The organism is Siccirubricoccus soli, from assembly GCF_024178315.1.
In the GTDB taxonomy this organism is placed as follows: Bacteria; Pseudomonadota; Alphaproteobacteria; order Acetobacterales; family Acetobacteraceae; genus Siccirubricoccus; species Siccirubricoccus soli.
The window spans coordinates 1-81,703 of sequence record NZ_JAMZIK010000028.1; the positions used below are offsets into that span (position 1 = coordinate 1).

The 81,703-nt window shown below is 70.6% G+C and carries 77 protein-coding genes and 1 pseudogene; 18 read left to right on the forward strand and 60 right to left on the reverse strand.

The genetic code is table 11. From position 1 onward, the window contains the following. The 4 genes from NJ376_RS04775 to NJ376_RS04790 all read right to left on the reverse strand — a co-directional run. Nucleotides 1-396: hypothetical protein (locus NJ376_RS04775; RefSeq protein WP_252952088.1), on the reverse strand; the 396-nt coding region annotated here is incomplete at its 3' end. Next, nucleotides 393-1,295: a cation diffusion facilitator family transporter gene (locus tag NJ376_RS04780; protein WP_252952161.1), complete on the reverse strand. Its 903-nt coding sequence runs from the start codon at nucleotides 1,293-1,295 to the stop codon at nucleotides 393-395. The genes NJ376_RS04775 and NJ376_RS04780, both read right to left, overlap by 4 nt. 147 nt (nucleotides 1,296-1,442) lie before the next feature. Further along, the gene (gene metH / locus NJ376_RS04785; protein ID WP_252952089.1) at nucleotides 1,443-4,937 is read right to left on the reverse strand and encodes a methionine synthase; all 3,495 of its coding nucleotides are present in this window, start codon (nucleotides 4,935-4,937) and stop codon (nucleotides 1,443-1,445) included. Between the two features lie 47 nt (nucleotides 4,938-4,984). Further along, nucleotides 4,985-5,944: an ArsR/SmtB family transcription factor gene (locus NJ376_RS04790; protein ID WP_252952090.1), complete on the reverse strand. Its 960-nt coding sequence runs from the start codon at nucleotides 5,942-5,944 to the stop codon at nucleotides 4,985-4,987. 72 nt (nucleotides 5,945-6,016) lie between these two features. On the opposite strand from NJ376_RS04790, the gene NJ376_RS04795 reads away from it, so the two are divergent. After that, nucleotides 6,017-6,376, forward strand: a complete 360-nt coding sequence (locus tag NJ376_RS04795) for a hypothetical protein (protein WP_252952091.1) — start codon at nucleotides 6,017-6,019, stop codon at nucleotides 6,374-6,376. A 146-nt stretch (nucleotides 6,377-6,522) separates the two neighbouring features. Here the strand turns inward: NJ376_RS04795 and NJ376_RS04800 are convergent, their stop codons facing one another. From NJ376_RS04800 to NJ376_RS04835, 8 genes are all read right to left on the reverse strand, one after another. Next, the gene (locus NJ376_RS04800) at nucleotides 6,523-7,077 is read right to left on the reverse strand and encodes an HdeD family acid-resistance protein (RefSeq protein ID WP_252952092.1); all 555 of its coding nucleotides are present in this window, start codon (nucleotides 7,075-7,077) and stop codon (nucleotides 6,523-6,525) included. Between the two features lie 137 nt (nucleotides 7,078-7,214). Continuing rightward, on the reverse strand, nucleotides 7,215-7,754 hold the full coding sequence (locus tag NJ376_RS04805) for a carboxymuconolactone decarboxylase family protein (RefSeq protein WP_252952093.1): 540 nt from the start codon (nucleotides 7,752-7,754) through the stop codon (nucleotides 7,215-7,217). Between the two features lie 147 nt (nucleotides 7,755-7,901). Further along, entirely contained in the window at nucleotides 7,902-8,645 is a 744-nt protein-coding gene (locus NJ376_RS04810; protein ID WP_252952094.1) for an SDR family NAD(P)-dependent oxidoreductase, read from the reverse strand. A gap of 5 nt (nucleotides 8,646-8,650) precedes the next feature. Further along, complete coding sequence (locus NJ376_RS04815) at nucleotides 8,651-10,018, reverse strand: FAD-binding oxidoreductase (protein ID WP_252952095.1); 1,368 nt, start codon at nucleotides 10,016-10,018, stop codon at nucleotides 8,651-8,653. A 336-nt stretch (nucleotides 10,019-10,354) separates the two neighbouring features. Beyond that, nucleotides 10,355-11,836: a UbiA family prenyltransferase gene (locus NJ376_RS04820; protein ID WP_252952096.1), complete on the reverse strand. Its 1,482-nt coding sequence runs from the start codon at nucleotides 11,834-11,836 to the stop codon at nucleotides 10,355-10,357. 425 nt (nucleotides 11,837-12,261) lie between these two features. Beyond that, on the reverse strand, nucleotides 12,262-12,555 hold the full coding sequence (locus tag NJ376_RS04825; protein WP_252952097.1) for a hypothetical protein: 294 nt from the start codon (nucleotides 12,553-12,555) through the stop codon (nucleotides 12,262-12,264). A gap of 61 nt (nucleotides 12,556-12,616) precedes the next feature. Continuing rightward, on the reverse strand, nucleotides 12,617-13,441 hold the full coding sequence (locus NJ376_RS04830; protein WP_252952098.1) for an ABC transporter permease: 825 nt from the start codon (nucleotides 13,439-13,441) through the stop codon (nucleotides 12,617-12,619). Next, nucleotides 13,438-14,217 carry an ABC transporter ATP-binding protein gene (locus tag NJ376_RS04835; protein WP_252952099.1) on the reverse strand — a complete coding sequence of 260 codons (780 nt, stop codon included), beginning with the start codon at nucleotides 14,215-14,217 and terminating at the stop codon, nucleotides 13,438-13,440. Before NJ376_RS04835 ends, NJ376_RS04830 begins: the two co-directional genes overlap by 4 nt. A 373-nt stretch (nucleotides 14,218-14,590) precedes the next feature. Here NJ376_RS04835 and NJ376_RS04840 point away from each other — a divergent pair, with 373 nt between their 5' ends. Then, nucleotides 14,591-15,646, forward strand: a complete 1,056-nt coding sequence (locus tag NJ376_RS04840; RefSeq protein ID WP_252952100.1) for a class I SAM-dependent methyltransferase — start codon at nucleotides 14,591-14,593, stop codon at nucleotides 15,644-15,646. A gap of 76 nt (nucleotides 15,647-15,722) precedes the next feature. Here NJ376_RS04840 and NJ376_RS04845 read toward each other — a convergent pair whose 3' ends face one another. After that, nucleotides 15,723-17,018: an amidase gene (locus NJ376_RS04845; RefSeq protein ID WP_252952101.1), complete on the reverse strand. Its 1,296-nt coding sequence runs from the start codon at nucleotides 17,016-17,018 to the stop codon at nucleotides 15,723-15,725. Nucleotides 17,019-17,423: 405 nt separating this feature from the next. After that, nucleotides 17,424-18,485 (reverse strand): AbrB family transcriptional regulator, encoded by a 1,062-nt coding sequence (locus NJ376_RS04850; RefSeq protein ID WP_252952102.1) that lies wholly within the window; start codon nucleotides 18,483-18,485, stop codon nucleotides 17,424-17,426. A 535-nt stretch (nucleotides 18,486-19,020) separates the two neighbouring features. Between NJ376_RS04850 and NJ376_RS04855 the strand changes: the two genes are divergently transcribed. After that, a complete protein-coding gene (locus NJ376_RS04855; protein WP_252952103.1) occupies nucleotides 19,021-19,578 on the forward strand; it encodes a MarR family winged helix-turn-helix transcriptional regulator in 558 nt (185 codons plus the stop codon). Nucleotides 19,579-19,780: 202 nt separating this feature from the next. Here the strand turns inward: NJ376_RS04855 and NJ376_RS04860 are convergent, their stop codons facing one another. Continuing rightward, nucleotides 19,781-20,749 (reverse strand): hydroxymethylglutaryl-CoA lyase, encoded by a 969-nt coding sequence (locus NJ376_RS04860; RefSeq protein WP_252952104.1) that lies wholly within the window; start codon nucleotides 20,747-20,749, stop codon nucleotides 19,781-19,783. Beyond that, complete coding sequence (locus tag NJ376_RS04865; protein WP_252952105.1) at nucleotides 20,746-21,606, reverse strand: CoA-binding protein; 861 nt, start codon at nucleotides 21,604-21,606, stop codon at nucleotides 20,746-20,748. The genes NJ376_RS04860 and NJ376_RS04865 overlap by 4 nt, the downstream gene beginning before the upstream one ends. Before the next feature lie 12 nt (nucleotides 21,607-21,618). Here NJ376_RS04865 and NJ376_RS04870 point away from each other — a divergent pair, with 12 nt between their 5' ends. Continuing rightward, nucleotides 21,619-22,728 (forward strand): ATP-grasp domain-containing protein, encoded by a 1,110-nt coding sequence (locus tag NJ376_RS04870; RefSeq protein ID WP_252952106.1) that lies wholly within the window; start codon nucleotides 21,619-21,621, stop codon nucleotides 22,726-22,728. 219 nt (nucleotides 22,729-22,947) lie between these two features. On the opposite strand, the gene NJ376_RS04875 is transcribed toward NJ376_RS04870, so the two are convergent. Next, nucleotides 22,948-23,460 carry a GNAT family N-acetyltransferase gene (locus NJ376_RS04875; RefSeq protein ID WP_252952107.1) on the reverse strand — a complete coding sequence of 171 codons (513 nt, stop codon included), beginning with the start codon at nucleotides 23,458-23,460 and terminating at the stop codon, nucleotides 22,948-22,950. Nucleotides 23,461-23,616: 156 nt separating this feature from the next. Between NJ376_RS04875 and NJ376_RS04880 the strand changes: the two genes are divergently transcribed. Beyond that, complete coding sequence (locus NJ376_RS04880) at nucleotides 23,617-24,600, forward strand: tripartite tricarboxylate transporter substrate-binding protein (RefSeq protein ID WP_252952108.1); 984 nt, start codon at nucleotides 23,617-23,619, stop codon at nucleotides 24,598-24,600. Nucleotides 24,601-24,680: 80 nt separating this feature from the next. Continuing rightward, a complete protein-coding gene (locus NJ376_RS04885; RefSeq protein WP_252952109.1) occupies nucleotides 24,681-25,742 on the forward strand; it encodes an alcohol dehydrogenase in 1,062 nt (353 codons plus the stop codon). Between the two features lie 302 nt (nucleotides 25,743-26,044). On the opposite strand, the gene tssH is transcribed toward NJ376_RS04885, so the two are convergent. The 9 genes from tssH to tssA form a co-directional block, all read right to left on the reverse strand. After that, on the reverse strand, nucleotides 26,045-28,717 hold the full coding sequence (gene tssH / locus NJ376_RS04890; protein WP_252952110.1) for a type VI secretion system ATPase TssH: 2,673 nt from the start codon (nucleotides 28,715-28,717) through the stop codon (nucleotides 26,045-26,047). Nucleotides 28,718-28,751: 34 nt separating this feature from the next. Continuing rightward, nucleotides 28,752-29,894 (reverse strand): type VI secretion system baseplate subunit TssG, encoded by a 1,143-nt coding sequence (tssG, locus tag NJ376_RS04895; protein WP_252952111.1) that lies wholly within the window; start codon nucleotides 29,892-29,894, stop codon nucleotides 28,752-28,754. After that, entirely contained in the window at nucleotides 29,858-31,744 is a 1,887-nt protein-coding gene (tssF, locus tag NJ376_RS04900; protein ID WP_252952112.1) for a type VI secretion system baseplate subunit TssF, read from the reverse strand. The genes tssG and tssF overlap by 37 nt, the downstream gene beginning before the upstream one ends. Then, nucleotides 31,744-32,253: a type VI secretion system baseplate subunit TssE gene (gene tssE / locus NJ376_RS04905; RefSeq protein ID WP_252952113.1), complete on the reverse strand. Its 510-nt coding sequence runs from the start codon at nucleotides 32,251-32,253 to the stop codon at nucleotides 31,744-31,746. The genes tssF and tssE overlap by 1 nt, the downstream gene beginning before the upstream one ends. Before the next feature lie 4 nt (nucleotides 32,254-32,257). Further along, nucleotides 32,258-33,109 carry a type VI secretion system accessory protein TagJ gene (locus NJ376_RS04910; protein ID WP_252952114.1) on the reverse strand — a complete coding sequence of 284 codons (852 nt, stop codon included), beginning with the start codon at nucleotides 33,107-33,109 and terminating at the stop codon, nucleotides 32,258-32,260. Nucleotides 33,110-33,268: 159 nt separating this feature from the next. Continuing rightward, a complete protein-coding gene (locus NJ376_RS04915) occupies nucleotides 33,269-33,820 on the reverse strand; it encodes an Hcp family type VI secretion system effector (protein ID WP_252952115.1) in 552 nt (183 codons plus the stop codon). 68 nt (nucleotides 33,821-33,888) lie between these two features. Further along, nucleotides 33,889-35,370: a type VI secretion system contractile sheath large subunit gene (tssC, locus tag NJ376_RS04920; protein WP_252952116.1), complete on the reverse strand. Its 1,482-nt coding sequence runs from the start codon at nucleotides 35,368-35,370 to the stop codon at nucleotides 33,889-33,891. A gap of 3 nt (nucleotides 35,371-35,373) precedes the next feature. Then, complete coding sequence (gene tssB / locus NJ376_RS04925) at nucleotides 35,374-35,895, reverse strand: type VI secretion system contractile sheath small subunit (protein WP_252952117.1); 522 nt, start codon at nucleotides 35,893-35,895, stop codon at nucleotides 35,374-35,376. Between the two features lie 69 nt (nucleotides 35,896-35,964). Further along, nucleotides 35,965-37,023 carry a type VI secretion system protein TssA gene (tssA, locus tag NJ376_RS04930; RefSeq protein ID WP_252952118.1) on the reverse strand — a complete coding sequence of 353 codons (1,059 nt, stop codon included), beginning with the start codon at nucleotides 37,021-37,023 and terminating at the stop codon, nucleotides 35,965-35,967. A gap of 200 nt (nucleotides 37,024-37,223) precedes the next feature. Between tssA and tagF the strand changes: the two genes are divergently transcribed. Beyond that, nucleotides 37,224-37,823, forward strand: a complete 600-nt coding sequence (gene tagF / locus NJ376_RS04935) for a type VI secretion system-associated protein TagF (protein WP_252952119.1) — start codon at nucleotides 37,224-37,226, stop codon at nucleotides 37,821-37,823. Nucleotides 37,824-37,844: 21 nt separating this feature from the next. Here tagF and NJ376_RS04940 read toward each other — a convergent pair whose 3' ends face one another. Beyond that, complete coding sequence (locus tag NJ376_RS04940; RefSeq protein WP_252952120.1) at nucleotides 37,845-38,570, reverse strand: PP2C family protein-serine/threonine phosphatase; 726 nt, start codon at nucleotides 38,568-38,570, stop codon at nucleotides 37,845-37,847. A 294-nt stretch (nucleotides 38,571-38,864) separates the two neighbouring features. Between NJ376_RS04940 and NJ376_RS04945 the strand changes: the two genes are divergently transcribed. From NJ376_RS04945 to NJ376_RS04965, 5 genes and pseudogenes are all read left to right on the forward strand, one after another. Continuing rightward, nucleotides 38,865-39,428 carry a DUF4337 domain-containing protein gene (locus NJ376_RS04945; protein WP_252952121.1) on the forward strand — a complete coding sequence of 188 codons (564 nt, stop codon included), beginning with the start codon at nucleotides 38,865-38,867 and terminating at the stop codon, nucleotides 39,426-39,428. A 162-nt stretch (nucleotides 39,429-39,590) separates the two neighbouring features. Then, entirely contained in the window at nucleotides 39,591-39,845 is a 255-nt protein-coding gene (locus NJ376_RS04950) for an Lrp/AsnC ligand binding domain-containing protein (protein ID WP_252952122.1), read from the forward strand. Between the two features lie 508 nt (nucleotides 39,846-40,353). Beyond that, entirely contained in the window at nucleotides 40,354-40,605 is a 252-nt protein-coding gene (locus tag NJ376_RS04955; RefSeq protein WP_252952123.1) for a hypothetical protein, read from the forward strand. A 266-nt stretch (nucleotides 40,606-40,871) separates the two neighbouring features. Beyond that, nucleotides 40,872-43,118: a penicillin acylase family protein gene (locus NJ376_RS04960; protein WP_252952124.1), complete on the forward strand. Its 2,247-nt coding sequence runs from the start codon at nucleotides 40,872-40,874 to the stop codon at nucleotides 43,116-43,118. Then, nucleotides 43,115-44,557, forward strand: a pseudogene (locus tag NJ376_RS04965) (GH3 family domain-containing protein); the annotation flags it as partial. The gene NJ376_RS04960 and the pseudogene NJ376_RS04965, both read left to right, overlap by 4 nt. 204 nt (nucleotides 44,558-44,761) lie before the next feature. Here the strand turns inward: NJ376_RS04965 and bfr are convergent. The 4 genes from bfr to NJ376_RS04990 form a co-directional block, all read right to left on the reverse strand. Next, nucleotides 44,762-45,262, reverse strand: coding sequence for a bacterioferritin (bfr, locus tag NJ376_RS04975; protein WP_252952125.1), 501 nt, complete (start codon nucleotides 45,260-45,262; stop codon nucleotides 44,762-44,764). 54 nt (nucleotides 45,263-45,316) lie between these two features. Then, nucleotides 45,317-45,601, reverse strand: a complete 285-nt coding sequence (locus tag NJ376_RS04980; RefSeq protein WP_370287916.1) for a (2Fe-2S)-binding protein — start codon at nucleotides 45,599-45,601, stop codon at nucleotides 45,317-45,319. Then, nucleotides 45,534-46,559, reverse strand: a complete 1,026-nt coding sequence (locus tag NJ376_RS04985) for an extracellular solute-binding protein (protein ID WP_252952127.1) — start codon at nucleotides 46,557-46,559, stop codon at nucleotides 45,534-45,536. Before NJ376_RS04985 ends, NJ376_RS04980 begins: the two co-directional genes overlap by 68 nt. 270 nt (nucleotides 46,560-46,829) lie before the next feature. Beyond that, nucleotides 46,830-47,615, reverse strand: a complete 786-nt coding sequence (locus NJ376_RS04990; RefSeq protein ID WP_252952128.1) for an HpcH/HpaI aldolase family protein — start codon at nucleotides 47,613-47,615, stop codon at nucleotides 46,830-46,832. Nucleotides 47,616-48,115: 500 nt separating this feature from the next. On the opposite strand from NJ376_RS04990, the gene NJ376_RS04995 reads away from it, so the two are divergent. Further along, entirely contained in the window at nucleotides 48,116-48,514 is a 399-nt protein-coding gene (locus NJ376_RS04995) for a transposase (protein ID WP_252952129.1), read from the forward strand. Beyond that, nucleotides 48,514-48,813 (forward strand): hypothetical protein, encoded by a 300-nt coding sequence (locus NJ376_RS05000; protein WP_252952130.1) that lies wholly within the window; start codon nucleotides 48,514-48,516, stop codon nucleotides 48,811-48,813. The genes NJ376_RS04995 and NJ376_RS05000 overlap by 1 nt, the downstream gene beginning before the upstream one ends. A gap of 598 nt (nucleotides 48,814-49,411) precedes the next feature. Here NJ376_RS05000 and NJ376_RS05005 read toward each other — a convergent pair. The 13 genes from NJ376_RS05005 to pdhA all read right to left on the reverse strand — a co-directional run bounded on the left by NJ376_RS05005 (nucleotide 49,412) and on the right by pdhA (nucleotide 61,535). After that, nucleotides 49,412-51,019, reverse strand: a complete 1,608-nt coding sequence (locus NJ376_RS05005) for a hypothetical protein (protein ID WP_252952131.1) — start codon at nucleotides 51,017-51,019, stop codon at nucleotides 49,412-49,414. 253 nt (nucleotides 51,020-51,272) lie between these two features. Further along, nucleotides 51,273-51,647 carry a YraN family protein gene (locus NJ376_RS05010; RefSeq protein WP_252952132.1) on the reverse strand — a complete coding sequence of 125 codons (375 nt, stop codon included), beginning with the start codon at nucleotides 51,645-51,647 and terminating at the stop codon, nucleotides 51,273-51,275. Nucleotides 51,648-51,655: 8 nt separating this feature from the next. Further along, nucleotides 51,656-52,720, reverse strand: a complete 1,065-nt coding sequence (locus tag NJ376_RS05015; RefSeq protein ID WP_252952133.1) for a threonine aldolase family protein — start codon at nucleotides 52,718-52,720, stop codon at nucleotides 51,656-51,658. 452 nt (nucleotides 52,721-53,172) lie between these two features. Beyond that, complete coding sequence (locus tag NJ376_RS05020) at nucleotides 53,173-53,388, reverse strand: VOC family protein (protein WP_252952134.1); 216 nt, start codon at nucleotides 53,386-53,388, stop codon at nucleotides 53,173-53,175. Beyond that, nucleotides 53,346-53,576, reverse strand: a complete 231-nt coding sequence (locus NJ376_RS05025) for a VOC family protein (RefSeq protein ID WP_252952135.1) — start codon at nucleotides 53,574-53,576, stop codon at nucleotides 53,346-53,348. Before NJ376_RS05025 ends, NJ376_RS05020 begins: the two co-directional genes overlap by 43 nt. Before the next feature lie 14 nt (nucleotides 53,577-53,590). After that, nucleotides 53,591-54,217 (reverse strand): glutathione S-transferase family protein, encoded by a 627-nt coding sequence (locus tag NJ376_RS05030; protein WP_252952136.1) that lies wholly within the window; start codon nucleotides 54,215-54,217, stop codon nucleotides 53,591-53,593. A 124-nt stretch (nucleotides 54,218-54,341) separates the two neighbouring features. Next, entirely contained in the window at nucleotides 54,342-54,803 is a 462-nt protein-coding gene (locus tag NJ376_RS05035) for a type II toxin-antitoxin system RatA family toxin (protein ID WP_252952137.1), read from the reverse strand. Further along, complete coding sequence (gene lipA / locus NJ376_RS05040) at nucleotides 54,803-55,807, reverse strand: lipoyl synthase (RefSeq protein ID WP_252952138.1); 1,005 nt, start codon at nucleotides 55,805-55,807, stop codon at nucleotides 54,803-54,805. Before lipA ends, NJ376_RS05035 begins: the two co-directional genes overlap by 1 nt. A 3-nt stretch (nucleotides 55,808-55,810) precedes the next feature. Next, on the reverse strand, nucleotides 55,811-57,208 hold the full coding sequence (gene lpdA / locus NJ376_RS05045) for a dihydrolipoyl dehydrogenase (protein ID WP_252952139.1): 1,398 nt from the start codon (nucleotides 57,206-57,208) through the stop codon (nucleotides 55,811-55,813). A 1-nt stretch (nucleotide 57,209) separates the two neighbouring features. Beyond that, nucleotides 57,210-57,695: a GNAT family N-acetyltransferase gene (locus NJ376_RS05050; protein ID WP_252952140.1), complete on the reverse strand. Its 486-nt coding sequence runs from the start codon at nucleotides 57,693-57,695 to the stop codon at nucleotides 57,210-57,212. Then, nucleotides 57,692-59,056 (reverse strand): pyruvate dehydrogenase complex dihydrolipoamide acetyltransferase, encoded by a 1,365-nt coding sequence (locus NJ376_RS05055; protein WP_252952141.1) that lies wholly within the window; start codon nucleotides 59,054-59,056, stop codon nucleotides 57,692-57,694. The genes NJ376_RS05050 and NJ376_RS05055 overlap by 4 nt, the downstream gene beginning before the upstream one ends. 18 nt (nucleotides 59,057-59,074) lie before the next feature. Further along, nucleotides 59,075-60,505 (reverse strand): pyruvate dehydrogenase complex E1 component subunit beta, encoded by a 1,431-nt coding sequence (locus tag NJ376_RS05060; RefSeq protein WP_252952142.1) that lies wholly within the window; start codon nucleotides 60,503-60,505, stop codon nucleotides 59,075-59,077. Nucleotide 60,506: 1 nt separating this feature from the next. Beyond that, nucleotides 60,507-61,535, reverse strand: coding sequence for a pyruvate dehydrogenase (acetyl-transferring) E1 component subunit alpha (gene pdhA / locus NJ376_RS05065; RefSeq protein WP_252952143.1), 1,029 nt, complete (start codon nucleotides 61,533-61,535; stop codon nucleotides 60,507-60,509). Nucleotides 61,536-62,033: 498 nt separating this feature from the next. Here pdhA and parE point away from each other — a divergent pair, with 498 nt between their 5' ends. Continuing rightward, a complete protein-coding gene (parE, locus tag NJ376_RS05070; RefSeq protein WP_252952144.1) occupies nucleotides 62,034-64,001 on the forward strand; it encodes a DNA topoisomerase IV subunit B in 1,968 nt (655 codons plus the stop codon). A 46-nt stretch (nucleotides 64,002-64,047) separates the two neighbouring features. Here the strand turns inward: parE and NJ376_RS05075 are convergent, their stop codons facing one another. The 6 genes from NJ376_RS05075 to NJ376_RS05100 form a co-directional block, all read right to left on the reverse strand. Then, the gene (locus NJ376_RS05075) at nucleotides 64,048-65,124 is read right to left on the reverse strand and encodes a hypothetical protein (RefSeq protein WP_252952145.1); all 1,077 of its coding nucleotides are present in this window, start codon (nucleotides 65,122-65,124) and stop codon (nucleotides 64,048-64,050) included. Between the two features lie 147 nt (nucleotides 65,125-65,271). Next, nucleotides 65,272-65,973, reverse strand: coding sequence for an ABC transporter ATP-binding protein (locus NJ376_RS05080; protein ID WP_252952146.1), 702 nt, complete (start codon nucleotides 65,971-65,973; stop codon nucleotides 65,272-65,274). Beyond that, on the reverse strand, nucleotides 65,973-66,722 hold the full coding sequence (locus NJ376_RS05085) for an ABC transporter ATP-binding protein (RefSeq protein ID WP_252952147.1): 750 nt from the start codon (nucleotides 66,720-66,722) through the stop codon (nucleotides 65,973-65,975). The genes NJ376_RS05080 and NJ376_RS05085 overlap by 1 nt, the downstream gene beginning before the upstream one ends. Further along, nucleotides 66,715-67,659, reverse strand: a complete 945-nt coding sequence (locus NJ376_RS05090) for a branched-chain amino acid ABC transporter permease (RefSeq protein ID WP_252952148.1) — start codon at nucleotides 67,657-67,659, stop codon at nucleotides 66,715-66,717. Before NJ376_RS05090 ends, NJ376_RS05085 begins: the two co-directional genes overlap by 8 nt. 5 nt (nucleotides 67,660-67,664) lie before the next feature. Next, nucleotides 67,665-68,588: a branched-chain amino acid ABC transporter permease gene (locus NJ376_RS05095; RefSeq protein ID WP_252952149.1), complete on the reverse strand. Its 924-nt coding sequence runs from the start codon at nucleotides 68,586-68,588 to the stop codon at nucleotides 67,665-67,667. Between the two features lie 214 nt (nucleotides 68,589-68,802). After that, entirely contained in the window at nucleotides 68,803-69,612 is an 810-nt protein-coding gene (locus NJ376_RS05100) for an alpha/beta hydrolase (RefSeq protein ID WP_252952150.1), read from the reverse strand. A gap of 176 nt (nucleotides 69,613-69,788) precedes the next feature. Here NJ376_RS05100 and NJ376_RS05105 point away from each other — a divergent pair, with 176 nt between their 5' ends. Further along, the gene (locus NJ376_RS05105; protein WP_252952151.1) at nucleotides 69,789-70,349 is read left to right on the forward strand and encodes a nucleoside 2-deoxyribosyltransferase; all 561 of its coding nucleotides are present in this window, start codon (nucleotides 69,789-69,791) and stop codon (nucleotides 70,347-70,349) included. A gap of 288 nt (nucleotides 70,350-70,637) precedes the next feature. Here NJ376_RS05105 and phoB read toward each other — a convergent pair whose 3' ends face one another. The 7 genes from phoB to NJ376_RS05140 all read right to left on the reverse strand — a co-directional run bounded on the left by phoB (nucleotide 70,638) and on the right by NJ376_RS05140 (nucleotide 76,958). Beyond that, nucleotides 70,638-71,354, reverse strand: a complete 717-nt coding sequence (gene phoB / locus NJ376_RS05110; protein ID WP_252952162.1) for a phosphate regulon transcriptional regulator PhoB — start codon at nucleotides 71,352-71,354, stop codon at nucleotides 70,638-70,640. A 16-nt stretch (nucleotides 71,355-71,370) separates the two neighbouring features. Next, nucleotides 71,371-72,090 (reverse strand): phosphate signaling complex protein PhoU, encoded by a 720-nt coding sequence (phoU, locus tag NJ376_RS05115; RefSeq protein WP_252952152.1) that lies wholly within the window; start codon nucleotides 72,088-72,090, stop codon nucleotides 71,371-71,373. Between the two features lie 17 nt (nucleotides 72,091-72,107). Continuing rightward, nucleotides 72,108-72,893 carry a phosphate ABC transporter ATP-binding protein PstB gene (gene pstB, locus NJ376_RS05120; RefSeq protein ID WP_252952163.1) on the reverse strand — a complete coding sequence of 262 codons (786 nt, stop codon included), beginning with the start codon at nucleotides 72,891-72,893 and terminating at the stop codon, nucleotides 72,108-72,110. Between the two features lie 82 nt (nucleotides 72,894-72,975). Next, nucleotides 72,976-73,866: a phosphate ABC transporter permease PstA gene (gene pstA / locus NJ376_RS05125; protein ID WP_252952153.1), complete on the reverse strand. Its 891-nt coding sequence runs from the start codon at nucleotides 73,864-73,866 to the stop codon at nucleotides 72,976-72,978. Between the two features lie 4 nt (nucleotides 73,867-73,870). Next, the gene (gene pstC, locus NJ376_RS05130) at nucleotides 73,871-74,854 is read right to left on the reverse strand and encodes a phosphate ABC transporter permease subunit PstC (protein ID WP_370287926.1); all 984 of its coding nucleotides are present in this window, start codon (nucleotides 74,852-74,854) and stop codon (nucleotides 73,871-73,873) included. A 75-nt stretch (nucleotides 74,855-74,929) separates the two neighbouring features. After that, nucleotides 74,930-75,994: a phosphate ABC transporter substrate-binding protein PstS gene (gene pstS / locus NJ376_RS05135; protein WP_252952154.1), complete on the reverse strand. Its 1,065-nt coding sequence runs from the start codon at nucleotides 75,992-75,994 to the stop codon at nucleotides 74,930-74,932. 160 nt (nucleotides 75,995-76,154) lie between these two features. After that, a complete protein-coding gene (locus NJ376_RS05140; protein WP_252952155.1) occupies nucleotides 76,155-76,958 on the reverse strand; it encodes an enoyl-CoA hydratase-related protein in 804 nt (267 codons plus the stop codon). 343 nt (nucleotides 76,959-77,301) lie between these two features. Here NJ376_RS05140 and NJ376_RS05145 point away from each other — a divergent pair, with 343 nt between their 5' ends. Continuing rightward, complete coding sequence (locus tag NJ376_RS05145) at nucleotides 77,302-79,008, forward strand: gamma-glutamyltransferase family protein (protein ID WP_252952156.1); 1,707 nt, start codon at nucleotides 77,302-77,304, stop codon at nucleotides 79,006-79,008. A gap of 600 nt (nucleotides 79,009-79,608) precedes the next feature. Here the strand turns inward: NJ376_RS05145 and NJ376_RS05150 are convergent. From NJ376_RS05150 to NJ376_RS05160, 3 genes are read right to left on the reverse strand one after another with little or no spacing between them, the layout of a single operon-like run. Continuing rightward, nucleotides 79,609-80,103: a VOC family protein gene (locus NJ376_RS05150; RefSeq protein ID WP_252952157.1), complete on the reverse strand. Its 495-nt coding sequence runs from the start codon at nucleotides 80,101-80,103 to the stop codon at nucleotides 79,609-79,611. Nucleotides 80,104-80,108: 5 nt separating this feature from the next. Further along, the gene (locus NJ376_RS05155) at nucleotides 80,109-80,597 is read right to left on the reverse strand and encodes an SRPBCC family protein (RefSeq protein WP_252952158.1); all 489 of its coding nucleotides are present in this window, start codon (nucleotides 80,595-80,597) and stop codon (nucleotides 80,109-80,111) included. Continuing rightward, the gene (locus tag NJ376_RS05160) at nucleotides 80,594-81,214 is read right to left on the reverse strand and encodes a TetR/AcrR family transcriptional regulator (protein ID WP_252952159.1); all 621 of its coding nucleotides are present in this window, start codon (nucleotides 81,212-81,214) and stop codon (nucleotides 80,594-80,596) included. The genes NJ376_RS05155 and NJ376_RS05160 overlap by 4 nt, the downstream gene beginning before the upstream one ends. Before the next feature lie 124 nt (nucleotides 81,215-81,338). On the opposite strand from NJ376_RS05160, the gene NJ376_RS05165 reads away from it, so the two are divergent. Beyond that, nucleotides 81,339-81,703 (forward strand): tripartite tricarboxylate transporter substrate-binding protein (locus NJ376_RS05165; protein ID WP_252952160.1); only part of this gene is annotated, 365 nt, incomplete at its 3' end.

Below are 81,703 nucleotides of genomic sequence, written 5' to 3' on the forward strand. Positions count from 1 at the left end.
GGGCGGTGCGGGCGCCGCCTCGGGCGGCGGCGGCAGCGCCGCCATCCGGGGCGACGGGGGCTCCGGCACCGGCGGCGGTGCGGCTTGGCTGGGCGGCGGGGGCGGCGGCGCGGCCTCCGGCGGGGCGGGCGGCGCGGCGACCTCGGCGGGAGGCGGCGGGGCCTCCGGCGTCATCCCCTCCTCCGGCGCCGCCAGCGCATCCTCGGCCGCCGGCTCGAACACCATGGCAAGCGCCGCCTCCTCCGGCGCCGGGGGCAGGGTGCGGTCCAGCCAGAGCAGCAGGGCCGCCAGCGCTGCCGCATGCAGGGCGAAAGAGAGCGCCGGCGCCCAGACGGCAACGCGGCCCTGGCCGGAGGGCAGCGCCGGGCGCGAACCGGACGCCGCCAGCCCGTTCACAGCACCAGCACCCCGTGATGCTTCGCCTTGCCCTCGGGCTCGACATGGATGGTGATGATCGCGCCCTCGATCTCCGATTTCAGCGCGGCCTCGACCCGGTCGCAGATCTCATGCGCCGCATCCACCGTCATCCCGCCCGGCACCACCAGGTGGAACTGGATGAAGATCAGCCGGCCGGCATGCCGCGTGCGCAAATCATGCGCCTCGATGGCGCCCGCCGCATGGGCGGAGACGGCGGCGCGGATGCGGCCGAGCAGCTCCGCATCCACCGCCTCGTCCATCAGCCCGCTGACGGAGTCCCGCACCAGCCGCCCGCCGGACCAGAGGATGTTCAGCGCCGTCACCGCCGCCAGCAGCGGGTCCAGCCAGAGCTGGCCGGTGAGCGCCACCCCCGCCACGCCCAGCAGCACGCCGATGGAGGTGACGACATCCGCCATCAGATGCTTGCCATCCGCCAGCAGGGCGGGCGAGCGGCCCTTCCGCCCCTCCCGGAACAGCATCCTGGCCCAGAGGAAATTCAGCAAGGTGGCGACGGCCGAAACGGCGAGCCCCAGCGGCGCATGCTGCGGCACCCGCGGGGCAAGGAAGACCGCCCAGGCCTCGTGCAGGATGACCAGGGCGGCGACGACGATCAGTACCCCTTCCAGCACGGCGGAAATGTATTCCGCCTTGGTGTGGCCGTAGGGGTGGTTGGCATCGGGCGGCACGGCAGCCAGCCGCACCGCCAGCAGCGCCGCCAGGGCGGCGGCGACGTTCACCACGCTCTCCAGCGCATCGGCGAAGAGCGCGACGCTGCCGGTCAGCCACCAGGCGCCGAACTTCAGCGCCAGCACGGCCAGGGCAATGCCCAGGCTGCCGATGGCAACGCGGAAAGTGCGGTTGAGGGAAGCGGCGAGCAGGGCAGCGGCTCCGGGGGCAGCGGCCTGGGGTTCATGCCTTGCGGCAGGGGGTGGGGGCAAGGGGGGCGTTGCCCCCTCGCCCCTCTCACAAGGCCGAAAGACCCTGGAAACCGTGGGTTCGGGCGGCGCCCGGCGGCGCCGCTCCCCTCAGACCGAGAAGTACTTGGCCTTCGGGTGGTGGAGGACGATGGCGCTGGTGGATTGCTCCGGGTGGAGCTGCCACTCGTCGCTGATGGAGACGCCGATGCGCTCGGCGCCCAGCAGCTTGAGCAGCGGCACCTGATCCTCCAGCCGCGGGCAGGCGGGGTAGCCGAAGGAGTAGCGGCCGCCGCGATAGCCCTGCTGCAGCATGCGGTCCATGTCGCGGTCATCCGCCGCGGCGAAGCCCCACTCCGCACGGATGCGCTTGTGGACATATTCCGCCATGGCTTCGGCCATCTCCACCGACAGCCCATGCAGGTAGAGATAGTCCTGGTAGCGGTTGCCCTCGAACCATTCCCGCGCCATGTCGCTGGCCTTCTGGCCGACGGTGACGACCTGCAGCCCGATGACGTCGCGGGCGGCCGGGCCATCGCCGATATCGCGGACGAAATCGGCGATGCATTCGCCATCCTGCTTCGGCTGGCGCGGCAGGGTGAAGCGGCAGGCCTCGGTCTCGCCATCCTCCTCGAAGAGGATCAGGTCATTGCCCTGGCCGGCGCACTTCCAGTAGCCGTAGATCGCCTGGGGCCGCAGGATCTGCTGCTCCTCGGTCAGCGCCAGCATGCGCTTCAGCACCGGCCGCAGCTCCTGCTTCGCCCAGCCGAGGAAATCCTCCAGCGAGCGGCCCTGCTTCCGGAAGCCCCACTGGAATTGGTAGAGGCTGCGCTCGTTGATGAAGGGGATGATGGCCTTCGGCGCCGCCTCGATGACCCGCGCGCCCCAGAAGGGCGGCACCGGCACGGGCTCCTGCTCCGTCAGGCGGCGGCGACGGGCGGCGGCATAGCCGAGCTCGACCGGCGCGAAGCCGCGCGGATCGGCCTGGCCCAGGGTGCGGCTCTCGTTGCGGGACTTGCCCTGCCGCTTCGCCTGCACCGCCGCCAGGTAGTCGTCGAAGCCGTTGCCCGTCACCTTGTCCATCAGGTGCAGCCCGTCGAAGGCGTCCCGCGCATAGGCGACGCGGCCGCTGGCATAGGCGCGGACGCAATCATCCTCCACGTAGTTGCGCGTCAGCGCCGCGCCGCCCAGCAGCACCGGCACCTCCATGCCGATGCGGCTCATCTCCTCCAGATTCTCGCGCATCACCACGGTGGACTTCACCAGCAACCCACTCATGCCAATCGCATGCGCCCGGTGCTCCTTCGCCGCCGCGATCATCTCGGCGACCGGCACCTTGATGCCGAGATTGACCACCTTGTAGCCATTGTTGGTCAGGATGATGTCGACCAGGTTCTTGCCGATGTCGTGCACATCGCCCTTCACCGTGGCGAGGACAATGGTGCCCTTCTCCTGCCCCTCGACCTTCTCCATGAAGGGCTCGAGATAGGCGACGGCCGCCTTCATCGTCTCGGCGGATTGCAGCACGAAGGGAAGCTGCATCTTGCCGGCGCCGAACAGCTCGCCCACCACCTTCATCCCGTCCAGCAGGATGTCGTTGATGATGGCGAGCGGGGCGATGCCGCGGTCCAGCGCGTCCTGCAGCTCCTCGTTCAGCCCCTTGCGGTCGCCGTCCACGATGCGGTCGCGCAGCCGCTCCTCCACTGTCTCGGCCTTCTTCTTGGCCGCCGCATCGGCGGCCTTGCGGCCGGCGAAGAGCTCCAGCATCCGCTGCAGCGGGTCGTAGCCCTCCGAACGACGGTCGAAGATCAGGTCCTCGGCGACCCTCACCTCCTCCTCCGGGATCAGGTGCAGCGGCTTGATCTTCGAGACATGCACGATCGCGCCGGTCATGCCGACCTTCACGGCGTGATCCAGGAAGACGCTGTTCAGCACGTGCCGCGCCGCGGGGTTCAGGCCGAAGGAGATGTTGGAGAGGCCGAGGATGATCTGGATGTCCGGGAATTCCTCCCGGATCATCCGGATGCCTTCCAGCGTCCAGAGGCCGAGCTTCCGGTCATCCTCATTGCCGGTGGCGATGGTGAAGGTCAGCGGGTCGATCATCAGGTCGCTCTGCGGCAAGCCGTGCTTCACGCAGGCGAACTCGACCAGACGGCGGGCGATGCGGAGCTTGTCCTCCGCGGTCTTCGCCATGCCCACCTCATCGATGGTCAGCGCGATGACCGCGGCGCCGAATTTCTTCGCCAGCACCAGGCGGTCACGCGCCGCCTGCTCGCCATCCTCGAAATTGATCGAGTTGATGATGGGCTTGCCGCCATGCAGCTTGAGGGCGGCCTCGATCACGGGCGTCTCGGTGGAGTCGATCACCAGCGGCGCGTTCACGCTGCTGGTGAAGCGGCGCACCACCTCGTTCATCTCGGCCATTTCGTCGCGGCCGACGAAGGCGGTGCAGATGTCGAGGCTGTTCGACCCCTCCCCCACCTGCTCGCGCCCCATGGCGACGCAGCCATCCCAGTCATGCGCCGCCTGCCGCTCCCGCCAGGCCTTGCTGCCATTGGCGTTGCAGCGCTCGCCGATGGAGAAGTAGGCATTCTCCTGCCGCAGCGCGACGGCACCATAAAGGGAGGCGACGGAGGGCACCCAGTAGGATTTCCGCGCCACGGGCGCCGGCCGCCAGGCATCGAATTTCCGCAGCATCGCGTCCAGCGCCGCGATATGCGGAGTGGAGGTGCCGCAGCAGCCGCCGATCAGGTTCACGCCATCCTCGCGGACGAAGCGCTCCATCCAGCTCGCCATTTCCTCCGGGCGGAGGGGGTAGTGGGTCTTGCCGTCCACCAGCTCCGGCAGGCCGGCATTGGGCTGCACGCTGATGAAGCCCGGCCAGTTCTGGCTGAGCCAGCGCACATGCTCCGCCATCTCCTGCGGGCCAGTGGCGCAGTTGAGACCCATCAGCGGCACGTCGAGGGCATGGGTCACGGTGGCCGCGGCTGCGATGTCGGGGCCGACCAGCAGGGTGCCGGTGGTCTCCACCGTCACCTGCACCAGGATGGGAAGCTGCTTGCCTGCCCGCTGCAGCGCCGCCTTGGCGGCATTCACCGCCGCCTTGATGAAGAGCGTGTCCTGATTGGTCTCGGTCAGCAGCGCATCCACGCCGCCGGCGATCAGCCCGCGGCACTGCTCCTCCAGCGCCGCCTGCAGCGTGTCGTAGTCGATATGGCCGAGGCTCGGCAGCTTGGTACCGGGTCCAATATCGCCGATCACCCAGCGGTCTCGGCCATCGCTGAAGGTCTCGGCCGCCTCGCGCGCCAACTCCGCCGCCAGCCTGTTGATCTCGAAGGCCCGCGCCTGCAGCTCGAACTCCCCGAGAGTGACCGGGGACCCACCGAAGCTGTTGGTCAGCACCATGTCGGCGCCGGCCTCGTAGTAGCCGCGATGGATCTCCCGCACGAGGTCGGGGCGGGAGAGGTTCAGCACCTCGGTGCAGTTCTCCTTGCCCCAGTAATCCTTGTCGATGTCGAGGGTCAGCGCCTGCACCCGGCTGCCCATGCCGCCATCGCAGAGCAGCACGCGGTCACGAAGCGCATCCAGCAAATGGGGACGGGGCATCTGGCAGGGTCTTCCGGGTCAGCAGGGTGTGCGCCGCGGGCGCGGCATCAAAAGGTCAGCGCAGCCGGAGCAGCGGCGACGAGTCCGGGCAGCCGCCGGGCTGGCCAGAGCCGGACGGCAAGCGGGCCCTCAAGAGTGATGGACGGGAGCGCGGCGCAGCCGGCGGCGCCGCACCAGCCGGCCAGCTCCGCATCGTCGAAGCCCGGCCAGCGATGCGCCTGGGCGGTCAGCAGCTCCGCCCGGTCATGCGCGGCGAGGTCGGTGACGATCAGCAGCCCCTCCGGCCGCAGCACGCGCGCCGCCTCGGCCAGGGCGGCGGCCGGGTCCTCGGCGTAGTGCAGCACCATCTGCAGGGCGACGACGTCGAAGCTGCCATCCGGCAGGGGCAGGCGGTACATGTCGGCCTGGCGCACGGTGCAGTGGCCGGCCAGGCCGCGCTCCGCCAGGCGGGCGCGGGCCAGGGCCAGCATGTCCCGACTGGCATCGACGCCCACCGCCTGCCGCGCCCGGTCCGCCACCAGCTCCAGCAGCCGGCCGGTGCCGGTGCCGATATCGAGGAAGCGCGGAATGGCGGGCGGCAGCAGCTTCAGGAAGGCCTGTTCGATCGCCTCGGCCGGCAGGCCGAGGGCGCGGATCTCGTCCCAATCGGCGCCGTCGCGGCGGAAGGCCTCGGAGGCGGCGCGGGCCCGCTCGGCGGCCAGCCGCACCGCGGCGCGGCGGTCCGCGGCCAGCAGCGCGTCATCCTCCGGCAGGCGGGCGAGCAGCAGCCGCACCAGCTCCGCCCCCGGGCCGGGGGGAAGCTGGAAATAGGCATTGGCCCCTTCCGGCACCCGCTCCAGCAGCCCGGCCTCCACCAGCAGCTTCAGGTGCCGGGAAAGGCGCGGCTGGGACTGGCCGAGCACGGTGCAGAGATCGGACACGCAGAAGGCCCCGCGGGCGCAGAGGGCCAGCAGGCGGAGGCGTGTGGGTTCGGCAGCGGCGCGGAGTTGCGCCAGCAATTCATCCATGGGGCTGCTTATCACATAAAGACATGCTTATGTCTAGGATAAGACGCTTCCCGAATGCGACAGGAGAGCAGGATGGCCTGGGCCATGGATGCGCGGATCCCGGTGGCGCTGGTGGCCGACCCAGCAGGGCTGGGCGCGGCACTGGCGGGCGGCAAGGTGGCGCTGCTGGCCTCCGCCCCCTGCCCCGGCGATGGCGCCCTGGCGGTAGAAAGCTTCGCCCCGGAGGCCTCTCATAGCCTGGCCTGCGCCTGCTGCCAGGGGCGCTCCCCCGCCGCGGTGGCGCTGGACCGGCTGTTCCAGGCCCGGGTGCGGGGCCGGGTGGGGTGGTTCGAGCGGGTGGTGGCCTGGGTGCCGGATGAGCCGTCCCAGGCGGCGGTGCGCGCCGCGCTGGCGCTGGATGCGCTGACGGCGGCGCGCTTCCGGGCTGGATAGCGCAAAGGCCCTGCCCCGGCCCGGGCTCGGTTCAGCCCACCAACTCACACCGGGGACCGGGGTCAGGTCCTGGTCCGGCGGGGGTCGGCGGCACCGCCGCCAACGGGCAGAGCCCCTGTCGGGGGCTGGGGGCAAAGCCCCCAGCGCTACGCCTTCGCGCGCAGCCGGAACGCCGCCACCAGCAGCGCCGCACCGAAGGCGATGGCATAGCCCGCCGCCCACCAGGTCAGCACCACCGCCCCCAGCAGCGGCGCCATGGCCAGAAGCACGCCCCAGATCACCGAGACCACGCCACCCGCCGCCAGCCAGCCCCGGCCGGGCCGGCGCATCCTCCAGGCGGCGGCGATCATCAACCCGCCGGTCAGCAGCGCCCAGGCCGCGGTCACCAGCACGAAGCCCAGCACCGCCCCCACCGGGAAGGCGATCGCCAGCACGCCCATGGCGATGGTCAGCACCGCCTCGGCGATCAGCAACCCGCGCCGGCCGGTGCCGCGCGCCGCGGCCACCAGGCCCAGCACCCCGTCCACCAGCAGCCAGCCGCCGAAGAACAGCGCCAGGGACAGCAGCACCGCTCCCGGCGCCAGCAGCGCCAGGGCGCCGAAGAGGATGGCGCAGACGCCGCGCAGGGCCACCGCCCACCAGCGATGCGTCAGCGCCTCCTCCAGATGCTCGGGAACATGGGGAAAGCTCGTGGTGGACATGGGACCTCCTTCGCGCTGCCCCCGGTTAACGGCGGCGAGGGGTCGGGAAGTTCCCTCGGCCCGAACCGGGATGGCGACATCCTGCCCCTGCCGCTTCCCCCGTGGCCTTGATGCAGCGCAGGGTCGCGCCGCGGTGCTCAGCCCGGCACCGCGACCTCCTCCTCGATCCGCAGCGCATCGTTGAAGCGGTTGAAGAAGCCGCAAAGGGTGATGCGCAGCGTCAGCTCGACGATCTGCGCCTCGGAGAAATGCACCCGCAGCCGGGCGAAGAGCGCCTCCGGGATGCGGTTGGAGCGCTCCCAGGCGGCGATGGCGTATTCCACCACCAGCTTGTCGAGATCATCCAGCTCGGGATGGGTGGCGTAGTCCAGCAGGCGCTGGGCGCCCTCCCGGCTCACCCCCTCCACTTCCAGGAAGGGGGCGTGATGGGCGACGCAGTAATGGCAGGCATTGAGCAGGGAGACGGTGACGATCGCCAGTTCCAGATGGCGCTTGGACAAGCTCTTTGCCTCGCGCAGCTCCATCAGCATGGGCATCAGGTGGCGCAGCGCCGCCGGCACATGGGCGATGACGGCCACCTGGTTGGCGAAGGGCCCGTATTCGCCGGCGAAGCGGCGATAGATGGCGGCAAGATCGGGCGGCAGTTCCTCGGGCGGGATGTCGCGGACGCGGGCCATGCGGACTCCTCCTCGCAATGTCCGCCCAGCCTCGCACCCGCCGCCGCAGAGCGCCATGGCGTAGCGCCGCCTGTTGCGCTGCCACGGCCTCGCCCTGGCTGCGCGTGGGACGGCAACGCTCCCCGTCTTCCAGGCGACCCTCGGCGATCAGAAATCCAGCCGGTTGAAGATGCGGCGTGGCAGCAGGCGGATGAGGGTCATCACCGGCCACCAGATCAGCGGCACATAGGCCTCGCCCCCGCCCTTCCCCGCCCGGCGCCAGATGGCGCGTGCCATGGCGGCGGGTTGGGCCATGAAGGGCAGCTTCGGCAGCGCCCAGGTCATGGCGGTATCCGCCGGCCCGGCCTTCACGCAGAGCACCTCCACCCCGGACGCGGCGAGCCGCGCCGCATAGCCCTGCAGGAAGGTGGCGAGCGCTGCCTTGCTGGCGCCGTAGAGGTGGTTGCGCCGCCGCCCCCGGTCCCCGGCGACGGAGCCCAGCGCCACCACCCGCCCCGCCTTCCGCGCCGCCAGGATGGGCGCGAAGGCGCCGAGCAGCGCAGCCGGGCCGGTGACGTTCACGGCCCACATGGCGCCGGCGAGCGAGGGCTCGGCCTCCGCCGCCGCCTGCTCCGGCATGGCACCGGCGGCGAGGAACAGGTTCAGCACTCCCGGCACCCGCTCGGCGCAGGCGGCGGCGAAGCCGGGCTGGGCCGCGAGGTCGGCGGCATCCCAGGAGAGCGGCGTCGCCGCCACGCCATGCCGCAATTGCAGGTCGGCGGCCAGCGCCTCCAGGTCGGGCATGTCGCGCCCCGCCAGCAGCAGGTCGGCGCCATGGGCGGCGGCCTCCTGCGCGAAGGCCCGGGCGAGCGCCGAGGAGGCGCCGAGGATCAGCCAGGTCTCGTCCGCCATGCCGCTCACCCGAGGCCGAGCCGGCGCGACAGGCCGGAGGAGAAGGCGCCATCCGGGTCCACCCGCGCGCGCACCGCCTGGAAATCCGGCGCCTGCGGATACATGGCGGCGAAGCCCTGGGGCGAGAGCCAGCTATCCTTGGCCAGGTAGATCCGGCCGCCCGCCTCCACCGTGATGCGCTCCAGCGCGGCGAAGAGCGCGGCGCTGCCGGGGCGGGCCGGGATGTCCAGCGCCAGGGAATAGCCTGGCCGGGCGAAGGAGAGCATGCCGATCCCCTCCCGCCCCATCGCCTTCAGCACGGCGAGGAAGGAAGCGTTGCCCCCCGCCGCGACGGTCTCCAGCAGGCGGCGCAGCGCCGGCTCGCCCTCCCGGAAGGGCAGCACGCATTGGAATTGGTGGAAGCCGCCGCGGCCATAGAGGCGGTTCCAGTCGAGGATCGCATCCAGCGGGTAGAGGAAGCGCTCATAGGCGACACGCTCCTCCTGTGGGATGAGGGGCGCGCGGCGCCAGTAGAGCTCGTTGAAGGCGGAAATGCTGAGGCGGTTCAGCGCGAGGCCCGGCAGGTCGAAGGGCAGGCGCCGGGGCTTCGGCGGGCGGTCCGGCAGGCCCTCCGGGCTCGGCTCCGCCACTTCGAGCACCCCGCGGCCGAGCGCGGCGCCTTTTGCCAGGGCATCGATCCAGCCCACGGCATAGGCGGCGGCGGCCTGCGCCTCGAAGCCCGCCAGGAAGGCGTCGAGATCCGGCATGCGCTGGCGCCGGACCAGCAGGGCGTTGGAGGGCACCGGAGCCAGCCGCAGGCAGATGGCGCTCAGGATGCCAGTGAGGCCGAGCCCGCCGATGGTGGCCTGGAACAGGGCCGGGTCGCTCTCCGGCGAGACGCGGCGGGTGCTGCCATCCGCCAGCAGCAGGTCGAACCAGGCGATATGCTCGCCGATGCTGCCGGCCAGGTGCTGGTTCTTGCCGTGCACATCATGCGCCACGGCCCCGCCCAGGGTGACGAAGGCGGTGCCGGGCGAGGCCGGCGCCAGGTAGCCGCGCGGCAGGAAGACCCGCAGCAGCTCGGCGAAGGTCACGCCGGGCTCGGCCAGCAGCAACCCGCTGGCGGGGTCGAAGGCCAGCAGCCGGTTCAGCCGCTCGGTCAGCACCACGGCGCCGCCGGGGTTGAGGCAGGCATCGCCATAGGAGCGGCCGGCGCCACGGGGCAGCAAAGCGCGGCCTTCGGGCGCGGCCAGGGCGGCCTGCAGATCGCGCAGCCGCTCCGGCCGGGCGGCGAGGCAGGGGCCCGGCATGGCGCGCCCCCAGCTCTGCAAGGTGAGCGCCTTCCACAGCTCCGGCCGGACAGCCGGGCTGGCGGCGTTCGTTTCGGCCGCCATGCTCAACCCAGCCCCTGCCCCGGCCACCCGCCCCAACGCACCGCATCCCCAGCCATCAATGCCCCCCACCCCTCTCGCCTTCCCCAAGGACGCGTGCGGGCAGATATTGTTCCGCCGACGCGCATATGTGCTTGTCCCGTGCCGATGGCGCCCCCGGGCGGGCGCGCCCCGAGCCCCAGCCATGCTCCCATTGCCGCGTCAAGGTTGAGCCGGCGGCGCAGCACCCTCCGCCTGCGAGGGGCCCGGCACTCCGGCAGGCCCATGACCCTTGCGGATGGTCGCCCTCAGCGCTGCCCGAAGCGCATGCGGGCGCCTCTTCACAAGGCCCGGAGCCGGCTACAGCGCCAGCAGCAGGGCCCCTGCGATCGCCGCCCCCAGCAGCCAGCTCCAGGGGTCGCGCAGGGCGAAGACCACCGGGTCCTCCCGCAGCTCCTTGCGATGCGCCAGCAGCCAAATGCGCGCCAGCCACACCGCCAGCAGCGGCGGCGCCACATAGAGCAGTCCCGGCCGCGCATAGAGCAGCGAAGGCTGCACCTCATCCGCCACATAGAGCAGCATGATCTGCAAGGCGGCCATGGCCGAGGCGGCGCCGAAGGCCAGGGTCAGCGGCCAGTCACCCGGCTCCCAGCCCCGCCGGGTGAGCGTGCCGGGCGGGCCGTCCCGCGCCTCCACCAGCTCCCCATGCCGCTTGGCGAGCGCGAGGGAGAGGAAGAAGAAGCCGGCGAACCCCATCAGCCAGGGCGAATAGGGCACCGCCGCGAGTTCCACGCCCAGCGCCAGACGCAGGGTGAACAGCCCGGCGATGATCAGCGTATCCAGCAGCGGCACCCGCTTCAGCCGCGCCGAATAGGCCAGCGACACGGCGATGTAGGCCAGGCCGCCCAGCAGCACGGAGAGGCCCAGCAGCGCCGCACCCCCCAGCCCGAGCAGCAGCAGCAGCACCGCCCCCGCCAGCGCATGCAGGGGCCGGATGCGCCCGGCGGCGATCGGCCGCGCCCGCTTCTGGCGGTGCGCCCGGTCGGAGGCCAAATCCGCCAGATCGTTCAGCAGGTAGGTGCCAGAGGCGATGAGGCCGAGCGCCAGCATGCCGGCCAGGCAGGCCAGCACGGCATCCAGGTCGGTGAAACGATGCGCCAGCAGCAGCGGCACCAGCAGCAGCGCGTTCTTCGACCATTGATGCAGCCGCATCGCCCGCAGCCAGGTGCCGGGCCCCGCCGTTTCGCGGGGGAATTCCGCCAGCGGCTCCGGGTGCAGGTGCCGCGCCGCGGCGACGACATCCGCCGGCGCCGCCACCAGCACCACCTCCTGCGCCGCGGCGAAGACCGGAACGTCGTGCCGGCTGTCCCCGGCATAGGCGAAACCACCTGGGAAACGCTTGCGCAGGAATTCAGCCTTGTGGATCCCGGCGAGGTTGCGGCCGCCATCGCTGCCCGTGGCGCTGGCGAAGAGGCCGAGCTGCTGCGCCACGGCATCCGCCACGCTCTGGTCCGCGGCGGTGACGAGGTGCAGCTCCCGCCCCGCCGCCCGCTGGCTGCGCAGCCATTCGAGGAAGCCCCAGCGCAGCGGCAGGCTGCCCGCCTGGCAGGGGGCGATGCGGCTGACCTCCCGCTTGAAGGCGGCGCGGCCGCGCGGCAGGACGGCCAGGATGCCCGGCAGGGCCCAGGGCTGGCGCAGCAGCGCCGCCACCAGCCCCTCATGCAGCGTATCGGTGGCGAGCAGCGTGCCGTCCAGATCCACTGCGAGGGGGAGCGGGCCGGCCAAGTCGGGCTGCGCGGCGCCGCCCCGGGCCCGTCTGGTCGACAGCTGCTGGTCCATCATGCGTCCGGCATTCCTCCTGCCATGCGCCAAGGGCGGCGAGGCCGGAGCCTGGCCAAGCCGGGCCAGCGCGAGCCTCGGCGGATAGGTGCAGCGCGGCAGAAGGCTTCGGGTTCGCCGGGCCCGGCTGGGAAGTGGCACCTCGAGGCTTCATGGGGGGCGTCAGGCCCAACCGATGCGGGACTCACCGGATCACCGGACGCCGCCCGGTCGCCCGCTGGGCAGCCTGCCGGCCCAAGACCTCACGGCACAATCCATCGGCCCGGCGATGAGCCGCCATGAGGCTCGCGGCCCGGGCCGGCCATCCGTCCGATCTGGGATTGCCCCAGAGCAGATCGCGTTCAGATGGCCTCATCTGAACGCGTGAAGATGCCCGCAAAACAACGGCCCGGAGCATACTGCGTGAGCGCAAGCGAACGCGGCATGCTCTAGCCGCCCAGCAGCGCGGCCGCGATGGTGGCCCATTCCGCCTCCAGCGGCTCGGCCGGGCGGCAACGGCCGGCGCGACGATACCAGTAATCGGCATTCGCCAGGTCGCCCTCCCGCCGGTGCAGCAGGGCATGCACCCAGGCGCTGTCGGCATCCTCGCCCGCCTGGGCGGCCTGGTGCGCGGCATGCCAGTCGCCCTTGGCGTCCCACCACAGCGCCTGCAGGGCGGGGCTGAGGCCGGGAGGCGGGGCGGCATCGACGGCGGCGCTGCGTCGGAGGCTGGCGGCATCCATGCACCCAGCCTGCGCCGGCCGGCCCGGGCGGATCAAGCCGGTGCTTCGCGGCGCGGCAGGCTCACCGCCGTTCCCCCCGCCCCATGGCGCTTTCGTGCCAGCGCCGCAGCAGCAGGTGGGAGGCCAGGCTGAGCGCCAGGAAGATCGCGATGCCCGTCGCCGAGACCAGCACCAGCGCCGCGAACATGCGCGGAATCTGCAACTGGAATCCGGCTTCCAGGATCCGGTAGGCGAGGCCCGAGGCACTCCCTCCCGTCCCCGCCACGAATTCCGCCACGATGGCGCCGATCAGCGCCAGCCCGCCGGAAATGCGCAGCCCCGCCAGGAAGAAGGGCATCGCCGTCGGCAGCCGCAGCCGCCACAGCACCTGCCAGCGGCTGGCGCGATAGAGGCGGAACAGGTCCAGCAGGTTGTGGTCCGTGCTGTTCAGCCCGACCGTGGTATTCGACAGGATGGGGAAGAAGGCGACGATCCAGGCGCAGATCAACAGGGAGAGCGTGATGTCATCCACCCAGATGATGATGAGCGGCGCGATGGCGACGATCGGCGTCACCTGCAGGATGACGGCGTAGGGAAACAGCGACAGCTCCACCACCCGCGACTGGGCGAACAGCACCGCCAGCGCCAGGCCGAGCGTGGCGGCGATCAGCAGGGCGAGCGCGGTGACCTTCAGGGTCACGAGCAGGGAGGCGCTGAGCGGCCCCCAGTCCTTCACCAGCGTCTCGGCGATCAGCACCGGGCCGGGCAGGACATAGGGCGGGATGCCCTTCCAGCGGACGATACCTTCCCACAGCCCGAGCACCGCCACCCCGATCAGCAGCGGCGCCAGCAGCCGCGTCCAGCCCTCCACCGTCAGGCCGAGGCGCGTCGGCGCCTCCTCCATCATGCCGCGCGCGCCGCCATGGCGGCTTCCAGCGCCAGCGACACCTCCCGGCACTGCGCGGCATAGGCGGCGGAGGTGCGGAAGACCTCGCCGCGCGGATAGGGCGCCCCGATCGGCAGCTCGGCGGTGATGCGCCCCGGCCGGGCTGCCATCACGGCGATGCGCTGGGCGAGGTAGACGCTCTCGAACACCGAATGGGTGACGAAGACCACAGTGAAGCGCTCCTCCTGCCAGAGATCGAGCAGGTCGTTGTTCAGCCGGAAGCGGGTGATCTCATCGAGGGCGGCGAAGGGCTCGTCCATCAGCAGCAGGCGCGGCCTGGTCACCAGGGCGCGGGCGATGGAGACGCGCATGCGCATGCCGCCCGAGAGGGCGCGCGGATAGGCCTTCTCGAAGCCCTTCAGCTCGACGCGTGCCAGCATGGCAGCGGCGCGCGCCTCGGCCTCCCGCCGCGGCATGCCGGCCAGTTCCAGCGGCAGGGCGACATTCGCCAGGGCGGTGGCCCAGGGCATCAGCGTCGGCTCCTGAAAGACGAAGCCGATGTCGCGGGAAGCGGCCGCGCCGCCGGGCCAGGAGATGTCGCCCTGGCTCGGGGCGACGAGGCCCGCGATCATCCGCAGCAGGGTGGATTTGCCGCAGCCGGAGGGGCCGAGCAAAGCCAGGAACCCGCCTTCACCGATGGCGAGCGAGACGTCGCGGAGCGCGAGCGTGCCCGTCGCGTAGCGCTTGGCGACGCCAGCCAGCGTCACCAGCGCCCTGGCGGAATCCCCTTGATCCATCTGCCCCCTCAGACCAGCGGGGCAACGCTGCCCGAGAAGTGGCGGCACGTCGATACGGCAGTTTCGCGATTCAACCCCCGGGCGCAGCCTTGCGGTTCCCAAAGACCTCTCGCCTCGGCCAGGAGAGCGCGAGAGGGGCGGCGCCTCTCCTCCCTGCCCTCGACGCCGGATGTGGCGCCGTCCCGACCCGGCACAAGGCGGGTGGCGTGCCAGGGGCCGCCCCGCGAAACAAAGATGAGCCGAAAGTGCTTTCCACCGAATGCGGCAGAACCGTAAGTAGTCCCAGCATTAGATTTTCAGCATTTACTACCTGGATGACAGCCCATCCGCAATCGGCGCAGTATCCGCTTGCATCCACGACAGGGAGGATGACATGAAAGTCGATACAGAGCGGCTGAACACGCTCGTCGGCAAGATGCTGGGGGATCTCGGCGGGGCGGCCAGCGTGCCGATGGTGCGCATCGGCGACACGCTGGGCCTGTACAAGGCACTGCACGAGCACGGGCCGATGACCGCGGCGGAATTGTCGGCCCGGACCCGTCTGCATGAGCGCTATCTGCGCGAATGGCTCTCCTTCAACCTGGCCTCCGGCTATCTCGCCTACGAGGCCGAGAGCGGGCGCTTCGCGCTGCCGCCCGAGCAGGCGATGGTCTTCGCCGTGGAGGACAGCCCGGTGAACATGCTGGGCGCCTTCGACCTGATGGCAGCGATGCAGAAGAACCAGGAGCAGATCGAGGACGCGTTCCGCACCGGCGGCGGCGTGCCCTGGGGCAGCCTGCAATGCATGTTCTGCGCGACGGCCCGCTTCTTCCGGCCCGGCTACCAGAACCACCTGGTGCAGGACTGGCTGCCGGCGCTGGATGGCGTGGTGGCAAGGCTGCAGCAGGGCTCGAGCGTGGCCGATGTCGGTTGCGGCTGCGGCTGGTCCACGGTGATCATGGCCAAGGCGTTCCCGAACAGCCACTTCACTGGCTACGACTACCATGAGGCGTCGATCCAGGACGCCAGGGCGCATGCGCGCGAGCATGGCGTGGAGGCGAATACCCGCTTCGAGGTCGGGACGGCCAAGGAGATCCCCGATGGCGGCTTCGACCTGGTGACCTTCTTCGACTGCCTGCACGACATGGGCGACCCGCGCGGCGCCGCGACGCAGGTGAAGCGCATGCTGAAGCCGGGCGGCACCTGGATGATCGTGGAGCCGATGGCTGGGGACCGGCTGGAGGACAACCTCAACCCGGTCGGGCGGCTCTACTATGCAGGCTCCACCATGATCTGTGTCCCGACCTCGCTCTCCCAGGAGGTGGGCGCCGCGCTCGGGGCGCAGGCGGGCGAAGCGAAGCTGCGCGAGGTCATCGCCGCCGGCGGGTTCGGCTCGATCCGCCGGGCGGCCGAGACGCCGTTCAACATGGTGCTGGAAGCGCGCGCCTGACGCGGATGGCGCCGGTCAGGAGGCCACCCGGCCGGCGGCGCCGCAAGGCGGTTCCGCCGGCCGGGCCAAGCCTGCCCTACCCTGCCAAGCCGGGATCGATCACCGGCGCCACCAGCGCCGCCACATCCAGCAGCGCCGCATCGCCGAAGCGCGGCCCGACGATCTGCACCCCCACCGGCATGCCGTTCGGCCCCTTGCTGCAAGGGATGCCCAAGCAGGGCACGTGCAGCAGCGTCCACATGCTGTTGAAGACCGGGTTCCCGGTATCCTGCCGGCCGAGCGGCGCCTCGCCCGGCGCCGCCGGCGTCAGCACCGCGTCGAAGCGGGGGAAGAGCGCATCGAACAGCTTCCGGCACTCCGCCGCCAGATCATAGGCCGCGGCCTGCTGCGCCCCGGTGATGCCGGCGAAATTCTCCACGCGGTCGCGGAAATCCGCATGCAGCCGGGCGTAATCCGCCAGGTATTCCTGCAGGAAGGCGCCGCGCCCCTCGCCTGCCAGCACCACCCGATGGGCTTCCGTTACCCCCTCGAAGGGCTGCGGCAGCTGCAGCTCCTCCACCGCCGCGCCGGCCTGCTCCAGCCGCCGGCCGGCCAGCAGCAGCGCCGCCTGCGCCTCCGGCGCCGCCAGGTGCCAGTTCGGCCCGCGGCAGAGCGCGATGCGCAGCTGCCTCGCCTCCCTGCCCAGGGGTCTGTCGAGGTCGAACAGCCGGAAGGCCTCCGCCAACAGCCGCAGATCGGCGGGGCAGCGGCCATACCAGCCGATGGTGTCCAGCGTGTGCGCGTAGCGCTTGGCGCCTTCCGTGTTCACCACGCCATGGGTCGGCTTCATCGCGTAGATGCCGCAGAAGCTGCCCGGGCGGATGGTGCTGCCGCCGGTCTGGGTGCCGAAGGCCAGCGGCACCATGCCATCCGCCACGGCGGCGGCGGAGCCGGAGGAGGAGCCGCCCGGCGTCCGCGCCGGGTCATGCGGGTTGCGCGTCATCGCCCGGCGACCGGCGGCGGCGAACTCCACCGTATCGGTCTTGCCGAGGATCACCGCCCCCTCGCCGCGCGCGATGCCGACACAGGCGGCGTCCCGCCCCTGGCGCAGCCCCTGATAGATCGGGGAATTGTAGGTGGTGGGCATGTCGGCGGTCTCGATCATGTCCTTCACGCCGATCGGCAACCCGTGCAGCACGCCGCGAATATCTGCCTTGTCCGCCTCCCGTGCGCGGGCGACGGCCTGGACCGGGTCCAACCAGGTCCAGGCCTTCACCACGGGCTCGCGCTCGGCAATGCGCTCCAGGCACGACCGCACCAGCGCCTCCACGGTCAGGCGGCCCTCCTGCAGCTTCGCGCGCGCCGCCGTGGCGGTGAGTTGCCAGGGTTCCATCCAGTCTTGCTCCTCAGCCGCGCGCCCGGAAACGGTGGCGGTTCCTCGAATTCGGCGGTCAGGCGAGGCAGTTCCGCCATGCGGCGGGGCTCCGCCCTGGCCCGCTCCTGTCACGAGGGGAGGCGCCGCCCCCCTCGCCCCCCTGCCAAGGGCCGAAAGGCCCTTGGAACCCATGAGCCGGCCCATAAGGGCGAGCCGTCTCTCGCGCCAGCCGGCCGCCGCTTCCACGGCGCGGGCAGCATGCCGTGGCAGGCTGTGCAGGGCGACCGTTGCGGCATGGCTCCAGAGCCCCGACCGCGGGCATTCCCAGGCCGGGCGGATAATGCGCCGGATGAGGGGCCGGAGCGGCGCCACGCCGGCATGGTCAGCGGTGCCGCTCTGGCGCCGCGACCTCCGGCGAGCGGATCAATCTCCCGCCGCCGGCGCCTCCCCGGGCCGGTGGAGCAGCAGGCGGAAGACCGGCGGCGTCAGCAGCGCCACCAGGAAGATCCGGATGACATGCAGGCTGACCACCAGCGCCACGTCGAGGCCAAGGGTCTTGGCGGTCAGGCTCATCTCCGCCACGCCCCCCGGCGCGGTGCCGAGCAGCAGCGCCCCCGGCGGCTTGCCCACCAGAACGGCCAGCAGCAGCGCCACCAGGGCGCAGACCGCCATCAGCAGCAGCACATGCAGCAGCGCCGCTGGCACGAAGCGCCGCACCCGCCGAAACACATCCCGGTTGAAGGCACTGCCGAGCTGGCAGCCCAGCAACACCTGGGCGCCGGCCGAAAGCCAGGTAGGCACGCCGGACAGCACATGGCCGGAGGCGGTGATCAGCGCCCCGGCCGCGAGCGGCCCCAGCAGCCAACCCACCTTCAGCCCCAGCCGGGTGACGCCGATCGCGGCCAGGGCGCCGATGAGATACAGCAGGGCGAAGCCCGGCAGGCTGAAGGGCAGGCTGGCCGCGATGGCCGGATGGTCGCCATGCAGGCCGAGCGCCGCCATGATGTTCGGCATCAGGATGACGACGCCGCAGACCCGGAAGAGCTGGGCGACGGCCACCGGCGCCGGCCGCCCACCATAGCCCTCCGCCAGCATCGCCATATCCGCCGCGCCGCCGGGGATGGAGGCGAACCAGGCAGTGGCCATGTCCACCCGCCCGAGTCGCGCCAGCACCAGGGCGAGCGCCCCGCCCACCATCAGCGTCGCCAGCGCCGCCACTACCAGCAGCGGGAGGTTGGCGAGCATGACCGCGGTGGTCGCCGGGGTGAAGTAGAGGCCGAGCGCCAGCCCGACCACCGCCATGGCGCAATTGCGGGCGGTACGCGACGCTTCGGCCGGCACCCCCGCGAGCCGCGCGCCGGCCACGGCCACCAGGGCGCCGATCAGCCAGGGCAGCGGCAGATGCAGCGTGGCGAAGAGAGTGCCGCCCAGGGCGCCGATGCCGGCGCCGAGCAGCAGCCGCACCGGATAGGGAAAAGAGGACAAACGCACCTACCCGAAATGGAGGCGGGACAGATCCTGGAACCAGTCCCGGGGTAGGGTAAAGCCCCCCGCCCGCGGCGCCGGCGCAATCGGGCCCGCCCGACTTACCTGCCGGAGCGGTACGGCCCTGCCGGGGAGACGCCGAGGCCGCCGCTCCGCTAGGTGTCTGGCCTGCTCGCCGCCGCCCCGGCGCGGCCGGCGGAGGCGTGGCACGGGATCGGCGGCCGGGGCGGGGCAAGTGCCCGGTGGCGGGGCGGTCCCTATCGCGGCCTGCAGCCCATCCCGCCATCGCCGGATCATTGCCTGCTCCCTGAAAGGTGGCGGTCGGGTGAATAGCAACGCCCGTGCCGCCGGCAATGGCAACAGCCATTCCGCGGATGACCGCAATGCCCTTGCCGCTGGCCGCAACAACGCTCGTGCCACGGGCAACCGCAGCGCTCGAGCCGGCACTCAACCTGCCGCCAGCCGCTGCCCCCCTCTCGCCAGAGCAACGAAAGCCGGGATAATTCATTCCGGCGCACCAATTTCGGGATTGTCCATGCCGACCCATGCCAGCCGTGCCGCCTTGCACCCGGGCGGCTCGGACCGCGAAATCCAGGCCCTGGTCCAGGCGCTGCTGGCCCTCGCCGCGCGGCTGCAGGCGGTCCGCAACGGCTTCGCCGCCAGGCTGGGCCTGCCTGGCGCGGCCTACACGACGCTGATCGCCATCGCCCATCTGGAAGCGGAGGGGGAGCCGCCCGGCCTCTCCGCCCTCGGCGCCTATCTGCGCATCTCCCCGGCCTTCGCCACCATGGAGGTGGAGCAGCTGCAGCGCCTCGGCCTGGTGCGGAAGGAGCGGCATGGGGTGGATGGGCGGCGGGTCCTGCTCTCCCTCACCCCGCAGGGCCGGGCCAGGCTGGCGGAGCAGCAGCCGGTGCAGCTCCAGGTGAATGACGACCTGTTCGCCGGGCTGACGGCGCAGGATGTCCGCCGCCTCTCCGCCCTGCTGCCCCGGCTGGTGGCGAATGCCGATGCCGCCCTGGCCCTGCTGCGGGCCGGGCCTCAGCGTGCGCCGCGCCGTCGCCCGCGGCCGGAGCCCGAGGCCACGGAAGCCTGAGCGGCGCGCGGGCGACCCCAAACATCGCATCATGCGGTGCCGGGTGAGACGCCGCGGACGTCGTGCTTGGAGAACGAGCCCGGTCAGACGGTCGGCCGGACCGGGTTGCCTCGGTGCCGCAGGCCCGAGGTCCTGCGGCTCCCCGTCCAGCACCGGCCCTTGTCGTCCGTGATCTGCGTGCCCGCTTCCTGCGGGCAGGCCTCTACCCCGCCATGCGCAGCGTGCGGCTGCCAAGGCTGCGTCCCAGCATCCGCTCGGCCTCCAGCCCCGCCGCCCGCAGCGCTTCGAGGTCGAGCCCGGTCTCGTAGCCCATGGCGGCCAGCGCCGTGGCAAGATCCTCGGTGCAGGTATTGCCGGTGAAGCCCTCGCCATAGGCGATCTTCGCGGGATGCCCGCCGGTGCCGCCGAGCGAGGTGTCGGCATGGGTCAGCCCCGCCTCGATGGCCGCCAGGGTATTGGCCAGCCCGGTGCCGCGGCTGTCGTGGAAATGCGCGATGAAGGTCGCGGTGGGCAGGGCGCCGTGCAGCCAGCCGATCAGGTCCCGCACCCGCGGCGGCGTCGCGCTGCCGATGGTGTCGCCGATCGCGATGCGGGTCACGCCGAGCTCGGCGAAGCGCTGCGCATCCTCCAGCACCCGGTCCGGCGCGGTGGGGCCGTCGAAGGGGCAGTCGAAGGCGACGGAGATGGTGCCGACCATGACGAAGGCATCCCGCCCCAGCTTCGCCATCTCCGCCACATTGGCCCATTGCTCCTCGCGCGAGCGCCGGAGGTTCTTCCGCGTATGGCCCTCGCTGGCGGAGACGAGGAGGGAGATCTCCTCCGGCCCCCAGCCGCCCTCCCGCGCCGCGAGCGCCCGCTTCACCGCCTGCGGGTTGGGGCAGGTGGCCTTGAACAGCACGCCGGGGCGGCGCCGCACGCCCTTCAGCACCTGCTCCGCATCGGCGAATTGCGGCACATGGGTGGGGTGGGAGAAGCTGGTGATCTCGATCCGGCGGAAGCCGCAGTCGGCGATGCGCTCGATCATCGCGATCTTCGCCTCGGCCGGGATGATCCGCGCCTCATGCTGCAGCCCGTCCCGGGCGAAGCATTCGCAGAGGATGACCCGCGCCGCGCCCTCGCCGGGCGCGCCGGCGATCTCGGCCATCTCCTCCTCGGACGGGATGTCGCTCATGCCAGCGCTTCCTTCAGCAGGGTGATCGCCTGTTCCGGGTCCCGCGCCGTACGGGCGCCGGCAGCGGCCAGGGCGGCGAGCTTCGCCGCGGCGGATTCCCGCGCGCCGCCGACCAGCGCGCCGGCATGGCCCATGCGCTTCTCCGCCGGGGCGTGGCGGCCGACCAGCATGGCGACGACCGGCTTGGGGCAGACCGGGATGACCTCGGCCAGCGCGTATTCCTTGTCGCCGCCGATCTCGCCGCAATAGAGGATGGCGTCGGTGTGCGCATCCTGCGCCAGGGCCTGGATGTATTCATGCGGGTTGCGCCCGGCGATGGTGTCGCCGCCGATATGCATCACCGCGCGCTGGCCGATGCCCGCCGCCGTCAGAAGCCGCGCCATGGTGAGGGTGAGCGTCCCGCTGCGGCACAGCACGGCGACGCGGCCGGGGGTGCAGAAGGAGGGGGCGATGGAGCCCAGCAGCCCCTCCCCCGGCACGCAGAGCCCGAGCGTATTGGGCCCGACCAGCCAGGACCCCGCCGCCCGCGCCGCCTGCGCCGCCCGCAGGCTGTCATGCACCGGAACGTATTCCGCGGCGACAACGATGCTGGGTATGCCGGCGGCGGCGCGCACCGCGTCCAGCACGCCCTCCGGCGGCGTGTAGATGACCGCGGCATCGGCCGGCTCCGGCACCTGGCGGATGTCATCGTAGAGCGGCAAGCCGTCCAGCACCTCCCCGCCGCGGCCGAGGGCAATGCCGGCGACGAGGTTGGTTCCCGCCTCCCGCATCGAGGCGACCTGGGCCTGGGCATAGCGACCTGTCGGGTTGAACACCACGACGCGACGGGGGAAGCTGGCGAGGAAGGGTGCGATCATCGGGAGGCGAGCGTGCGACTGGCGGAGCATGATGGCAAGACGCTGCTGCGCAGGCATGGGGTGGCGGTGCCTCGTGGTGCGCTGCACCATGGCGCAATCTCCGGCCAGGGCGTGCTGAAGGCGCAGATCCTGGAAGGCGGCCGCGGCAAGCGCGGGCTGGTGCGGCGCAGCGCGGATGCGGCGCGGGATGCGGCCGAGATCCGCGCCGCGCTCGGCGACCCCGGCGCGCCGCTGCTGCTGGAGGAGCCCGTGACGATGGCGCGGGAGATCTACCTGGCGCTCCGCATCGATGGCACGGCGCAGAGCATCGAGCTGCTCTGCTCGCCGGAAGGCGGGGTGGAGGTGGAGGAGGCCGGCACGCTGCTCCGCGGTCCGATCGAGCCCGACGCGGCCGGCGCGCTGGAGGAGGCCTTCGCCATCCTCCGCCCCGGCTTCCCGCCCGACCTCGCGGCGCGGCTGGCGCGCCTCGCCCTGCGCCTCGCCCGCATCATGCGCGCCGAGGATCTGGAGCTGCTGGAGATCAACCCGCTGGCGGTGACGCCGGAGGGGAAGCTGGTGGCCTGCGACGCCAAGGCAGTGCGCGACGATGCCGCCGCCTTCCGCCATGCGGCGCCGGACCTTTCCGCCGCGCTTGAGGCGGCTTCGCTGACACCGCTGGAGCGCCGGGCCCGCGACCTCGGCTTCCAGCTCGTCGAGCTGGAGGGCGGTACGGTGGCGCAGATCACCGCAGGCGCCGGGCTTGGCATGCTGATGCTGGATCTGCTGGCGGATGCCGGCTGCCCCTCCGCCTGTTTCATGGACAATGCCAATGGCGGCCCGGCGGAGACCATGCCGGACCGCCTCGCCCTGGCCTTCGAGATTGCGAAGCGGCCCGAGGTGAAGGCGGTGATGTTCTTCACCACCCTCGCCTCCCGCGGACTGAAGGCGCGAGTGGAGGCGCTGGCCGCCGCCCTGGCGGCGAATCCGCCGACCAAGCCCTTCTTCTGCGGCATCGCCGCCGGCCACGCGGCGCTGCGCGGCTATTCCATGGAGGAAGCGCGGGCGCGGCTGGCCGAGGTCGGCGTCGCGGCGCTGCACGACAATCCGCATGACCTGGTGCGGGCGGTGGCCGCGGCGATGTGATCGGGCGCGGCATCGCCGCGGCCATGCGGCAGCGGGCAGCGCCAAAGGCCAATGCCCGCGCCGTCATGCAGCGGCTCGATCGGCCGGGTCCTTGGCTGCACGCGCGCTCCCTCGCGCCGTCGGTTGCGTTGCCATTCTGGCACGGCCCGGGCGGACGGCGGAACGCCTGCCGGTGGCGGCGCGGCCGGAGTGCGTTCCCGGCAGCCACCGCCGGCCCCTTCAGCCGCTGAGGTCGAGCGCGCGCAATTCCTCGTCGAAGGACCTGCCATCCGGCAGGCGCAGCGCGTCCCGCTCGATGCCATAGGGGTGGAAGCCGAGCCGGTCATAGAGCCGCCGGGCCGGCGCATTGGCATGGCCGACCGTCAGCAGCAGCCGCTGCACCCCGGCCTCGCGCGCCCGGGCGATGGCGGCCTGCATCAGCCGCAGCGCCAGGCCGCGGCCGCGCGCCGCCTGCCGCACATAGACGCCCCAGATGGCGCCCTTGTGCCGCACCTTGGGCGGGCGGTGGAGGAAGAACCCCACCATCCCCGCCAGCTCCCCGCCGAGGAGGCCGCCGAAGATGGCATCCGGCGGCTGCCGCGGCATCATCCGGGCGAAGGCCGCCGCATCCAGCGCCTCGGCATCCGCGGCCGAGGCGCCGAAGGCCTCGGGATGGCATCGCAGCGCCTCGATGCGCAGGGCGCGGAAGGCTTCGGCGTCTCCCGGCTCCAGGACGCGGATCTCCTGCTCCACCCGACTTCCCATTCTGGCTGGCGCCGCCGGGCCTGGCGGCCATGGCTTGACGCAGGCGCCGCGGCCAGGTTCCGCCGCGGGACAACGTCAGTGGGACGGATTGAGAAGCGGCGCCGGGCGGCGCACCTTGCGCCGTCCGAAGACCAGGAGGCCGTCTTGCCCCAGCTTTCCCGCCGCCGCACCCTGCTTGCCGGCCTTGGCCTGCCCGCCGGCCTCGCCCTGCCGGGGATGGCCCGGGCCCAATCCTGGCCGAACGGGCCGATCCGCATCATCGTCCCCTTTGCCCCCGGCGGCAGCGTGGACACCACGGCGCGGCTGGTGCAGCCCTCGCTCCAGGCCAGCCTCGGCGTGCCGGTGGTGGTCGAGAACCGCAGCGGCGCCGCCGGCGCCATCGGCGCGCGGGAAGTCGCCCGCGCCACGCCGGACGGCCAGAGCTGGGGCCTGGTCTTCGACAGCCATGCGACGATGAACGCGCTGAACCCGAAGGCGGGCTTCGATGCGCTGCGCGACTTCACCCCGGTGATGCTGATGTCCACCTCCCCCATGCTGCTGACCGCGGCGCCGGGGCGGAGCTGGCCCGACCTCGCGGCGCTCGCCGCCGCGGCGAAGGCGCGGCCGGAGACGATCACCTACGGCACGGTCGGGGCCGGCAGCCTGGCGCATCTGCTGATGGAGCTGTGGCAGCAACAGGGGGGCTTCCGCCTGACCCATGTGCCCTATCGCGGCGGCGGGCCCATGGTGGCGGGCGCGGTGGCCGGGGAGATCGACCTCGCCATCGCCTCGCGCGGCGGCCTCGGCGGCCAGGTAGGGGACAAGCTGCGGCCGCTGGCGCAGAGCGGTCCCACCCGCTCCCCTGCCCTGCCCGCGCTGCCGACCTTCGTCGAATCCGGCTTCCCCGGCGTCGCTGCCCTGGCCTTCTGGGCCATGCTGGGCCCGGCCGGCGTCCCGGCGCCGATCCTCGCGCGCTTCCACGCGGCGCTGGCCACGGCGCTGGCCGAGCCGGGCATCCGCCAGCGGCTGGTGGAGGGCCAGGGCGTCGATATCGTCGCCTCCTCCCCGGCCGAACTGGGCAGTTTCCTGGCAGCGCAGGCGGAGGAATGGGGCAAGGTGATCCGGGAGAGGCACATCACGCTGGACTGAGCGGCGCCGCGCCACACTGCCTTGACCCGCGCCGCCGGGCGCGGTCCCATGCGCGCCCACGCCTTCCATAGGAGGAAACCATGCGCGCCTGGGCCGTCGTCGAAACCGGCAAGCCGCTGCAGGAAATCGAGTTGCCGACGCCGGAGCCGACCGGCGCGCAGGTGCTGCTGGAGGTGACCCATGCCGGCGTCTGCCATTCCGACCTGCATATCTGGGAAGGCGAGTACGACCTCGGCTCCCGCGGCAAGATGCGCCTCACCGACCGCGGCGTGGTGCTGCCGCTGGCGATGGGCCACGAGATCGTCGGCCGGGTGGTGAAGCTGGGGCCGGAGGCCGAGGGTCAGGGCACCAAGGTGGGCGACCTCCGCGTGGTCTATCCCTGGGTCGGCTGCGGCAAATGCGCCATCTGCCAGCGCGACGAGGAGAATATGTGCCTCACGCCGCGCTCCCTCGGCGTCTACCAGAATGGCGGCTACGCCACCCATGTGCTGGCCAGCCATGTGAAGCACCTGATCGACATCGAGGGCGTGGATCCGGCGCTGGCCGCGACCTATGCCTGCTCCGGCGTCACCGTCTATTCCGCAGTGAACAAGCTGCTGCCGATGGACCCGAACGAGGCGATCGTGCTGGTCGGCGCCGGCGGGCTTGGGCTGAACGCCATCGCCATCCTCAAGGCGCTGGGCCACAAGCGCATCTGCGCCGTCGATGTGGACCAGAAGAAGCTGGACGCGGCGAAGGCCCAGGGCGCGACCGATACGGTGTTGGCCAGCGCCGAGGGCACGACGCAGCGGATCATCGAGGCCTGTGGCGGCCCGGTGGCCGGCGTGGTGGATCTGGTGAACGGCACGCAGACCAGCCGCTTCGCCTTCGACGCGCTGCGCAAGGGCGGCAAGCTGGTGCAGGTGGGGCTGTTCGGCGGCGAGATGAACATCCCGCTGCCGCTGATGCCCATCCGCGCCATCACCATCCAGGGCAGCTATGTGGGCAATGTGAAGGAGCTGCGGGCGCTGATCGACATCGCCAAGCAGGGCAAGATCCCGGCCATCCCGGTGGAGACGACGCCGCAGAAGAATGCCGATGCGGTGCTGAACCGGCTGAAGAACGGGCAGATCACCGGCCGCGTGGTGCTGGTGGCGGCCTGAGTTGAGGGGGAGCGCCGCTCCCCCTCAACCTCCCCTCGCCAAGGGCCGAAAGGCCCTTGGAACCCCTGAGTCGGCCGGTGCAGCCTGCGAGGCATGGCGCATGGCTGCCAAGGGCCCTTCTGCCTTTGACGGCGCCGGGTGCCTCGCCCGGCGAAGAGGCGTGGCCTCGCCAAGCTGCGCCAATCGAGGCTTGCTTCCGCATCTTGTCCTTCACGGCTTCGCCGCGGAAGGCTGCGCGAAGTTTCGGAGCATGGCGGGTCCAAGGTCCCCACAAAGCCGTGCAGCGGCTTTGTGGGGAAACATCAGACGATGCTGTAGGCGAAGTCCCCGTTCTCCACCCCGACATGCACCGACTGCACCGGCTGGCCTTCCAGCATCCGGTTCAGGAAGGCCGCCGAGATGGCCGGCAGCATGGTGTTGGTCAGGATGGCGTCGATCATGCGGCCACCGCTTTCCGGCTCGTTGCAGCGGCTGGTGATGAGCGAGACCACCTCCTCCGTATAGGTGAAGGGCACCTTGTGCTGCTCCTTCAGCCGCTTGACGATGCGGTTGAGCTGCAGGCGGATGATCCGCCCGAGCATGCTCTCGCTCAGCGGGTAGTAGGGGATGGTGATGAGCCGCCCCAGCAGCGCCGGCGGGAAGATCTTCAGCAGTGGCTCCTTCAGCGCCTTCGCGATCTCCTCGGATTCCGGGATGAGTTCCGGGTCCGCGCACATGGACATGATGAGGTCCGTGCCGGCGTTGGAGGTCAGCAGGATCAGCGTGTTCTTGAAGTCGATCAGCCGCCCCTCGCCATCCTCCATGATCCCCTTGTCGAAGACCTGGAAGAAGATCTCGTGGACGTCGGTATGCGCCTTCTCCACCTCATCCAGCAGGACCACGGAGTAAGGCTTGCGCCGCACTGCCTCGGTCAGGATGCCGCCCTCGCCATAGCCGACATAGCCCGGGGGCGCGCCCTTCAGGGTGGAGACGGTATGCGCCTCCTGGAACTCGCTCATGTTGATGGTGATGAGGTTCTGCTCGCCGCCATAGAGCGCCTCGGCCAGCGCCAGCGCCGTCTCCGTCTTGCCGACGCCGGAGGGGCCGCAGAGCATGAAGACGCCGATCGGCTTGTTCGGGTTGTCCAGCTTGGCGCGGCTGGTCTGCACCCGCTTGGCGATCATCTCCATGGCGTGGTCCTGGCCGATCACGCGCTGGGAGAGGGTGTTGGCGAGCTGCAGCACCGCCTGCACTTCGTTCTTCACCATCCGCCCGACCGGGATGCCGGTCCAGTCGCCGATGACGGCCGCCACCGCCTGGGCATCCACCGCCGGCATGATGAGCGGCGATTCGCCCTGATGTTCCGCAAGCTCGGCCTGGAGCTTCCGCAGCTCCTCCACCATGGCCGCGCGCTCCGGCGAATCCGCCGCCACCGCGCCATCCACCGCCGAGGCGCCCTCGCGCAGCGCGGCGCGCAGCGCCAGCACCTTGTCCACCAGGATCTTTTCCTGCTGCCAGCGGGCCTCCAGCCCGAACAGCTTGTCCTTCTCGAGGGCCAGCGCCTCCTCGGCCGAGGCCTTGCGGTCCGCCGTCTCGATGCCGACTGCGGCCTCGCGACCGATGATCTCCAGCTCCGTCTCCAGCGCCTGGATCCGCCGCCGGGAATCATCCACCTCCGCCGGCACGGCGTGCTGGGAGACGGCGACGCGGGCTGAGGCGGTATCGAGCAGCGAGACCGACTTGTCCGGCAGCTGCCGCGCCGGGATGTAGCGGTGGGAGAGGCGGACGGCGGCGTCGATCGCCTCGTCCAGGATCTGCACCCGGTGGTGCTTTTCCAGCGAGGAGGTGATGCCGCGCATCATCAGGATGGCTTTCTCCTCCGAAGGCTCATCCACCTGCACCGGCTGGAAGCGGCGGGTCAGCGCCGGATCCTTCTCGAAATACTTCTTGTACTCGGCGAAGGTGGTGGCCGCGACGGTGCGCAGCGTGCCGCGGGCCAGCGCTGGCTTCAACAGGTTCGCGGCATCGCCGGTGCCGGCGGCGCCGCCGGCGCCGACCAGCGTATGCGCCTCGTCGATGAACAGGATGATGGGCTTCGGGGAGGCCTGCACCTCCTCGATCACCTGGCGCAGCCGCTGCTCAAACTCGCCCTTCATGCTGGCGCCGGCCTGCAGTAGGCCGACATCCAGGGTCCGCAGGGTCACGTCCTTGAGCTGCGGCGGCACGTCCCCGGCGACGATGCGCAGCGCGAAGCCCTCGACCACCGCCGTCTTGCCGACGCCGGCCTCGCCGATCAGGATCGGGTTGTTCTGCCGGCGGCGCATCAGCACGTCCACCACCTGGCGGATTTCCTGGTCGCGACCGACGATCGGGTCGATCTCACCCTTCCGCGCTTTCTCCGTCAGGTCCACGCTGAACTGCGCCAGCGCTTCCTGCTTGCCCATCTGGGCCGGCGCCACGGCGCCGCTCGCCTCGCCCGGGCTGCCGACCTTCGAGCCGTCGGCGGCCACCAGCGCGGCCTCCGGCGAGCCGTCCAGCAGCTTGCGGAACTCATCCGCCAGCGCCTCGGCCCGCAGCTTCGCGAATTCCTTGCTGATGCCGGCAAGCGCATTGGTCAGCGCCTTGGTCTTCAGCATGCCGACCACCAGATGGCCGGTGCGCACCTGGTTCTCGCCGAACAACAGCGTGCCATAGACCCAGCCGCGCTCGACCGATTCCTCGATCAGCGGGGAGAAGTCGGAGATCGCCGTCGCGCCGCGCGGCAGCTTGTCCAGCGTCGCGGTGATGTCAGCAGCAAGCCGCGCCGCATCCAGGCCGAAGTGCCGGATGATCCGGTGCAGGTCGCTGTCCTGGAGCTGCAGGAGCTGATGGATCCAGTGGACCAGCTCCACATAGGGATTGCCCCGCAGCTTGCAGAAGACGGTGGCGGCCTCCAGCGCCCGGTACCCGACCGGGTTGAGCTTGCCGAAAAGGGCGGAACGACTGATCTCGGACATGAGCGCTTTCCAGTCCTGGGCCGTGTTGTTTCTATTACGAATCTTCGCGTGCCGCCATGCGGGAATCCGCCTCCCGCGCCGTGCCATCGGCGCCGGCATGCAGGAAGAGGTCGCCCGCATCGGTCAGGCCGCGCCGCGGCGTCAGCCAGGTGGTCCAGCCGAGCTGGCCCTGGCGGCCGAGCTGAATGCGCGGGACTTCGGTGCGGCGCAGGATGAGGTTAACGTCGAAGGCCAGCGTGTCCCCGACATAGTTGCGGACGATCGGCACCAGTCGGCGGAAGCTGGCGCCGCCCGGCAGCATCCGCGCGTAGTCCTTCAGCGTCAGCGGGCCGAAGACGATGCGGAATTTGTGCTGCCGGCTCCAGACCTTGCGGCCGATGGCGGCGGATTCGCCGAGCGCCGCGACGGTGGCGCCGCCGCCCAGCCGGGTCAGCCCGTCCTCCGGCAGCACCAGCCAGTCGCCGACGAAGGTGTCGATCCGCGCCGGCATCCTGAAGAAGTCGGACAGGATGGCGGCCAACCCATCGGCATGCCGGGTGCGGGCGACGAGGTGCCCGGCGTAATGCTGCTTCGCCAGATCCGGCATGGCGTCCCGGTCGCGCAGCCCGGGAGTGCCGATGCCGACGAGCGAGGCGACGAAGCGGCCGTAATGGTCATCCTCCGGCCGGTCGAAGCTGACGGTCGGCTGCACATCCGCCCAGGCGCGGTAAAAGAGCGAGAGGGCGCGGTGGTGGAAGATGTCGGCGAAGCGGCGGAAGGTCTGGTCCTTCGCATTGCGCTGCCGGTCACGGGCATATTCCGTCAGGTGCAGCGGCAGCGGGCCGTTCGGCCCGAACAGGCCGAGGAAATGCACGATGAGACGCGCCGCGTGCTTCTCATTCCCCAGCTCGAAATCGGCGAGGGTGGAGGGCGCGAAGGTGACCGAAGGGTCCTGCCCCAGCCGCACCGGATCCTGCATCGGCCGGGTGGAGCGGCCGAGGCGCGGGCGGTCGCGGTGCAGCGCCTCCAGCCGCCGCATCGCTTGATAGAAGCCATGGCGCCAGGGCTCCGCCGCCAGGCTGGCATGCAGCGGCGGCGGGGCGGCCGGCGCATCGGGCGGCAGCGTCGCCACCGGCTGCGCCGCGCCCTCCGGCGGCTCGGCTAGAGCGCCGGCTGACGCCCGATCCGGATCGGCCATCTCGCCACCTCGCCGCGTTCCGCGGTGGTCAGCACGGTTTCGGTAAAGGCGTTGATCGAGACGTATTTGGCGAAGAAGCGGTCCAGCACCGAGGCCAGCACCACCGCCCCTGCCCCGCCAAAGGCGACCTCATCCATCTTCAGTGTGATCTCGAGCCCCCGGCCGGCGGTCAGCGGCCCGGCGCCCGGGATGCGTCGCACCACCGGGCGGGTGGAGGTGGAGAGCAGCCCCTCCAGCTGCCGGGCATGGTGGGAGCTGGCGGAAGGCACGTAGAGGCTGAGCAATTCGCGCAGCGCCACCGCGCCATGCACCCCGTCCTTGTCCACCAGGCTCAGATAGTTCAGCCCAAGATGGCTGATGAAGCGCCAGGCATACTCGCCATCCGAGCGGCAGGGGCGCGGTGCCGTCGGCCCCACGAGGCAGCGGACCGAGGCGACTGGCGCGCTGGCTTCCAGGGTGAAATCCGTCCGCCCCTTCCCCACCGGCATGAAGAGCGGCAAGTCGCGGTTGGTACAGAGCAGGTCGAAGCCGAGCTGCCGCAGCTCCCCCTTGAAGGGCGCGTTCTCGGCATCGACGAGGGAGATATAGACCTCGTGCCCGATATAGGAGCTGCGCGGGCCGCGCTGGCGGGTGCGGGCGGAAAGCTGCCGTGGCCGCCGGCGGAGGATGTAGTAGCGCCGCATCTCCGGGTAGCTGGTCAGGTCGTTCGCCGCATAGAAGGGCAGGAAGTCCTGCGGCTCGCCGCCATCGGCGGCGAATCCTTCCACCCCCTGCACGCTGAACACCTCGAAATCCACCGGCCGCATGCGGTCCGGCACGATCTGGTGCTCCACCTCCCGCTCATTCAGGTTCAGCCGGTCGCCGCGCTTGGGGAAGAGGTTGATGGCCGGGGTGCAGAACAGGCGGAACTGGTCGGCGCCGAAGCCATTGGCCAGCAGCATGTCGCTGCGGGACAGCAGGAAGATGATGTCCAGCTCCTGCCCTGCACAGCGGGAGACGGCGCTGTCGAGCCCGTTCAACCGCACGGAGAGGAAGCGCTCCGGCATCGCGAAGTATTCCTGCAGCAGCCGGTAGCCCTGGAAGGTCAGCGGCGCCGGCGGCAGCAGCGCCTCGTCATCCTCGAAGCCCTGGGGCTCGAGCGCCGATTTCGGCAGCACCTCCTGCCAGGGCAACGGCCGCTGGGTGGGGCGGACGACGATGCCGAGGAGATCGGCGACGAGCTGCTCATGCAGGCGAAAGCGGGTATTCTCCGCCCCGGCCAGGAAGAGCGGCAGGCGGGAGAGCGCGATCTCCGCGAAGGGCGCGGTGCCGAGCGCCTTCAGCCGCAGCCGGATGGCCGCCTTGGCGCCGCGGCTGCGCACCGCTTCCGGGAGGTTGAGGGCGGACACGGCCGCGGCGGCCGGCAGATACTCCGCCTCGCTGATCTCGATGGGCAGGAGCTGCACCGGCTGGGCGGTGCGGAATTCGCAATTGGTGTCGTCATCCGCGCCGAGGATGCTGCGCAGCACCGTGCCGCGCGGCAGGACCTGCCCGGCCGCCATGCCGCGGATCGCCTGGTCCGGATTGAACTGCACCACCGCCATGGCCGGGGTCGGGGCCAGGTAGTGGGGATAGACCATCTGCAGCAGGGATTGCGTGAAGGTCGGGAATTCCGCCTCCAGCTTCAGCTGGATACGCGCGGTGAGGAAGGCGAAGCCTTCCAGCAGCCGCTCCACATAGGGGTCGGCCACCTCGGTATTCGCCAGCGCCAGGCGGCCAGCGATCTTCGGGTATTCGCGGGCGAATTCCGAACCCATCTCGCGCACGAAGCGCAGCTCGGATTCGTAATGCCGCAGCAGCCTGGGGTCCATCAGCCGCGCGCCCGTGCCTCGACGACGGAAACGGTGTTGCTCTCCGGCTCGATGGCGGTCTCCAGCAGGATGCGCAGCGGCACCGGCTGGGCCCAGAGCTCGCCCTGGATCTCGAAGACCAGCGCGCCATCGGCGCTGTCATTCTGCAGCCCGCGCAGCTTCACCCGCAGCGTGTCGCGCAGGATGCGCGGCTCGAAGACGCGGATCGCCTCGGCGATGGCGTTCTCCAGCTGGGCGATGCGGTTGCCGCCGCTGGTCAGGCCGGTGAAGGCGGGCAGGCCGTAATTCAGCACGGAGCGTCGCACCTCCTGCAGCCCGTCCAGCTCCTCCAGCACCTCCAGCCGCGTGGTGGCGAAGAGCCAGGCGAGGTCGCGCAGCACGCTGGCGCGGAGCTGCGCCATGCTGAGCATGGACTGGTCCGGCGGATCCCGCGAATTCTCCGGCGCATTGTCGGTCAGCCGGTCCAGCAGCGATGGCTGCAGATGCTCGCGGCTGCTGAACTCGACCATGGGCTCAGCCGTCGGATGCCGGGGCCTCGGCCGCCGCGGCCGGCGGCGCGGCGATCCCGAGGCTGCGGAGGTCGAGCAGCGGCAGATCCTCCTCGGCGCCGATGGTCAACATCCGCTGGCCGAGGCCGAGGAACCAGCCCTCCGCCTTCTCCACCCATTCGGTGCGGCGGCCGAGCAGCAGGGCGGGATCAGCCGCGGCCTCGGTGCCCGGGTAGCGCGCCGGCAGCAGCCCGACCGTGCTGCCGCCATTGGCGAAGGTGAGCTGTGCCGGCAGCCAGACCTGGTCGCGCAGATCCTCGGGGGGGTCGATCTCCAGCTTCGCCAGGCGGTGCACCGGCAGCCAGTAGTATTTCCCGTCGACGATCGCCTCCACCACCGGGCCGAGCCGCGGATCGGCATCCGCGATCCACTCGAAGCCGGTACCGTCCACCGTGCCGCTGCTGGCCGGCGCCGCTTCGAATGCCTGGTCGCGCAGCTCTGCCGCATGATCGTAGGCGCCGGCGGCAAGGCGGCGGTTCGCCTCCATCAGCAGGGACATCCAGGGCTCCGGCTCGCCGAAGAAAGTCGGCTGGCGGGTGCCGGCGAAAACCCGCTCGCGCAGGATCTCGCAACGTATGGCGGCGCGGTAGGTGGTCACCATGGGCATGGCGAGCTTGTCGATCTCGCTGATGACCGAGAGCTGATTGATCGCCCGGTCCCATTCGCCGGTGATGCAGAAGAGCTGGAAGAGGAAGGTCCTCAGCTCCGGGTCGCGCGGCGCCTTGCGGACTTCCTGCTTCAGCTTCTCAAGCGCTGCGCGGGGATCGCCGGTGCGGAGTACGCCACGGGCATCAAGTGTCGCCGCATCCGAGGCCATGCCCCACCCCCTTCCCCTTCGCCGCTGCCAGCTTCCCATCCGGAAGCGGCCGGACGCCCGACACCACGCGCCGCGACGACCGCAATATCGCCCTATTACTTAGAAATAACCATTCCGTCCAAGGGCCGCCGCGAGATCGTCGCGGCGGCCGCCAGGGCGTCAGATCTGGATGTTACGAATTCGATCCCAACCAGCGTCCTTCGAGGTCGATTCGAGGGCGCCATCCGGCTTCTGCTTCTTGTACTGGATCTGCACCGAGCCGTACTCGAAGGTCACTTCCTCCTTCACCGCCTCGTCGCCATCGGCGCCGGACCAGGAGACGGTCTTGATGCCGACCAGCTTGAAGTTGAAGCGCAGGAAGACCTCGCCCGAGGACTGGCCGCCGGTCGACTTGCGCAGCGCCAGGACCACGTCCTTGAAGTGCTTGCCGGAGCAGCACATCCGGAAGAAATCCGGGGACGCGATGTCGATCTTCCGGCTGAACTGGAAGGGGTTGAAGGTGGGCTTGCCGGCGCCGACGCCCGAGGAGGACGAGCCGATGTTCAGCACGTTCTCGATGTCGAAGGAGAAATCGTCGATCTCGAAGGGCGTCGTGCTCTTGAAGTCGGCAATGAACGGGTCGCCGCCGACCGTGAAGTCGGTCTGCGTCTCGCCCGCCAGCGGCTTGCCCGTATCAGCCGGCGTGAACAGCATGAAAGCGTCGAAAGCCATGTTTCTCTCCTAGTCCCTATCCGCGTTCTGGTGTGACGTTTCTTGGATGCCGGGAAGACCCGACCCGCTCAGGCCGGCAGGCGCGAGACGAGACGGAGCGACACCGTCAGCCCCTCAAGCTGGTAGTGCGGCTTGAGAAAGAACTTGGCGCTGTAGTAGCCCGGGTTCTCGGGGTTGGCCTCCACCACCACCTTGCCTTCGGCCAGCGGATGGGTGGCCTTGTATTCCTCGGTCGAGGAGTCCGGCGATCCGTCCACATACTGGCCGAGCCAGCGCTCCAGCCACTCGGTGAGCTGCTGTTGCGTCATGGTAGAACCGATCTTGTCCCGAACCATGCATTTCAGATAGTGGGCGAAACGACAGCTCGCGAAAAGGTAAGGCAACCGCGCAGAGAGATTGGCATTAGCGGTCGCTGCGGGGTCGTCATATTCCTGCGGCTTCTGCAGGGACTGCGCCCCGATGAAGGCGGCGAAGTCGGAATTCTTCTTGTGAATCAGCGGCATGAAGCCGTTCTTTGCCAGCTCCGCCTCGCGCCGGTCGCTGATCGCGATCTCGGTCGGGCATTTCTGGTCCACGCCGCCATCATCGGTCGGGAAGGTGTGGGAGGGCAGGCCCTCCACCGCGCCGCCGCTTTCGATGCCGCGAATCCGCGTGCACCAGCCATACATCTTGAAGGCGCGGGTGATGTTCGTCGCCATCGCATAGGCGGAATTCGCCCAGCAATACTTGCTGCTGTCGGCGCCCTCGACCTCTTCCTCGAAGGCGAATTCCTCCACCGGCTCGGTCTTCGCGCCATAGGGCAGCCGCGCCAGGAAGCGCGGCATGGTCAGGCCGATGTAGCGCGCATCCTCGCTCTCGCGCAGGCTCCGCCAGGCGGCATATTCCGGCGTCTGGAAGATCTTCGTCAGGTCGCGCGGATTGGCCAGCTCGTTCCAGCTGTCCATCTGCATCACGGTCGGCGCCGCCGCCGAGATGAAGGGCGCATGCATGGCCGAGGCGACGGCCGCGATGTCGCCCAGCAGCGCCACGTCCTGCGGGCTGTGGTCGAAATAGTAGTCGCCGATCAGGCAGCCGAAGGGCTCGCCGCCGAACTGGCCGAACTCTTCCTCATACAGCTTCTTGAACAGCGGGCTCTGATCCCAGGCGGTGCCGCGGAACTTCTTCAGCGTCCGCGTCAGCTCCTTCTTCGAGATGTTGAGCACCTTGATCTTCAGGTACTCGTCCGTCTCGGTGTTGTTGACCAGGTAGTGCAGGCCGCGCCACGCGGATTCCAGCTGCTGGAAATCGGCGTGGTGGATGATCTGGTTCACCTGCTCGGTCAGCTTGGCGTCGATCGCGGCGATGATGCCCTCGATCGTCTTCAGCGCCTCGGTGCCGATCAGCGTGGTGTTCGCCAGCGCCTGCTGCGCCAGGGTCTGCACCGCACCCGCCACCGCGTCCCGGGCCGCATCGGATTTCGGCCGGAACTCCTTGCTCAGCAGGGAGGCGAAGTCGTTCTCCTGGAAGGTGACCCCCGCGAAGGCGGAGGACGATTGAAGTTGCTCGGACATCGATCAGCCCTCCGACGACTCGTTGCCGCCATCCGCCTTGGGCGCGGAGGCGAGCGCCTGCAGCAGCGTCGGATCCTGCAGCACCTTGCCGATCAGCTCTTCGGCGCCGCTCTTGCCGTCCATGTAGGTCAGCAGGTTCGAGAGCTCGGTCCGCGCGGTCAGGAGCTGGTTGAGCGCATCCACCTTCCGCGCGACGGCGGCGGGGGAGAAATCGTCCATGCTCTCGAAGGTGATGTCCACCGCCATGCTGCCTTCGCCCGTCAGGGTGTTCGGCACCATGAAGGCGACGCGCGGCTTCATCGCCTTCAGCCGGCTGTCGAAGTTGTCGACATCGATCTCCAGCATCTTGCGGTCGGCCACCGGCGGCAGCGGCTCCGCCGGGTTGCCGGAGAGGTCTGCCATGACGCCCGCGACGAAGGGCAGCTGCACCTTCTTCGAGGCGCCATAGGTCTCGACGTCGTATTCGATCTGGACCCGCGGGGCGCGGTTCCGGGCGATGAATTTCTGGCTGCTCGGTTTGGCCACTGTTGACCTCGCTCTGGTTCCTGTTGTCCGCAGGGGTCGTCAGCCAAGCGGCCGCCGACGCAGATCCCCCTATTCGTTCGTTCCCGCGATGAGCTGCGCCTGATGGAGCCCGTCGGGCGCCATGTCGCGCAGGAGATCGAGGAAATTCTTGTCCGCCAACCGCTGCGCCCGCCGGATGAGCAGCGGCAGCGGGCTGGCCGGTTCGTAGGTCTCGAAGTAGGTCGCGGCCACTTCCATCAGATGCATCGCCTCCTGCCGCGTCTCGACCTGGCGAAGCGACAGCACGGAGGCGAAGCCCGCCCCACCGGCGCGCCGTGGCGCCGCCGCCATCGCCACACGGTCTTCGGTTTCTTTCTCGCCCGTCTCTTCTACCTGGAGTTCACTCTCGGCCGCTGTGTCCAACGTCACGGACTTGAAGCGATCCAGCACCTTGCGGATGTCGAAGACCTGCTTCTCCAGCCGGCTGAGATCGGGGCTCGTGCCCGGCCCGCCCTTGTCCTCGAAGGCGGTGTTGATTCCCTTAAGGTCGCGGGCCAGGCCGTCGAAGGCCGCGCGGATCCGCTCGGCGTAATCCGGATCGGTCTCGGCGAAGGCGGCGTTGATCTCCTGCTCGGTGGGCGGCGTGGCCTCCGGGTCCTGCTCCAGCAGCCCGATCGCGAGGGCGATCTGCTGCCAGCCGAAGCTGCCGGCGCGCCGGCTGCGGGCCAGCGGCGCCTCGCGCAGCACCTGCACCACCCGCCCGACATGGCCGAGGCCGAGCACCGCATTGGCGCGCATCGTCGGGTCGTTGTCGTCATCCGGGTCCAGCCGCGGATGCACGCCCTCCCAGTGCGTGTCGAGCAGCCGGGCGATCAGCCCGACCGCCTCGGCGAAGGCAGGCACGCCCTGGGTGTGCAGCCGCGCTACGGCCAAGTGGACAATGATGCGGATGTCGCGCGAGCGCTCCAGCAGCCCGACGGCAAGCTGCTCCACCTCCCGCCAGTCGGGATCCTCGGCGGGGATGACGGTATCGCCGAATTGCTGCTCCGGCTTGCCGGTTGCGGCGGTGTTCAACGCCAGGAAATCAGCGTCGAACTCAAGGTCGGAGCCGGTATCTTCGGTCTCGAGGTAGGTGTCGAACTCGGCCATTCACCGCCCCCCGGCCCAGCGGCGGCCGCAGGCGCGCAACGCCGCCCCGCGTAGCTGCGTCATCGCACTCATGGGCCGCGCCGTGCTCCTGCGGGATATTGCCGGCCCCAAAGGGTGCCGACCTGGTTCGTTTCGATTGGCTGGATCGTGTCGTAGAAATACGACATTGTCCAGCATACTCTCAACCTTAAGGAGATGGCTTGGCCGCATCAGCAGTGCCACCCGGCCCCGGTGGCTTCTATGGCAAGCTGCCAGCGCGCGGGGATTTCGTTGGCCAGGGCCTGGCCGGCAGCTTCACCCGCCCTTGGGACAAATGGTGGCAGCAGGCCATTGCCACGAGCCGCGACCTGCTCGGCCCGCGCTGGAAGCCGGCCTGGATGGAGGCACCGATCTGGCGCTTCCTGCTGCCCGCCGGTGCCTGCGGCCCGGCCGCCATGCTCGGCCTCTGGATGCCGAGCGTTGATCGCGCCGGGCGGCTCTTTCCCCTGACCTTCGCGCGGCCGGCGGAAGGCCATCCCGCCGGCTTCGCCGCGGCGCAGGCCGGCTGGCTGGCCCTGGCGGAGGCGGCGGGCCTTGCCGCGCTGGAGCTGGAGCTGGGCCCCGCGGAACTCGCCGCGCGGCTGGCAGGGCCGGAGCCCGAGGCGCCCCCGCCCGCGCCGCTGGAATGCGCGGCGGCCGGGCGCGGCGAGACGGTGTGGTGGACCGAAGGCTCGCCCCGCGTGCCGGCTGGGGTGCTGGTGCTGCCCGCCCTGCCGGATGGCGCGGCCTTCGCCCGGATGCTGGATGCCGGCGCGGCCTGACCGCCGCCCCGCGCCCTCGCCTCAGATCGCCGCCGCGCTCTCCCGCGCCCGCACCATCACCGCGGTCACGTTGTCCCGCGCCCGCGCCTCGTTCGCCGCGGCGAGAAGCTGGTCGGGATCGGCGCCGGCCATCAGCAGGATGCCGATCTGCTCCTCCGGCAGCGCCTTGAACAGCCCATCGGTGCAGAGCAGGACCAGGTCGTCATCCTCGAAGCGGCCGGAGACCTTGTCGAGCTCGAGCTCCCCTGCCCCGCCGATCGCCCGGGTGATGACATTGGCCTGGGGATGGCGCTCGGCGTCCTCGGCCGCCAGCGTGCCCTGGTCCACCAGCTCCTGCACCAGGGAGTGGTCGCGGGTGATGCGGGTCAGCACGCCGTGGCGCAGCAGATAGGCGCGGGAATCCCCGGCCCAGAGGCAGGCGAAATGGTCGCCATGCGCCAGCATGACGACGACGGTGGTGGCGATCACCCCGCTTTCGGTGCTCTCCGCCTGGCGCTGCAGCTCGGCATGCACCTCGGAGAGGCGGCGGCGGATCTCCGCCAGCTTCTCCCCGGGCTGGAGGTCCACCGGCAGGGCGGCGAGCGCCGCCACCACCGCGGCCGAGGCGACATCCCCCGCGCCATGGCCGCCGGCGCCGTCCGCCACCGCCCAGACGCCGATATCCGAGCGGTCGATGAAGGCATCCTCGTTCCGCTTGCGGACGGTGCCGACATGGGTCGCGCCGCGCGCGGTGATCAGGAACGGCATGCGGCTTGGGTCTCGGACCAGGCTTCGCCGACGGGCTCTTTCGCTCTCACGCCTGACGCGGGCCCCCCACCCAAACCGAAGGTTGCGACTCAGGAGAGCAACGATACCGTTCCGTTTGCCCGCCGGGAAGCGACTGAACGCAGGGGGCAATCACATCACTTTCCTGCGATGTACGGTCCCGGCGAAACCCGCCCGGAACCGCATCCAAGTGCTTTTCATTTGGCTGTACCAATGGCATTTCGGCGGCGAGCGCACCCTGGCGGCGCCGGAAGCCACAGCACCGGAACGGAAATAATGGCGGGACACGGACATGCGGACCATGGCGGGGACAAGCGTATCGCCCTGCTGATTTCCATTCTGGCGCTATTCCTCGCCATCTCCGAGACCGGGGCGAAGAGCGCGCAGACCGAGGCGATTTCGCGCAACGTGGAGGCCGCCAACCTCTGGGCCTTCTTCCAGTCCCGCACCGTGCGCCAGACCACGGTGCGGACGGCGGCGGAGGAGGCGGAGCTGGCGCGGCTCGCCGCCACCGACGAGGCGGTGCGCGGCGCGATCGAGCGGCAGCAGCGCGCCTGGCGCGACAGCGCCCAGCGCTGGGAGAGCGAGCCGGAGACCGGCGAGGGCCGGCGCGAGCTGATGAACCGGGCACGGGCGGCGGAGCATCACCGCGACGTCTCCATGGCTGCCTATCACCATTACGAATATGCCTCCGCCGCCTTCCAGGTGGCGATCGTCATGGCCTCCTCCTCCATCGTCACCGGCGTGCCGGCGCTGGCGGTGGCCGGCGGTGTCGTTGGGCTGGTCGGGGTGGCGCTGACCGGTATCGGCTATTTTGCACCCGAGGCCGTGCATTTCTGAGCCTCCCGCGCCGACACCGCACGTCTGGCCCGAGGCCCTGTCGCAGCGAAGCCGCGGCAGGGCCATGGCAGAGCTGGCGCCGGCCGGGCTTGACCGGGCTCGGCGCTCGGCCCGCAATGGCGGAGAACAGGCGGCCCGGCAACCGGGCCGGAGGAGGAGCCGATGCGGGCGATCTTCGTCATGGTGAAATGCGAGATGGGCCAGGCCTATCGCGTGGCGCGGGAGATGGCGGACACCATTCCGGAACTTTCGGAAATGCACTCCATCTCCGGCCAGTACGACCTGATGGGAAAATTCTACCTGGAGCCGGAGCAGGATATCGGCCTGTTCGTGGTGGAGCGGCTGCAGACCGTGGTGGGGGTGAAGGACACCTACACCCTGCAGACCTTCAACGCCTTCTCGCCGGGCCGGGCCTGATCGCGGGAAGCGGGGTCGCCGGAGCGCCTGGCTCCGGCGTGTGAATGAGAGCCAGGCCCGGCCCATGCGGGCCGCCGCATGGGCCCCGATATGGGACTGGTGGGCCGGCCCGCCCTGCCGCGGTCGGACGAGGTCCGGCCCCCGGCCCGCCGATGCCCCGGCTGCCCGTCCACGCCAGAGTGCGGCGAGGGAGCGGAGGCGCCGCAGGCCAGGGGCCGACTGACGGCCTGTTGCAGCCTTGTCGGGTCAGGACCCACTTGGCCATCCGGACCCCAACGAGCGGCTGGAGCGCTGCGCGCCGTCACGGTCAAGGCGGATCCGCTCCAGCCGAGCAGGCCGCCGGCGCTGCCGGTCCGACGCAAGCCACGCCCCTCCACGCCATGATCTCCACGCCATGATTCCGGCGCGATCCCGCCATCCCTGCCATCGCCGCGCCGCGCGCTGCCATCGCACCGCCCTGGCCCCGCCCCATCGCCAGGTCAGGCTGCCTCCTCGAGGAGGAGTCCCGATGACCCGCATCCTGGCCGCCCTGACCCTGTCCCTCAGCCTGGTGCTTGGCGGCTGCCAGAACCCCGACGGCTCGACCAATTGGGGCAATACCCTGCTGCTGGGCGCCGGCATCGGCGCCGCGGCGGGCCTGATCGCCGGCGCGGCGAATGACCGTCCGCACGGCCGCTACGCGGAAGGCTATGGCCGCGGCGGTCGGGGCTATGGCGGCTATGGCCGCGGCGGGCCGCATGGCGGCTACCGCGGCTGGTGACACGGCGATGTCCCCGCCAGTGAGGGAAATGTAAGGAAGGGTGACGCCCTTGCCGGGGCCGAGCCCTGCCCGGGCACCCTGCCCCGGCCCTGCCGCCCGTCACCGGCCTGAATTCCCGCGCCCTACCCACCGCGCCGCCCCTGCCGCAATCACCTCACCTAGTCGTTGCGGCCGGGGAAATCGCCCGCCCGCCGGCACCGCCGCGCCTTGCGCCGCGCGGCCCCCGCCCCAAGCTTTTGCGCCGGATGGCGGGACGTGCAGGGAAGATGCGGGGATGGTCGCGCCAGGCGGCGCTGTTGCTGGCGATCGCCGCCTTGCTGCCGGGCTGCGCCGCGCTGTTTCCCCGCCATGTCTCGGTGGAGAAGAGGCTGGCCACCCTGCCCCTCCGGGGCCTGCCCCTCGGCGCCCCGGTCACCATCCGCTGGAACGACCACCTGATCCCCTGGATCGAGGCCGGGAGCGACACCGACCTCGCCATGGCCCTCGGCCTGGTGCATGGCCATCTCCGCGGCGCCCAGATCGACCTGCTGCGGCATGTGGCGCGGGGCAGGCTGGCGGAGGTCGCCGGGCCGCTCGCCACCGATATCGACCATGCGCTGCGCATCCTCGATTTCGGCCGCCCCGCCCCCGCCATCATCGCCGCCTGGCCGCGCGAGACGCGTGACTTCGTCGATGCGTTCCTCGTGGGGCTGAACCACGCCATCCGCCACGGCCCCCGCCCCCCGGAGGCAGGCCTGCTCGGCCTCCGCCGCGAGCCCCTGACGCGCGAGGACCTGCTGGCGATCGGCCGGCTGGCCGGCACCGATATCAACTGGCTCGGCTATTTCTCCCTGCTGGCGGAGCGCGGCACGCCCGGCTTCGCCCGCGCCTGGCAGCGGCTGCTGGTCGCCGGCACGGGGCTGGCTCCGGCGAATGCGGGGCAGGTGGCGCTCGGCGGGCTGCTCACCGGCCTCTCCCGCCAGGGCAGCAATGCCGTGGCGGTGGATGCGGCGCATAGCGAAAGCGGCGCGGCGCTGCTGGCGGCCGATCCGCATCTCGGCCTCTCCCTGCCCAATCTCTGGCTGCTGGCGGGGATGCGCTCCCCCTCCTTCCACGCGGTCGGGATGATGGTGCCGGGCCTGCCCATCCTCGGCCTCGGCCGCAACCCGGACCTGGCCTGGGGCGGCACCAACCTCCGCGCCGCCTCCTCGGACCTCTTCGCCGTTGCCGGCCTGCCGCTGGAGGAGCGGGAGGTGACGATCCGCCAGCGCCTCTGGTTCGCCACGACACGGCGCGTGCGCGTCTCGCCCCAGGGGCCGGTCATCACCGATGCCACCATCATCCCCAATCCGGCCGGCGAACAGATCGCCCTGCGCTGGGCCGGGCATGAGCCGGCAGACGAGATCACCGCCCTGCTGCGCGCCGCCCGGGCCCGCAATGGCGGGGAGTTCCGCGCCGCCTTCGCCGGCTTCGCCGTCTCGCCGCAGAACATGCTCTGGGCCGATCGCAGCGGGCGCATCGGCCGGCTGACCGCCGCCCTGCTGCCGGACCGCGCCGGCTTCCCCGCCACCGACCCGGTGCTGGATGCGCGCGACCCGGCGGCGACCGCGCCCTGGACCCGGCTGCGCGACGCAGGGCGCCTGCCGGCGCTGGAGGATCCGCGGGAGGGCTTCCTCGCCTCGGCCAACGAGAATCCGGCGCTCTGGGCCCCGGATGCCCCGCCCATCGGCTATTTCTTCTCGGATGGCGACCGCGTCGCCCGGCTGCGCGCCCTGCTCGCCGCCCGGCCGAAGCTCTCCGTCGCCGATCTGGCGGCGCTGCAACGGGATAGGGTGGCGCCCAAGGCGGCGGCACTGGCAGAGGGGCTGCTGGCACGGCTGGACGCCCTGCCCGGCGGCGCGCCGGACCCCGCTTTGCTGGCCCCGCTGCGCGGCTGGGATGGCGACTACGCCGCGGAAAGCCGCGCCGCCCTCATCTTCGAGCTGCTGATCGGCCAGCTCGTTCCCGCCCTGCAGCCGGAGGGGGTGACGGCGCGCGGGCCGGAGACGGGGTGGAATTTCATCACCACCTTCCTGCTGCGGGACCTGGACGCGCTGCCGCCGGCCCGCCGCGATGCCGTGCTGCGGGCGGCGGTGGCGGGTGCCGCGCCGCTGGCCGCCCGCCATGCCAATTGGGGCGAGGTACATCGGCTGCGCGCGGCGCATTGGCTGGTGAACCTGCCCCTGCTCGGCCGCGCCTTCGTGCTGGGCAGCGACCCGGTCGGCGGCTCCCGCGAGACGCCGATGAAGACCGGCCACGGGCTGGTCGCCGGTCCGCATGAGGTCAGCTTCGGCGCCATGGCGCGACAGGTCTCGGACCTTGGCGACTCCGACGCCAATTGGTTCGTGCTGTTCGGCGGGCAGGACGGCTTCCTCGGCAGCGCCGCCTTCGCGGACCAGATCCCGCTCTGGCGCGAGGGGCGCAGCATCCGCCTGCCGCTGCGGCCGGAGACGGTGGCGCGGGAATTCCCCCATGTGACGGTGCTGCGCCCATGAGGGCCGGCCCCCCCTTTGACGCCACGGCGCTGCTGCGGGCGGTGACCGCGCGCCGCATCGCCGCACTGGAGGCGGAAGACGCCGCAGCGAGCCAGGCGGCACTGCTGCAGCGCCTGCTGCACCACGCCGCCGGCACGCGATTCGGCCGGCTGCACGGCTTCATCGACATCACCGATGTCGCGCATTACCAGGCCCGGGTGCCGCTGCGCCGCTACGAGCAATTCTGGCAGGACTGGTGGCAGCCGGACTACCCGGTGCTGCGCGACGTCACTTGGCCGGGGCTGATGCCCTATTTCGCGCTCTCCTCCGGCACCACCTCCGGCAGCACGAAATACATCCCGGTCTCCCGCGCCATGGTCCGGGCCAACCGGCGGGCGGCAGTGGATGTGCTGGCCTGGCACCTGCACCGCCATCCGGAAAGCCGAATCTTCGGCGGCCTTTCCTTCATGCTGGGCGGCTCCACGGCGCTGCAGGCGGTGGCGCCGGGGGTGCGGCAGGGGGATCTTTCCGGCATCGCCGCGGCGGAGGTGCCGCGGCTGCTGGCGCCCTGGGGCTGGCCGCCCTCCCGCTTGGCTCTGCTGGCGGATTGGGATGCCAAGCTGGCGGCCCTGGCGGCGGAGGCGCCGGCGGCGGCCATTCGCATGCTTTCCGGCACCCCCTCCTGGCTGTTGCTGCTGCTGGAGCGGCTGGCGGCGCGGCACGGCAGGCCGCCCCTGCCAGGGCTGGAGCTGCTGGTGCATGGCGGCGTCGCCTGGGGCCCCTACCGCAACCACATCGCCCCCTTCCTGCCGCCGGGTTGCGCAACGCGGGAGGTCTATCCGGCGAGCGAGGGCTTCTGCGCCATCGCCGATCGCGGCGAGGGCGAAGGGCTGCGCTTGCTCACCGACCGGGGCGTGTTCTGGGAATTCGTGCCGGTCGAGGAGCTGGCGGCGCCGACGCCGACCCGGCATTGGGTGGGCACTGTCGAGACCGGGGTAGAGTATGCCGTCATCGTCACCTCCTGCGCCGGGCTCTGGGCCTATGTGCTGGGGGATACGGTGCGGTTCATCGACCGCTTGCCGCCGCGGCTGCTGGTGACGGGGCGGGTCAGCTACATGCTCTCCGCTTTCGGCGAACACTTGGCGGGTGAGGAGCTGGAACAGGCGCTGCTGGCCGCCGCCGCGCAGGTGGGGCTGGAGATCGTGGAATACACGGTAGGGCCGGTCTTCGGCGCGCTGCGCGGGCATCACCGCTGGCTGGTGGAAGCGCGCGGCGAGGGCTCGGCGGCGGCATTGGCGGCGGCGCTGGACGCGGCATTGCAGGCGGCGAATGCGGATTATGCGGCGCACCGCCGGGGCGGGCAGATGGACCCGCCGGAGGTGACGCTGCTGCCGGCAGGGCGGTTCGAGGCCTGGATGCGTGCCCAGGGAAAGCTGGGCGGGCAGCACAAGGTGCCGCGGGTGCTGGCGAATCCGGGGCGGTTTGCACAGGCGGTGGAGGGGCTGGTGAGCGGTGGGGGCGCCACCCCCGCGCCCCGGCCCCGGTGTGAGTCGGCGGGTAAGCCAGTAAACTCGGACCGGGGTCCGGGGCCAGGTCCTGGCCCCGGCGGAGGGGCAGGAGGCAGAGCCTCCTGCCGGGATCCAGGGGCAGCGCCCCTGGCTACCCTATTCCCCGCCGCCCTCTTCCTGCTCCGGCGCCGAGGCGCTGTTGAGCTGGATGTACTTCTCGATCCCGATCAGCTTGATCAGGTCGAATTGCCGCTCGAGGAAGTCCACATGGCTCTCCTCGCTGTCGAGGATGCGGCGCAGCAGGTCGCGCGACACGTAGTCGCGCACCGATTCGCAATAGGCGATGCCCTCGCGGAGATCGGCCATCGCCTTCTCCTCCAGCGTCAGGTCGGCCTGGAGGATCTCCTCGACCGTCTGGCCGACCATCACCTGGTTCAGCCGCTGCAGATTGGGCAGCCCGCCGAGGAAGAGGATGCGCTCGATCAGCCAATCGGCATGGCGCATCTCGTCGATCGATTCCTCGTATTCATGCTTGCCCAGCTTGGTCACGCCCCAGTGGCGCAGGATCCGGGCATGCAGGAAGTACTGGTTGATCGCGGTCAGCTCATTGGTGAGCTGGGTGTTCAGATGCTCGACGACCTTCGGGTCGGATTTCATGCAACGCTCCTGGTTGCGGCCGCCGAGAGGGTCCGGCGGCCGAACCGGCCCGCGTCACCCGGCCGCCATTGTGGCCTCTCCCGCGGCGGGCTGTAGCACGGCGTCCCGGATCATGCCGAGGACCATTCGCGTACAGGTGCCGCACTGGGCCTTGCAGTCGCAGGCGGCATAGACCTCCCGCGGCCGCCGGGCTCCCTGGGCGACCGCCTGTTCCAACTGCCGGTCGGTCAAAGCGTTGCAAAGGCAGACGATCATTCCCCCCACGTCTCCTTCAGCGCCAGCCGGCGCGCTGCATGATCTGCAGCGCCGGCCCGGCATTGGTGTTGGTCCGCTCGGCATCCACCGTCTCGCCGCGGAAGCTGCCCATGGCGGTCAGGGCCGGGTGCAGCGGCGCTTCCGGCACGGCCGGGTATTCCATGTTCCCCAGAGCGAACATCTCCTGCGCCTTGTCGGAGACAAGGAATTCCAGGAAGCGGATGGCATCCGCCCGGTGCGGTGCGGTCTTCACCAGCCCGGCGCCGGAGATGTTCACATGCGCCCCCCGGTCGCCCGGCGCCTGGTTCGGGAAGATCACCCCGATCCGGCGGAACAGCGTCTGGTCCTCCTCCCGCTGGGAGGCACCGAAGGCCGCCAGGTAGTAGGTGTTGGCGATGGCGAGCTGGCACTGGCCGGAGGGGATGGCGCGGAACTGGTCGCGATCGCCGCCCTGGGGCGGGCGCGCCAGGTTGGCGGCGACGCCCTTGGCCCACTCCTCCGTCCGCTCCGGCCCGTCGGCGGCGAGGAGCGAGGCGGCGAGGCTGATATTGTAGGGGTGGTTGCTGCTGCGGACGCAGAGCATGCTGCGGAAGCGCGGATCGGCCAGGTCCTCATAGCGCGTCAGGCCCTGCGGCGCGCCGCGCTCCTTGTCGTACATGATGACGCGGGCGCGCTGGGAGACGGCGAACCAGGTGCCGCCCGGGTCGCGCAGCCCTTCCGGCACGCGGCTGGCGATTACCTGGGACTGCACCGGCTGCAGAATGCCGGCATGGGCTGCGCGGGCCAGCCGCGCAGCATCGACGGTGATGAAGACATCGGCGGGGCTGTTCGCCCCCTCATTGCGGATGCGCTCGATGAGCTGGTCGGCATCGCCCTCGATCAGGCGGATTCGGATGCCGGTCTCCTTGGTGAATTCGGCGTAGAGCGCGCGGTCGCTGTCATAGTGGCGGGAGGAGTAGAGATTCACCTCCTGCGCCAGGGCGGCGCCAGGCAGGGCCATGGCGGCGGCGAGCAGGCCGAGGATGCGGCGGGCAGGGCGCATGTATCACTCCGTCACGCCCAACTGATACCGATAGTGAGAACCATTCGCAAGTTCGAAAAGCGCGTGACCGGGTGCAGCTGGTGTGACGCGTGACCTGGCTGCACGCTTGGCCGCCAGGCCGGCCGCCGGCTGCCCGGCAATGCAAGCGCGGCAGGGCTGGCGATAGGCCCATCCCGCCTCTCGGCAGGCAGGCAGGTTGGAGCAGAGCCGACCGGTCGCGCCGGCCCTGCGCAAGGCAGGCAGGGCAGTCCCTGCCCCGCCCCCTCCCCTTCAGCCCTGCAGGCCGCGGAGGAATTTGCTGCGCGCCGTGGCGCCGGCCAGCAGCAGGTTGTGGTCCGAGCCGCTGAGCAGCAGCCGGGCGCCGAGCTTGATGTAGGCGGCGGCCCAGGTCTCGTCATACACGCCGCCCATGCCGAGCACCTTGCCCGAGGATTTGCAGGCATCGGCCACCGTCTTGTAGGCCGCCTGCACCCGCTCATGCCCGATCTGCCCGGCGATTCCCATCGAGGCCGTCAGGTCCGAGGTGCCGATCATCAGCGCGTCGATCCCCGGCACGGCGGCGATGGCGGCGGCATTGGCCACCGCTTCCGGCGTCTCGATCATCACCGTCACCAGGATCTCGCGGTTCAGCTCGACCTGCGCCTCGGCCACTGCCGGCGGCTTGAAGTTGTAGGCGAAGGGCGGGCCGCCCCAGGAGCGGGTGCCGACCGGCGGGAAGCGATAGGCGTCGGCGACGGCCTTCGCCTCCTCGGCATTGTCCACATGCGGCACGACGACGCCCATGGCGCCGTTGTCGAGGGCGCGGGTGCCCTCGAACACCGCATCCTTGCAGACGCGCACGATGGGGGTCACGCCCTGGTTCAGCGCGGCGATGGCGATCTGCGTGGCCTCGTGCACGGAAGTCGCGCCATGCTCCATGTCGATGAACAGCCAGTCGAAGCCGGCCGAAGCGGCCAGCATGCCGACCGCGGCGCCGCGCAGATGGTGCACGCCGAAGCCGAGGGCGAGTTCGTCCTTCGCCAGGCGCTGCTTCACATGGTTGGGCACGATGGGCATGGCGTTCTCTCCCTTTCGCCGGGTGGCTTGGGCAGAGGGCATCATGCGGGGGCGCCCGGGTCAATCCGGCCCGCGGTGCGGGATGTCCTCCCGCTGCCCGGCACGCGGCCACGCAGGCCGGCGCAGCCGCCGAACGCCGCGGCCTGGATGCGCCCAGGCGGTGGCCGGCGCAGCAGGCGCCCGGCGCGATGGCGGCCGCGCGGGAGGGCGGCTGTTGCAGGCTCGATGGCCGCGCCGCCGTCACGCCAAGCCCGCGCAGTGCCCGGTCCGGACTCTCCAGGCCGGGTATCAGACCCGCTGCATGTAGAAGGAGGAGGCGGAATCATGCGGCTCCGGCGCCCACCAGGCCGGGGAGCCCGGGCCGCCGCTCTGCGCGCGCCAAAGTTGCGGAAGGCGGGCCGAAAGCCACGCCAGCTCCTGGGGAGACCTCTGCGAAACGCCTTGCTGATCGCATCCGATGCTGATTCGCCTGGGCCTGCGGTAGGTTGGCGGAGGCGCGGATGGGCCAACGGCGGATCGGACAAGGCAGCCTCGCGGAGGCGCTGCTGCCGGCGGATGCCGGTGCGAACCGCCGGCTGGAGCGGATCGCTGGCCTGATCGACTGGGCGCCGATGGAGCGGAAGCTGGCGCCGTTGCGGTCACCGGCCGGCCGGCCCGGCTATCCGCCGCTGGCGCTGTTCCGTGCCTTGCTGCTGGCGCAGTGGTACCAGCTCTCCGATCCTGGCCTCGAAGAGGCGCTGGCCGACCAGCTGTCCTTCCGGCGCTTCTGCGGCTTCGGGCTGGATGACGGCACGCCGGACGAGACCACGCTGTGCCGCTTCCGTGGCACGCTCGCGGAGCACGGCCTGGCCGAGGCGCTGTTCACTGAGCTGAACCGCCGCTCGACGCCAAGGGGCTGATGCTGAAGGCCGGCACCCTGATCGACGCGACGCTGGTGGAGGCCGCGGTTGCCGGCTCGCCAGGAATTCCGGCGGGTGCGCGCCAGGATCTCGCAGGCCAGGGCCTCATGCGTCGGCATGTCGAGGGGCAGGCCGATGCATTGCCGCGGCGCATCGCAATATTGCCGCGCGACGATGTGCGTATTCGAGATCGGCTCGTAGAAATGGTCCCCGGTGATGTGGAAGCCGGCCGCTTCCGCCGCGCCGAACATTCGGCGCGAGCCAGCGCTGCACGGCGTAGCGCGCATTCGTCAGCTTGAACAAGGCTCTCTGCATCGAGCCGTCCCCCCGTTCCCCTTGGCGTTGCCGGCGGCCATTCGGGCCAGAGCCGGGGCCGTGCGCCGGCCTCCTGCCGGCATCGCCGCGCTCCCGTCCGACGCCTACCAGGCATCCCGCGGTGCCGGCGCCTCGGGCGCTTGCGCCAGGGAAGCTGCGACGCAGCGGCACCCGCGCATGGGATGAGCCACCCCGCAGGCGTCGGGTGCTGCCATGCCCGCGACGCCGTTCCACTCAAATGCCGGACGACGACGCCACGCCTGTCGAGGCCCTGGACCGGCCGCTCAGGGTCTGGGCCACCTGACATAAAGAATATGTCGTATTTGCATCATATGAGCCGCCAGATCGGCGGAAAACTGCAACGCCGCACGGATTGTTATGGTGGCGCAGCGGGTGGTCCCCTGGCCTGCGCGATCGGGCGGGCCCGGCAGGCGTGACGGCCTGAGGGCGCGGGACCCGCTGGCCGGGGCTGGCGCCCGGGATGGCTGCGAAGGCGCTGCGCGCAGCCGCCCCTGCCTGCGCGGCTTCCCTCTGGCCAGCCCGGCAAAACGAGGGGCAGCCAAACCGCCCCCATGGCAGCAGCTATTGCGCCGCGAGGTAATCGCGCGCCCCGATCAGCGCAGGATGCGGCATCTCGGCCGAGGCCGCGATCTCGAGCAGCGCGGCGTAATGCTGCTTGGCCGCCGCGCGATCGCCGGCCTGGGCCGCGCTAAGGGCCGCGCCATGCACGGCGCGGAACCGCCGCGGCTCGGTCTGCTGCACCGCCTCGTATTCCTGCCGCGCCTCGGCGGCGCGGCCTTGCAGCAGCAGCATCTCGGCAAGCTGCTCGCGCGCCGGGAAGAGCGGCCCGGGGGTGACCGGGTGCTTCTCCGTGGCCGCTTCGCGCGTCGAGGCCTCGGTCATCAGCGCCAGCGCCTGGTCGCGCTCGCCGCGCGCATAGGCCACCCAGCCCTCCGCGGCGACGCGCAGGATCTCGACCTGCTCCTGCCAATAGGCGTCGCGGCCGGCGAGCGCGGCCGCGCCCTCCCGCAGCGCGGCGATATCGGGTGCCGCATCCCCCGGACGGCCGGCGCGGGCGGCGCCGACGGCACGGGCGAATTGCGTCGCCGCATCCACATAGGGGACTCCGAAGGCCCTGGTATCCAGCTTCGCCGCCGCTTCCCAGTCACCCTGCTCCAGCGCGATGCGGGCCGGCATGGCGCTGAGGGCATAGCCGCCTAGCGGGCGGTCCGGCGTCCAGCCCGCCAACCGCTCCGTCTCCGCCAGCACCCGCCGCGCCGCCTCCGGCCGGCCGGTCTGCAAATAGGCATAGACCATGTAGTCGAGGGCATGGACCTCGTCGAAGATTTCCTCCCGCGCCCGCGCGGTATCGGCGGAGCGGCGGTTGGTCGCGATCGACTCCTCCCAGCGCCCGACCCGCGTGAAGATATGCGAGGGCATGTGCAGCGCATGCGGCGCATCGGCGGCAAGAGTCGCGTAGCGCTCGGCGGCCGGCACGCCCTTGCTGGCGAGCGCCGGCACGTCATAGCTGTGGATCAGGTAATGCGCGACGCCCGGATGCTGCGGGTAGCGGGCGGCCTGGGCCTCCAGGATCTCCGCGGCGCGGCGCTGCTTCGCATAGCTCTTGTCGGCGGGCGAGGCCGCCATGTCGAGCGAGAGGGCATAGAGGATCGCCACCTCGGAATCCTCGGGAAAGCGCGCATGCAGCGCCGCCATCGCCATCTCGTAGCGCTGCAGCCGGACGCGGTGGCCAGGCAGGTCGTCGCTGGCGAAGATCTCGGAGAGGGCGGCGATGAAGCCGGCCTCTCGTTCGGTCTTCGCGCCGGTGGCGCGGGCGCGGTCGAGCAGCGCCTTGCCTTCCCGCAGATTGGCGGCGACTGGCGGGGTGAAGGGGTTGTCCAGCAGGGTGATCGCCTGCCCCCAAAGGGCCATGACGCAGCCGGGGTCGCGCTGCGCCGCCTCGCGGAAGGCGTCGCGGGCCGCCTGATACCAGAAGGAATGCTGCAGCTTCATCCCGGTCTCGAAGGCGGCTGCGGCCTCCGGTGAGCAGGAGACGGGGAAGCTCACCTCCCCCAGCACCGGGCCGTGCCCGGCATGGCTGTGGTCCTGTGTCGCCTGGGCCCAGGGGCCCATCGGCCACGCGGCAAGCCCGGCCACCAAGCCGAGTTGCAGCAACTTCGCCTTGTCCATTCTTGCCTCCCAGCCCCCGCCGGTCTCGCGGGGTTGCGAGGAGTGTGCACCGGCCGGGCCCACAGCGCCCGGAATTGTCATAAAAGTAACACTCAAATTACGGCCGGGCGGAGCTCATACCGGCCGCGCGCGACCTACTGACCGGTGCGGTCCACAGATGCGTGGCCGGTCTGGCCTTGTGGCTGGCGCGCAGCCGCCACGCCAACCCTGCGCGATACCCGGCTTGGCCCGGGAAGACGTCCCGAGCCGGGTATCAGGCATCGCCCAGGCGGAAGGCGTCGGCAATGCGGCGGACCTCCCCCGCCACATCCACCAGCAGCAGGTCGAAGCGCATGCCGGCCGCGCCATGGCCGGGATGGGCGGCAAGCCAGCACTCCGCCGCCGCCAGCAGCCGGGCGCGCTGGCGCGGCCGCAGGGCGAAGGCAGCTTCCGCCAGCCGGGCCCGTGCCTTCACCTCGATGAAGGCGAGCAGCCCGTCGCGCTCGGCGACCAGGTCCAGCTCGCCCGCCGGGGTGCGGATGCGCTGGCCGAGCACGGTCCAGCCCTCCCGCACCAGGGCGGCAGCGGCGGCGCTTTCCGCCTGCCGCCCGGAGGTCTCGGCGCGGGCGCCGCGCAGCCGCCGCGCCATCCCCTCCATCAGGCCGCGAGCGCCTCGCGGATCAGCGCCACCGCCTCCTCGATCATCGGCGCGGTGACGTCGAGATGGGTGCAGGCGCGCACCCGGCCGCCGAGGCCGCTGACCGAGACGCCCTTCATCGCCAGCCGCTTCTGCAAGGTAGGCACATCGCAGCCGGCGCCCTTCACGTCGAAGAAGACCAGGTTGGTCTCCGGCTCCTCCACCGCCACGCCCGGGATCTGGCGCAGCCCGCGGGCCAGCGCCTTGGCGTTCGCATGGTCCTCCGCCAGCCGGTCCACATGGTGGTCCAGCGCGTAGAGGCAGGCGGCGGCGCAGATGCCGCCCTGCCGCATGGAGCCGCCGAGCCGCTGCTTCCAGCGCCAGGCCTGGCCGATGAACTCGCTGCTGCCGCAGAGCACGGCGCCGAGCGGCGCACCGAGCCCCTTGGTGAAGTCCAGCCAGACACTGTCATAGGAGGCGACCATGTCCTTCGGCGCCACGCCGGCGGCGACGCAGGCATTCATCAGCCGCGCGCCATCCATATGGGTGGACCAGCCCTGCTCATGCGCCACCGCGGCCACGTCGTTGAGCTGCTTGAGCGGCCAGACCTTGCCGCCGCCGATATTCGCCGTCTGCTCCACCTCCAGCAGGCGCTGGGGCGGGTTGTAGCGGGTCTTCGGGCGGATATTGGCGCGGACCTCATCGGCGGTGAACATCCCGCCGGCGCCCTTCAGCGGCATGATCTGCACGCCGGTGAAGGCGGCATGCGCGCCGCCCTCGGAGAAGAGGATGTGCGAGGTCTCATGCGCCACCACCTCATCGCCCTTGCCGCAATGGGTGAGGATGGCGACGACGTTGCACATGGTGCCGGAGGGCAGGTAGATCGCCGCCTCCTTGCCCATCAGCGCGGCCATGCGGTCGCAGAGGGCGTGGACGGTCGGGTCGTCGCCATGCTGCTCGTCGCCGACCTCGGCGCGCATCATGGCCTCCTTCATGGCGGCGGTCGGGCGGGTCTGGGTGTCCGAATAAAGGTTGATGCGAACGGGCGGGGCGCCGGCCGGCGGACGGGCGGGGGCATGGACCATGAGCGGGCTTCCGGACTGACAGAGTGCCCCGACCCTGCGGCGAATGCGCGCCGCAGGCAAGGGCCGGGGCGCGTTCGGGACGCGAGGAGGCGGGGACCGGCGGGGGATCTTCCTGGACGGGTCGCGGCGCTGCCGCGACAGTGCCGCCGGGGGCTGGTTGCCTCGGCAAGCCGGCCGGCGTCCGGCCCGGAAAAGACGGGCCGTGGGGCCGCTTTCCGGCAGGCCTCAGAACAATATCCGCGCACGCGGAATCGCCTGAACGGATATTGCTCCGAGAAACAGTGCATCTGGAGCAGCTTATCGCCGCCCTGGCGGATCACGTCGTAATCTGCCAGGGCGGCGGCAGGCCCTAGAGCAGATCGCCGTAGGGCGGCATCGCCCGAAGGCGGGAATCTGCTCTGCAGACAAAGGCTTAGAGCGTTTTCGGTGAACGCATGTAAACCGAAAACGCTCTAGCCCTGTGCCGCCTCCGCTGCCATCCAGAAAGGCTCCCAGATATGGCCGTCCGGGTCCTCGAAGGCATGGCCGTACATGAAGCCATGATCCTCCGGCGGCCGCGGAACCTGGCCGCCGGCGGCAACCGCCTTGGCCACGATCTTATCCACCTCGGCCCGGCTCTCGCAGCTTAGCGCCACCAGCACCTCGCTGCTGGCCTTGGCATCGGCCATCGCCTTTGGGTGAAGAGGCGGAATTTCTCATGCGTCAGCAGCATGGCATAGTTGTGCTCGCTGATGACCATGCAGGCGGCGGTCGCGTCGGTGAATTGCGGATTGAAGCGGAAGCCGAGAGCTTCGTAGAAGCGCATGGAGCGGCCGAGATCGGCGACCGGCAGGTTGACGAAGACCTTTCGGGACAAGCGCGTTCCTCCCCCTATTGCGGCAGCTCGAAATGCCGGCGCCAGGCGGGCGTCAGTTGCGGCCGTGTCGCCACCGCCCGCGCCAGGGATTGCAGCTTCGGACAATGCTCCGGCATCCACGCCTCGCAGCCCATCCAGCGGGACAGCACGGCGAGGTAGAGATCGGCCAGCGTCGGCCGCCCGCCCAGCAGGAAGGGCGCGGGTGAGATACTGGCCTCGATCAGCCGCCAGATCTCCTGTGCCATCCCGACGGCGCAGCGGCGGATCGACTCCGGCGCATCGCCGAAGCGGTCCGGGTAATCGTAACGGGTGACGCAGGGATAAATCTCGCTCGCCGCCAGCATCATCCAGCGCAGCGCGACGGCGCGACCGGGATCGTCACCCGGCGGCAACAGCCCTGCCGCAGGGTGCCGGGCCTCCAGGGTCAGCAGGATGGCGGTGCTTTCCGTGACCACCGTGCCGTCCGGCAGGATCAGCGTCGGCACCCGGCCCATGGGGTTGAGCTGGCGGTACCCGGCGGCAAGCTGCGCGTCGCTGGCCAAGGGCACCGGGCGAAGCTCCGCCTCGGCGCCGATCTCGGCCAGGGCGAGCTCCACGATGGAGGAGCCGGAGCGGCGATCGCCATAGAGGATATAGGCCATGGCGGCAGCCTGCCGCACTGCCGCCGCGACCAGCCAACGCAAAGCGGTGATGGGAGGATCACCGCTGCTGATGAATGACGACGCAAATCAGACACTGGAGGGCGCCCCCCCTCGCGGCACCGCCTCAGGCCGGCGCAGTCGCCGGTGGTGCCTGCGGCCGCCCGTAAAGCTGCATCGCCCGGCGTTCGAAGGCCCGAACCATCAGCCGCACCGCTTCGTTGAACACCGTCCCGATCACCGCCTGCAGCAGGCGGGAGCGGAACTCGAAATCGACGAAGAACTCCACCTCCGTCCCCATCGGGTGGGGGTGGAAGCGCCAGTGGTTGTTCAGATAGCGAAAAGGGCCGTTGAGGTAGCGGACATGGATATGCCCCGGCCGCTCCAGCGTGACCTCGCTGCGGAAGCTTTCGCGGAACATCTTGAAGCCGATGGTGAGATCGGCGACCAGCTCGGTCTCGCTTCGGCTCAGGATGCGGGCGCCGACGCACCAGGGCAGGAATTCGGGGTAGCGGCGTACATCCGCGACCATGTCGAAAAGCTGCTCCGGCGTGTAGCGGAGCACCTTCCGCTCGGCATGGGTCGGCATCAGGCGCCGCGCGACCCGCTGGCGAGTTGCCGTTCCCGCGCCTCCCGCAGCGCGGCGAAGTCGCGGTCGGCATGGTAGCTGCTGCGGGTCAGCGGCGTCGCCGAGACCAGCAGGAAGCCCTTGGCGCGGGCCAGCCGGGCGTAATCCTCGAACTCGTCCGGGGTCACGAAGCGATCCACCGCCGCATGCTTCACGCTGGGCTGCAGATACTGGCCGATGGTGAGGAAATCCACCTCGGCGCTGCGCATGTCGTCCATCACCTGCAGCACCTCGATCCGTTCCTCGCCAAGCCCGACCATGAGGCCGGATTTGGTGAAGATGGAAGGGTCGAGCTGCTTCACCCGGTCCAGCAGCCGGAGCGAATGGTAGTAGCGGGCACCGGGGCGGATGGTGGGGTAGAGCTTCGGCACGGTCTCCAGATTGTGGTTGAAGACATCCGGCCGGGCTTCCACCACCACCTCCAGCGCACCGTCCTTGCGCAGGAAATCGGGCGTCAGCACCTCCACCGTGGTGCCCGGCGCCGCCGCGCGGATGGCGCGGATGGTGGCCGCGAAATGGGCGGCGCCGCCATCGGGCAGGTCGTCCCGGTCCACGCTGGTGATCACCACATGGCGCAGCCCCAGCTTGGCCACCGCATCGCCGACCCGCCGAGGCTCGTCATGGTCGAGCGCCTTCGGCAGCCCGGTCGCCACATTGCAGAAGGAGCAGGCGCGGGTGCAGGTCTCGCCCATGATCATCATGGTGGCGTGGCGCTGGGACCAGCACTCCCCGATATTCGGGCAGGCCGCCTCCTCGCAGACCGTGACCAGCTTGTTGTTCCGCATCAGCGCCCGGGTCTCGTGATAGACCGGGTGCGTCGGCGCCTTCACCCGGATCCAGGAGGGCTTGCGCTGGATGGGATTGTCCGGACGATGGGCCTTTTCGGGGTGGCGAAGGGGCAGGACCTCCCCCTCCCCCCTTGGGGGCTGCGCCTGGTGCCGGATCTCGATGCGGGTGGTAGCCATGGGCTAGATATGGATAACCTGCCCATAGGCGTCCAGCACCGCTTCGTGCATCGCCTCCGAAATGGTCGGGTGGGGGAAGACGGTCTCCATCAGCTCCGCCTCCGTCGTCTCCATCGTCTTGGCGATGGTGTAGCCCTGGATCATTTCCGTGACCTCGGGCCCGGCCATATGGGCGCCCAGCAATTCCCCCGTCTTCGCGTCGAAGACGGTCTTGATGATGCCCTCCGGCTCGCCCATGGCGATGGCCTTGCCATTGCCGATGAAGGGGAAGCGGCCGACCCGCACTTCATGCCCCTTCTCCTTGGCCGCCGCCTCGGTCAGCCCGACGCTTGCGACCTGCGGTCGGCAATAGGTGCAGCCGGGGATGACGGAGATATCGAGCGGGTGGGGGTTCCGGCCGGCGATCGCCTCGACGCAGATCACCCCCTCATGGCTCGCCTTGTGGGCCAGCCAGGGCGGGCCGGTGAGGTCGCCGATGGCATAGACCCCCTTCTCCCCAGTGCGGCTGTACTCGTCCACCACCACATGGGTGCGGTCCACCTTCACCCCGGTCCCCTCGAGGCCGATATCCTCGACATTGCCGACGATGCCGACCGCCGAGATGACCCGGTCCGCCACGATTTCCTGCACCTTCCCGCCGGCCTCGATGATGGCGGTGACGCTGTCCGCGGCTTTGCGCAGCCCCTGGACCTTGGCGCCGGTCAGCACCTTCATGCCCTGCTTCTGGAAGGATTTCAGGACGAAGGCGCTGATCTCCGCATCCTCCACCGGCAGGATGCGGTCCATCACCTCCACCAGCGTCACCTCGGCGCGCAGGTTCAGGTAGAAGCTGGCGAATTCCGCGCCGATGGCGCCGGAGCCGATGACGATGAGCCGCTTCGGCATCCCGGTCGGCACCATCGCCTCGCGATAGGTCCAGACCAGTTTCCCATCCGGCTCCAGCCCCGGCAGCACCCGGGCGCGGGCGCCGGTGGCGAGGATGATGTGCGGCGCCGTGAGCTCCGCCACCGGCTTGCCGTCCTTGGTCACGGAGAGCTTGCCCCGGCCGGCCAGCTTGCCCTGGCCGTCGAAGACCGTGACCTTGTTCTTCTTCATCAGGAAGCGCACGCCATCCGAAAGCTGCTTGGCCACGGCACGGCTGCGCTTGACGATCTTGCCCAGGTCGAAGCGGATATTGTCCGCGGCGAAGCCATAGGCATCCAAATTGTGCAGGAGGTGGTTGATCTCGGAGCTGCGGAGCAGCGCCTTGGTCGGGATGCAGCCCCAATTCAGGCAGATGCCGCCCAGATGCTCGCGCTCCACCACCGCCGTCTTCATCCCGAGCTGGGCGGCGCGGATGGCCGCCACATAGCCGCCCGGCCCGCCGCCGAGGATGATGACGTCGAATTGCGTGTCGGCCATCTCAGCTCTCCTTGCCCGCCAGCGCGCGGAGCGCGTCGCCGCTGAGCCGTTGCAGGGTCCAGCCCTCCCGCGGGAGGGCGCCGATGGATCGGTAGAAGGCGATGGAGGGCGCGTTCCAGTCCAGCACGTTCCACTCCATGCGAGAGCAGCCCGCCTTCAGCGCCCGCCGCGCCAGATCGGCGAAGATGGCGCGGCCGAAGCCCCGGCCACGCTGGACAGGATCGACGAAGACATCCTCCACATAGAGCTTCGGCGCGCCGTCGAAGGTGGAGACGGAATAGAACCAGAGGGCGAAGCCGCAGGGCTGTCCCTCCCAGCGCGCGATCAGCGCCTCCGCCCGCGCCGGGCTGCCGAAGAGGAGGCGGCGGAAGTCGTCCTCCGTCGCTGTTACCTCATGCAGCAGCTTCTCGTACTCGGCCAGCGCGCGGACGTAATGGAGGACGAGGGGAAGGTCGTCCTCCGTCGCGTCTTCCAGACGCAGGCTCACAGCATCAGGCTCAGCGGATCCTCCACGACGCCCTTCAGCGCCTGCATGAACTCGGCAGCCAGCGCGCCATCGATGACGCGGTGATCGACCGAGAGGGTGCAGGTCATCAGCGTGGCAATGCCGAGCTGGCCATCCTTCACCACCGGCCGCGGCTCGCCTGCCGCCACAGCCAGGATGCCGGCCTGGGGTGGGTTGATGATGGCGCTGAACTCCCGCACGCCATACATGCCCATGTTCGAGATGGAGAAGCCGCCGCCCTGGAACTCCTCCGGCTTCAGCTTGCCGGTGCGGGCGCGGGCCGCCAGATCCTTCATCTCGTTGCTGATCGTGCTCAGCCCCTTCTGGTCTGCCTTGCGGATGATCGGGGTGATGAGGCCGGTCGGCGTCGAGACGGCGACGGAGATGTCGACATCCTGGAACTGCAGGATGGCCTCTTCCGTCCACATCGCATTGACGTTGGGGAAGCGCCGCAGCGTGGCGGCGACCGCCTTGATGACCAGGTCATTCACCGAGAGCTTGAAGGAGGCCGGGCCGTCCTTCGGCGATTTGGCGTTGAGGTCGGCGCGCAACTGCAAAAGCGCGTCGATGTGGAAGTCCATCGTCACATAGAAGTGCGGGATGGTCTGCTTGGACTCCGACAGACGCCGGGCGATGACCTTCCGGATGGTGCTGTTCGGCACCGGGGTATGCGGGGCGGTCACCACGGGGGCAGGCGCCGTAGGCTTCGGCGCCGCCGGGGCAGGCGCGGCCGCTTGTGCAGCGGCGGCGGGCGCCGGGGCGGCAGCAGGCGCCGGGCCCTTGGCCAGCGCTGCCTCGATATCCGCCTTCACCACCCTTCCGTTCGGGCCGCTGCCCGTCACCCGGCCAAGGTCCAGCCCCGCCTGCAGCGCCATCCGCCGCGCCAGCGGCGAGGCGAAGATACGCTCATTCGGCGCATGGCCGTTCGCCGCGGGCTTCTCCGCCGGCGGCAGGGGCTGCGGGTTCAGCGCCGCCTGCTCCGCCTTCGGTACCGGCGCCTCGGCCTGCCGCGTATTTCCGGCGCCGCCGATGCCGGCAGGCTCGGCCTTCGGGGCCGCGGCGGAAGCCGGTGCCGGCTTCGGTGCCGCCTCGGCGCTTTCGCCCGGCTCCACCAGCACCGCGATCGGGTCGTTCACCTTCACCCCGGCCGTGCCATCCGCCACCAGGATCTTGCCAAGGATGCCCTCATCCACGGCTTCCACCTCCATGGTGGCCTTGTCGGTCTCGATCTCGGCGAGCACGTCGCCCGCCTTGACCTGGTCGCCTTCCTTCTTCAGCCAGCGGGCCAGCGTGCCTTCCGTCATGGTGGGCGACAGGGCGGGCATGAGAATGTTCGTAGCCATTGGACGGATCCCCCTGCCCTATTTGTAGGTCACGCGCTTCGCCGCCGCCACGATGTCGGCGACGGTCGGCAGGGCCAGCTTCTCGAGATTGGCGGCATAGGGCATCGGCACATCCTTGCCGGTGACGCGCACCGGCGGCGCGTCCAGCCAGTCGAACGCCGCCTCCATCACCTGCATCGCCACTTCCGTGCCGATATTGGCGTAGGGCCAGCCTTCCTCCACCGTCACCAGGCGGTTGGTCTTCTTCACGCTCTCGGAGATGGTCGCAGCATCGAGTGGGCGGATGGAGCGAAGGTTGATCACCTCCGCCTCGATCCCTTCCTTCGCCAGCTCCTCCGCCGCCTGCATCGCCCAGGTCACGGCAATGGAATAGGCGACGAGGGTCACGTCCTTGCCTTCCCGCTCCACCTTCGCCTTGCCGATGGGCAGGATGAACTCCTCGTCCACCGGACATTCGAAGGTGTGGCCGTAGAGGATCTCGTTCTCCAGCACCACCACCGGGTTGGGATCGCGGATGGCGGCGCGCAGCAGGCCCTTGGCATCCGCCGAGGACCAGGGCGCCAACACCTTGAGCCCCGGCACATGCGCGTACCAGCTCGCATAGCATTGGCTGTGCTGGGCGGCGACGCGCGCCGCCGCGCCGTTCGGCCCGCGGAAGACGATGGAGCAGCCGAGCTGGCCCCCGCTCATGTAGAGCGTCTTCGCCGCCGAATTGACGATCTGGTCGATCGCCTGCATCGAGAAATTGAAGGTCATGAACTCGACGATGGGCTTCAGGCCGGTGAAGGCCGCGCCCACCGCCATGCCGGTGAAGCCGTGCTCGGTGATCGGCGTGTCGATCACCCGCTTCGGGCCGAATTCCTCCAGCAGCCCTTGGCTGATCTTGTAGGCGCCCTGGTACTGGGCAACTTCCTCGCCCATCAGGAACACGTCGGCGTCGCGGCGCATTTCCAACAGCATGGCGTCGCGCAGCGCCTCCCGCACCGTGATCGGCCTGGTCGGGCCCCAATCCTTCTCCGGCGCAGCGGCGGCCTCGCCGGCATGGGCCGCGCCCTCGCCGCGCTGCTGGCCACGCGTGGCGACGGCGGCATGGTCCTCGGCCTGCTTCGCCACCTGCCCCACCTCGGGGCTCGCCGCCGCCGGCGGCGCGGGCTGCTGCGTCACCGGCCCCGCCTGGCCCGGCGCCGCGCCGGTGGAGGCACCGCCGCCGCCGCCATCCAGCTCGGCGATCGGGGCGTTCACCGAGACGCCCTCGGTGCCTTCCGGCACCAGGATCCTCGTCAGCGTGCCCTCATCCACGGCTTCCACTTCCATGGTCGCCTTGTCGGTCTCGATCTCGGCGATCACGTCGCCGGACTTCACCGTGTCCCCTTCCTTCTTCAGCCAGCGCGCCAGCTTCCCCTCGGTCATGGTGGGGGAGAGGGCGGGCATCAGGATCTGCACGCCCATCTCAGCGAGCCTCCTCGATGAGGATATCGGTCCAGAGCTCGGCCTCGTCCGGCTCCGGGCTCGATTGCGAGAAATCGGCGGCGTCCTGCACGATGCCCTTCACCTCGTCGTCGATCGCCTTCAGCTCCGCCTCGGCGGCGCCCTGGTCCAGCAGCAGCTTGCGCGCGGTCTCGATCGGGTCGGACTGCTCGCGCATCTTCTGCACCTCCTCCCGCGTGCGGTACTTGGCGGGGTCGGACATGGAGTGGCCGCGATAGCGGTAGGTCTTCATCTCCAGCAGGTAGGGGCCGTTGCCGGCGCGGCAATGCGCCACGGCGCGCTCCCCGGCCTCCTTCACCGCCACCACATCCATGCCGTTCACCTGTTCCCCGGGGATGCCCCAGGCGGCGCCGTTCTTCGACAGGTCGCGGGAGGCGGAGGCGCGCTCCACGCTGGTGCCCATGCCGTACTTGTTGTTCTCGATGATGTAGATGCAGGGCAGCTTCATCAGCGCCGCCAGGTTGAAGCTCTCATAGACCTGGCCCTGGTTGGAGGCGCCCTCGCCAAAATAGGTCAGGGTGACGTTCTTCGCATCCCGGTAGTGGTTGGCGAAGGCGAGGCCGGTGCCGAGCGACACCTGCGCGCCGACGATGCCATGGCCGCCATAGAAGCCCTTCTCGCGGCTGAACATGTGCATCGAGCCGCCCTTCCCCTTGGAATAGCCGCCGATGCGCCCCGTCAGCTCCGCCATCACGCCGCGGGCTTCCATGCCGGTGGCCAGCATATGGCCGTGGTCGCGGTAGGAGGTGATGACCTGGTCGCCCGGCTCGAGGCACATCTGCATGCCGACGACGACCGCTTCCTGGCCGATATAGAGATGGCAGAAGCCGCCGATGAGGCCCATGCCGTAGAGCTGGCCGGCCTTCTCCTCGAAGCGGCGGATCAGCAGCATGTCCCGGTAGGCCCGGAGGAGCTGGTCGCGGCTCAGGGCCGGTTCCTTGGCCGTTCGCCCGCGCCGCTTGGCGCCCGCGGTTTCCGCTGCCTGGGCCATCAGCACCCTCCCCCGCTCCGTCTCCGATGGCTCCGACTTACGCGGGACATCTGGGTTCTTCAAGCGAGGCAGGTTGCAAATTCGGCATCATCGCGGAGCCGAAAAGCGTGTTTGTGCAATGCAATAGGTCAATTAACTGCATTTAAGTTAATGTCGCGCCGGCACCGCTCCCGTACCTGCCGCAGCCTACTTTCGGCAGAGCGCCCGGTGACGCAATATCAGCGATGGCGTAGCCGCTTCCGGCGCAGCTTTCTTAAGAGCCGGACGCGGGCCGGGTGCCGCTCCGCGCCGGATGGCGACGCTGCCCATCTAGGCGCCGGCCAGTTGCGTGCCGTGCCCGGCCTAGCCGGCACCGCTGCCCTGACCGGCAGGCGCCACGGCTCGACCATGACTTGGCATTCGGGCTCTAAGAACATATAAGGAACTTATCGCGGCAGAAGCCGCGGCACCACGCCGCCGCTGTTGCCCTCGACTCGCGGAGGACGCTAGGTGGCGCGCATGAACGACCTCTTCTCCAAGGGCGGCGCCGCCTCAGGCGCCACCTACACCGCGGCTGACATCGAGGTGCTGGAGGGGCTGGAGCCGGTCCGCCGGCGCCCCGGCATGTATATCGGCGGCACCGACGAGAACGCGCTGCACCACCTGGCGGCCGAGATCCTCGACAACGCCATGGACGAGGCGGTGGCCGGGCATGCCGACCGCATCGAGGTGACGCTGGAGCCGGGAAACTGGCTGACGGTCCGCGACAATGGGCGGGGGATCCCGACCGACCCGCACCCGAAATTCCCCAAGCTGAGCGCGCTGGAGGTGATCTTCACCACCCTCCATTCCGGCGGCAAGTTCAGCGGCAAGGCCTATGACACCTCGGGCGGGTTGCACGGCGTCGGCTCCTCGGTGGTCAACGCCCTCTCGGAACGGCTGGAGGTGGAGGTGGCGCGCGACCGCACCCTCTTCACCCAGGCCTATGCGCGGGGCAAGCCGCTGGGGAAGCTGAAGAATGCCGGGGCGATCCACAATCGCCGCGGCACCACCATCCGCTTCAAGCCGGACCCCGAGATCTTCGGCCGCCAGGAATTCTCCGCCGCCCGGCTCTACCGGCTCTGCCGCTCCAAGGCCTACCTCTATCGCGGCGTCGAGATCCGCTGGGCCTGCGACCCTGCCCTGGCGAAGGAGGAGGTGCCGGCCAGCGCGGTGCTGCACTTCCCCGGTGGGCTGGCGGACTTCCTCGCCACCGCCATCGAGGGCCGCAGCCAGGTGACGTCCACGCCCTATACCGGCGAGGCGGGCTTCGCGGACGGTGCCGGCCGCTGCGAATGGGCGCTGGCCTGGCTGGAGCAGGGCGACGGCTTCCTCTCCACCTATGCCAACACCATCCCGACGCCGCAGGGCGGCACGCATGAGGCCGGGCTGCGCGCCGCCCTGGTGAAGGGGCTGCGCGCCTATGGCGAGCTGAAGAAGGAGAAGCGCGCCGCCAGCGTGACCGCGGAGGACCTGTTCGGCGGCATGGCGGGCATGCTCTCGGTCTTCATCCGGGACCCGCAATTCCAGGGCCAGACCAAGGACAAGTTGACCTCGCCCGAGGCCAGCCGGCTGGTGGAAGCGGCGCTGCGCGACCATTTCGACCATTGGCTGGCCGGCGACCCGCAAACCGCGGACAACCTCCTCGCCTGGGCGATCGAGCGCGCGGAGGAGCGCATCCGCCGGCGGGAGCAGAAGGACACGCCGCGCAAATCCGCGACGCGGAAGCTCCGCCTGCCCGGCAAGCTGGCGGATTGCGCGCGAGAGAGCGCGGAGGGGACGGAGCTCTTTCTGGTCGAGGGCGACAGCGCCGGCGGTTCGGCCAAACAGGCACGCGACCGAGAAACTCAGGCAGTGCTGCCGCTACGAGGAAAAATCCTGAACGTCGCCAGCGCCAGCGCCGACAAGCTGCGGCAGAACCAGGAGCTGAAGGACCTGATCGAGGCGCTGGGCTGCGGCGCCGGGGACCGCTTCGACATCGGCCGGCTGCGCTATGGCCGCGTCGTCATCATGACGGATGCCGATGTGGACGGTGCGCATATCGCCGCCCTGCTGATGACCTTCTTCTACAAGGAGCTGCCGGAGCTGGTGCGGCAGGGCCGCGTCCACCTGGCGCAGCCGCCGCTCTACCGGCTGCAGGCCGGCGGGAAATCCGTCTATGCGATGGATGACCGGGACCGCGAGCGGCTGCTGAAGAAGGAGTTCAAGCCGAACCAGAAGGTGGAGGTCAGCCGCTTCAAGGGCCTGGGCGAGATGCCGCCCGCCTCCCTGAAGGAGACCACCATGGACCCGAAGAAGCGCACCCTGCTGAAGGTGGTGCTGCCGCCGGAGGACCGGGCGCGCACCTCGGAGCTGATGGAGGCGCTGATGGGCCGGCGGCCGGAGCTGCGGTTCAAATTCATCCAGGAGCAGGCGGCGAAGCTGGATACCGAGGATCTGGACGTCTGATCCCGCGGGGTGCCGGGGCTCGCCGCCGGCCGCGCCCGGGCGAGCTTCACCGGTCCAGGCCGGGCCCGCCGGTGGCGGGTCGCTCCGCCAGCTCGATGACCAGGACGCGCAGCTCCTCGCTCATCAGCGCGATGCTCGCCTCCAGCAGGTCCAGCATCGCGTCCCGCACTTCCAGCTCCTGCACCGTGTAGCGGCCGCCGCCGCCGAACAGCAGGTCGATGCGCGCCCGCTCACCGGCCGAGCCGGGCGGACCCAGGCGGTCTCCCGCCCGCCATTCCGCCGCGACCGCCTCCGCGGGCGAGGCGCGATCCGGGTCGCTCGTCCGGCGCCGGGTCAGGAAGCGCCAGACCGTGCGTGGGAACAGCTCCGATTGCGGCGGCCGCTCCCAGACCTCGCGCAGGAGGTTGCGCTCGGTTCGAAGCGGGCCGGAGATCTCGCCAAACAGCAGCGCCGCCGCCACCGAGGCCTCGCCGGTGCCGCCGACGATCCCGGCGATGTCGCCGCCCGCCTGGGAGCCCGCCAGTGAGAGGCCACCGGACAGGGCGGCCGTGGTGGCGCCGACCAGGATGCTGGTCAGGCCCAGCCGCCGGGCCCGGCGGTCCTCCGCGGCCTGCAGCCGCATCCGCAGCTCATCCCCCCGCTCGCCCTCACAGTCGATGACGGCCTGGGTGCTGGATATGTCCAGCATGGCGAGCTGAATGCGGTCCGAGATCGCCAGGCGCAGGCGAAGCAGCCGCAGCTCGGCGCCGGCGCCGCGGCCGCGCGCGGCATCCTGCTCCGCCGCAAGGAGCTGCTCCAGCAGGGGCAGGACGCCGATCACCTCGGCGATGTCGGTGGCGGCGGGCGAGAACCCCCCGGCCTCGAGCTTTCCGGGGGCCGCACGGAGCGGCCCGGAGGATGGCACCGCCTCGGCCGCGTGGCGCGTCCGCGTCAGCGGCACGCAGATCCGCTCGAAGCCGCTCCGGGCTGCCGCCTCCCCCTCCGGGCCCAGGCGCGATGCGCAGCCGGCGAGCAGGGTCAGGGCCAGCGCGGCGGCCCCCAGCCGGGCCGGGGCGCACCCCGGCACGGACCGGGCAGGCCAAGGGGTGGGGCCCGCGGTGGTCTGGCAATCGCAGACAGGCACGCCGGCATCCCCCCGATGTTGAACCAGGCCGGGCCGGCCCGCCATGGCCGAGGTGCCATGCGGCCGGGGCCAGCGCCAGCCTCGCATCCTGCGTGCCTGAACGGGCCCGAACGGCTTTGGCCCCGGCGGGATCAGCAGCCGGCCCCGTCAGACATGCAGGTAGCCTTCCAGCACCTCCGGGCTCGCGGCCAGCGCGGCGCTGCCGCCCTGCCAGACCGTGCGGCCCTTCTCCAGCACCACATGCCGGTCCGCCAGCCGCATCACCGCGGCAAGGTTCTTGTCGATCAGCAGGATCGCCTGGCCTTCCGCCTTCAGCCGCGCCAGCACCGTCCAGATCTCCGCCCGGATCAGCGGCGCCAGCCCTTCCGTCGCCTCGTCCAGGATCAGCAGCGCCGGGTTGGTCATCAGCGCCCGGCCGATCGCCAGCATTTGCTGCTCGCCCCCCGAGAGGTTGGCGCCGGCATGCCGCCGCCGCTCGGCCAGGCGGGGGAAGAGCCGCACCACCTCCGCCAGGGTCCAGCGGCCGGGGCGGGCGGTGGCGGTCAGGTTCTCCTCCACCGTCAGGGTCGGGAAGACCTGCCGCCCCTCCGGGACCAGGCCGAGACCGAGCCGCGCCACCTTGTGCGGCGGCCAGCCAGCCACCTTCTGCCCGGCGAAGGCCACGCGGCCGCCCAGCAGCCGCCCGCCCTGGCTCGGCAGCAGCCCCATCACCGCCCGCACCGTGGTGGTCTTGCCCATGCCGTTGCGGCCGAGCAGCGTCACCACCTCCCCCGCCCCCACGGAGAGCGAGACATCGAACAGCACCTGGCTCTCGCCATAGCCCGCCGCAAGCCGCTCCAGCGCCAGCATCAGGCATCCTCGCCGAGATAGGCGGCGCGCACCGCCGGGTCGGCGCGGATCGCCTCCGGCGCGCCGCTGGCGATGAGGCGGCCATAGACCAGGACGGAGACCGCCTCGGCCAGGGCGAAGACCGCCTGCATGTCATGCTCCACCAGCAGGATGGCGTAGTCGGCTTTCAGCCGGCCGAGGAGGAGGATCAGCCGCTCCGTCTCCTCCGGCCCGGCGCCGGCCAGCGGCTCATCCAGCAGCAGCAGCTTCGGCCGCAGCGCGAGCGCGATGGCGAGCTCGAGCTGGCGCTTCTCGCCATGCGAGAGCGCGCCGGCCTTCACCCCGGCGCGCGGCGCCAGCCCCACCTGCTCCAGCGCCGCCATCGCCGCCGCGTTCAGCCGAGCCTCGCCCGCGGCCGGGCGGAAGAAGCGGAAGGAGGAGCCCGCCCCCGCCTGCACCGCCAGCGCCACATTCTCCAGCGCCGAGAAGCCCGGCAGCACGGCGGTGATCTGGAAGCTGCGCGCCAGCCCCAACCGGGCACGGCGATGCAGCGGCAGATGGGTAACCTCCCGGCCCGCGAAGCGGATCTGCCCGGCATCCGGCCGCAGCGTACCGCTGATCTGGTGGATCAGCGTCGTCTTGCCCGCGCCATTGGGTCCGATGACGGCATGGATGCCGCGCGGCGCCACCGAGAGCGAGACGTCGTCCGTCACGGTCAGCCCGCCGAAGCGCTTGCGCAGCCCCTCCAGCGCCAGGATGGAATCAGCCACGCCCCGCCCCCCGGAGCTGCGCCGGCAGCCCCGCCAGCCCGCCCTTCAGGAACAGCACGGAGAGGATCAGCAGCGGCCCGAAGATCAGCCGCCAATGCGCCGTCCAATGCCCCAGCCACTCCTCCAGCAGCACGATGGCCAGCGCCCCCAGCACCGCCCCATGCGGCGCCCCGAGCCCGCCCAGGATGACCATGAAGAGCAGGTCGCCCGAACGCTGCCAGGCGAGGTAGGAGGGCGCGACGAACTCCGTGGCATTGGCCAGCAGCGCGCCCGCCAGCCCGGCCATGCCGCCGGCGATGACATAGGCCAGCAGCCGATAGGGCGCCGGGTTGAAGCCGAGGGCGGCGACGCGCAGCGCATTCTCCCGCGCCGCCCGCAGCACCCGGCCGAAGCGGGAGGCAAGGATCGCCACCACCAGCCCCCAGCTCGCCGCCAGCAGGCCGAGGCAGAGATAGTGGAAGACCAGCCGGTCCTCCAGCCAGCGCCGGCCGAGGATCTCGGTGCGGCCATAGAGGGTGTAGCCGTCATCCCCGCCATAGACCGAGAGCGAGCCGGCGGTGAAGAAGGCCATCTGGGCGAAGGCCAGGGTGATCATGATGAACTGCACGCCGCTGGTCCGCACCGCGACGGCGCCGGTCAGCAGAGCGAAAAGCGCGCCACCGCCGATCGCCGCCGGCGCCACCCAAAGCGCCTCGGTGATGCGCGCGGCATCCAGCGCCACCACCGCATAGGCGCCGAGGCCGAGCAGCGCGGCATGGCCGAGCGAGACCAGCCCCGCCCCGCCCACCAGCAGATGCAGGCCGAGCGCGGCGATCCCGAGGATCATCGCCCGCGCCAGCAGGGTGAGCACATAGCCCTCCCCGAAGCCGATCCAGGGGGCGGCGCCGAGCAGGGCAAAGAGCAGCAGCGGCAGCGCCGCCTCACGCCAGCGCGCCATGCGCTTCAGCCGGCCCGGGCGGGGAAGAGGCCGCGCGGCCTGAGCGCCAGGACCAGCGCCATGGCCAGATAGACCAGCATGGAGCCGAGCGCCGCCCCCGCCTGCCGCGCCGGTGACGGCGCCAGGACCAGCCGCAGCAGATCCGGCAGCAGCGCCCGGCCGAGCGTCTCCACCAGCCCCACCAGGACGGCGCCAAGGAAGGCGCCGCGCACGCTGCCGATGCCGCCGATGACGATGACGACGAAGGCGGTGATGAGGACCGAATCGCCCATGCCGGGCTCGACCGAAAGGATCGGCGCCGCCATCACCCCGGCAAAGCCCGCCAGCATCGCCCCGCAGCCGAAGACCAGCATGAACAGGCGATGGATATCGACGCCGAGCGCCGCGACCATCGGCGCGTTGGCGGCCCCCGCCCGGACCAGCGCCCCCACCCGGGTCCGCTCCACCAGCAGCCAGAGCAGCGCCGCGGTGCCGAGCCCGGCGGCGAGGATCGCCAGCCGATAGACCGGGTAGTTCAGCCCCGGCATGAGCTGGATGCCGCCGGAAAGCGCCTCCGGCATCGGCACCTGCAGCGGCGCGCTGCCCCAGATGGCGCGTGCCCCCTCGTTCAGCACCAGGATGACGCCGAAGGTGGCCAGCACCTGCGCCAGATGGTCCCGCGCATAGAGGTGGCGGAAGACCAGCCATTCCAGCGCCAGCCCGGCCAGCAGCGTGGCCGGCAGGGCCAGGGCCAGCCCGGCCCAGAAGCTGCCGCTCAGCGCGGCGAAGCTCGCCCCGAGATAGGCGCCCAGCATGTACTGCACGCCATGCGCCAGGTTGATGAAGTCCATCACCCCGAAGACCAGGGTGAGGCCGGCGGCGACGAGAAAGAGCAGCACGCCATATTGCAGCCCGTTCAGCGCCTGGATCAGCAGCAATTGCGTGGTCATGCCCGCCGCCCCGAAGCCTGGCCCGGAGCAGCGGCACGGCAGCGGCCCGGTGCGTCGCCCGACCTGGCCGAGTTGCCGATGCCTCCGGCCGGAGCGGCCGCCGGCATCGGCGCCCCCTGCGCGCGCGGCGGCATCGCCATCCCGCACTCTCCCTCGCTACGGCGGTCCTCGGCCGGCCGATGCGGCCCTCGTTGCGCGGGTTAAACTGGAATGCTCAGCCAAGGGCAAGCGCCATCGCCGCAGCCCGGCGCGCCAGCCCGCTCTCCGGATCGGCCAACGGCTCCAGCACGGTGAAGTGGTTGCGGCCCGGCAGTTCCTCCGCCATGCCGCCCCAGGCGGCGGCAAATTCGCGGTTCTGGCGGCGAAATTCGGCGCTCTCCACCGCGCCCACCACGGCATGCACCGCGCCGCCCGGCGGCGGCAAAAAGCGGGGGGAGAGCGCCCGCGCCTCCTCCGGCGTCAGCCGCAGCGCGGTGGCGATGCTGGTGGGCAGCAGCGGCTCCAGCTCGAAGACGCCGGAGATGGGCAGGGCGGCGGCGACGAGGTCGGCCGGCAGGCCGGGGTCCAGGCTGCGCCATTCGGTGGCCAGCAGCATCGCCGCGAGATGCCCGCCGGCCGAATGCCCGATGGCCAGCAGCCGCCGGCCGCTCCGCCGGTGCAGATAGGCCGAAGCCGCCCGCGCCTGGGTGACGATGACGCGCAGCGGCACCACCGGGCAGAGATCGTAGGAGGGCATGGCGACCGCCACGCCCCGTGCCAGCAGGCCCCGCGCCATATGGCTGAACCAGTGCCGGTCCAGGGATTGCCAGTAGCCGCCATGGAAGAAGAGCGCCATCGGCCAGCCCTCCCCCGGCCCGGGGCGGAAGAGGTCGAGCTTCTCCCGCTCGCCCGGGCCATAGGCCAGGTCCAGCTCCGCCTCCGGCCAGGCCGTGCGGAAGGCGGCCGCCTCGGCCTTCCAGGCGGCGAGGATGACGGGATGCTCCGGGACCCGGGCCCGGTTGTTGTATTCCGCTTCGGCGTCCATGTCTCAGCCCAGGCCGGAGCCGGGCCGAGCGGGGGCGCCCGACGGGGGGAGTTTCCCGTCCGGGCCGCGGCTTGCGGCCGTCCCGGCAGATCGCATCCATGCGGGCCGGGCCGCTTCCTCACGCATCGCAGCGCATTCCTTGTTCCCTTTTTACCCCATCCATGGGATGGAGGCATATGCGCATCTACCTAGCAGGGCCGGAGGTCTTCCTCGCCGATTCGGCCGCCATCGCCGCGGCGAAGCAGGACATCTGCGCCGCCCACGGCCTGTTGGGCGTTTTCCCCACCGACACCCCCACGCCCGCCGCGGATAATGCCCCAGAATGGGTCCGGCTCTACCAGGGGCTGGAAGCGGAGATGCGCGGTTGCGATGCCATCATCGCGAACCTCACCCCGTTCCGCGGTCCCTCGGCCGATCCGGGCACGGTGTTCGAGTTGGGCTTTATGCGCGGCCTCGGCCGGCCGGCCTTCGGCTACACCAATATGGCAGCCCGCTTCGGCGCCCGCACCATGGCGGCGCTGGGCCCGGCCGCCCGCCGCCGCGGCGCCTCCGGCTGGGAGGATGCGGAGGGCATGCTGATCGAGGCCTTCGACCTGCATGACAACCTGATGCTGGAAGGCGGGCTGCAGGCCGCGGGCGGCTTCCTGGCGGTGACGGAGGTGCCGGCGGAGCGCCGCTGGCGGGACTTGACGGGCTTCCTCCGCTGCGTCGAAGCCGTGGCGCGGCTGAAGCGCTAGGGCAGATCGCGTTCAGATGGACGCATCTGAACGCGTGAAGATGCTCGCAAAACAACGGCCTAGAGCATGCTGCGTGAGCGCAAGCGAACGCAGCATGCTCTATGGCAATATCAGGAGCAGTCTATCCCCGACCTGATGGATCATACCGTGATCCATCAGGTCGGAGGCTGCTCTAGACGGGCCGCCCCGGCGGGATCCTGCCCTCTGCCCGCGCATTGCCAGCGGCGCCAAGCCTCGGACCGGTAACGACTCCAGGGCCGCCACGGCGTTGCGCCCGTCGTGGGAAGGTTACCTCTCCTCGGTATCCAGGGCGTAGCCCGCGGAGCGGACCGTGCGGATCACGTCCTCCTCCCCCTCGGCATTGATCGCCTTGCGCAGCCGGCGGATGTGCACGTCCACCGTGCGCGGCTCCACATGAATGTCGCGGCCCCAGACGGCGTCCAGGAGCTGCTCGCGGGAGAAGACGCGGCCCGGATGCTGCAGGAAGAATTCCAGCAGCCGGTACTCGGTCGGCCCCAGATGCAGCGGCCGCCCGTTGCGGGAGACGCGGTGCGCATCCTGGTCCATGGCGATGTCGCGCCAGGCCAGCACCCCCTTGGCGGCGATGCTGCCGGAGCGCCGCAGCAGCGCCCGGATGCGGGCCATCAGCGCGTCCATGACGAAGGGCTTGCCGATATGGTCGTCCGCCCCGGTGTCGAGCGCCCGGACGGCGTCCTGATCCTCCGTCCGCGCCGTCACCATGATGATGGGCAGGTCGCGGGTCGCCGGGCGGCGGCGAAGCTGGCGGCAGACCTCGAGCCCCGACATGGCCGGCAGCATCCAGTCCAGCAGCACCAGATCAGGCTTCGCCTCGGCCACGCGCAGCAGCGCTTCCTGGCCGTCCGCCGCCTCTTCCACCCGGAAGCCCTGCTTCTCCAGGTTGTAGCGCAGCAGGGTCAGCAGCGGGACCTCGTCCTCAACGACCAGGATGGTGGGGCGGGCATGGCCCGGCACCATATCCGGCATGGTCAACCCCCTCTCCTCAACCCGGCGGCCGCACCACGGCGAAGGCCGAGCTGTCGGCCTTCGGGCGCTCCTCCCCCAGGGTCTCGCCGGAGACGGCGTAATAGACCGTCTCGGCGATGTTGGTGGCGTGGTCGCCGATCCGCTCCAGGTTCTTGGCGACGAAAAGCAGATGGGTGGCCGCGGTGATGTTCCGCGGATCCTCCATCATGAAGGTCAGCATCTCGCGGAAGATGCCGTTATAGACCTCGTCCACCGACTGGTCGCTGTTCCAGACCTCGCCGGCCCGGGTGGCGTCGTCATTCACCAGCGCGTCCATTGCGCCCTTCAGGTTCTCCTGCACCAGCTTCGCCATGCGCTGGAAGCCGTTGAGGCTGCCGAGCGGCGGCTGCTGCGCCAGCACCACGCTGCGCTTCGCGGCGTTGCGGGCATAGTCGCCGATCCGCTCGATGGAGTGGATGATCTTCAGCGCCGCGATGATGAGGCGCAGATCCTGGCCGACCGGCTGGCGCAGCGCCAGCAGGCGGATGCAGAAGGCCTCGATCTCCCGCTCCAGCGTGTCGATCGCGCTGTCGCGGCCCATCACCTCGGTCGCCAGCTCGGCGTCGCGGCGGACCAGGGCGCTGGTGGCGTCCGCGACCTGCCGCTCCGCCAGGCCGCCCATGCGGGCGACCATCTCGCGCAGCCGGCGCAGCTCCTCGCCATAGCTGCGGACGGTATGTTCGGGCATCGTTTCCATGCGCGCGCTCCTCCGCCTCAGCCGAACCGGCCGGTGATGTATTCCTGGGTCTTCGGGTGCTTCGGCGCAGTGAAGAGCTGCCCCGCCGGCGCCACCTCGATCAGCTCACCCAGGTAGAAGAAGGCCACCTGGTCGGCGCAGCGCGCCGCCTGCTGCATGTTGTGCGTCACGATGGCGATGGTGAAGTCCCGCTTCAGCTCGTCGATCAGCTCCTCGATCTTGAGGGTGCTGATCGGGTCGAGCGCCGAGGTCGGCTCGTCGAACAGGATCACCTCCGGCCGCACCGCGATGGTGCGGGCGATGCAGAGGCGCTGCTGCTGGCCGCCCGAAAGCCCCATGGCGGAGGCGTTGAGCCGGTCCTTCACCTCGCCCCAGATGGCGGCGCGGGTCAGCGCCCACTCGATCCGCTCATCGAGCTGCGCCTTGGACAGCTTCTCGTGCAGTTTAATGCCGAAGGCGATGTTGTCGTAGATCGACATCGGGAAGGGCGTCGGCTTCTGGAACACCATGCCGATCTTGGCGCGCAGCGCGTTCATGTCGACGCCGTCGGCGATGATGTTCTCGCCGTCCAGCAGTACCTCGCCCTCCGCCCGCTGGCCGGGATAGAGGCTGTACATGCGGTTCAGCACGCGCAGCAGGGTGGACTTGCCGCAGCCGGACGGGCCGATCATGCCCGTCACCTGCTTCTCCGGCAGCAGGAAGTTGATGCCCTTCAGCGCCTTGTTCTCGCCGTAGAAGAAGTCAAGGTTGCGTACGGTGACCCGCGCCGTCTCGTTCAGGGCCGCGGCGGAGCGGGCCTGCATGCCGCCGAAGGAGGCGTTCTGGGCGGCGCTGTCGGTGGTCTGGGCTTCGCTCGGGGGTGTCATGGAATGGCGGCTCCTCTTCTCACTTGCCGCGGCCGAGGACGGAGCGGGCGAGGATGTTCAGCAGCAGGACGGCGAGGGTGATCAGCAGCGCCCCGGCCCAGGCCAGCTCGATCCAGTCCTGGAAGGGCGAGCCGGCATAGGAATAGATGGTGATGGGCAGGCTCGGCAGCGGGCCGTTCAGATTGGTGGACCAGGCATTGTTGCCGAGGCTGGTGAAGAGCAGCGGCGCGGTCTCGCCGGCGATCCGGGCGATGCCGAGCAGGATGCCGGTGATGATGCCGGACGTCGCGGCGCGCCAGCAGATCAGCACGATCATCTTCCATTTCGGCGCGCCGAGCCCGATCACCGCCTCCCGCAGCGTGTTCGGGATCAGCGTCAGCATGTCCTCCGTCGTGCGGACCACGATCGGGATGATGATGATGGTGAGTGCCGCGACGCCCGCCCAGCCGGAGAAGCCGCCGAAGGGCAGCACCAGGAGCTGGTAGACGAAGAGACCGATCAGGATGGAGGGCGCCGAGAGCAGGATGTCCGAGACGAAGCGGACGAGGTTCCCGAAGGCGGAACCCTTGGCGTACTCGGCGAGGAAGGTGCCGACCAGCATGCCGATGGGCGTACCGATGGCGGTGGCCAGCGCCACCTGGATCAGGCTGCCGACGATGGCGTTCAGCAGCCCGCCCTCGGATCCCGGCGGCTTCGTCACCTCGGTGAAGACCGAGAGGTTCATCGCCCCGAAGCCCTTGTAGAAGAGCGTCAGGAGGATGGAGGCGAGGAAGACCAGCCCGATCAGCGTGGCGGCGTAGGAAAGCAGGCGGACCAGCCGGTCCGCGGCCTTCCGCCGCCGGCCGAGAGCGGCGGCGACCGCCTGGTCCTTCACCGGGCCCAACGCCGGCGGCATGGTGGTGGCGCTCATGGGGTCAGCCCTTCAGCCGCGGGCGCAGGAGGAAGCGCGAGATGGCGAGCACGATGAAGGAGAGCACGAAGAGAATGAAGCCGAGGGCAAGCAGTGCCGAGAGCTTCAGGCTGCCCATCTCGCTCTCGCCGAATTCCAGCGCGACGACCGAAGCGATGGTGTTGCCGGGGCCGAACAGGCTGGCGGAGATGCGGTTGGCGTTGCCGATGACGAAGGTGACCGCCATCGTCTCCCCCAGCGCCCGGCCGAGGCCGAGCATGATGCCGCCGACAACCGAGATGCGGGTATAGGGCAGCACCACGCTCCGCATCACCTCCCAGGTGGTGCAGCCGAGGCCGTAGGCGCTTTCCTTGTACACCGGCGGCACCTGCTGGAAGACGTCCCGCATGGTGGCGGCGATGAAGGGCAGGATCATGATCGCCAGGATGAGGGCGGCGGTGAAGATGCCGGTGCCGAAGGGCGGGCCCTGGAACAGCTCCCCGATCAGCGGCAGCTCGCCGATCGTGTCGATCACCGCCGGCTGGATGTACTGCCCCATGATCGGTGCGATCAGGAAGAAGCCCCACATGCCGTAGATGATGGAGGGCACGGCGGCCAGCAGCTCCACCGCCGTGCCCACCGGCCGGCGCAGCCAGGGAGGGGAGAGCTCCGTCAGGTAGAAGGCGACGCCGAAGGCGACCGGCACGGCGAGCAGGATGGCGAGCACCGCGGTGACGATCGTGCCGTAGATGGAGACGCCGGCGCCGAAGACCTCCGTCACCGGGTCCCATTCGGTGGACCAGATGAAGGGGATGCCGAAGGCACGGAAGGCCGGCAGGCCGCCGATGAACAGCTCGATGATGATGCCGCCGAGCAGCAGCAGCACGAAGCCGCCCGCGGCATGGCAGGCGGCGGAGAACAGCGTGTCGCCGAAGCTGCCGGGCGAGGCGGCCCGCTGCGGCTTGGCGCCCATCGGTGTGCCGAGGGGAAGGGTGGCGGCCTGCTGCAAGCGCGTGCTCCGCGGCGGAGGGAGGAGGAGGGCGCCGGCCCCGGCTGCCGCGAGGGCACCCGGGGCCGGCGGGGATCACATGGTCCAGACCGGCTGGCCGTTGGCCTTCACTTCCGCCTTCCAGGCGGCGCGGACCATGTCGTGCACCGTGCTGGGCAGCGGGATGTATTCCAGTTCCTGCGCCATCTGGCTGCCGTTCCGGAAGGCCCAGTCGAAGAACTTCATGACGTTCAGGCTGCGCGTCGCATCCGTCGGGTTCTTCGGCAGCAGGATGAAGGTCGGGGAGACGATCGGCCAGGCGGCCTCGCCCTGCTGGTCGATCAGGTTCGCCGCCATGCCGGGGACGTTCCAGTTGGCGCTGCTCGCCGCGGCGAGGAAGGCCGCCTGGGTCGGGGCGACGAAGCGGCCCGCCTTGTTGCGGAGCTGGGCGGTGACCAGCTTGTTCGTGGTGGCGTAGGCGTTCTCGACATAGCCGATGGCGCCGCGGATGTTCTTCACCGTGCCGGCCACGCCTTCATTGCCGCGGGCGCCGGTGCCGGCGGGGAAGCGGACGGAGGTGCCGACCCCGACCTTCTGCTTCCACTCCGAGGAAACGGTAGCGAGGTAGGAGACCCAGACGAAGGTGGTGCCGGAGCCATCCGCCCGATAGGCCGGGGCGATGGCGAGGTTGGGCAGGTTCAGCTCGCGGTTCAGCTCGACCAGCCGGGCGTCGTTCCATTTGGTGATCTTGCCCAGGTAGATGTCGGCCAGCAGCTCCCCGGTCAGCTTCAGCTTGTCGGCTTCGACGCCCGGGATGTTCACGATGGGCACGACGGAGCCCATGACGGAGGGGAATTGCAGCAGATTCGCCTCCGTAAGCTGCTGCTCGGTGAGCGGGGCGTCGGAGGCGCCGAAATCCACGGTGCGATTGCGGATCTGGTTGATGCCGGCGCCCGAGCCGACCGACTGATAGTTCAGCGCGATGCCGGCGGCGCCGCGGGCGGCTTCCGCCCATTTCTGGTAGACCGGGTTCGGAAAGCTGGCGCCGGCGCCGGTGATCTGGGCCTGCTGCGCAAGGCCGGGACGCGGCAGCAAGGGGGCCGTCAGGGTGAGGCCGGAGGCAGCGAGCCCCAGATGGCCAAGAAGGGTGCGACGATTCACGCGTCTCTCCACGGTCGTGGTGGCCGGGCGGCGAGTTACTGCCCAGCGGTGGGTGGCGCCTGACTAGGCGCGGCATGCGACGGTAGAGTTGCAATTCGATGAAGCTTCGATGACAGCATTCCGGACGAGTGGCGCTATTCATCCGTAGCTTCGCGGCAAGTCATTCCGCCGCCGCGGGAAACCAGGCCGGCCGGCGCTTTTCCCGGAACGCCGCCAGCCCTTCCCTGCCCTCCGCCGAGGCGCGCTGCACCCAGCCCTCATGCGCCAGCAGCGCCATCTCCCGCTCGCTGAGCATCAGCCCGGCGGCGCCGAGCATGCTGGTCTTGGTGGCGGCAACGGCGCCGGGGGCGGAGAGCAGGATGGCGGTCAGGATCTCCTCCAGCCGGGCCTCGATCGCCTCCTCCTCCAGCACCTCATGCACCAGGCCGATGCGCAGCGCCTCCTCCGGCCCGAAGCGCTCGCCGGTGGCGGCGTAGCGGCGGGCATGGCGCAGCCCCATGGCATGGACCATATGGGTGGAGATCGGGGTGGGGGCGACGCCCACCCGCACCTCCGTCAGGCCGAACACGGCCTGCGGCGTGGCCAGGGCGACATCGACGCAGCAGGCAAGGCCGGCCCCGCCGCCGAAGCAGGCGCCCTGGATGACGGCCAGGGTCGGCTTCGGGAATTCGTTCAGCAACTGCATGGCACGGGTGGTGGCGAGGGAGGCCTGGTAGGCCTCCTCGGGCGGGTAGCCCGCCACCTCAGACAGCCAGTGGATGTCCGCCCCGGCGGCGAAATGCTTGCCCGCCCCGCGCAGCACCAGGGCCCGCACCCCGGAATCATCCTTCAGATGGCCGAGGGCGGTGATCAGCGCCTGGAGCAGGTCGGCATTATAGGCATTGCCGCGCTCCGGCCGGTTCAGCAGGGCGGTGGCGATGCCGCGGGAATCCCGCGTCAGCAGGATGGGGGCGGGGTTGGTCATGCGGCGTTTCCTTCTGCCGGCGAGTCCCCCGTGAGTAGCAGGGATCGGCCGACCCGGCGACGCGACCCGGGCGGAGCGCGGCCTCATGCCGATCCGGGCGGGACCGGGGAGCGAAGCTCGACCGGTCCCGCCCTACACCATCGGCGGCCCGACCAGCGGGGGGCTGAACAGGCTGGAGAGCCCTCCCTCTGCGCCCGGATCGCCGGGCGACGCGGCAACCTCGCCGAATTCCATTGTGCCAAAGCACAGGATGCGCGGTGACGCGGGGCACCGACCGGATCGCCAGGGCATTGACAGCCAGGCCGACCGGAGCCGAGCCTTCCTCCTTCGGAGGAGGCCCAGCATGTACGCCACCCGCCCCACCCTCTACGGCACCCGCCATGCCGTCTCCGCCGGCCATTACCTGGCCGCCAGCGCCGGCTTCGCCGTGCTGGAGGCGGGGGGCAACGCCATCGATGCCGGCTGCGCCGCCGGCATCGCCCTCGGCGTGCTGTTGCCGGACCTGGTCAATGTCGCCGGCGTCGCGCCCATCCTGATCCGGAAGGCAGATGGCACGGTGGAGACCATCGCCGGCCTCGGCACCTGGCCGAAATCCATCCCCGCCGACCTGTTCATGCGGGAGCATGGCGGGAAGATCCCGAACGGGGTGCTGCGCACCGTCGTGCCGGCAGCGCCGGATGCCTGGATCACCGCTCTGGAGCGCCATGGCACCATGGGCTTCGGCGACGTGGCGCAATATGCGCTGCGGCATGCGCGGGACGGCTACGCCGTCTACCCGCTGCTCGCCGACAACATCCGCGACCATGAGGCGGAATACGCCAGCTACCCGGGCAATGCCGCCATCTTCCTGCCGGGCGGCCGCCGGCCGCAGCTGGGCGAGAAATTCGTCCAGTCCGATCTCGCCCGCACCCTGCAATACATGGTCGATGAGGAGAAGAAGGCCGCCGGCAAGGGGCGGCTCGCCGGCCTCGCCGCCGCCCATGCCGCCTTCTACCGCGGCGACATCGCGCGGGAGATCGCCGCCTTCATGCAGCGCGAGGGCGGCTACCTCTCCATGGAGGACCTCGCCAGCTACCGCTCCCGCATCGAGCCCGCGGTGCGGCGGATGTGGCGCGGGCATGAGGTGCTGACCTGCGGCCCCTGGTGCCAGGGGCCCGCTTTGCTGGAAGCCCTGCTGCTGATGGAGAAGGGTGGCATCGGCACCATGGGCCACAACAGCGCCGATTACATCCACCTCTTCACCGAGAGCATCAAGGCGGCGATGGCCGACCGGGAATACCATTTCGGCGACCCGGCCTTCCTCGACGTCCCGCTCGACCGGCTGCTGGCGGAGGACCACCTCTCGGCCCGGCTGGCGGAGATCGACCCGAAGCGCGCCCTGCCGGGGATGCCGGGCAAGATCCTCGGCAGCAACCACCCGCCCGCGTCGCCCGAGGCCTCGCCCCGCTCGGCGCCGATGGTAGAGGCGGATACCTCCTATTGCTGCGTCGTCGATCGCTGGGGGAACGCCTTCAGCGCGACGCCCTCGGACGGCTCCTGGAACTCGCCGGTCGTCCCCGGGCTCGGCATCATCCCCTCCAACCGCGGCAGCCAGAGCCGGCCGGACCCCACCCACCCCTGCGGCGTCGCCCCCGGCAAGCGGCCGCGCCTCACCCCGAACCCGGCGATGATCGTGACCGCGGAGGGCGGGGTGATGCCCTTCGGCACGCCGGGCGGGGATGTGCAGATCCAGGCCATGCTGCAGGTGGTGCTGAACATCTTCCAGCACGGCATGGAGGTGCAGGACGCCATCGAGGCGCCGCGCTTCGCCAGCTACTCCTTCCCCTCCAGCTTCGCGCCCTTCGACTTCTTCCCCGGCAGGCTGGCGGTGGAGAGCCGGGTGCCGCAGGCGGTGCGGGACGATCTGGCCGGGCGGGGCCACGACATCAAGGACTGGCCGGAGAAGACCTGGCTGGCGGGCACGGTGGAGGTGGTGAAAACCGATCCCGCGACCGGGTTGCTGGCGGCAGGCGCGGACCCGAGGCGACCGGCCTACGCGATCGCGGCGTAGGGCCGGGGCTCCGCCCCGGGCCCTGGCAGCGGGCGCTGCCCTCTGCACTCCCGCCGGGGACCGAACCGGTCCCCGGACCCCGGTGGGAGTCTGCGAATTTGACCGCTTCGGGGAGGCTGAGCTCCGGCTCGGAGTACTGGCGCGGGAGCACGAAGGGGCTAGAGCGCCGTGAGACCGGGGTTGGCCGTATGCACGCCTAGGTGGAGGCGCCCAGTGCCCACGGTGGACCAGGGGCCAATGGCTACGGAGCGATGAGCGGGCGAATGTCCCGGTGCAGTCCCGCACTCGGACGAGGCGTTGTGACGGCCTCTGAACTGCGCTGCTCGTAGCCAGGCCTTCACATCCGGATCGCAACCGCGGCCCACGGTTTCAGCCTGCTGGTCGAGATCACCCCGACCGTCTGACGCAGCGGCATCGCTTAGGCTTCTAGAGCGACCGGAGCGAGGTCCGCAGGTCGCCCGGTCGCTGCGCCTTCTGCTGGACCGCTACCCGGTGCAGCCCAGCCACCCGGCTCAAGCGCCAAGTGCCAAACTCAGACCGGGGTCCGGGGCCAGGTCCTGGCCCCGGCGGGGTGCAGGGGCAGAGCCCCTGCCGCGGGGTTCAGGGAGTGGAGCCCCCTGCATAAGCCGCCCGCATCGCCGCCAGGTCCAGCTTCACCATCCCCGCCATCGCCTGCATCGCCCGTGCCCGGCCGGCCGGGTCGCCTTCCCACAGCAGCTCCCGGACCCCGTCCGGCACCACCTGCCAGGTCACGCCGAAGCGGTCGGTCAGCCAGCCGCACTGCATGGGTTTGCCGCCCGCCAGCAGCCGGTCCCAGACCAGATCCACCTCCGCCTGGTCCCGGCAGAGCAGCATCAGCGAGACGGCCGGGGTGAAGCCGAATTCCGGCCGGCCATTGAGGGCGATCACCTCCGTGCCCTCGATCTTGAAGGTCAATGCCAGCACCCCGCCTTCCGGCCCCGGCCCGGCGGCGCTGGCACGCATCACCTGACCCGGCTTCGCGCCGGGGAAGACCGAGAGGTAGAACGCCACCGCCTCCTCCGCCTTGTTCCCGTCGAACCAGAGGCTTGGCGTGATCCTCTGCAACTTCGCCATGGCGCTTACTCCTGCAGGCTGTGGGCAGTGGCTTCGAGCTGTTCGGCCACCTTGCCCCAGCCCTCATGGAAGCCCATGGTCTCGTGCCGCTGCCGGTCCTCGACGGACCAATGCCCGCAGCGGGCGATGTAGCGGGTGCCGGCGCCGGCATCCTCGAAGGTCACCGTCGCCACCATGAAGGGCTTGGCGGAGGGCTTCCAGGCGGCGGTGAAGGCATCGGTGAAGACCAGGCGTTCGCCCGGCACGACCTCGAGGTAGAGCCCTTCCATCGGCCCGCCCTCCCCGTTCGGCCCGCGCATCGTGATCCGGCTGCGGCCGCCGGTGCGGACCTCCATCTCCGCCTCCGTCACCTGCCAGGGCGCCGGGCAGAACCAGCGCTTCAGCAGCGCCGGCTCGGTCCAGCAGCGCCAAAGCAGGGCGCGCGGCGCCGCCAGGATGCGGCCGAGCACCAGCTCGCGCTCCTCCTCGGGGGTGATGTCGATGATGGTGGTCATTCCGGGACGTCCCTTTTCTTTGTGGTGAACAGCAGTTCGAGGTAGCGCCGCAGATGGTCCAGGCTCTCCTCCGCCATCGCCACCTCGCCGGTGGCCTTGGCCAGGATGAAGGCGCCCTGGATCACCGCCTGGATGTGGCGCGAGAGGCCCGCCGGGCTGAACCGCCCGGCCAGGCCGCGCGCCTGCATCGCAGCTTCGATATCCGCGTCGAGGGTCGCGGCATGGCCGCAGATCGCCGCCTCGCAGGCGGCGCGCAGGGCGGGGCTGGTGGCATAGGCTTCCTGCACCACCGTGCCGGCGAAGCAGGTGATCTCGGCCAGCTCCCCCCGCAGCCAGTCCCGCCGCAGCGCGACATAGCCCAGCACCCGCGCCGCCGGGTCGGGCAGCGCGCGGTAGGGCGCGGCGGCGCAGAGCGTGTCGGCGGCCGCGGCGAAGCGGCCCGCGGCGGCGATGGCCAGCGCCTCCTTGCTCGGGAAATGGTGGAAGAAGGCGCCCTTGGTGACGCCCGCCTCGCGGCAGATCTCGTCCACCGAACTCGCCGCATAGCCCTGGCTGCGGACCACGTGGATCGCGGCGTCCAGCAGCTTGTCCCGGGCGGTGGCGGCGTGCGGGGCCATGGGTACTCCTCCTTTGCGAGATAAGCGTACCGACCGGTTGGTATGGTTGTAAAGCGGATTCCGTCGGTTGGAGGATTCATCCGGCTCCGTCATGGTGTGCCCAAACGCCAGCCGGAGGACTTCCATGCCCAGCCGCCGCGCCGCCCTGGCCGCCGCCCTCGCCACCCTCGCCGCCCCGGCCCTGGCGCAGCCCTGGTCGCCGGACCGACCGCTGCGAGTCATCGTGCCCTTCGCCCCGGGCGGCACCACGGACGTCGTCGCCCGGGTCTTCGCCGAGGCCGCAGCAGGACCGCTCGGCCAGCCACTGGTGGTGGAGAACCGGCCGGGCGGCGCGGCCGGGCTGGTGGGTATGGACCTCGTCGCCAAGGCGCCGCCGGATGGCCACACCATCCTGGTCCACAGCAATGCCCATGTGGTGGTGCCGGCGCTGGTGGCGCGGCTGCCCTTCGACCCGGTGGGGGATTTCGCCCCCATCGCCCATCTCGGGCG

Coding starts and splice junctions, on each gene's coding strand:
- NJ376_RS04885 (WP_252952109.1), top strand. CDS start 24,681: ATGCGCGCCTGGGCCGTCGTCGAAACCGGCAAGCCGCTGCAGGAAATC.
- NJ376_RS05015 (WP_252952133.1), bottom strand. CDS start 52,720: ATGGTCCATGCCCCCGCCCGTCCGCCGGCCGGCGCCCCGCCCGTTCGC.
- NJ376_RS04945 (WP_252952121.1), top strand. CDS start 38,865: ATGGCGGGACACGGACATGCGGACCATGGCGGGGACAAGCGTATCGCC.
- NJ376_RS04940 (WP_252952120.1), bottom strand. CDS start 38,570: ATGCCGTTCCTGATCACCGCGCGCGGCGCGACCCATGTCGGCACCGTC.
- lpdA (WP_252952139.1), bottom strand. CDS start 57,208: ATGGCCGACACGCAATTCGACGTCATCATCCTCGGCGGCGGGCCGGGC.
- NJ376_RS04845 (WP_252952101.1), bottom strand. CDS start 17,018: ATGGAACCCTGGCAACTCACCGCCACGGCGGCGCGCGCGAAGCTGCAG.
- NJ376_RS04955 (WP_252952123.1), top strand. CDS start 40,354: ATGACCCGCATCCTGGCCGCCCTGACCCTGTCCCTCAGCCTGGTGCTT.
- tssC (WP_252952116.1), bottom strand. CDS start 35,370: ATGTCCGAGCAACTTCAATCGTCCTCCGCCTTCGCGGGGGTCACCTTC.
- tssF (WP_252952112.1), bottom strand. CDS start 31,744: ATGGACCCCAGGCTGCTGCGGCATTACGAATCCGAGCTGCGCTTCGTG.
- NJ376_RS04805 (WP_252952093.1), bottom strand. CDS start 7,754: ATGGCCCGCGTCCGCGACATCCCGCCCGAGGAACTGCCGCCCGATCTT.
- NJ376_RS04855 (WP_252952103.1), top strand. CDS start 19,021: ATGCCGACCCATGCCAGCCGTGCCGCCTTGCACCCGGGCGGCTCGGAC.
- pstB (WP_252952163.1), bottom strand. CDS start 72,893: ATGCAGGCCCGCTCCGCCGCGGCCCTGAACGAGACGGCGCGGGTCACC.
- NJ376_RS04835 (WP_252952099.1), bottom strand. CDS start 14,217: ATGGATCAAGGGGATTCCGCCAGGGCGCTGGTGACGCTGGCTGGCGTC.
- NJ376_RS04825 (WP_252952097.1), bottom strand. CDS start 12,555: ATGGATGCCGCCAGCCTCCGACGCAGCGCCGCCGTCGATGCCGCCCCG.
- NJ376_RS05150 (WP_252952157.1), bottom strand. CDS start 80,103: ATGGCGAAGTTGCAGAGGATCACGCCAAGCCTCTGGTTCGACGGGAAC.
- NJ376_RS05160 (WP_252952159.1), bottom strand. CDS start 81,214: ATGGCCCCGCACGCCGCCACCGCCCGGGACAAGCTGCTGGACGCCGCG.
- NJ376_RS05140 (WP_252952155.1), bottom strand. CDS start 76,958: ATGACCAACCCCGCCCCCATCCTGCTGACGCGGGATTCCCGCGGCATC.
- NJ376_RS04985 (WP_252952127.1), bottom strand. CDS start 46,559: ATGCGCCCTGCCCGCCGCATCCTCGGCCTGCTCGCCGCCGCCATGGCC.
- NJ376_RS04790 (WP_252952090.1), bottom strand. CDS start 5,944: ATGGATGAATTGCTGGCGCAACTCCGCGCCGCTGCCGAACCCACACGC.
- tssG (WP_252952111.1), bottom strand. CDS start 29,894: ATGGCCGATCCGGATCGGGCGTCAGCCGGCGCTCTAGCCGAGCCGCCG.
- NJ376_RS04990 (WP_252952128.1), bottom strand. CDS start 47,615: ATGCCCATCGTGCCCAACCATGTGAAGCAGCGCCTGGCGAAGGACGAA.
- NJ376_RS04915 (WP_252952115.1), bottom strand. CDS start 33,820: ATGGCTTTCGACGCTTTCATGCTGTTCACGCCGGCTGATACGGGCAAG.
- NJ376_RS05000 (WP_252952130.1), top strand. CDS start 48,514: ATGCTGAAGGCCGGCACCCTGATCGACGCGACGCTGGTGGAGGCCGCG.
- tssH (WP_252952110.1), bottom strand. CDS start 28,717: ATGTCCGAGATCAGTCGTTCCGCCCTTTTCGGCAAGCTCAACCCGGTC.
- pstA (WP_252952153.1), bottom strand. CDS start 73,866: ATGAGCGCCACCACCATGCCGCCGGCGTTGGGCCCGGTGAAGGACCAG.
- NJ376_RS05090 (WP_252952148.1), bottom strand. CDS start 67,659: ATGGCGCGCTGGCGTGAGGCGGCGCTGCCGCTGCTGCTCTTTGCCCTG.
- NJ376_RS04860 (WP_252952104.1), bottom strand. CDS start 20,749: ATGAGCGACATCCCGTCCGAGGAGGAGATGGCCGAGATCGCCGGCGCG.
- NJ376_RS04840 (WP_252952100.1), top strand. CDS start 14,591: ATGAAAGTCGATACAGAGCGGCTGAACACGCTCGTCGGCAAGATGCTG.
- bfr (WP_252952125.1), bottom strand. CDS start 45,262: ATGAAATCCGACCCGAAGGTCGTCGAGCATCTGAACACCCAGCTCACC.
- NJ376_RS05020 (WP_252952134.1), bottom strand. CDS start 53,388: ATGGCCGATGCCAAGGCCAGCAGCGAGGTGCTGGTGGCGCTAAGCTGC.
- NJ376_RS04865 (WP_252952105.1), bottom strand. CDS start 21,606: ATGATCGCACCCTTCCTCGCCAGCTTCCCCCGTCGCGTCGTGGTGTTC.
- parE (WP_252952144.1), top strand. CDS start 62,034: ATGAACGACCTCTTCTCCAAGGGCGGCGCCGCCTCAGGCGCCACCTAC.
- NJ376_RS04815 (WP_252952095.1), bottom strand. CDS start 10,018: ATGGCGGCCGAAACGAACGCCGCCAGCCCGGCTGTCCGGCCGGAGCTG.
- phoB (WP_252952162.1), bottom strand. CDS start 71,354: ATGCCGGATATGGTGCCGGGCCATGCCCGCCCCACCATCCTGGTCGTT.
- NJ376_RS04910 (WP_252952114.1), bottom strand. CDS start 33,109: ATGGCCTCGGATGCGGCGACACTTGATGCCCGTGGCGTACTCCGCACC.
- NJ376_RS05060 (WP_252952142.1), bottom strand. CDS start 60,505: ATGGGCGTGCAGATCCTGATGCCCGCCCTCTCCCCCACCATGACCGAG.
- NJ376_RS04820 (WP_252952096.1), bottom strand. CDS start 11,836: ATGATGGACCAGCAGCTGTCGACCAGACGGGCCCGGGGCGGCGCCGCG.
- NJ376_RS04995 (WP_252952129.1), top strand. CDS start 48,116: ATGGGCCAACGGCGGATCGGACAAGGCAGCCTCGCGGAGGCGCTGCTG.
- tssE (WP_252952113.1), bottom strand. CDS start 32,253: ATGGTCGAGTTCAGCAGCCGCGAGCATCTGCAGCCATCGCTGCTGGAC.
- NJ376_RS05145 (WP_252952156.1), top strand. CDS start 77,302: ATGTACGCCACCCGCCCCACCCTCTACGGCACCCGCCATGCCGTCTCC.
- NJ376_RS05030 (WP_252952136.1), bottom strand. CDS start 54,217: ATGGCCTATATCCTCTATGGCGATCGCCGCTCCGGCTCCTCCATCGTG.
- metH (WP_252952089.1), bottom strand. CDS start 4,937: ATGCCCCGTCCCCATTTGCTGGATGCGCTTCGTGACCGCGTGCTGCTC.
- NJ376_RS04950 (WP_252952122.1), top strand. CDS start 39,591: ATGCGGGCGATCTTCGTCATGGTGAAATGCGAGATGGGCCAGGCCTAT.
- NJ376_RS05105 (WP_252952151.1), top strand. CDS start 69,789: ATGCGCATCTACCTAGCAGGGCCGGAGGTCTTCCTCGCCGATTCGGCC.
- NJ376_RS04800 (WP_252952092.1), bottom strand. CDS start 7,077: ATGTCCACCACGAGCTTTCCCCATGTTCCCGAGCATCTGGAGGAGGCG.
- NJ376_RS05035 (WP_252952137.1), bottom strand. CDS start 54,803: ATGCCGACCCATGCCGAGCGGAAGGTGCTCCGCTACACGCCGGAGCAG.
- NJ376_RS05100 (WP_252952150.1), bottom strand. CDS start 69,612: ATGGACGCCGAAGCGGAATACAACAACCGGGCCCGGGTCCCGGAGCAT.
- NJ376_RS05005 (WP_252952131.1), bottom strand. CDS start 51,019: ATGGACAAGGCGAAGTTGCTGCAACTCGGCTTGGTGGCCGGGCTTGCC.
- NJ376_RS04980 (WP_370287916.1), bottom strand. CDS start 45,601: ATGCCGAGCGGACCAACACCAATGCCGGGCCGGCGCTGCAGATCATGC.
- lipA (WP_252952138.1), bottom strand. CDS start 55,807: ATGGCTACCACCCGCATCGAGATCCGGCACCAGGCGCAGCCCCCAAGG.
- pdhA (WP_252952143.1), bottom strand. CDS start 61,535: ATGGCCCAGGCAGCGGAAACCGCGGGCGCCAAGCGGCGCGGGCGAACG.
- NJ376_RS05095 (WP_252952149.1), bottom strand. CDS start 68,588: ATGACCACGCAATTGCTGCTGATCCAGGCGCTGAACGGGCTGCAATAT.
- NJ376_RS04810 (WP_252952094.1), bottom strand. CDS start 8,645: ATGGCGGACGAGACCTGGCTGATCCTCGGCGCCTCCTCGGCGCTCGCC.
- NJ376_RS04795 (WP_252952091.1), top strand. CDS start 6,017: ATGGCCTGGGCCATGGATGCGCGGATCCCGGTGGCGCTGGTGGCCGAC.
- NJ376_RS05010 (WP_252952132.1), bottom strand. CDS start 51,647: ATGGCGCGGCGGCTGCGCGGCGCCCGCGCCGAGACCTCCGGGCGGCAG.
- NJ376_RS05080 (WP_252952146.1), bottom strand. CDS start 65,973: ATGCTGGCGCTGGAGCGGCTTGCGGCGGGCTATGGCGAGAGCCAGGTG.
- tssA (WP_252952118.1), bottom strand. CDS start 37,023: ATGGCCGAGTTCGACACCTACCTCGAGACCGAAGATACCGGCTCCGAC.
- NJ376_RS05055 (WP_252952141.1), bottom strand. CDS start 59,056: ATGGCTACGAACATTCTCATGCCCGCCCTGTCGCCCACCATGACGGAA.
- phoU (WP_252952152.1), bottom strand. CDS start 72,090: ATGGAAACGATGCCCGAACATACCGTCCGCAGCTATGGCGAGGAGCTG.
- NJ376_RS05155 (WP_252952158.1), bottom strand. CDS start 80,597: ATGACCACCATCATCGACATCACCCCCGAGGAGGAGCGCGAGCTGGTG.
- NJ376_RS04960 (WP_252952124.1), top strand. CDS start 40,872: ATGCGGGGATGGTCGCGCCAGGCGGCGCTGTTGCTGGCGATCGCCGCC.
- NJ376_RS04830 (WP_252952098.1), bottom strand. CDS start 13,441: ATGATGGAGGAGGCGCCGACGCGCCTCGGCCTGACGGTGGAGGGCTGG.